The 115343-nt window shown below is 34.6% G+C and carries 128 protein-coding genes, 4 tRNA genes, 2 other RNA genes and 2 pseudogenes (2 of these 136 running past the window's edge); 65 read left to right on the top strand and 71 right to left on the bottom strand.

All coding sequences use genetic code 11. The annotated features are described in order from the left end of the window. From ltrA (ABWU28_RS01635) to ABWU28_RS01555, 17 genes are all read right to left on the bottom strand, one after another. Positions 1-654: the start of a group II intron reverse transcriptase/maturase gene (gene ltrA, locus ABWU28_RS01635; RefSeq protein ID WP_353275141.1), read on the bottom strand. Its footprint begins 1227 nt before the window's first position; the window shows 654 of its 1881 coding nt (coding positions 1-654); its start codon is at positions 652-654; its stop codon lies beyond the left edge, outside the window. Positions 655-1070: 416 nt separating this feature from the next. Next, on the bottom strand, positions 1071-3356 hold the full coding sequence (locus ABWU28_RS01630; protein ID WP_353275452.1) for a phage tail tape measure protein: 2286 nt from the start codon (positions 3354-3356) through the stop codon (positions 1071-1073). A gap of 109 nt (positions 3357-3465) precedes the next feature. Further along, a complete protein-coding gene (locus ABWU28_RS01625) occupies positions 3466-3723 on the bottom strand; it encodes a phage tail assembly protein (RefSeq protein ID WP_226080798.1) in 258 nt (85 codons plus the stop codon). A 133-nt stretch (positions 3724-3856) separates the two neighbouring features. Continuing rightward, positions 3857-4804, bottom strand: a complete 948-nt coding sequence (locus ABWU28_RS01620; protein ID WP_353275450.1) for an Rpn family recombination-promoting nuclease/putative transposase — start codon at positions 4802-4804, stop codon at positions 3857-3859. Between the two features lie 95 nt (positions 4805-4899). After that, a complete protein-coding gene (locus tag ABWU28_RS01615; RefSeq protein WP_046493457.1) occupies positions 4900-5406 on the bottom strand; it encodes a phage major tail tube protein in 507 nt (168 codons plus the stop codon). Positions 5407-5417: 11 nt separating this feature from the next. Further along, the gene (locus tag ABWU28_RS01610; protein ID WP_353275448.1) at positions 5418-6593 is read right to left on the bottom strand and encodes a phage tail sheath subtilisin-like domain-containing protein; all 1176 of its coding nucleotides are present in this window, start codon (positions 6591-6593) and stop codon (positions 5418-5420) included. Positions 6594-6626: 33 nt separating this feature from the next. Next, positions 6627-7190 (bottom strand): hypothetical protein, encoded by a 564-nt coding sequence (locus ABWU28_RS01605; protein ID WP_353274947.1) that lies wholly within the window; start codon positions 7188-7190, stop codon positions 6627-6629. A gap of 10 nt (positions 7191-7200) precedes the next feature. Then, positions 7201-8622, bottom strand: coding sequence for a hypothetical protein (locus ABWU28_RS01600; RefSeq protein ID WP_353275446.1), 1422 nt, complete (start codon positions 8620-8622; stop codon positions 7201-7203). Beyond that, complete coding sequence (locus tag ABWU28_RS01595) at positions 8619-8813, bottom strand: hypothetical protein (protein WP_214303255.1); 195 nt, start codon at positions 8811-8813, stop codon at positions 8619-8621. The genes ABWU28_RS01600 and ABWU28_RS01595 overlap by 4 nt, the downstream gene beginning before the upstream one ends. Before the next feature lie 4 nt (positions 8814-8817). Continuing rightward, a complete protein-coding gene (locus ABWU28_RS01590; protein ID WP_353274943.1) occupies positions 8818-10002 on the bottom strand; it encodes a hypothetical protein in 1185 nt (394 codons plus the stop codon). An 11-nt stretch (positions 10003-10013) separates the two neighbouring features. Continuing rightward, positions 10014-11948, bottom strand: a complete 1935-nt coding sequence (locus ABWU28_RS01585; RefSeq protein ID WP_353275445.1) for a DUF4815 domain-containing protein — start codon at positions 11946-11948, stop codon at positions 10014-10016. Between the two features lie 6 nt (positions 11949-11954). After that, on the bottom strand, positions 11955-12629 hold the full coding sequence (locus ABWU28_RS01580; RefSeq protein WP_353275443.1) for a hypothetical protein: 675 nt from the start codon (positions 12627-12629) through the stop codon (positions 11955-11957). Positions 12630-12922: 293 nt separating this feature from the next. Continuing rightward, positions 12923-13411, bottom strand: coding sequence for a hypothetical protein (locus tag ABWU28_RS01575; RefSeq protein WP_353275441.1), 489 nt, complete (start codon positions 13409-13411; stop codon positions 12923-12925). A 32-nt stretch (positions 13412-13443) separates the two neighbouring features. Then, a complete protein-coding gene (locus ABWU28_RS01570) occupies positions 13444-14247 on the bottom strand; it encodes an AAA family ATPase (protein ID WP_353275439.1) in 804 nt (267 codons plus the stop codon). Positions 14248-14269: 22 nt separating this feature from the next. Next, the gene (locus tag ABWU28_RS01565; RefSeq protein ID WP_353275437.1) at positions 14270-15079 is read right to left on the bottom strand and encodes an ATP-binding protein; all 810 of its coding nucleotides are present in this window, start codon (positions 15077-15079) and stop codon (positions 14270-14272) included. 15 nt (positions 15080-15094) lie between these two features. Next, entirely contained in the window at positions 15095-15604 is a 510-nt protein-coding gene (locus tag ABWU28_RS01560; RefSeq protein WP_353275435.1) for a sigma-70 family RNA polymerase sigma factor, read from the bottom strand. Positions 15605-15647: 43 nt separating this feature from the next. Further along, positions 15648-17708, bottom strand: coding sequence for an AAA family ATPase (locus ABWU28_RS01555; protein WP_353275433.1), 2061 nt, complete (start codon positions 17706-17708; stop codon positions 15648-15650). Between the two features lie 2179 nt (positions 17709-19887). Between ABWU28_RS01555 and ABWU28_RS01550 the strand changes: the two are divergent. The 25 genes and pseudogenes from ABWU28_RS01550 to ABWU28_RS01430 form a co-directional block, all read left to right on the top strand. Beyond that, positions 19888-20296 (top strand): annotated as a pseudogene (locus ABWU28_RS01550) (Holliday junction resolvase); the annotation flags it as partial. A gap of 494 nt (positions 20297-20790) precedes the next feature. Continuing rightward, positions 20791-22092, top strand: a complete 1302-nt coding sequence (ltrA, locus tag ABWU28_RS01545) for a group II intron reverse transcriptase/maturase (RefSeq protein ID WP_353274935.1) — start codon at positions 20791-20793, stop codon at positions 22090-22092. An 11-nt stretch (positions 22093-22103) separates the two neighbouring features. Then, positions 22104-22277 (top strand): hypothetical protein, encoded by a 174-nt coding sequence (locus tag ABWU28_RS01540; protein WP_353275431.1) that lies wholly within the window; start codon positions 22104-22106, stop codon positions 22275-22277. A 113-nt stretch (positions 22278-22390) separates the two neighbouring features. Beyond that, positions 22391-23623: a DNA modification methylase gene (locus tag ABWU28_RS01535; protein WP_353275430.1), complete on the top strand. Its 1233-nt coding sequence runs from the start codon at positions 22391-22393 to the stop codon at positions 23621-23623. Then, a complete protein-coding gene (locus tag ABWU28_RS01530) occupies positions 23620-24093 on the top strand; it encodes a hypothetical protein (protein WP_353275428.1) in 474 nt (157 codons plus the stop codon). The genes ABWU28_RS01535 and ABWU28_RS01530 overlap by 4 nt, the downstream gene beginning before the upstream one ends. Positions 24094-24100: 7 nt before the next feature. Next, positions 24101-25579 carry an ankyrin repeat domain-containing protein gene (locus tag ABWU28_RS01525; protein WP_353275426.1) on the top strand — a complete coding sequence of 493 codons (1479 nt, stop codon included), beginning with the start codon at positions 24101-24103 and terminating at the stop codon, positions 25577-25579. Further along, complete coding sequence (locus ABWU28_RS01520; RefSeq protein ID WP_353275424.1) at positions 25576-27399, top strand: phage terminase large subunit family protein; 1824 nt, start codon at positions 25576-25578, stop codon at positions 27397-27399. The genes ABWU28_RS01525 and ABWU28_RS01520 overlap by 4 nt, the downstream gene beginning before the upstream one ends. Position 27400: 1 nt before the next feature. Continuing rightward, positions 27401-27634: a gpW family head-tail joining protein gene (locus ABWU28_RS01515; protein WP_341815820.1), complete on the top strand. Its 234-nt coding sequence runs from the start codon at positions 27401-27403 to the stop codon at positions 27632-27634. A 39-nt stretch (positions 27635-27673) separates the two neighbouring features. Further along, positions 27674-27961 carry a hypothetical protein gene (locus ABWU28_RS01510; protein WP_143688829.1) on the top strand — a complete coding sequence of 96 codons (288 nt, stop codon included), beginning with the start codon at positions 27674-27676 and terminating at the stop codon, positions 27959-27961. A gap of 93 nt (positions 27962-28054) precedes the next feature. Further along, positions 28055-28252, top strand: a complete 198-nt coding sequence (locus ABWU28_RS01505) for a type II toxin-antitoxin system RelE family toxin (protein ID WP_237350101.1) — start codon at positions 28055-28057, stop codon at positions 28250-28252. 128 nt (positions 28253-28380) lie between these two features. Beyond that, on the top strand, positions 28381-29787 hold the full coding sequence (locus ABWU28_RS01500) for a phage portal protein (RefSeq protein ID WP_353275422.1): 1407 nt from the start codon (positions 28381-28383) through the stop codon (positions 29785-29787). 14 nt (positions 29788-29801) lie between these two features. Continuing rightward, the gene (locus tag ABWU28_RS01495; protein WP_353275420.1) at positions 29802-30857 is read left to right on the top strand and encodes a S49 family peptidase; all 1056 of its coding nucleotides are present in this window, start codon (positions 29802-29804) and stop codon (positions 30855-30857) included. Between the two features lie 76 nt (positions 30858-30933). Then, positions 30934-31305 carry a head decoration protein gene (locus tag ABWU28_RS01490; RefSeq protein WP_353275418.1) on the top strand — a complete coding sequence of 124 codons (372 nt, stop codon included), beginning with the start codon at positions 30934-30936 and terminating at the stop codon, positions 31303-31305. Between the two features lie 37 nt (positions 31306-31342). Continuing rightward, the gene (locus tag ABWU28_RS01485; RefSeq protein WP_353275416.1) at positions 31343-32347 is read left to right on the top strand and encodes a major capsid protein; all 1005 of its coding nucleotides are present in this window, start codon (positions 31343-31345) and stop codon (positions 32345-32347) included. A gap of 95 nt (positions 32348-32442) precedes the next feature. Further along, positions 32443-32757 carry a hypothetical protein gene (locus ABWU28_RS01480; RefSeq protein ID WP_353275414.1) on the top strand — a complete coding sequence of 105 codons (315 nt, stop codon included), beginning with the start codon at positions 32443-32445 and terminating at the stop codon, positions 32755-32757. Beyond that, positions 32742-33242 (top strand): phage tail protein, encoded by a 501-nt coding sequence (locus ABWU28_RS01475; protein WP_353275412.1) that lies wholly within the window; start codon positions 32742-32744, stop codon positions 33240-33242. Before ABWU28_RS01480 ends, ABWU28_RS01475 begins: the two co-directional genes overlap by 16 nt. Then, positions 33239-33712, top strand: a complete 474-nt coding sequence (locus tag ABWU28_RS01470) for a hypothetical protein (protein ID WP_353275410.1) — start codon at positions 33239-33241, stop codon at positions 33710-33712. The genes ABWU28_RS01475 and ABWU28_RS01470 overlap by 4 nt, the downstream gene beginning before the upstream one ends. Further along, complete coding sequence (locus ABWU28_RS01465) at positions 33699-34163, top strand: phage baseplate assembly protein V (protein WP_353275408.1); 465 nt, start codon at positions 33699-33701, stop codon at positions 34161-34163. The genes ABWU28_RS01470 and ABWU28_RS01465 overlap by 14 nt, the downstream gene beginning before the upstream one ends. Then, complete coding sequence (locus tag ABWU28_RS01460; RefSeq protein ID WP_012481797.1) at positions 34160-34414, top strand: PAAR domain-containing protein; 255 nt, start codon at positions 34160-34162, stop codon at positions 34412-34414. Before ABWU28_RS01465 ends, ABWU28_RS01460 begins: the two co-directional genes overlap by 4 nt. Before the next feature lie 2 nt (positions 34415-34416). Further along, positions 34417-34752, top strand: a complete 336-nt coding sequence (locus tag ABWU28_RS01455; RefSeq protein ID WP_353275406.1) for a GPW/gp25 family protein — start codon at positions 34417-34419, stop codon at positions 34750-34752. Between the two features lie 2 nt (positions 34753-34754). Continuing rightward, the gene (locus tag ABWU28_RS01450; protein ID WP_353275405.1) at positions 34755-35555 is read left to right on the top strand and encodes a baseplate J/gp47 family protein; all 801 of its coding nucleotides are present in this window, start codon (positions 34755-34757) and stop codon (positions 35553-35555) included. Next, on the top strand, positions 35555-36709 hold the full coding sequence (locus ABWU28_RS01445; protein ID WP_353275403.1) for a phage tail protein: 1155 nt from the start codon (positions 35555-35557) through the stop codon (positions 36707-36709). The genes ABWU28_RS01450 and ABWU28_RS01445 overlap by 1 nt, the downstream gene beginning before the upstream one ends. A gap of 252 nt (positions 36710-36961) precedes the next feature. After that, the gene (locus ABWU28_RS01440; RefSeq protein ID WP_353274937.1) at positions 36962-37348 is read left to right on the top strand and encodes a hypothetical protein; all 387 of its coding nucleotides are present in this window, start codon (positions 36962-36964) and stop codon (positions 37346-37348) included. A gap of 26 nt (positions 37349-37374) precedes the next feature. Beyond that, on the top strand, positions 37375-38676 hold the full coding sequence (gene ltrA / locus ABWU28_RS01435; RefSeq protein WP_353274935.1) for a group II intron reverse transcriptase/maturase: 1302 nt from the start codon (positions 37375-37377) through the stop codon (positions 38674-38676). Positions 38677-38687: 11 nt separating this feature from the next. Next, positions 38688-38813 (top strand): hypothetical protein, encoded by a 126-nt coding sequence (locus ABWU28_RS01430; RefSeq protein ID WP_353275401.1) that lies wholly within the window; start codon positions 38688-38690, stop codon positions 38811-38813. Here ABWU28_RS01430 and ABWU28_RS01425 read toward each other — a convergent pair. The 3 genes from ABWU28_RS01425 to ABWU28_RS01415 all read right to left on the bottom strand — a co-directional run bounded on the left by ABWU28_RS01425 (position 38808) and on the right by ABWU28_RS01415 (position 43080). Then, positions 38808-39674 carry a ParB/RepB/Spo0J family partition protein gene (locus ABWU28_RS01425; RefSeq protein ID WP_213863753.1) on the bottom strand — a complete coding sequence of 289 codons (867 nt, stop codon included), beginning with the start codon at positions 39672-39674 and terminating at the stop codon, positions 38808-38810. The two genes, ABWU28_RS01430 and ABWU28_RS01425, sit on opposite strands and share 6 nt — an antisense overlap. Then, positions 39671-40513, bottom strand: a complete 843-nt coding sequence (locus tag ABWU28_RS01420) for a ParA family protein (RefSeq protein ID WP_353275399.1) — start codon at positions 40511-40513, stop codon at positions 39671-39673. The genes ABWU28_RS01425 and ABWU28_RS01420 overlap by 4 nt, the downstream gene beginning before the upstream one ends. An 86-nt stretch (positions 40514-40599) precedes the next feature. After that, positions 40600-43080, bottom strand: a complete 2481-nt coding sequence (locus ABWU28_RS01415) for a response regulator (RefSeq protein WP_007302355.1) — start codon at positions 43078-43080, stop codon at positions 40600-40602. 159 nt (positions 43081-43239) lie between these two features. Here ABWU28_RS01415 and hemF point away from each other — a divergent pair, with 159 nt between their 5' ends. The 9 genes from hemF to sucD all read left to right on the top strand — a co-directional run bounded on the left by hemF (position 43240) and on the right by sucD (position 48819). Continuing rightward, positions 43240-44064, top strand: a complete 825-nt coding sequence (gene hemF / locus ABWU28_RS01410) for an oxygen-dependent coproporphyrinogen oxidase (RefSeq protein WP_052264973.1) — start codon at positions 43240-43242, stop codon at positions 44062-44064. Positions 44065-44298: 234 nt separating this feature from the next. Continuing rightward, on the top strand, positions 44299-44454 hold the full coding sequence (locus ABWU28_RS01405) for a hypothetical protein (protein ID WP_007302353.1): 156 nt from the start codon (positions 44299-44301) through the stop codon (positions 44452-44454). A 3-nt stretch (positions 44455-44457) separates the two neighbouring features. Continuing rightward, on the top strand, positions 44458-45288 hold the full coding sequence (locus ABWU28_RS01400; protein WP_007302352.1) for a hypothetical protein: 831 nt from the start codon (positions 44458-44460) through the stop codon (positions 45286-45288). 60 nt (positions 45289-45348) lie between these two features. After that, positions 45349-45420, top strand: a tRNA-Glu gene (locus ABWU28_RS01395). Between the two features lie 32 nt (positions 45421-45452). Next, positions 45453-46148, top strand: a complete 696-nt coding sequence (locus ABWU28_RS01390; protein ID WP_007302351.1) for a 16S rRNA (uracil(1498)-N(3))-methyltransferase — start codon at positions 45453-45455, stop codon at positions 46146-46148. Positions 46149-46270: 122 nt separating this feature from the next. Then, positions 46271-46344 (top strand) — tRNA-Pro (locus ABWU28_RS01385). 198 nt (positions 46345-46542) lie between these two features. Beyond that, the gene (gene rpsU, locus ABWU28_RS01380) at positions 46543-46743 is read left to right on the top strand and encodes a 30S ribosomal protein S21 (protein WP_007302350.1); all 201 of its coding nucleotides are present in this window, start codon (positions 46543-46545) and stop codon (positions 46741-46743) included. A 30-nt stretch (positions 46744-46773) separates the two neighbouring features. Further along, positions 46774-47934, top strand: coding sequence for an ADP-forming succinate--CoA ligase subunit beta (gene sucC / locus ABWU28_RS01375; protein WP_007302349.1), 1161 nt, complete (start codon positions 46774-46776; stop codon positions 47932-47934). Positions 47935-47937: 3 nt separating this feature from the next. Continuing rightward, complete coding sequence (sucD, locus tag ABWU28_RS01370) at positions 47938-48819, top strand: succinate--CoA ligase subunit alpha (protein WP_353275395.1); 882 nt, start codon at positions 47938-47940, stop codon at positions 48817-48819. 6 nt (positions 48820-48825) lie between these two features. Here sucD and dapF read toward each other — a convergent pair whose 3' ends face one another. Beyond that, the gene (gene dapF, locus ABWU28_RS01365) at positions 48826-49620 is read right to left on the bottom strand and encodes a diaminopimelate epimerase (protein WP_012481958.1); all 795 of its coding nucleotides are present in this window, start codon (positions 49618-49620) and stop codon (positions 48826-48828) included. A gap of 72 nt (positions 49621-49692) precedes the next feature. Here dapF and ABWU28_RS01360 point away from each other — a divergent pair, with 72 nt between their 5' ends. Continuing rightward, positions 49693-50838: a glycoside hydrolase family 5 protein gene (locus tag ABWU28_RS01360; protein WP_230609270.1), complete on the top strand. Its 1146-nt coding sequence runs from the start codon at positions 49693-49695 to the stop codon at positions 50836-50838. Here ABWU28_RS01360 and ABWU28_RS01355 read toward each other — a convergent pair. Continuing rightward, entirely contained in the window at positions 50814-51386 is a 573-nt protein-coding gene (locus tag ABWU28_RS01355) for a nitroreductase family protein (protein ID WP_052264977.1), read from the bottom strand. The two genes, ABWU28_RS01360 and ABWU28_RS01355, sit on opposite strands and share 25 nt — an antisense overlap. A gap of 96 nt (positions 51387-51482) precedes the next feature. On the opposite strand from ABWU28_RS01355, the gene ABWU28_RS01350 reads away from it, so the two are divergent. From ABWU28_RS01350 to ABWU28_RS01320, 7 genes are all read left to right on the top strand, one after another. Continuing rightward, positions 51483-52010, top strand: coding sequence for a biotin transporter BioY (locus ABWU28_RS01350; protein ID WP_214303151.1), 528 nt, complete (start codon positions 51483-51485; stop codon positions 52008-52010). After that, on the top strand, positions 52007-52405 hold the full coding sequence (locus tag ABWU28_RS01345; RefSeq protein ID WP_029237639.1) for a DUF1284 domain-containing protein: 399 nt from the start codon (positions 52007-52009) through the stop codon (positions 52403-52405). The genes ABWU28_RS01350 and ABWU28_RS01345 overlap by 4 nt, the downstream gene beginning before the upstream one ends. Before the next feature lie 68 nt (positions 52406-52473). After that, a complete protein-coding gene (locus tag ABWU28_RS01340; protein WP_012481956.1) occupies positions 52474-53340 on the top strand; it encodes a tetratricopeptide repeat protein in 867 nt (288 codons plus the stop codon). 64 nt (positions 53341-53404) lie between these two features. Then, positions 53405-53477, top strand: a tRNA-Val gene (locus ABWU28_RS01335). Positions 53478-53528: 51 nt separating this feature from the next. Continuing rightward, positions 53529-56231 (top strand): DNA topoisomerase (ATP-hydrolyzing) subunit A, encoded by a 2703-nt coding sequence (gyrA, locus tag ABWU28_RS01330; protein WP_264376685.1) that lies wholly within the window; start codon positions 53529-53531, stop codon positions 56229-56231. A 94-nt stretch (positions 56232-56325) separates the two neighbouring features. Then, positions 56326-56925 carry a ubiquinol-cytochrome c reductase iron-sulfur subunit gene (gene petA / locus ABWU28_RS01325; protein WP_006014178.1) on the top strand — a complete coding sequence of 200 codons (600 nt, stop codon included), beginning with the start codon at positions 56326-56328 and terminating at the stop codon, positions 56923-56925. Between the two features lie 366 nt (positions 56926-57291). Further along, positions 57292-57450, top strand: a complete 159-nt coding sequence (locus ABWU28_RS01320; RefSeq protein ID WP_019078626.1) for a hypothetical protein — start codon at positions 57292-57294, stop codon at positions 57448-57450. 450 nt (positions 57451-57900) lie between these two features. On the opposite strand, the gene tldD is transcribed toward ABWU28_RS01320, so the two are convergent. Further along, on the bottom strand, positions 57901-59331 hold the full coding sequence (gene tldD / locus ABWU28_RS01315; RefSeq protein ID WP_264684884.1) for a metalloprotease TldD: 1431 nt from the start codon (positions 59329-59331) through the stop codon (positions 57901-57903). A 62-nt stretch (positions 59332-59393) separates the two neighbouring features. Here tldD and ABWU28_RS01310 point away from each other — a divergent pair. From ABWU28_RS01310 to ABWU28_RS01300, 3 genes are all read left to right on the top strand, one after another. Next, positions 59394-59478 (top strand) — tRNA-Leu (locus ABWU28_RS01310). Between the two features lie 61 nt (positions 59479-59539). Next, complete coding sequence (locus ABWU28_RS01305; RefSeq protein WP_265025201.1) at positions 59540-60013, top strand: hypothetical protein; 474 nt, start codon at positions 59540-59542, stop codon at positions 60011-60013. Positions 60014-60364: 351 nt separating this feature from the next. After that, positions 60365-60751 (top strand): hypothetical protein, encoded by a 387-nt coding sequence (locus tag ABWU28_RS01300; protein ID WP_007302338.1) that lies wholly within the window; start codon positions 60365-60367, stop codon positions 60749-60751. A 5-nt stretch (positions 60752-60756) separates the two neighbouring features. Here the strand turns inward: ABWU28_RS01300 and ABWU28_RS01295 are convergent, their stop codons facing one another. Both ABWU28_RS01295 and ABWU28_RS01290 read right to left on the bottom strand, forming a co-directional pair. Continuing rightward, the gene (locus tag ABWU28_RS01295; RefSeq protein ID WP_353275390.1) at positions 60757-62067 is read right to left on the bottom strand and encodes a bifunctional folylpolyglutamate synthase/dihydrofolate synthase; all 1311 of its coding nucleotides are present in this window, start codon (positions 62065-62067) and stop codon (positions 60757-60759) included. After that, a complete protein-coding gene (locus ABWU28_RS01290; protein WP_007302336.1) occupies positions 62064-62648 on the bottom strand; it encodes a phospholipid-binding protein MlaC in 585 nt (194 codons plus the stop codon). The genes ABWU28_RS01295 and ABWU28_RS01290 overlap by 4 nt, the downstream gene beginning before the upstream one ends. 117 nt (positions 62649-62765) lie before the next feature. On the opposite strand from ABWU28_RS01290, the gene ssrS reads away from it, so the two are divergent. From ssrS to ABWU28_RS01275, 3 genes are all read left to right on the top strand, one after another. Next, positions 62766-62927: non-coding RNA, 6S RNA (gene ssrS / locus ABWU28_RS01285), on the top strand. Positions 62928-62944: 17 nt separating this feature from the next. Beyond that, on the top strand, positions 62945-63406 hold the full coding sequence (locus ABWU28_RS01280) for a type II toxin-antitoxin system RatA family toxin (protein ID WP_006013504.1): 462 nt from the start codon (positions 62945-62947) through the stop codon (positions 63404-63406). A 53-nt stretch (positions 63407-63459) separates the two neighbouring features. After that, a complete protein-coding gene (locus tag ABWU28_RS01275) occupies positions 63460-64152 on the top strand; it encodes a thioredoxin domain-containing protein (protein WP_007302335.1) in 693 nt (230 codons plus the stop codon). 28 nt (positions 64153-64180) lie between these two features. On the opposite strand, the gene ABWU28_RS01270 is transcribed toward ABWU28_RS01275, so the two are convergent. Next, the gene (locus ABWU28_RS01270) at positions 64181-64459 is read right to left on the bottom strand and encodes a DUF2671 domain-containing protein (RefSeq protein ID WP_007302334.1); all 279 of its coding nucleotides are present in this window, start codon (positions 64457-64459) and stop codon (positions 64181-64183) included. A 251-nt stretch (positions 64460-64710) separates the two neighbouring features. Between ABWU28_RS01270 and ABWU28_RS01265 the strand changes: the two genes are divergently transcribed. Beyond that, positions 64711-65388 carry an O-methyltransferase gene (locus ABWU28_RS01265; RefSeq protein WP_006013497.1) on the top strand — a complete coding sequence of 226 codons (678 nt, stop codon included), beginning with the start codon at positions 64711-64713 and terminating at the stop codon, positions 65386-65388. Here the strand turns inward: ABWU28_RS01265 and ABWU28_RS01260 are convergent. Together ABWU28_RS01260 and ABWU28_RS01250 are read right to left on the bottom strand one after the other, a co-directional pair. Further along, the gene (locus ABWU28_RS01260; protein WP_007302332.1) at positions 65360-66013 is read right to left on the bottom strand and encodes a glutathione S-transferase family protein; all 654 of its coding nucleotides are present in this window, start codon (positions 66011-66013) and stop codon (positions 65360-65362) included. The two genes, ABWU28_RS01265 and ABWU28_RS01260, sit on opposite strands and share 29 nt — an antisense overlap. Positions 66014-66355: 342 nt before the next feature. After that, a complete protein-coding gene (locus tag ABWU28_RS01250; RefSeq protein WP_213863789.1) occupies positions 66356-67312 on the bottom strand; it encodes an IS5 family transposase in 957 nt (318 codons plus the stop codon). Between the two features lie 234 nt (positions 67313-67546). Here ABWU28_RS01250 and ffs point away from each other — a divergent pair. The 7 genes from ffs to dnaN all read left to right on the top strand — a co-directional run bounded on the left by ffs (position 67547) and on the right by dnaN (position 73539). Beyond that, positions 67547-67645, top strand: an RNA gene (gene ffs / locus ABWU28_RS01245) — signal recognition particle sRNA small type. 16 nt (positions 67646-67661) lie between these two features. Beyond that, positions 67662-69245: a DNA polymerase III subunit gamma/tau gene (gene dnaX, locus ABWU28_RS01240; RefSeq protein WP_007302330.1), complete on the top strand. Its 1584-nt coding sequence runs from the start codon at positions 67662-67664 to the stop codon at positions 69243-69245. A 21-nt stretch (positions 69246-69266) separates the two neighbouring features. Then, positions 69267-69581 carry a YbaB/EbfC family nucleoid-associated protein gene (locus ABWU28_RS01235; RefSeq protein ID WP_006013488.1) on the top strand — a complete coding sequence of 105 codons (315 nt, stop codon included), beginning with the start codon at positions 69267-69269 and terminating at the stop codon, positions 69579-69581. Positions 69582-69917: 336 nt separating this feature from the next. Then, the gene (locus tag ABWU28_RS01230; RefSeq protein WP_264684882.1) at positions 69918-70601 is read left to right on the top strand and encodes a P44/Msp2 family outer membrane protein; all 684 of its coding nucleotides are present in this window, start codon (positions 69918-69920) and stop codon (positions 70599-70601) included. Between the two features lie 291 nt (positions 70602-70892). Continuing rightward, positions 70893-71786: an RNA polymerase factor sigma-32 gene (locus ABWU28_RS01225; RefSeq protein WP_353275386.1), complete on the top strand. Its 894-nt coding sequence runs from the start codon at positions 70893-70895 to the stop codon at positions 71784-71786. Beyond that, positions 71779-72276 carry an invasion associated locus B family protein gene (locus ABWU28_RS01220; RefSeq protein WP_010407056.1) on the top strand — a complete coding sequence of 166 codons (498 nt, stop codon included), beginning with the start codon at positions 71779-71781 and terminating at the stop codon, positions 72274-72276. Before ABWU28_RS01225 ends, ABWU28_RS01220 begins: the two co-directional genes overlap by 8 nt. Before the next feature lie 111 nt (positions 72277-72387). Further along, on the top strand, positions 72388-73539 hold the full coding sequence (gene dnaN, locus ABWU28_RS01215) for a DNA polymerase III subunit beta (RefSeq protein WP_007302325.1): 1152 nt from the start codon (positions 72388-72390) through the stop codon (positions 73537-73539). Between the two features lies 1 nt (position 73540). On the opposite strand, the gene truA is transcribed toward dnaN, so the two are convergent. After that, on the bottom strand, positions 73541-74278 hold the full coding sequence (gene truA / locus ABWU28_RS01210; protein WP_007302324.1) for a tRNA pseudouridine(38-40) synthase TruA: 738 nt from the start codon (positions 74276-74278) through the stop codon (positions 73541-73543). A 114-nt stretch (positions 74279-74392) separates the two neighbouring features. On the opposite strand from truA, the gene recA reads away from it, so the two are divergent. Continuing rightward, positions 74393-75460 (top strand): recombinase RecA, encoded by a 1068-nt coding sequence (gene recA / locus ABWU28_RS01205; protein ID WP_007302323.1) that lies wholly within the window; start codon positions 74393-74395, stop codon positions 75458-75460. A 34-nt stretch (positions 75461-75494) separates the two neighbouring features. On the opposite strand, the gene pth is transcribed toward recA, so the two are convergent. Next, entirely contained in the window at positions 75495-76058 is a 564-nt protein-coding gene (gene pth, locus ABWU28_RS01200) for an aminoacyl-tRNA hydrolase (RefSeq protein ID WP_007302322.1), read from the bottom strand. Next, positions 76058-76669 (bottom strand): 50S ribosomal protein L25/general stress protein Ctc, encoded by a 612-nt coding sequence (locus ABWU28_RS01195; protein WP_007302321.1) that lies wholly within the window; start codon positions 76667-76669, stop codon positions 76058-76060. Before ABWU28_RS01195 ends, pth begins: the two co-directional genes overlap by 1 nt. 142 nt (positions 76670-76811) lie before the next feature. Here ABWU28_RS01195 and ABWU28_RS01190 point away from each other — a divergent pair, with 142 nt between their 5' ends. Then, positions 76812-77111, top strand: coding sequence for an ETC complex I subunit (locus tag ABWU28_RS01190; protein ID WP_213863861.1), 300 nt, complete (start codon positions 76812-76814; stop codon positions 77109-77111). 326 nt (positions 77112-77437) lie between these two features. Here ABWU28_RS01190 and rsmH read toward each other — a convergent pair whose 3' ends face one another. Then, complete coding sequence (gene rsmH / locus ABWU28_RS01185) at positions 77438-78322, bottom strand: 16S rRNA (cytosine(1402)-N(4))-methyltransferase RsmH (RefSeq protein ID WP_213863862.1); 885 nt, start codon at positions 78320-78322, stop codon at positions 77438-77440. A 205-nt stretch (positions 78323-78527) separates the two neighbouring features. Between rsmH and ABWU28_RS01180 the strand changes: the two genes are divergently transcribed. Then, positions 78528-79739 carry an MFS transporter gene (locus ABWU28_RS01180; protein WP_353275381.1) on the top strand — a complete coding sequence of 404 codons (1212 nt, stop codon included), beginning with the start codon at positions 78528-78530 and terminating at the stop codon, positions 79737-79739. Positions 79740-79769: 30 nt separating this feature from the next. Here ABWU28_RS01180 and map read toward each other — a convergent pair whose 3' ends face one another. Together map and ftsA are read right to left on the bottom strand one after the other, a co-directional pair. Continuing rightward, the gene (gene map / locus ABWU28_RS01175) at positions 79770-80552 is read right to left on the bottom strand and encodes a type I methionyl aminopeptidase (protein ID WP_007302317.1); all 783 of its coding nucleotides are present in this window, start codon (positions 80550-80552) and stop codon (positions 79770-79772) included. 117 nt (positions 80553-80669) lie between these two features. Next, complete coding sequence (gene ftsA / locus ABWU28_RS01170; protein ID WP_264376709.1) at positions 80670-81908, bottom strand: cell division protein FtsA; 1239 nt, start codon at positions 81906-81908, stop codon at positions 80670-80672. Positions 81909-82045: 137 nt separating this feature from the next. Here ftsA and def point away from each other — a divergent pair, with 137 nt between their 5' ends. From def to ABWU28_RS01155, 3 genes are all read left to right on the top strand, one after another. Further along, the gene (gene def, locus ABWU28_RS01165; protein ID WP_264376708.1) at positions 82046-82585 is read left to right on the top strand and encodes a peptide deformylase; all 540 of its coding nucleotides are present in this window, start codon (positions 82046-82048) and stop codon (positions 82583-82585) included. Then, positions 82575-83348 (top strand): uracil-DNA glycosylase family protein, encoded by a 774-nt coding sequence (locus tag ABWU28_RS01160; RefSeq protein ID WP_010403847.1) that lies wholly within the window; start codon positions 82575-82577, stop codon positions 83346-83348. The genes def and ABWU28_RS01160 overlap by 11 nt, the downstream gene beginning before the upstream one ends. Before the next feature lie 445 nt (positions 83349-83793). Further along, positions 83794-84321, top strand: coding sequence for a demethoxyubiquinone hydroxylase family protein (locus tag ABWU28_RS01155; RefSeq protein ID WP_007302313.1), 528 nt, complete (start codon positions 83794-83796; stop codon positions 84319-84321). A gap of 131 nt (positions 84322-84452) precedes the next feature. On the opposite strand, the gene ABWU28_RS01150 is transcribed toward ABWU28_RS01155, so the two are convergent. Beyond that, entirely contained in the window at positions 84453-85697 is a 1245-nt protein-coding gene (locus tag ABWU28_RS01150; RefSeq protein ID WP_353275378.1) for a hypothetical protein, read from the bottom strand. A gap of 237 nt (positions 85698-85934) precedes the next feature. On the opposite strand from ABWU28_RS01150, the gene purF reads away from it, so the two are divergent. After that, positions 85935-87320 (top strand): amidophosphoribosyltransferase, encoded by a 1386-nt coding sequence (purF, locus tag ABWU28_RS01145; protein WP_052265009.1) that lies wholly within the window; start codon positions 85935-85937, stop codon positions 87318-87320. 647 nt (positions 87321-87967) lie between these two features. Here the strand turns inward: purF and ABWU28_RS01140 are convergent. The 5 genes and pseudogenes from ABWU28_RS01140 to ABWU28_RS01115 form a co-directional block, all read right to left on the bottom strand. Continuing rightward, complete coding sequence (locus ABWU28_RS01140) at positions 87968-88924, bottom strand: IS5 family transposase (RefSeq protein WP_213863789.1); 957 nt, start codon at positions 88922-88924, stop codon at positions 87968-87970. A 218-nt stretch (positions 88925-89142) separates the two neighbouring features. Beyond that, positions 89143-90513, bottom strand: a pseudogene (locus tag ABWU28_RS01130) (hypothetical protein). 185 nt (positions 90514-90698) lie between these two features. After that, on the bottom strand, positions 90699-93353 hold the full coding sequence (gene ppdK, locus ABWU28_RS01125; protein ID WP_353275699.1) for a pyruvate, phosphate dikinase: 2655 nt from the start codon (positions 93351-93353) through the stop codon (positions 90699-90701). 200 nt (positions 93354-93553) lie between these two features. Further along, positions 93554-94510 carry an IS5 family transposase gene (locus tag ABWU28_RS01120; protein ID WP_213863789.1) on the bottom strand — a complete coding sequence of 319 codons (957 nt, stop codon included), beginning with the start codon at positions 94508-94510 and terminating at the stop codon, positions 93554-93556. Positions 94511-95161: 651 nt separating this feature from the next. Then, a complete protein-coding gene (locus tag ABWU28_RS01115; protein ID WP_213863789.1) occupies positions 95162-96118 on the bottom strand; it encodes an IS5 family transposase in 957 nt (318 codons plus the stop codon). Positions 96119-96540: 422 nt separating this feature from the next. Here ABWU28_RS01115 and fabG point away from each other — a divergent pair, with 422 nt between their 5' ends. Together fabG and ABWU28_RS01105 are read left to right on the top strand one after the other, a co-directional pair. Next, on the top strand, positions 96541-97275 hold the full coding sequence (gene fabG / locus ABWU28_RS01110; protein WP_353275373.1) for a 3-oxoacyl-[acyl-carrier-protein] reductase: 735 nt from the start codon (positions 96541-96543) through the stop codon (positions 97273-97275). Between the two features lie 95 nt (positions 97276-97370). Beyond that, positions 97371-97706: a TrbC/VirB2 family protein gene (locus tag ABWU28_RS01105; RefSeq protein ID WP_007302562.1), complete on the top strand. Its 336-nt coding sequence runs from the start codon at positions 97371-97373 to the stop codon at positions 97704-97706. 1 nt (position 97707) lies between these two features. Here ABWU28_RS01105 and ABWU28_RS01100 read toward each other — a convergent pair whose 3' ends face one another. From ABWU28_RS01100 to rplC, 31 genes are all read right to left on the bottom strand, one after another. Then, on the bottom strand, positions 97708-98997 hold the full coding sequence (locus ABWU28_RS01100) for a M48 family metalloprotease (RefSeq protein WP_353275371.1): 1290 nt from the start codon (positions 98995-98997) through the stop codon (positions 97708-97710). Between the two features lie 71 nt (positions 98998-99068). After that, positions 99069-99713 (bottom strand): 3,4-dihydroxy-2-butanone-4-phosphate synthase, encoded by a 645-nt coding sequence (ribB, locus tag ABWU28_RS01095; RefSeq protein WP_007302560.1) that lies wholly within the window; start codon positions 99711-99713, stop codon positions 99069-99071. Positions 99714-99716: 3 nt separating this feature from the next. Further along, a complete protein-coding gene (greA, locus tag ABWU28_RS01090) occupies positions 99717-100211 on the bottom strand; it encodes a transcription elongation factor GreA (RefSeq protein WP_007302559.1) in 495 nt (164 codons plus the stop codon). Positions 100212-100220: 9 nt separating this feature from the next. Beyond that, a complete protein-coding gene (gene atpA / locus ABWU28_RS01085) occupies positions 100221-101762 on the bottom strand; it encodes a F0F1 ATP synthase subunit alpha (protein ID WP_007302558.1) in 1542 nt (513 codons plus the stop codon). Continuing rightward, positions 101759-102307: an ATP synthase F1 subunit delta gene (gene atpH / locus ABWU28_RS01080; RefSeq protein ID WP_007302557.1), complete on the bottom strand. Its 549-nt coding sequence runs from the start codon at positions 102305-102307 to the stop codon at positions 101759-101761. The genes atpA and atpH overlap by 4 nt, the downstream gene beginning before the upstream one ends. Before the next feature lie 38 nt (positions 102308-102345). Next, positions 102346-102699, bottom strand: a complete 354-nt coding sequence (locus tag ABWU28_RS01075) for a YraN family protein (protein WP_010404733.1) — start codon at positions 102697-102699, stop codon at positions 102346-102348. An 11-nt stretch (positions 102700-102710) separates the two neighbouring features. Then, positions 102711-103139, bottom strand: coding sequence for a 50S ribosomal protein L17 (gene rplQ, locus ABWU28_RS01070; RefSeq protein ID WP_010404731.1), 429 nt, complete (start codon positions 103137-103139; stop codon positions 102711-102713). 7 nt (positions 103140-103146) lie between these two features. Continuing rightward, positions 103147-104214, bottom strand: coding sequence for a DNA-directed RNA polymerase subunit alpha (locus tag ABWU28_RS01065; protein WP_353275367.1), 1068 nt, complete (start codon positions 104212-104214; stop codon positions 103147-103149). A 20-nt stretch (positions 104215-104234) separates the two neighbouring features. Continuing rightward, entirely contained in the window at positions 104235-104621 is a 387-nt protein-coding gene (gene rpsK, locus ABWU28_RS01060; protein WP_006012273.1) for a 30S ribosomal protein S11, read from the bottom strand. 24 nt (positions 104622-104645) lie between these two features. Then, positions 104646-105014 (bottom strand): 30S ribosomal protein S13, encoded by a 369-nt coding sequence (gene rpsM, locus ABWU28_RS01055; protein WP_007302553.1) that lies wholly within the window; start codon positions 105012-105014, stop codon positions 104646-104648. Between the two features lie 59 nt (positions 105015-105073). Next, entirely contained in the window at positions 105074-105715 is a 642-nt protein-coding gene (locus tag ABWU28_RS01050; RefSeq protein WP_007302552.1) for an adenylate kinase family protein, read from the bottom strand. Beyond that, positions 105712-107040 (bottom strand): preprotein translocase subunit SecY, encoded by a 1329-nt coding sequence (gene secY, locus ABWU28_RS01045; protein WP_264685496.1) that lies wholly within the window; start codon positions 107038-107040, stop codon positions 105712-105714. The genes ABWU28_RS01050 and secY overlap by 4 nt, the downstream gene beginning before the upstream one ends. Before the next feature lie 3 nt (positions 107041-107043). Continuing rightward, positions 107044-107514, bottom strand: a complete 471-nt coding sequence (gene rplO, locus ABWU28_RS01040; RefSeq protein WP_019236927.1) for a 50S ribosomal protein L15 — start codon at positions 107512-107514, stop codon at positions 107044-107046. A 3-nt stretch (positions 107515-107517) separates the two neighbouring features. Beyond that, the gene (gene rpsE, locus ABWU28_RS01035) at positions 107518-108030 is read right to left on the bottom strand and encodes a 30S ribosomal protein S5 (protein ID WP_007302549.1); all 513 of its coding nucleotides are present in this window, start codon (positions 108028-108030) and stop codon (positions 107518-107520) included. 12 nt (positions 108031-108042) lie between these two features. Further along, positions 108043-108414 carry a 50S ribosomal protein L18 gene (rplR, locus tag ABWU28_RS01030; protein WP_213863922.1) on the bottom strand — a complete coding sequence of 124 codons (372 nt, stop codon included), beginning with the start codon at positions 108412-108414 and terminating at the stop codon, positions 108043-108045. Between the two features lie 5 nt (positions 108415-108419). Beyond that, entirely contained in the window at positions 108420-108965 is a 546-nt protein-coding gene (gene rplF / locus ABWU28_RS01025; protein WP_007302547.1) for a 50S ribosomal protein L6, read from the bottom strand. 16 nt (positions 108966-108981) lie between these two features. Beyond that, the gene (rpsH, locus tag ABWU28_RS01020; protein WP_007302546.1) at positions 108982-109377 is read right to left on the bottom strand and encodes a 30S ribosomal protein S8; all 396 of its coding nucleotides are present in this window, start codon (positions 109375-109377) and stop codon (positions 108982-108984) included. Between the two features lie 22 nt (positions 109378-109399). Continuing rightward, positions 109400-109708 carry a 30S ribosomal protein S14 gene (gene rpsN / locus ABWU28_RS01015; RefSeq protein WP_007302545.1) on the bottom strand — a complete coding sequence of 103 codons (309 nt, stop codon included), beginning with the start codon at positions 109706-109708 and terminating at the stop codon, positions 109400-109402. Positions 109709-109720: 12 nt separating this feature from the next. Then, on the bottom strand, positions 109721-110257 hold the full coding sequence (gene rplE, locus ABWU28_RS01010) for a 50S ribosomal protein L5 (protein ID WP_019236924.1): 537 nt from the start codon (positions 110255-110257) through the stop codon (positions 109721-109723). 6 nt (positions 110258-110263) lie between these two features. Further along, positions 110264-110581: a 50S ribosomal protein L24 gene (rplX, locus tag ABWU28_RS01005; protein WP_010404700.1), complete on the bottom strand. Its 318-nt coding sequence runs from the start codon at positions 110579-110581 to the stop codon at positions 110264-110266. Beyond that, entirely contained in the window at positions 110581-110940 is a 360-nt protein-coding gene (gene rplN, locus ABWU28_RS01000; RefSeq protein WP_007302542.1) for a 50S ribosomal protein L14, read from the bottom strand. The genes rplX and rplN overlap by 1 nt, the downstream gene beginning before the upstream one ends. 18 nt (positions 110941-110958) lie before the next feature. Further along, a complete protein-coding gene (gene rpsQ, locus ABWU28_RS00995) occupies positions 110959-111189 on the bottom strand; it encodes a 30S ribosomal protein S17 (RefSeq protein ID WP_010404696.1) in 231 nt (76 codons plus the stop codon). After that, positions 111182-111385, bottom strand: a complete 204-nt coding sequence (gene rpmC / locus ABWU28_RS00990; RefSeq protein WP_038198186.1) for a 50S ribosomal protein L29 — start codon at positions 111383-111385, stop codon at positions 111182-111184. The genes rpsQ and rpmC overlap by 8 nt, the downstream gene beginning before the upstream one ends. Positions 111386-111396: 11 nt before the next feature. Next, positions 111397-111810 carry a 50S ribosomal protein L16 gene (gene rplP / locus ABWU28_RS00985; protein ID WP_019236922.1) on the bottom strand — a complete coding sequence of 138 codons (414 nt, stop codon included), beginning with the start codon at positions 111808-111810 and terminating at the stop codon, positions 111397-111399. Positions 111811-111821: 11 nt separating this feature from the next. Further along, on the bottom strand, positions 111822-112442 hold the full coding sequence (gene rpsC, locus ABWU28_RS00980) for a 30S ribosomal protein S3 (protein ID WP_019236921.1): 621 nt from the start codon (positions 112440-112442) through the stop codon (positions 111822-111824). A 39-nt stretch (positions 112443-112481) separates the two neighbouring features. Further along, entirely contained in the window at positions 112482-112832 is a 351-nt protein-coding gene (rplV, locus tag ABWU28_RS00975) for a 50S ribosomal protein L22 (RefSeq protein ID WP_007302537.1), read from the bottom strand. A gap of 9 nt (positions 112833-112841) precedes the next feature. Further along, complete coding sequence (gene rpsS, locus ABWU28_RS00970; protein WP_010404687.1) at positions 112842-113126, bottom strand: 30S ribosomal protein S19; 285 nt, start codon at positions 113124-113126, stop codon at positions 112842-112844. 3 nt (positions 113127-113129) lie between these two features. Continuing rightward, the gene (gene rplB, locus ABWU28_RS00965) at positions 113130-113954 is read right to left on the bottom strand and encodes a 50S ribosomal protein L2 (RefSeq protein ID WP_214303489.1); all 825 of its coding nucleotides are present in this window, start codon (positions 113952-113954) and stop codon (positions 113130-113132) included. A gap of 1 nt (position 113955) precedes the next feature. Continuing rightward, the gene (locus ABWU28_RS00960) at positions 113956-114243 is read right to left on the bottom strand and encodes a 50S ribosomal protein L23 (RefSeq protein ID WP_010404680.1); all 288 of its coding nucleotides are present in this window, start codon (positions 114241-114243) and stop codon (positions 113956-113958) included. Then, positions 114240-114854, bottom strand: coding sequence for a 50S ribosomal protein L4 (rplD, locus tag ABWU28_RS00955; RefSeq protein WP_006012216.1), 615 nt, complete (start codon positions 114852-114854; stop codon positions 114240-114242). Before rplD ends, ABWU28_RS00960 begins: the two co-directional genes overlap by 4 nt. A 2-nt stretch (positions 114855-114856) precedes the next feature. After that, on the bottom strand, positions 114857-115343 hold the 3' portion of the coding sequence (rplC, locus tag ABWU28_RS00950; RefSeq protein ID WP_029237662.1) for a 50S ribosomal protein L3. 236 nt of this gene lie beyond the right edge of the window; 487 of the gene's 723 nt are visible here — the last part of the coding sequence; the start codon falls outside the window, past its right edge — the gene reads right to left on this strand; it ends in the stop codon at positions 114857-114859.

Genomic DNA, 115343 nt, shown 5'->3' with positions numbered 1-115343 from the left:
ACACCCAGAAATATCAGCATCTAAAACAAATACTGTTTTCTTGATGAGTGCTTGAAATATAGCTTCAATGGCATCATGACATGATCTACCAGGTCTAAAACCATAAATGTTGGGCTCAAACTTTGCTTCCCATTCTGGTTCTAGCATCATCTTAACAAGTGTTTGTTTTGCTCGATCTGTTATTGTTGGTATCCCTAATGGACGTTTTTCACTTTTTCCAAGCTTTGGAATCCAAATGCGCCTTGATGGCTTTGCTCTCTCCTTTATATCTAAGGATTTTGCCAATTGCAATCTTTCTTTTTGATTAAGGTTAGCTTTTCCATCAATACCTGCAGTTCTTTTTCCTCTATTGTCCTGAGTTACCTTTCTCACAGCGATCATCCTAGCACTTGTCGATTTTTGTAATAATCTCTGAAGCTCATGCATCTTTTTGATATCATTACATTTAGAAGCTCGGTAAATTCGTTTTTGTAGCTTAAATGAAGACTTTTCTAGCTTGCGCCAAGGAACTTCATTCCATTCATACCTAACTTTTTGTTGGCTCATAACATATTCACTACTATTCATAACTTTACCTTCCAAGTTACAGTGTCCACGTCTGCGTATCCTAAGCATTACTTTAGGCATTAGCTTTTTAGACAATCCTTCCAACATAGAAGCTTGCAGTTGGCTACTTGCTTATTACAAAGTATAATAAGAGCTTCTATGTGGTTACTCCGTTCCATGAAACCGTTTCGCGTCAGATTTAGGTTCTTATTTTTTTTTTGCCGGGAGATCGGAAACATCTTGATTAAACGAACCAATTCTAATCATCCTTATTCTCCATACCTTTTGGTCTATGTGTACCAACCTTATTTCACATATTCACAGTAACGACAATTCAAACATAAGTTTCTTTCGTAACCTTACCTGACTCTTCTTGGGAGAATTTATTATAAGGTTTAACATTACTCCCTTTTAGCCCATGCTCGCACCTTAGGTGTTTGCCAGTTTCCTAAAATGTGGGCTATAATTTCAGCCAGATGTTATGGCGGATGGAATTTAACCATCACAATTTCATGACTTCCGGGTCACACTGGTTCTATTGAATCAAATAGAACGTCTCGCGATTTTTCTCTTATCCTTTTTATTACTTCATCTGCAAGACTACGAACATCTTGATTTGGCTCTGCTTTAATGCTGATAGTGTAATTATTAGTGATGTTCTGAGTTTTATTTTGTTCTTTATTTTCAAATTTACTCCTTCCAAAATCTGCAAATATCTTATCATTATCGCTCTCTGTAAACTTTTTCTCCTCAATAAGGCTTTTGATTCTGAAATTATTCTGATTTCTCTTGGAAAATTCTTTAATTATACTGTTACTTAGCAAAGGATTTCCACTGTTGAGAATATTACTCTTTAGGGGACTATGTACTGCTTTTACTTCAGTTTTTCTTTTTTCAAACTCTTTCAGTGGGCTATTCCCTAATACTTTTCCAAATACACTTTCCCCTATCCATGAAAAAGCTTCTTCTATGGGTTTTATTATCGATTTCCAAAAGCTAGAGAAAAAGTCTTTCACCTTTTGCCAGTTAGCTATAACAAGAGCTGCACCAGTAACAAGTCCAGCAACTAAAAGTCCTATAGGGTTAGCGAGTGTTATTGCTCTTAGTCCTGTTACTACTGCAGGAAAAACTGTAGCTGATAAAAATGAAAATACTCCAAGTAGGTTTGCTTTCAGACCAAAAATCGTACTTCCTAGCAATGTAAATCCGTATCCTAGTCCTACTGCTGCAATTTTTAAACTTATCAAAGCTGCTACAGTACCCATGATCGTCGTGGTTAAAGTTGGATATTTTTCTGCAAAAGAAGCTATATGCTCTGTTATTGTTTTCAAACTTCCAGCTACATAATTCAAGGTAGGTAACATTACTGACCCTAGATTCATGCCAGCTTCAACTATTGCATTTTTAAGTAATTGTAATTTATTAGCTGTAGTGTCTGCACGATTTTTGAATTCTTCTTGCAGAGAGCTTCCGTACTTTTCTGCATTAGCCAATAACTTTATTGCATCTTCGTATTTGTTAAAACTTCCAGCTAATAATGCAATATCATCTTGATATTCCTGACCGAAAAGTTTCATAAGGATTGTAGAACGTTCCTGGTTATCCATTTTCTTTAGAGTTTGAAAAAAGTAGAGTAATGCTTCTTCGCCGTTTTCGCTTATTCTTTGTACTATTTCTTCTGCAGTTATGCCCATTTGCTCTAATGCTGCTTTAAAATCCCCTCCTTGTTCTTCAGCAGTCTGAAGTTTACTAAGTAGAGCATTTATAGCAGTTGCAGCTTTTTCAGGTGTTTTACCTAAGCTAATGAAAGCATTTGCTAAACTACTTGTTTTCTCGATATCCAAACCAAACTGCTTTGCAGTACCACCAACTATTGCTAGAGTTTCAACCATATCTCTTGCTTTAGCAGCAGTGTTATCTGATAAGTGGTTGATCACATTACCAACATGTTCCATTTTACTAACATCAATTCCATAAACGTTAGAGAGTTTAGCTATGGAATCACCTGCTTGCTCTGCAGACATATCAAATGCTGTAGACATTTTTGCCACTGTTTCTGTAAACATAAAAAGATCTTCTTTCCTGATACCAAGTTGACCACCACTTGCGGCTATTTGTGCTAATTCTGCTGCCGATAATGGTATTGTTCTTGACATTTCCTTTAACCCTTCAGCAAATTTAGTTACTTCATCTTTTTTATTATCAAACTTTACTACCTTCTTAACATCAGCCATAGCCGATTCAAAATCAATCGCAACTTTAACTGGAGCTGCAAGCGTTAGCCCTAGTCCAATAGTCTCTATAATTTGTGACTTAAAATGTGCTTTGCTTGCTAAAAAACTTTGGTGATTACGTATTGCAGACCCAAGCTTACCATACTTACCTTTTAGCGCTTCAACAGATGAGCCAAGTTTATATTGATTACTTACTAATGACTTAATATTTCTTCCACTTTTTCTTACTTCTTCATTAAATGAATGCAAAGCATCTCTCTTTTTCAAATATGCTTCTTTTGCTTTTGTTGCAGAAAACTTAGCTTTATCAAACTCTGCTTTTAAAGTTTTGCTTGGTTTCTCCACCGCTTTCATTTGTTTAGCTAAAGATTTTACTTGATCTTCAAAGCCTTTCCATGACCTCTTGCTAGTCAAAACATCATGACCTAACTGCTTAAACTTTGATACTGATTTTAAAGATGAGTCAAGCTTTCTTATATTCTCACCAAGATGAGTAAGTTGACTGCTACTTCCTTTTATTACAGTACTGAAACTGCCATCTAGGACTGCTCCAATTTTTATAGATAACGTTGACATTGTACCTTCCTCGCTGCTTCATTCCATAGGATAAATTCATTAATTTCCATTTCAAGTATTTGTTCAACCCCGCCTCCTACAACAGAGCTGAACATTAATACTTCTGACCTCAAGTCCTTTGTATAATTGGTGAAAAAAAATCCTTTAATACCTCTTGCACTTTCACATAATCAGCAATATCTAACTCTTCAATCGCTTCTTTTGCAACTGATGTCAGGTTGGCAGTCAAAGTCACTTCCTTATTTAGGTCACTACCATTAATGCGTTCTATTGCCAAATAGTCTCTAACTTTTGGACGTCTAATGGTAAGTTCTGAAACAGAAATTCCATCAACTGTTATTGGGTTATTAAGTGTTATAGCTTGCATGTTCCTCCTTAAAAAGTTAATTAAATAAAAGTCTATATCGGCTTTTACATAACTAATTTTTTTTACTATAGTTTTTGTGTTTGATTAACGATCCTTCATACTAAATTTCTCAATATAAAGATGATAGTAGGGTTTATTTTTCCTCAACTTGAATTAATTCTTGAACTTCATCGACAGAAAGACCTGTACACTTGACAATAGTGCTAATATCAACATTATTAGTCAACATCGCTTTTGCAACTTCAATCTTTCCTTCAATCTTTCCTTCAATCTTTCCTTCAATCTTTCCTTCAATCTTTCCTTCAATCTTTCCTTCAATCTTTCCTTCAATCTTTCCTTCTTTTTTGGCATCATCAAGTTTTTGAGCAAGGACAGCCTGTTCATCACGAATACGCTTGGTCTCCTGTTCATATGCTATAAACTCTTTTTCTGACCAGTTAAACCTGTTTAGCTCTTCGTACGCTTTTTTGATTATTACGTCACTTCCTGTTATTCTTTCCAATTCTTCTTCACTTGTTTCATCAGCGTACTTAAAAAAATACACCCACTTCTCAACTATATTTGAAAGCTGATCTTCTTTAGTTTTGGAAAATTTAGGCAATTCAATAAATACAAAATAAAAATCTTTTAGATCATGTTCATTAGTATCTTCATCGCGAATAGTGTGCTTTGATTTATACTCGGACTTATCAGGAAACAGTATACAATCTGCTATAGCAATAAAGATAATTTCCTTAAGGTCATGGTATTGATCACCTTTATCTGCTTGTCTTGAATAGGCTTTAGCAGCGTAATATTGGGCACGTTTTTCAAAGCCTTTGGTTTTAGCAACCTGCATCTCAATTATCCATTGTACTCCTGTTGAATCTTTACATAGCACATCAACAATACTTTGTTTTTTAGCGGCAATTTCAGGATCTTGAATAGTACTTAAAAACTCTATATCCTGTATTGCATTTTTGCCAGTAAAGCTCAAAATATCATTGAGGAAGTGAATGAGGATGTCTTTATTCTTTTCAGTACCAAAGATACGGCGAAATGCTATATCATTTTTAGGGTCGAGAAATTTAGATAAAGCCATAGCACAAATGCTTAAAAAACATTAATAATTATACAGTATTATCAGTAATTTTTCAATAAAAAAGTGGTTATATGAAAAGGCATCCATCTATTCCATTAAATCCCTAAAATCGTTTGCAGCAAGGCCATTTGATCAACGCCATTTATTTTTCTAATCATATTTTCAGCGTCGATCTCTATCAGTTCATTACCACCTATGGTAAGTTTATAGTAATGAGCAGCTACAGTACACTTCAGCGTTGCTTTTTCAGCAGGTTTCCAGCTACCAAAATCAAATTCTTTAAAAATGCCTCTTAAGTTGATTATTACTCCTTCAATATCATTACTTCCACTGCCTTGTAATCCTCCCCTTAGCGTCAAAGAAACCGAATTATCATCTATGAGGCCAAAAAGCCTAAATAGCTCTGAATCATATTCGGCAAAAGTAAAATCAGCTTCAAGCTTTTCCATTCCCATATCAATGCTAATGGGTATGTCCATACCCCCTGCACGATATTCCTCTGTTTTGATAGTAAGCTTTGGCAAAGTTATCTCATCTATTTTTCCTGCATAACCCCGACCATCAACAAATACATTAAAATTTCTCAATATTTTGGGTAACACTTCGCTTTCTCCTAACTTATTACACTATTATTTACAAGATGGGATCTGAATATTATTTGCTCAGCCGGATATGGTGGCGTGAACTCAAAATCAAAAGACACTTTCCCGCTTGCAATATTTGCCGGTGTATTGAGTTCTGGGGTTGCATAACATTTTCCGCTGATAATTGCTCCTTGCGCTTTTAAATTAGCCAAATAAGAATTCACCCCCTCAATCACATCATCTATATAAGTTTTGGTAATATTGCGATCAACTGCCCATAGATGAGCTCGAAGTAAACTATCATTGATTAAATCTGCAGTACGCCTCACTGACAGAAAAGCCCATTTCGAATTATTTGAACATGTTCTATTTCCCCAAAGCCTATAGCCATTTTGATGAATTATCGTTGTTACTTCATTTTCATTCAAGTGGTTTGCTCTACAACTTGTATCACCGAGCGTAAAATCAATAGGCCTGCTTGTTCCAACAATACCATTTATCTCTTTGTTTGAAGGTGAATGCCAAAATCCTTGCTCACTATCTACTTTCGCTATTAAACCAGCTACAAATGGGCTTGCTGGCAAAATTTCTTCTTTTCCTTCAATAAATACCTTAACCCAAGGATCAACTACGTAAACTCTTGAGCTGCCTACACTTTTTCTCCATTTTATTACTTCTTCATCATTGGTATTTGGACCATCTGCTACTATTATGCTTCTCAGCTTTTCTGCTATAGGAATTAATGCTGCAACCACTGCATCTTCTGGTAGTTGATGAGTAAACTGAGGTGCAATTAATATTCTTGGAGCAACATGAATTATACTTTCACTGCTGAGGAATGCCTCTATCCCTTGATACTCTCCAGTTTCTTTATCAACACCGCCAATTATATTCTTCAGCGTCTCTTCTTCTTTTAATTTTGGATCGCTGTTTTCACTTTCCTCAACTCGAATAACTACTACTGTTGCACCAATTTGGGAAAATACTCCATTTACTGCAGAAGGTAAACTTCCTCTTTTTCCAAGTCTTGCTGCTTCCCTTAAGCTTCCTGCAATTAACACTGGCTTATTCAGTGGAAATTTTTGCCCATCTGCTTCAGGAGCAGTACCAATTACACCTATCACTGATGATTTAGCTGTACGTACTGTCTTTGCTCCTGAGGTTACCTCAATAACATTTACTCCGTGTAAAAATTCTTCTGTCATTTTTTTCCTTGCACGCTGATTTTTGAAAAGAATTTAAGTTTCTAGGTTTTGCATTTTTTGTTTACAATCATCTAGCAAAGTTTGCAGTTCTTCTTCACTTTTAGCTTCTTCAATTTTCCTCTTCGCCATGTCTTCCAACTCCTCGCATTTCACTATCGCTTTTACTGCTTTTTTCACTTTTTCCTCGATTATCCTTGCCATTTCAGTAACTGTAATACCACGTACTTTTGCTAATGGCTCTATAATTTCTGCATCTTTTTCGTCTATAGATTCTGGTGCTGCTAGAATGTTTTCTGCGGCTTTTGCTTGTATTTCGTACGACTTAAGCTTCTGATGAGAATATCCTGCGTATTGGTGAGTATAGTTATTATAATAAGTACGGAGACTAGAAAGTGCAGAAAGTTTTGCATTTTCCAATAATTCCAGCTCAATATCTTCCTTATTCCTTTCAACAATTTTCTCCCCTTCTGTTAGACAATAGCTTTTTTGCCAATCAAAATCTTCTGGTGCTTCATACCAATCATTTCCAGTTGGCTTGTTTTCAAGTGTTGTTGTTTCAATCTGCTTGTGGTTTTCAAAACGTATATAAATAGTCATAAATTCCTCCTCATTGCCATATTTGATTAGTTCGTTCTAATCCTGGACATTGCCAAGCTTTTAGCGTTCTCTCCACATCTACTTCAAGTCCTGTAGTTAGAACATTGCTACGTATGTTATAAATCCCCCACTGAATAAATTGACCATAGTTATGTACATAATTTGATGCAAGCATACCTTGACTAACTTGTGTCCTGGAATACAGGTAAGATGATGTGTAAAGTAATATTGCAACTGTTTTTCCTGCTGGAATCTCCACATTACCAGATCCAGCTAACTTGCTATCAGAACTCGTGTATTGGTAAACATTTTTCCATATTATTCTTGAAATACTTGATTTATTAGAATTGGTATTATCTGGTGTTCCCACAAATAATCCTGCTCCCCCATACTCCGTACTCGAATACGATGATCCAACAAATTCTATTGTCTTATTTATGTTCACATTGGTTGTATTTTTTACAAATACTACTCCAAGTGCAGCATACGGATAATAGTATATCTCATCATAACTACCAGAAAAACTTTTTGTGCATAACTCTCCGTAAATAAATGTTCCTTTACTTCCCTCTATAAAACTGAGTTGTCTTGGCCGATAAAAACTAACGTAATCTGTATTGTACATATGGCTACCTGCTAGTAGTTGTAACATATAGTCAGTTTTTGTTATATCACTACTCCACTTTCCAAGCTCTGTCGTAAAAGTTCCGTGGCCAAAGTAATTATTTTTTCTGCCAAGTACACCAAATAAGAAAGGTAATGACCCTGATTCAACCATATTGCGCTTTCTTATTTCATTTATAAGAGACGCTTTTAACTGTTCATCCCGAGTTTTTACCTCATTAGAGATGTTTTTAATTCGAGTTTCTATTTCTCCTATAATTGATGAGCCAGGTGGTACATTATTAACAGCACGAAAATCTTCTACTAAACCTTTAAGACCATCTTTATGACTATTACTAATGCTATTTATTGCTGCAATATTGGCATTCTTTCTCGTATCAAGTAGCGATAAATTTGTTGTTCCTTTTTCATCAATTCTCTTTAATAACTGCTTCTCTGATTCAGAGATCACTGCTAAAGAACTAGCTTTTTTATTATCCAGATCAGTTAAGTGTTTTTTTGCACTATCAAGAAGTTCTTTTAGCTTACCATCAGTCATCTGTACAATTTCAGAAACTGAACTTTTGCCGATTATTGATTCCAGTGCTTTAGCAAGATATGCTAATTGATCTGGTGTACTATTTGCCGCTAAATCCTTAAGTCTTTTTTGTAGTGCATCAATTATCTCTTTTACCTCAGTCATCTGCACAATGTCAGCAATAGCTTTTTTATCTGCTATCAATTCCAGCGATTTTGCAAGATATGCCAATTGATCAGGTGTGCTACTTGCTGCTAAATCCTTTATCCTTTGGTATATTGCTTCTTTCATTTCCAAAAATTTAAAAAAGTCTCAAAATTAAACCGCTCAAAATTACTCTTAAGTTGATTATGCTCATCTTCTCTTTCGGTAATATCTTCATCTATTTTCTCAATTGTGGTACGGATACGAACAACATCCTGCACAGCAATATTTTCTGGATGAGGCAAAGAATATCCTCTACTTGTTTTATCATCTGACATTCTGCTAAGTGATAATGATTCGTAGATTTTTGACTTTAGGGCGATAAACAACTGTTCCACTTAAAACCAATTTTATCCTTGTATCATTACCATTAAAATTTGATAGCACATGAGTTCTCTCTACCAAATTTTCTCCAATTGGTTTTCCTGATGTTAAATTTACTAATTGCCAATCCACGTTTTTTTGTACATATGCTTTAACATCTGCAGTGCCAGGTATTAGCGCATCATATGTTATGGTAATCTTAGTGTTAGCTCCTGCTGTAATACTTCTTGTAACATAATCTCCAGACTCTAAAAGATTACCTAGAACTAGCTGTAACCCTGGATATAGCACTGGACTTTTCTCTCGCCCTCCTTTTAGGCTTGCTTTTACCGTTAATTCCCCATTTATTCTTTCACGCAGTGCAAGCGGCAAATTATCAGACAAAAAGTTTTCTCTTCCCTCTTCATCTGTTAAGATAAATTCTACATTGGTATCAAATGCTACTTTTTCGACGTTCGTCAAAACAATTAAATCTGATACGTTATTTGCAGTAACTTTACCAAGATCAATAACGTGAGAATTTTCAGTGAACTTCGTTGCTAAAAGCCTAAAAGTTAGATCTAAATTTTGATGTGGTGTCCAAGTACTTGCGTTGCTAGATGAAAGTAATACTCCTACTTGATATGGCTGACTTGTTACCCAGCGGCTATTTACTGCATCATATTTGCCAAGTTCTGCTATTTTGACTGCAGTACCAGAATCATCAGTAAGTAGCACTATTGCATACTCCTCTCCTGCATGGCAAAACACTGGCGACCATTCTATACGTGTTGCTGTGCCATCTATCTTTATATCTTTTGGCTCAATATAACTTTCAGCAATGACAGTCTGCGAGGGCATTCCCACTGCTGTTTCTCTAATCTGCACAACAACACGTTTTTTGCCGCTATTTGTGAACCATAAGTTTAGGCCTCCTATGTGTCTGCTCTCATTTAAAGTAAATGTTTGGGCTAAAGGGTCAATTCTTCTTGCTGCGATAACTCTTCTTCTTTCTTCTATGGTAATTGTTTTTTTACCAGTATAAGTTGCTTCTCCATAACTGCCTTTATCACCGTAAAACTGTACTAATTTAGTACCTGCTGGAATGTTTGCTGGCACTTTCACCTTTCCCTTTAATTTTCCCTGGTTGTTAGCTGTGAGCATATTTTTACCTCTTACGCAGTAGGCTGAATGAAGATACCATCGAACTTCACCTCCTTGAGCTTTTCATTTGGCTCAAAACCTTCAATTTCAAAATTCTGTACTGCTTCTCGCATAAATTCAGTTTCATAAGAATTACTTGACAATAGCTCTGTGGTTTCCGTAATATTAAAACCTCTTGTCACTGGACTTTTCCAATTTGTGGTAGCCTCGGTCCAGTGATCAATGTTTTTATTTAGAGTAACTTTTGCGGTTACTTTATCAAAAGCTTGATATGGATTAATTTTGTCACTTTTAGTCTGTAAAAGCTGTTCCAATACCGGCTCAAGTTCATACGGTAAAAGATAAGGTTTTGTGCTCTTTTCAACATCAATAATTTCTACGTCTATCGGTAAAATTAGTTCCTTATTTACTATTGCTGCAGATTGCAAAATTCCTTGATCACGCATATCATCATCAAAAAACGAATCAACAAATACTCCTTTTTTGGTGGTAGGTTCTCTTGAATTTGCATCACTGCGTAAACGCTCCTGTGCAACAAGAGCATAAAGATCATTTATTCCCTTCTTCATTGCTTCAAGTTCATTCATTGGCACAGCATGAATAGCATTATTCACTATTTTCACCCCTTCTTTTTCTCCGTTTTTCCACGTCTGATGAATGTAGCAGAGCAAAAGTTGTCCAGAGGGCGCTTTAGGCATTGATGGTCGCCAAGGGTGAGCTATACCTTTTATTCTCCTTACTACTCCTTTGCTATCGATAGTAATTAAATCATAGCGGGGCATTTTCCAGGTGTAATCAACCAGAACCAAGCTGTTATCAACGGCACCTCTTACTTTACATCCCTCTTCACTTATATCTTCAGGGCTTACATGAGTACGACAGCGGTAAGTTATTTGATAACTACTTCCAGGAGCTGGCTCTTTACCAGGTAATGACCAATCAACGTTTCCTGCGTTTAATTTGTAATCTATACTATTTTCATAAATAACATTGCCTTGTTTAATTTGAATAATTTCAAGTACTGCAGAGTCAGGTATCGGATCAATGGCTCCTGAATATGAACCGTGAGTAATGGTAATAGTTTTTTGAACAGTTATATCTACTTTTTTGATTTCACTTATTGGAAAATCATTAACCTTCAGTTCCATTACTCTTTGGCTATTTGGCTGAAAAGTATGTGGCTCTGATTCAACTGATTTTATATCCGGATCTTCATCAAAGGAAACACGAATACTGTGAGGTAACTCAATTTCATAGCCATCAACATGAGCTTTGCCCTCATTAATTACAAAAACTTGTTTTCCTCCTTCTCCCTCTTCCTTTTGCAGGAACATTACTTCAAGACCATTTACGACGTAGGAACCATTTGCCTCTTTGTCATAACGAGCAAGCGCAGTAGTTACTATGTTTGCTTGTGGAGGTGGTGAATGTTCTATTAATACTCCATTTTCAATGTTATAGATTAGATAAAACTCTCCTTCAGAAAAACGTGGAGAAAGACCTTCTGCTTGATAACCCCAAATGGTGGAAACTTTAAGTCTTGCAGCTCCTACTTCCTGATAGTTTCTTGTACCAACAGCAGGATCACGAAGGTTTTCATCCTCAAGTTCTGTAATCGTAGATTCTAGATAATAAACACCTATGCGAACTATAGTACTCAGTGGAATAACAAACTCTTCTTTTTCGACTTTTCTAACCGCTCCACGAAGATAGATTTTTCCTGATTCAAGCGTAACTTTACCAGTTTCTCTATCTATAATACAATTGCTTCCTGTTATAACATCACCATCACGAAATATTGCATCACCTATGCCTTTAAGCTTAGAAAGAGCATACTCCTGAGTCTCATTTAATTCTGCTGACTGTAGACCTCTTCCTGCAAGAAACAAGCTTTTTTCGTATTCTTTGTCAGGATTAAAGCGGTTATAATAACTATTTAAGGTCATTTTGTTTCAAAAAGTTACAACAAATGAAAAAGTTTCCCGAGTTGCAGATGTTCTGATAAGTGGTACGGTATGTTCTAAAACTAATAAGATCCCTGGGTCTTCTATATCTTGAGGTTCAAAATATCTCTGTCCAGGAGGCAATTTTTCTACCACCTTTGTACCAACCATAACTCCAAGCTCTCTTATTACTTGATTTGCAGCATCGTTGAAATCGAAAGTGAATTTGAGAAAAAGATTATTAGTTGGTACATTTGAGGGCCTAAACCTTCCAGAAGGAGTTATAAGTTCGCCGTTTTCATCACCTGTGCAGAATAGCACTTCGTCCGCAGTACGTCTGCCAACTTCATTTATCAGCTTTGTAGCATTGATAGGCTCTGGTGGTGTGCTTTCAGTATACTGTACAGTAACTTTATCACTTACTGGAATAGAGCTATTTTCCGTACGTTTTATTAGACCAGTACTACTATCAACTGTATTTGGCTGATAAGTTGTTTGTCCGATAAAAACTTTTACGTCTTTAATGGGATGGTGATCTAGGGCTATTTCATCCTCAACAAAAACTTTTTCGACTTGATGACTACTTTCCCAATTGGCATCACCACTGCCCCAAGCAAGATGTATTGGTTGCTCTTTTATACTTGCTGCTATTGCTGCTCTTCCTGATTGTGTGAGTATTGACATTTATTTCCCCTCTTACTATATATATACCGGATTTCTCACAGGTTTTTCCGGGAAAAATGAAAATTTTTTTTTGAAGTGCATTTCTATGCTTAAATATTCTTTTATCTTAAAAAACCAGAACTACTTTTTTCTTTCGAGAATATCAAAACAATGCTTTTTGACATATTGAAAATCAAAGCTCACAAACAGTTTCAAAAGACTCTGAATTTTATCGCTTCTTCTTTCAGCTTTACGTTTTTTCCTACTGCATCTTTCATAGCCCTCTCAATGACAGCAGTCCAGTTCGTCGTATTTCAAAATGGCAACCAATCAACTTCAGATTGTTCTGGAGTAATAACAGTAGCAATCTTGTTTTTTTCTCCATATCGATCAGCTTCAATACCAACTTTTGCAGTAAATTCTAACCCGTTAAAGTCAGCTATAGAATTGATCTTTCTAGCAATAACTGCTTTTTCTGAAGTGTCATGTGCATGAATATTCCGTGCTGACTCTAAAATACTTCTAAGCATAGAACGACCAGATTCTCCCCAGATGTCTTCTTCACCTTCTGCTTTGCCACTTTTAATACCAATCACTTGAAAAATCTTGCGTTTTGCATATGGGCCTTCAGTAACGGTAAATTCTACATTTAAATAGATACTGCCAGTAGTATAGCTTTTAGTGAACCAATTTTCATAACCACCAGGTTTAATGGCCATTTTGACTTTTACCGTTGTCCCTTTTGGTATTAAATTACTTTGTAATTTTGCAGTATTAAAATCAGTTAAAAAATCTGTTAGCATATTGTTCCCTATAAATTAAGTAAAAAAAAGAATCAACTCCATTGGTCTACAAGTTTCCAACGACCATTTATCTTATCGACAAGCTTGCTTGCCACACGTTCACCATTACGCAGTTCAAATACTATCTGACGTACAGTACTTTCTTCATCATGAGAAAACATCACCATGCCAGTACTATAAAATCCCCTCAAAGAACCAGCACCGCTTAAACCCTGAAATGGATCTTCTTCCAGCATCTTTTTTGATAATTTTTTTGTATGATGAGTAAGTACAATGCAAGCATCTGGATTGACAGCACTGCGTAGCTTTTCAAGAGTCTTTTGCAGAAAGAATAACATAGCACTATTATCATTTTCATTGCCATATTCACTGCTAAAGATGTTACGCAATGGATCTATAGCCAAAACATCAGGTTTAAAGCGTTCATTCACAATTTCCTTGATTTCACTTATTTCATCATGATTAAATGATAAGTGCACCTTTGGCGTAATGATTAAGTTGTTAGCAGCTACATCCAGAAGTTCGTTATCCAGTTGAAGTTGTTGCAACCGTTCTTTCATATATTCATACTCAATTTCAGTTTGCATGTAGAAGATTTTCAAAGGTCTACTTGGCGTCATACCGAGAAATGATCTACCAGCAGCCATGTAAACAAGCCAAGAGATCAAGAAGTCGCTTTTGCCAATCTTAGGAGGGCCACCAAATACCAACAAACCTCTTTTAGTTAGAATTCTAGGAGAAATTATATCTTCTGGTATAGGCGATTGATCATTCAAGTATTCTTTCACACTGAAAAAGGGAATTTTTTGACCGATATTGAAAAAGCTTTGTTCCATATTACTCCTTTTAAAATTAAATTTAGGCAACAGAAGCCAAGGTTTTGGCTTTAATTTTCGCAAGTAATTTACCTAAATGAGGTTCTTCAACCATATTCAGGCAGCCACTGCGATCCTTAGCGGGATATCCCCAAGAGTTAATAGTCTGACAGACAAATGAACGAACCTCTGTACCATCATCTTTCTTGATTCCAACCATACTAATTACTTCATCAACAATACCTGGAATTTCACTGGCAGTTTTTGCTCCTTCACATTGAGGTAGCCAGGTTGGACGATTGCAGTCATCGAGATATTGACCTAATGTGCCAACTATGATGATGTCTTTATCTCTGATGTGTTGAAACTGATTGAGCCATGCCATCATCTCTTGAGCAAGTAATCCATAGGCAGCTCTTTTATCTTCTCTCCCTGATCTATCTGAAAAAGCTTCAGGTTGCATTCTGGCCCATAAAAGACATAAACGTGATGCAACAGTTATGCTATCAATAAAAATAGAGCGGTATTGAGAAACTCCAGAAAGAAGATCTTTGTGCTTGCTACAGACATGCTCATAGTGTTTTTGACTATATGCCTGATCAGACCTTAATGCAGGATTAGGACCACCAATAAGACAAGCTATATCTCTCGCCTCATTCCAAGTACGCATCTCGATTGAATCTCCTTTCCAGTCTTGAACGGCAAGAAGTCCTGCTTCAAAATCAAGGCAAAGCGTTGTTAATTCATCGAGAGTTTTGAGCAGACTGGTCTTGCCGATTCCATAAGGTCCAAAGATTACCATTTTAACACCCGTTACTATTTTTGCCCTTTCTTTGCTGTTTATTATTTTCATCCTTGTGATATAGAGTTAGAAATCTAGCTTTAGATATATTTTTAGGTGGGAAAGCTCTTTGCGTAGTTTGTTGATCATATCGTAAAGAGTTGATTTTGGTATACCAGTCTTTCTGGAAATTTCACAAATGCTGTGACCTTCTGCCAATAGTTTGCATACTTTTCTTAACTCTCGAGGTAACTTTGCAATTGCTTCATTTACGTCAATACGTACTGCGGAGCTATATTCGAGACTTTCATCGCTCTCTTCGTATAAAGTTTCATCAACAAAATTAATGGTACGTTTTTTACATAGTTCTTTTTCTTTTAAATTGAGAGCACGGCATTTAATGTACTGTTTTATAAAATGCCCTTCAAGTTCATTATAACCCTCAAGGCCAGGCAAACAGTCAAGTAAAAGATCTTGCTCAACATCTTCAATGTCTTTATAAGCAAAAGCTTTTCCTTTCTTCAGAAGTTTAGCATAGTGTCGTATGTGTTTAACAACTTTTGGATTAATACCAGTATAGGAATTTTTAGAATGCATATTTTGCCCCTCTAATTAAAAAATGATTTAAAATGTTAATAGTTTAATTGTGATAAACCCAAGTATTTGGATTTTCTACAGGAATTACGCTGCCATAATGCGGTGATTTGTAGTGTGTGGGTAGTAATCTGTGATAGACTGTAACCTTTTTGTTCTTCTCTGGATCAAATATTTTTTGCCCAAATTCCATACCTTCAACGCAAAGTACTCCGTATTTGTTTCTTGCAGCGTTTTTGCCTTCTTTGTTGAATTTAACGTAGCCTTTGGTAGCAAGAACATCGAGACGATCACGTATAGAATGCGTACTGCCAAGACCTTCTTTATTTTCAAATGCCTGACAAAACTGATTAATTGTATAAACATGACCCTTACGTCCTTCTGCAAATATTAAGTCCAAGATGATGTCATATCTACGAGAACGTTCGGCATCTAGTTTTTCACCATAGTCTTTATTTATTAACCTTTGTGACTCAGCATCAACTTCATACCAGTGACCATTAATTTTATCAACAAATTTTGGCATAACAGAATTTCCATTACGTAACTCAAACATCAGTTGACGATAGCTGCTCTTCTCATCAGGCCTAAACATGATCATTCCAGTGGTATAGAATCCTCTTAAGCTGCTAGCGCCACTAAAACTTTGAAATGGATCTTCTTCTAATAGTTTCTTTTGCATTTTCTTTGTATGGTGCACAAGAATAACTCCAGCATTAGGATTGATCAGAGAACGTAGCTTTTCGATTCTCTCTTGCAAAAAGAAGAGCATTGCATTATTATCATTTTCGTTACCGTATTCATCAGCATCAAAAACGTTACGCAATGGATCTACCGCTATGATATCGATGGTGTTTAGGTCAAAGTTTCTTTCTGCTTCAGTTACGATATCTTTAATGCTATTTTCATTTAAAAGCAGCTTAGTCTGTGGTGTAATAACTAAATTGTTTGCAGCAAGTTTAATAAGCTCTTCACTAAATTTCATCTGTTGCAGCCGTTCACGCATATAGTGGTAACCGATTTCAGTCTGAAGGTAGAAGATTCTTAAGGGCCTTTTTGGCACCATATCAAAAAATGGAGTTCCAGATGCCATATGAAAAAGCCAAGAAATAAGAAAGTCACTTTTTCCCACTTTAGGCGCACCAGCAAAAACTAAAAGACCACTGGGAGTTAAAACTCTAGGAGCAATTATGTCTTCTGGCATTGGTGATTTGTCATTTAGGTACTGCAATACAGGAAATGAAGTAACGTTTTTTGTATATGGGAGAGAAACAGTTGAGGTTAAAAATCTTTCGACGTCTACTCCTTCTTGAATACAATCAGCAGCATCCCAAGCTTTTGGTTTATCTTGTGGAATTTTAAGAATAGAAAGCGATGCAACACCTATATCTAAAAGCTTCTTTGCAACATTTTCAGCATATTTCTGACCTGAACTATCGTTGTCTGGCCATATGGTTATGTGTTTACCTTTTAGCGGAGCCCAATCTGTTTTATTTACAGGTGAATTTGCTCCAAACATCATTGTTGTGGCTATGATACCCTTACTGATTAAACTTTCAGCACATTTTTCACCTTCAACGAAAACAATTTTGTCAGATTTAATTATACCTGGAATATTATATAAAGGTCTTGGGTCCGGTGCAGTATTGGTTGATTTTTTTGTATCAAAACAACTGTAACGTTTCTCTCCTAAAGTGTTATCATAACGATATATTTTAGCTATTACTTGATTATTTTCATCATGGTAATCCCAGCATTGCTCTGAAATTTCTCTGTCACGTTGAGGTGTTGAATAGCCAAGCCATTTTTCTATATCTTCTATGGTATCAAGAAACTTCGTCTTGCCAGAAACATCCCGCCAGAGGTCAAATATATCACCACCATCGCTCGTGGCAAAATCAACCCATAATCCGGCTTTTTCTCCTCTTGTTTCTACTACTAAGCTTTTACCTTTATCTCCTCTTATGTTGCCAATAAAGAATTGATCATTACGAAAAAAACCAGCAGGAAATAAGTAAGATAGGCATGAGTCTATGCTCGAAATAAGTCCTTCCTTTGCTTTTGCTGTTCTTTCGAATAGAATGTGTTTATCGTATGAAGTGTACATATTTATTACCTTTTTAAAAACGTTAAATAAATAGCAACTCATGTCTCAATGGTTTTATCCATATCAAAAAATTGACTTACCCTTACTTTAGGTATTGTCTGTCAAAAAAATCTTCGTTTTTATCGTTTATAATTCTTGACAGTGTCACCTTTCTGCTATATAGGTTAAAATGGTTAGTTTTATTTTATCTAGCATTGGATATGGGTTTAACATGAGTTAATAGTAGAGGCACCTTATATTTTCATGGCCCTTTACTATAGATATACCGGGTTTGTTGTAGTTTTTTCCGGAAGTGATGAAAGTTTTTTTTTCAAGCGTAAGTTGACACTGTCCATATTTACTCCAAATATTTGCAATTCAGAAGACCAGGTTTGCGAGGTCCTACTATAGTAAGTTCAACAAAATTCTAAAAACTGTTCACTTTATTTTAAGAATTTTGCACAACTCCGCTTTCTATTAGCTTTCATACCCCGCTAAATGATCTCTTTATCTAAACGATATATACTAGAAATGCAGTCTGAAATATGATTTGCTCTAAAATTTTTTTCATTACGATTTTTCTATTAAACTTTAATAGAGCTTAACGTGTTTACAATATACCCAGGGGAGAGATTTTCCGTCTATAAGAAGTAGCCATAAAAATGCTGTATTAGTAAAACTATTCATAATAATTATTTGTGAATTAAGCACTTTAGATTCGAGATTACATAGATTTTTGGCAGTTTAAGCCATTTTAGATTGGGAAATGAAATCTCCTAAAAGGAAAAAACCCGGCTATATTAAAGGATTAAGAGTAATTTAAGTTTGAAATTCAAAAAAACTTCTTAATTGCTTTAAAAGCTAGGATTATAGCGGGTTTTTGAGTGTAGCCCAGTTTCAGGTAAAACCTTATATATTATATATATAATAAATAATAATATATAATAATAGAACATATAGGATATGTACCTTTCATAATACCTACCTAAATATTATTAACGCGCTTAAATGTTTAACTTATTACTTTTTTAACTTTTAAATAACAAGTTAAGCAAAAAAACATGAACTGTAATAAGTTTATTATAATATAAATCTTAACCCGGCGGCCGTCTGCTCAACTGAAATGATTTTCAAAAAGGCTAATATACCGTCCATTTTAATTTTTAACCGAAATATAAAAGTCGTTTTAACCGCGTTTTTAAAGCTACTCATGACCTAGATGAAGAGAATTACCCCCTTAGTCAAAGAACGCTTGTAACATAGCTTAAAATTGAAATAAATGGCATTACTAAGCATCTCCTACCACAATAAATCTCTTCTTAGCAAAAATACACGTTTAATTTTATCATATCTTTTATTTATTGCAAAGATTTTTTTCATGTGGTAGGAGTGCTGTTGGTGTTCGTAGAAATTAAGAGCTACTTAAAAAGATACAAAAAAAGGGAGGGGACAAAAAAGCACTATCCTTTAAATGAGTTTAAATGCTATTTATAGAGTTATTTGTAGTTAAAGCAATAGGAGGCCTTGTAAGGATATTCTAGCAGGTTTCTTCTCCTTCCTTTCTTTTGCTTATCTCTATTTAAAGTTAAAATATAAAGAACTCTTATTATTATAACAACTATTTTAATGAATTTAATTAACTAGTTCTGACAATTTTGAAATTTATTTAAACTTTTTTGAAAAATCTCCGGAAAAAGTAGTAAGAAATCCGGTATATATATAATAGAAGGGCATTGTTTCAACGAGGTAGATGCGCTTTAAGTACGAGAGCTTCAAGAAAATGTCAATCCTACCACTAACAAACATTTAGTAGAAAGGAAATTTGGTGAGCTTGAGAATTTGTATTTTTTTAGATGAGATAAAAACTTCGTTTTAAAGCTAGATGTGACTTTATGGGGTTATACAACAGCACTTCACTAAAGAACGCATATAACACACTTTAAAACTTAATTAAATGACATTGTCAGTAGCCTTACTACTATAGAACAAACCTGTATATAAGTCTAACACGATTTTTGTACTTTGCAAATAAAAAAATTGAACAGTTTTCGTAATTTTGGTGAATATATATAACAAGAAAACAACTTTCTGCAGTAGCACATATTGTTGGACTACAAAAACCTATGAATTGCTGGTGTACTTTGCAGGAACCAAACGATATTTTGGGAATCGGTGCCACTCATAGTTTTAAATAATGAATATGTCAATTTTAACACTCGACCTCGGCAAGCAAACAGGCTGGGCAATTCTTACAGATGGAGTAATTGAAAGTGGAAGCAAAAGTTTTCATGGTAGTCGTTTCAGTGGAGGTGGCATGCTATTTTTAAAGTTTCGTAGCTGGCTAAATGAAATGAAGGAAAAGTTCTCAAACATTGAAGCAGTGTATTTTGAGGAAGTAAGAAGACATTTAGGCGGCGCATTGCTACGGTGGTTTTCTCGCAGTTCTGTCTGCTTGGTGTGAAGAACATCATGTGCCATACAAAGGTGTTCCTGTAAAAACTATAAAACGCTTTATAGCAGGTAAAGGTAATGCAAGTAAGAGTGAAGTTATTGAAGCTGTAAAGGAAAAAGGGGTTTTGCCTAAAGATGATAATGAGGGGGATGCTTTGGTGCGCCAAGAAGTGCTTGGAGAACAGTTGGTGAAAATCCAACACAAACAAAGTCTAGCCAACAGTTTGGAACAGACCACTATGTTGCATGAGGTAACGAGTGTAATAGAGCTAGTGGGATGGACAATGCAGGGTACAACGAAAGTGAAGGGATTGAGTTCCGAAATACCTGAAGACATAGAGGTCGACATTTTCATGGCCATGGAAGACAGCATGAAGGATAGCGTAAAGGCAAGTTATCACTCACTCTATCGGGATCTGAGACCGTGCCATGTATTGAAATGGACTTCAAGTGAACTTGGGAGATCCTATGCATTCCTACAAAGGTACGCTGGAACAAGTCAACAAAGGCAAGAACTAGCGGAAGATGCAGGGGAAGTCGGACTGATTGATAGTACTCAGAATGTGGGAAAGCCACGTACAAGGGGAAGCGATCAGCAATATAGTAACTGGAATAGGGATTGCTAGGCCAATACAACGGAGGTTGGAATAACATGCAAAATAAACTAAACCAGATAGCAGTAAGAGCAAAGCAAGATAAGCGACTAAAATTCACATCGTTAGTCCATCTGATAAATACAGAGAATCTTGCGAGATGTTATAAAGAACTGAAGCGTAACAAGGCTTGTGGAGTAGACCAGATAACAGTGGAATCATACGGAGAAAATCTGAATGAGAAACTCGAAGTGCTAGTAGAAAGTATGAAGAGGAAGCAATATCAACCACAACCAGTAAAGAGGGTATATATACCGAAAGCTGGAAGTAAAGAGAAACGCGGACTCGGAATACCATCGACCGAGGATAAATTAGTACAGATTATGCTGAAGAAGATACTAGAAAATATTTACGAGGCAAACTTTCTGGACAGCTCATATGGATTTCGACCTGGAAGAAACTGTCATCAAGCGGTAAATGCACTAGATAAAGCAGTTATGTACAAGCCAATAAACTACATTGTAGAAGTGGATATCAAGAAGTTCTACGATAATATACAGCATAAATGGCTAATGAGATGTCTAAGGGAACGAATAACTGACCCAAATTTGCGGTGGTTAGTAAAGCGGTTTCTCAAGGCAGGGATAGTCGAAGCTGGAAATTATGAAGCAACAAAACAAGGTACACCCCAAGGTGGTATAGTAAGTCCTGTATTAGCAAATATATACTTACATTATGTGTTGGATTTATGGATAGAAAAGAAATTTAAACCAAGATCCAGAGGATATATACAACTAATAAGGTTTTGCGACGATTTTGTGGTTTGTTGCGAAAGTAAGGTAGACGCGGAAGAATTTCTGGAATTACTGAAACAAAGGCTAAATAAATTTGGGTTGGAAGTATCTGAAAACAAGACCAGAGTAGTAAAGTTTGGCAAGAGGGAGTGGCAACAAGCGATAAGAGAGAAACGAAGGACGGAAAGTTTCAATTTTCTGGGGTTTACGCACTATGGTGCAAAAAGTCGTCGTGGTAGATTAATAATGGGACATAAAACCTCAAAGTTAAATCTAGCCAGAAAACTAAAAGAAATCAAGGAGTGGTTGAAAATAGTCCGCGGAAGTATTCGACTTAAAGCTTGGTGGCAAGTACTGAAGGCTAAATTAACAGGACACTATAACTACTTTGGTATTAGCGGAAATTATTGGTGTTTGAAACAATTTTACACATCAGTAAGAAAGCTAGCATTTAAATGGATAAATCGGCGTAGTCAGAAAAAGAGTATGACCTGGGAACAGTTTGTACACTACGTAGAAGTAAATCCATTACCAAAGCCAAAAATACATTTTTCTTTATATGCATAAGAGGGACGACTGTGAAAACTAATATTGATGAGCCGTGTGCGGGAAATCTGCAAGCACGGTTCTTTAGGGGGAGTTGTAGTAATAAAACTCAAACGAGAGGAGTAAAGCTACAGCTTCTACCGAACGCATTAATGTTCTATGTTATGAATTTCAGTAAAGATATTAATAAGACGAAAAATCCATAAAAAGTGGGTCCTTTCGGCCATACTGGCGGTTTTGGTGGTGCTGACCTCAGGCCTTCTTTAGCGTCAGACATATTTTAAATATTAACTTTTTAATTATTAAGAATTTAAATTATATGAATTTAGCAATCCACTACTATCCTGTTGAAAACCTCGTCGAATATAAGCGTAATCCTCGTAAAAATGATGACGTAGTAAATAGAATGTGTGCTTCAATTAGGGAATTTGGCTTTCGTATTCCAATAGTTGCAAAAAGCGATGGTACTGTGGTTGATGGTCATTTAAGACTTAAAGCAGCAAGAAAGCTTGGTATGGAGAGTATTCCAGTGGTTTTAAGTGATAATTTAAATGAACCACAAACTAAAGCTTTTCGATTACTGGCAAATCAATCAGCTAATTGGGCAAAGTGGGATGATGAGCTTTTGAAAGTAGAAATTCAAGAGCTAGAAGATTTGCAGTTTGACCTTAAAATGACTGGATTTGAATTGGAAAAAGTTCAACGGTTTCTCGATGATTTTGATGGTGAAAAAGAAGATCTTTCTGACTTAGTTGTTGATGACAAAAAGGTAGAAATAACAAAACCAGGTGATCTATGGATTTTAGGTGATCATCGAATCTATTGTGGTGATAGCTCTGTAGTTGAATCATATAAAGCGCTGTTAGATGATAAAATGGCAGACATTACTGTTTGTGATCCTCCATATAACGTTGATTACGGTAGCAGTCAGGAAAGAGAAGATAAAAAAATACTAAACGATAATCAAGGTGAAAAGTATGAGCTTTTTCTCTATGATATTTGTACTCATATTTTAGCATATACTAAAGGTGCAATTTACATCTGTGCATCATCATCAGAGTTTTCAACGTTGCAAAAAGCATTTGAGGAAGCGGGAGGAAAATGGTCAACTTTTATCATTTGGGCGAAGAATCACTTTACACTAGGCAGATCTGATTATCAAAGACAATACGAAGCAATGCTTTATGGATGGAAAAGTGGCAATAAACGTGAGTGGTATGGAGGTAGAAATCAAAGTGACCTCTGGTTTTATGATAAGCCAACACACAACTCACTACATCCAACGATGAAGCCAGTAGAGCTAATGGAGAGAGCAATAGTAAACAGCAGCAGATCAGGAGACATAGTACTTGATCCATTTAGCGGTTCTGGAAGTACACTGATTGCATGCGAGAGAACAGGAAGAATTTGTAGGACAATAGAGCTAGATTCAAAGTTTGTAGATGTAACGATAAAGCGTTGGCAAGTGTATACAGGCAGGGAGGCAATTCTTTCTGGTGCTGGTAAAACTTTTCAAGAGATTCAAGAAGAAAAAAAGGAGCAAAAAAAGTGAAATTAATAACACAAACAGAATGGGCAAAAGAACAAGGGTTTTCCAAGCAATACGTCTGTTATTTAGTAAAACAAGGAATTGTACAGCTAAAAGATGGTCTTATTGATAGAAAACAAGCAAATGAAGCACTTATGACAATTCGTGATCCAAGTCAGCCACTTAGGAGAAAAGGTGAAGTTGCTGGCAATGAACTTTCCACCATGCTTCTTAAAACTCGTATTAAAAATGAAATAGAGCGAGGAAAATTACTAGAAGCCAAAGCTAAAGCTGAAATTGGAGAATTAGTACCAATTGAAGAAGTAAAGCGCGATGCATTTAATACCGCAAGAGTTGTAAGAAACAATCTTATGAATATTCCCGACAGAGTTTCAGCACTTCTTGCATCACTGAGTGAAGCTGAAAAGATTCATATGACTCTAACTGAAGAAATTACAAACTCGCTTGAAGAATTATCTAACACTAAATTTTAAATATAAAATGTCTGCTCACTTAAGTTTAGAATTAATAAAGTGCCTCATTAATCAACCTGGATTAGATGTTAATGTTAGAGGATTAAATGGAAAGACACCACTACATTGCGCTATAGAGTTTGATGAATTAAGCATGGTGGATCTGCTACTCACAAAAAAGAATATCAATCCTTTTGTTGAGGACAATGAAGGCAAAACATCTCTTGATTACGCTAAAGAAGGGAAAAAAGCAGAAATATTAAAAGCGCTAATTAATAACAAATACGGATCAGAACAAGATAACTTACTTCATTTAGCTGCAATGATAGGTGAAGTTAATGCAGTTAGATATTTGATCAGAAAAGGTATTGACGTTAATGTACGAAATGCTCTGCACCATACTCCATTACATCTAGCAGCAGGAATAGGACATGCAGAAGTTGTAAAGATTTTGATAAGAGAAGGAAATGCTGAAATCGAGGTTTTTGATGCACGAAATCAGACACCGATGCACTATGCAGTTAACAACAAAAAATTAGAGATAGTAAAATTATTACTGGAGCTAGGAGCAGATGTAAATAGCGCACGTGTAGGACAAAATTCAATGAAATTATCACCTATTCATATAGCTGTAAGTAATACTAATTACGATGAAAGAGACTTATGTCTTGATATCCTCAAATGCTTAATAAAGGAACCTAATGCTCAAGTAAATTTGCAAGACTACGAAAATAGAACACCACTACATTACGCTGAAAGACTTAAAACAATAGAGGTCTTACTAACGCGAGAAGATATAGATCCATTGGTAAAAGACGATAACGGTAAGACACCATTTGACTACGCTAAACCTGAGATAAAAAAGGCTTTGATGAGTAATAAATACGGTTCTGAAAAGAATAGTCTACTACATTTAGCTGCACAAAGAGGAGAAATTGAGCTTGTAGAGTCTATTTTAAAAGAAGAAATTGATATTGATATTTCAAACAATAAAGGTCTATCACCGATTTACCTTGCTGCAGAAAAAGGACATTTACATGTAGTAAAATTACTACTGAAAAAAGGAGCAAACTATACACCTGTTCTGCACTCAGCAATCAAGTCAAATAATTTAGAATTGCTAAAAACTTTATTTAAAGAAAAGAGTATCAAATTACCAGATGAGATAGGCAAGTCTGTACCAGTTTATTATAGATGTATAGAATATAGAGATGCAAAAGTAAGAAAATACAATAATGTGATCTGTATTTTTACCTCAGTAAGTGCAGTAGCAATATCGGTATATATAGGGTTAACAGCAACAACAATAAGTAGTGCAATCATTTTTGCAACAATAACAGGGATATTTGCGCTTATTATAGCACTAATCATAAGTGAGATGAGCAAAAGATATATAGAAAACGAATTTCAGAAAAAGATGTTTATGGAACTGGAGGAGTGTGGAGGAATAAACTCTACTGTTAACAATATTGAGATAGAACCAATTATGAGTAGATGCAGACAATGATATACGCCACATCTTTTTCTGAAGGTTTAAAACCAGATCCAGAGCTTAAAGTATCAGAGTGGGCGAATGAGTATCGAGTTTTAGCACCAACTGCAGCATCAGAGCCAGGAAAATGGAGAACGGAAAGAACTCCTTATTTAAAAGAAATCATGGATTCACTTTCTCCGTCCTCACCAACAGAAAAAGTAGTATTCATGAAAGGAGCGCAGATTGGGGGAACAGAAGCAGGAAATAATTGGATTGGCTATATTATCGATCAAACACCAGGGCCAATGCTAGTAGTACAGCCAACAGTTGAAATGGGAAAGCGTTGGTCAAAGGGAAGATTTGCACCGTTGATAGAGAGTACACCATGTTTAAAGAGTAAAGTAAAAGACCCAAGATCAAGAGACTCAGGCAATACTGTACAAAGTAAGGAGTTTCCAGGTGGAATAGTAGTAATAACTGGAGCGAATAGCAGTGTAGGACTTAGATCCATGCCAGTAAAATATCTCTTTCTTGATGAAATAGATGCCTATCCAGGAGATTCAGGAGGAGAAGGTGATCCAGTACTGCTCAGTATTGCTCGAACTAATACATTTGCACGTCGAAAGATTTTTTTAGTATCAACACCAACGATTCATGGAATAAGCAGAATTGAGAAGGAGTTTGAAGCAACAGATAAGAGATATTTTTTTGTACCATGTCCGCATTGTAATTACTATCAAGTTCTAAAATGGTCACAAATAAAATGGGAAAATAACGACTCAAGAACAGCACATTATGTCTGCACTGAATGTAGCGGCAAAATAGAAAATCATCAAAAGACAGAGATGCTAGAACGTGGAGAATGGAGAGCTACAGAGGCAAAAGAAGGTGAGAAAAAAGGATTTCATCTTTCAAGTCTTTATAGTCCAGTTGGCTGGTATAGTTGGCAACAAGCAGTAGAGGACTTTCTCCATGCAAAGGAAAGTGAACAATTACTGAAAGTTTGGATAAATACCACGCTTGGAGAAACCTGGGTAGATAAAGGAGAAGTACCGGACTGGAAGCAATTATTTAACAGGAGAGAATTTTTTCCCGTAGGCACAGTACCTAGGAGAGAAGTGGTTTTGACAGCAGGAGTAGATGTCCAAAAAGATCGGTTAGAAGTAGAAGTTGTAGCATGGGGAAAAAGCCGTGAAAGTTGGTCAATAGACTACCGAGTATTTGAAGGAGATACAGGAAGTGGAGAAGTATGGAAAAAGCTTTCAGAGCTGTTAAATCATCATTTTATCGGTGAAAATGGGCTTGAATACATGATAAGTATGATGGCGGTTGATGCTGGGTATGCGACACAAGAAGTATACAATTGGGTAAGAGGTCATCAAGGCTCTGGAAGAGTAATGGCAGTGAAAGGTGTAAATAAAGCTCTAGTACCACTTAGCAGCCCAAGTAGAGTAGATATAACAGTTGGTGGCCAAAAGCTAAAAAGAGGAATAAAGCTCTGGCCAGTAGGAGTATCGATATTAAAGTCAGAGCTTTTTCAATTACTTAATATTTTAAAAGAAGGTGAAGAAACACCGCCAGGGTATTGTCATTTTCCCGAGTATGCACCTGAGTATTTTAAGCAGCTAACGGCAGAGCAATTAGTCAGCAAAGTAGTAAAAGGATACACCAAACAAGAGTGGCAAAAGGTAAGAGAAAGAAATGAAGTATTAGACTGTAGGATTTATGCAAGAGCAGCATCTATTGCGCTTGGAATCGATCGTTGGCCAGAGAGTAAATGGGAAAATTTAGCAGATAAAAAAGCTAAAAGGGTAAAAAAAGTAAGAAGAAGTAAATGGTTGAATGAGAAGTAAAATGTACAATCAGGAATATTTAAGTCAAGTCGAAGAAGCGATAAAGAAGCTGCAAAACGGAGAGCGAGTAGTATCAATTGCATATGGTGACCATGTAGTGAGATATGCTGAAGTTCAGATAAATGACCTGCTGAATCTACGGCAACGTATTAAGGCTGAACTGAAAGTTGCAGGTGTGAGACCGAAGAGAAGAATTGTGATTGCGACAAGTAAGGGAATTGACAAAATTGTGTAAAAATGTTATAGTTTAAAATTGGTATTTTCTAGTTAAAATATGGATCAAAGTCAAGAAAGGCTTAATGTTAATGTAAATTTTGAGGGGGAATTTGCTCACTACCTTATAGAAATGGCAAAAGTTCAAAATAGAACTATAGAAGAGGTTGTAAAGGACCTAGTGGAAGAAGAAATTGAAGCAAGTAAATTATCTGAAGAAGATGATGAAATAGATGAAGTAGATATAAAGTTGGCTAAGCTTTCTCTTGAGCGTGATGCTAGAGGTGATGAAGAAATTAGAAGTGAGGATGTAGATTGGAATAGAATATTATCTGCAAAAACAGTCTAAAGGTGGAGATACAAGCTGAGATACGATATTATCTATTCAAAAAAAGTTCTTGAGGAAGACTTTCTTGCATTACCACCAACGATAAGATCTAGAGTGAGAAGAGCTGTAGATAGTCGTCTTGCAACCAACCCTAAAGCAATAGGTAAAGCATTATCGCATGAATTCAAAGGGTATTTTAGGATACGAGTAAGTGATTATCGTGTAATTTATAGGATAAATTACTCAAAACACACAGTAACTATTACTGCAATGGGACATCGGAAGGACATTTATGAACGCAGCCCAGAATAAGCGTTGGTATTTGTGCAAGAGCCTCATGCATAATTTATAAAGTGTTAACAGCCAGACTCTCCAGCAGCTTGCTGTAATTTTTTAATGTCAAATTGCGCAACAAACTGCTGCATAATCAAAGAGGCAAAATGCTATTAAAATCGTTCAAACAACTATTTAGTAAGCCAAAAATCAAAAGTTCTGCATGGGATGCAGCAGGCTCAGGAAGAAGATTTTTTCACTTTCAACCAGAGTTAGGAAGTATAAACAATTTGCTGTCTCAAAGCCTTGAAACTTTACGTAGTAGATCACGTGATATGGTGAGAAAAAATCCTTACGCTGCAAATATAATTGATACAATAGTAAGTAACTCTATTGGAACAGGAATAAAACCACAATCAAAAGATGGAGAATTTCGAAAGAAAGTACAAGAATTATGGCTAAAATGGACAGACGAAGCAGATAGCTGTGGAATAAGTGATTTTTATGGATTACAAGCTCTAGTATGCAGAAGTATGATAGAGGGAGGAGAATGTTTTGTACGTTTAAGAACGAGAAAGCTGGAAGATAGATTTTCTGTGCCATTACAACTGCAAGTACTTGAGTCTGAACATTTAGATAATAAAACAAATCAAACTTTAGGAAATGGTAATGTAATAAGAAACGGGATTGAGTTCAATAGACTTGGGCAAAGAGAAGCATATTACTTATTTAGAGAACATCCAGGAGAAGGCTCATTTGGAGAATCAGTGAGAGTACCAGCAAATGATGTTTTACATATTTATAGACCATTAAGACCTGGGCAAATTAGGGGAGAGCCATGGCTTTCTAATATACTGCTAAAGCTTTATGAGCTTGATCAATATGATGATGCAGAGCTGGTGAGAAAGAAAACTGCAGCAATGTTTGCTGGATTTATTACAAGACTCGATCCAGAAGCAAATATCATGGGAGAAGGTGAAGCAAGTGAGCAAGGAGTAGCATTATCTGGCCTAGAACCTGGAACAATGCAGCTTTTAGACCCAGGAGAAGACATAAAATTTTCAGAGCCGTCAGATGTTGGAGGAAGTTATGAAGCATTCATGAGACAGCAACTGAGGGCAATAGCAATAGGTACAGGAATAACATATGAGCAACTAACAGGAGATTTAACAGGCGTTAATTATTCATCAATCAGAGCTGGACTGATAGAGTTTCGTCGTCGATGCGCTATGCTGCAACATAACATTATGGTATTCCAGTTTTGCAGACCAGTATGGAATAGATGGCTAGAGTTAGCAGTGCTTTCTGGAGAACTCTGTATAGATGAAAAAGTAGTAAAAGCAGCGAAAGAAGAAGTAAAATGGATACCACAGGGATTTGATTGGGTGGATCCTTTAAAAGATCAACAAGCACAGCAAATGGCAGTAAGGAATGGATTTAAGAGTCGATCGGAAGTAGTATCAGAAATGGGTTACGATGTAGAAGAAATTGACCAAGAAATAGCAGAAGATCAAAAGCGAGCTGATTCTCTCAACCTTTTCTTTGATTCTGATGTCAGGACACAAACAAAATAAATCTCGTTTACTTTATGGAAATTTTACAAACCAACTGGCTATGTAGGCCGATGATGATAGAGCAAAAAAGCTTTGACCTGTTGTCACTATATAACGGAAAACAACCTATCTTTAAAAATATAAAACATGCAGTAAATCAGAATATAGAAAAAACAGCAGTAATAGCAATACATGGAATTTTGACCAAAAAACCAGGAGCTTTTGACGTCTTTCTGGGAATGACATCATATGAGCAAATAGAAGAACAAATTACACAAGCATTAGCAGATAGTAGCATAGAGACAATTATACTGGAAATAGACAGCCCCGGAGGAGAGGTAAACGGTATATTTGACCTGGCTGATTTTATTTATGAATCAAGAGCAAAAAAGAGAATTATTGCAATAGCAAATGATGATGCATATTCTGCTGCGTACGCTATAGCCTCTAGCGCTGAAAAGGTTTTTGTGTGTAGAACCTCTGGTGTTGGAAGTATAGGTGTTATTGCAAGTCACATTGACCAAAGCGGTTTTGATGAAAAGCAAGGAATAAAATACACAACTATTTTTGCAGGCAAGAGAAAGAATGATTTAAATCCACATGAGCCAATGACGTCTGAAAGTCTGGAAAGCTTACAAAAAGAAGTAGGCCGACTATATGAAATGTTTGTGCAGCTAATAGCAAGGAACAGAGGTCTTTCAATTGAAAAGATTCGATCAACAGAAGCAGGTCTATATTTTGGGGAGAAAGCAGTAGAAATAGGTCTTGCAGATGGAGTTACAACATTTTTTGAATTTATCAATAATCATAGGAGTGTTAGTATGACAACTAATGAGTTAACTGAGGAAGGCTACGAGAACTGTCGTAGAGAAATTTTAGAGATAATAAGATTATGTAATGTATCAAAGATGCCAGAAAAGATAGGAGAATTTATTGAGCAGGGCATAAGTGTTGAGCAAGCCAGGGAAGTTTTAATGGAATTACTTGCAGAGAGAACGAAGAAGACAGAGATACTGAGTGCAATACCACAGAATTCAGGAGAGGAGTTGATGATGCAAGTAGCTAAAGCTAGAGCACAATCAAGTATTTAAGTTTTTTTATAACCGTCGGGTACAACAACTACAAACATGGCGGTAAACTAAAGGGAAAAAAAGGAGAAAAGAAAATATGACATGTATAACTGAACAAAATAATCTAGGTGACTTATTAAAGTATGAGGCATCAAGTCTATATTCAAGAGATCAAATAACAGTAGCTAAAGGTCAAAATCTTAAGCTTGGTGCAGTAGTTGCCAAAAAGACGGAAGATGGTTTTATTAGAGTACTTAATCCCACTGGAACAGACGGCACACAAACAGCAATAGGTGCAATAGTAAGTGATGTAAATGCGACAGAAAATGCCAAAGCAGTAATTATTACTCGTGGTGCAACACTAGCAGATCATGCAGTTGTATGGCCAGCAGGTATCACTGAAGAGCAAAAAGCTGCAGCAATAAAGCAACTTGAAGGACGAGGGATCATTATCCGCAAGGGAGCTTAAAAAAACTATTAAAAATACAAAAGGAGGAAAATAAAAAATGCAAAATCCATTTACAAATACAGCATTTAGTATGACGGCACTAACAAATGCGATGAATATATTGCCGATAAATTATGGACGTGTTGAAAATTTAAATTTGTTTCCAAGTAGGTCAGTGAGATTTAGACATATTACCATAGAAGAACACAACGGAGTTTTAAGTCTATTGCCAACACAAGTTCCAGGAGCACCAGCAACAGTAGGAAAAAGAGGAAAAAGAAGAGTAAGAACGTTTACAATACCACATATTCCTCATGATGATGTTGTTTTACCTGAAGAAGTTCAAGGAATACGTGCTTTTGGCTCAGAAAACGAACTTGTAGCGCTTGCCGATGTAATTACAGATCACTTGCAAACAATGAGAAACAAACATGCAATCACGCTAGAACATCTGCGTATGGGAGCTTTAAAGGGAATAATTTTAGATGCTGATGGGTCAGAATTATTAAATCTGTACAACGAATTTGAGATAACACCAAAAGTAGTAAATTTTGCACTAGGAACTGCAACAACTGATGTAAAGCGTAAGTGTATGGAAGTACTCCGGCATATAGAAGATAATCTAAGTGGTGAATATATGACCGGAATTCATGCCTTGGTAAGCCCTGAGTTTTTTGATGCACTGACTTCGCATAGTAAAGTGAAAGAAGCATACGAGAGATGGCAAGAAGGAGCAGCGCTGAGAAACGATATGAGATCAGGATTTACGTTCTGTGGCATAACATTTGAGGAATATAGAGGACAAGCAACTGACCCTGAAGGAACGGTGAGAAGATTTATTGAGAAAGATACAGGGCACTGTTTTCCAGTAGGAACAGCAAGCACATTTACAACATATTTTGCACCAGCAGATTTTAATGAGACAGTAAATACTCTTGGACAGCCACTCTATGCAAAACAAGAACCAAGGAGGTTTGATAGAGGAACAGATTTACATACGCAGTCAAATCCTCTTCCAATGTGCCACAGACCTGGAGTGTTAGTAAAAGTCGCTATAGCGTAACATACTGGTAGAGTAATTACAAGTTGGTGAGGCACAGAACGACTCTACCGGTATGCGCTTTCTTAGCATATAAAGGTTAGTATATTAAAAGAAATATGCAAGAGAATATTAAGAGACTATTTAAAGATTGTTTTGCCCATTTAGGAGAAGTGGCTTTATATAAATCAAAGGATAAGTCATATATGGTACAGGTATTAAAGCAAGAGCCAGATAAATTATACGAGATTGGTGAAGGACAATTTGTGGAAGAAACTTTAGCGTTAGAAGTAAGTGCGTTTGATGTACTGCAGCCAATAGTAGGAGATGTTTTTGTTATAGGTGATCGAAGATATAAAGTACACTCACCGCCACTTAGAGACAAGTCTGGAATAACGTGGAAAATAAAAGCGTCTGAATGTCTATTCATATAGAAGTTGAGGTAATAGAAAGTGTAAATGCTAAAAGAAGAAAAGTAGAATTAGCAACGGTAAAGGCATTAAACAAAACGGCACTATGGTTAAAAGCGCAAGCAGCTAAGGAAATCAGTGAGGAAAAGAAGATAAAATTAACGGTAATGAGAAAAAGGTTGCTAATCTTTAAAGCGAAAGCAGGTAGGTTAGAGGTTTTAATAAGAGCAAACTTGTATGATGTAAGGGCTTCATCTATTGGCAGTATGAGAGAAACAAAAAGAGGTACGAAAACAGGAAATCATGAGTTTATAGGAGCATTTACTGCAACAATGCCAAGAGGTTATAAAGGAGCTTTTAAACGTGAAGGAAGAGCAGCATTGCCAATAAAGGAAGTTAAATTGCCACTCGAACCTGAGGCTTCAAGGATAATAGGAAATCTTGTTAATTATGAGGTTGAGAAAGTCTTTACAAAGTTTTTTGAACGTGAATTGAGCTATAAAGGATGAATTTGAAAGATTTACATGATAAAATTTGTACTACGTTGAAGAGAGAAATATCAGCGATACAGACATGTGAAATTTATCCAGCAATAAGAAAAGAATTATTAGCGCCAGCGGTATTTGTAGAGCTTGTGAGTTTAGAATCGGGAAAAGATCCTGGAACAGAAGAATTAGCGCTAAAAGCAAGATTTGAAGCAAGGGTTGTAGTTGATGGAACAGTCGAGGATTCCTCGGTAGTTGTTAGAACATTAGCTACAGAAGTAGCAAGAGTAGTAAATAAAAATACTTGGAACGTGAAGAGTGTTTCACCAGGAGAATTTATCTCTGCAGAAATTGACGGATTTAGGCCAGAATTGGATGCGTATTTAGTGTGGTTAGTGGAGTGGACTCATGAAGTGCATGCGGGTAAATCAGTATGGTCAACTGGCATAATGCCACATGTTATTGAGATAGGTGAAGTGCATGTTAGACCATAGTTTTGCAATTTCAGAGCTAAATAGAAAAGTAGCGAATATCATTCGTATAGGCCTAGTTAAAGAAATAGACTATGAAAAAGCAAAAGTAAGAGTGAAAATAGGAGAATTTTTAACAGATTATTTACCATGGATAACAAGCAAAGCAGGAAAAGATAGAGATTGGTCTCCTCCAGATATTGATGAGCAGGTTATGGTATTTTCTCCTCTTGGTGAATTATCATTAGGAGTAGTGTTAGGAGGGATATACCAGGAAAAATACCCTGCACCAGAGAATAAAAAAGAAATAAATAGTGTGAAGTTTCAGGATGGAACAAGACTGTTATATGATAAAGAGAAGCATCATTTAGAGATTGAAGTAGTGGACAAAATAACACTGAAAGCTGGGGGATCAAGTATAGAAATGACAAAAAGTGGAATAAAACTGAAAGCAGAAAGGATCGACTTAAATTGAACAAAGGAATAGTGAGGTTAGGAGACTACTGTGGAGAAGCTATACCACATTTCTGCATTAGTGGGAGTAACAATGTTTTTGTAAACGGTAAGTCAATATGTAGACAAGGAGAAAGTTTTAGTGAAGGAAAAGTAATGATTCAAGGATCAAAAACAGTGTTTGCAAATGGTCTTAGTGTAGGAAGAGTAGGAGATATAGTTTCATGTGGGTTTAAAGTAATAAAAGGCAGTGAAAGCGTTTTTGCAAAATAGAAATGAAGGGTATGGATGCTAAAACAGGAAAAGAATTAGAAGGAATAGAACATCTGAAACAATCAATAATTGATATACTGACCACTCCTATTAACAGTAGAATAATGAGGAGAGATTATGGGTCAAGACTATTTGAGTTGGTAGATAAGCCAATAAATAGAGATTTAACTTTAGAAATCTACGCAGCAGTAGCAGAAGCTCTACAAAAGTGGGAGGAAAGATTTAAGCTAGAAAAAGTAAAAATGACAGAGGTGAAAGAAGGAAAAGTAACGCTTGACCTAGAAGGATTATACTTACCAAGCGGGAAAAACATTCATTTTGATGGAATTGTAGTTTAAAGATGCAGCAGCTAAATATTATCGAACCACTGAGCTTTGAAGAAATCTTTTCGAGAATGAAGGAAGAGTTAGTAAATAGAGATGAAAGTTTTACAGCATTAGTTGAAAGTGACCCAGCAATGAAGATATTAGAAGTAGCAGCGTGGAGAGAACTTTTGCTCAGAGAAAGAATAAATGAAGCAGTAGAGAGTAATTTACTTAAATTTGCAACGGGAGAAGATCTTGATAACTTAGCTGAGTTTTATGGAGTGGAGAGGCAGAAAGAAGAAGAGGACGAACGATTTAGAAAAAGAATCAAAGCAAAAATAAAGGGGTGGTCAACAGGAGGAAGTAAGGAATATTATAGATATCATGCACTGTCATCAGATAAAAAAGTAAAGGATGCGCTGGTTGAGTCAAAAGTGCCAGGAAGTGTAGAGATCTCAATTTTATCCACAGAGTTATCCACAGTGCCAGAAGACCTACTTGAAATTGTAAAAAAGCAGGTTACCAGAGATGATATAAGGGTTTTAACAGATACAGTAACAGTAATTGGTTGCAATATTACGGAAATAGATATTCACAGCAGAATGAGCATAAGTCCTCTGATATCGAAAGAGGAAATCAAGAAGCAGTTTATTGAGAAGTTTGAAGCAAGTAGAAGGTTGGGATGGAATGTTACAAAATCATGGATAATAGCGAATCTATTTGTAGATGGTGTAGAAAATGTGGAATTAATAGAGCCAAAAGAGGATGTTGTAATTAGAGGAAATGAATGTCCTATATTGAAAACTTTGAATATTGAATTTATAGGTAAAAACTAATGCTTCTACCACCAAATGCAACAAAACAAGAACGTAGAATAGTTGAAGCAATAGATTATAAAGTAGATTCGAGCTGTATAAGAGGGTTTAAGTTCAACCTGAAAGAAGAAACATTACCATGGATAATAGAAGAATATGGATTAGAAGAAATTTTATTCTGGGTGAAGGATAAGAAAAAGGCTGTAACAGAAGGAGTAAAATTTCAAAGAGTTAGAGGAACGCTAACATCATTAAAAATAGCTCTAAAATGGGCAAATATAGATGAGATTACAATTATTGAAGAACCGCCTGGAAAACATTTTTTTGAGCTGCAAATTGGAATAAAGGATGTGCCAAATGACTTTTTTGTAGATGCAGTAGTAGAGCTGGCAAAACTATCACTGCCTGTAAGATCCAGATTGATGAGGATTTTTAACGATTATTATAATGCGCAGAGATTTATATTGGATGAGAGTTTATTTGGAGATCTTCTTTCTGATTATTCAGGGGTAAAAATAGAAAAAGATGGACCAGTGTTATCGTTTGGAAGAGTAAATTTTTTCAGGTCTAGTGGTCCAGTTATTAGGATTATAGAAAACTATCTACGCGATCATTATGAACGAGCTTTAAGCAATGATATATATCGCCTAGATGTAGCAGTACTTGGAGAAACAGAGACTCACACAAGGGATTATAAAGGCATTTATGAAAGAAGTCATCAGTGGTACAACTTAAAAGCACTATATCCATTACCACAGAGTTTATTACCATCGATTAAATTTGCAAAAGCGCAGATTGTACTGTCAGATAGCTGGAAATTAGGAGAAATAAATAGCTGTTTTCCGGTTGGTAGAATAGAAGAAGAAGGAAATAAATTTGTATTGGGAAACGATAAACTTTCAGGGCAACGTTGGAATTTAAAACACAAGCCAATTTTAGAAAGGTTTAGCGTCACTCATTTTTATCAAACAAAGAATTTCATTGACCAGAAAATAGTAGGATACGTTATAGCAGAACACAATGTTTACTATAAAAATGATTCAGAGCAAAAAGACTCAATACACGAATTAGAAAAGCACATTTTAGTGTTTTACCCGGGAGTACTGAAATGGCACGAACATCGACATTTGCACAGAAGTTGGAAAAATAGTCAAGTAATATGTGTAATAAGTTAAATACTTATATTTAGATCCTCATATATTATATTAATAATAGTTTAAAGTGTATGAAATAAAAAGAAAAGGACTTGCTTTCTCATGCTAAAAAGGACATGACTTGAATAGCAGCAGGTAAATATAAGAAATTTGTCTGGCGCTAGAAAAGCTAATTTTGTGAGGTATGAAATGGTGCGCCAAGAAGTGCTTGGAGAACAGTTGGTGAAAATCCAACACAAACAAAGTCTAGCCAACAGTTTGGAACAGACCACTATGTTGCATGAGGTAACGAGTGTAATAGAGCTAGTGGGATGGACAATGCAGGGTACAACGAAAGTGAAGGGATTGAGTTCCGAAATACCTGAAGACATAGAGGTCGACATTTTCATGGCCATGGAAGACAGCATGAAGGATAGCGTAAAGGCAAGTTATCACTCACTCTATCGGGATCTGAGACCGTGCCATGTATTGAAATGGACTTCAAGTGAACTTGGGAGATCCTATGCATTCCTACAAAGGTACGCTGGAACAAGTCAACAAAGGCAAGAACTAGCGGAAGATGCAGGGGAAGTCGGACTGATTGATAGTACTCAGAATGTGGGAAAGCCACGTACAAGGGGAAGCGATCAGCAATATAGTAACTGGAATAGGGATTGCTAGGCCAATACAACGGAGGTTGGAATAACATGCAAAATAAACTAAACCAGATAGCAGTAAGAGCAAAGCAAGATAAGCGACTAAAATTCACATCGTTAGTCCATCTGATAAATACAGAGAATCTTGCGAGATGTTATAAAGAACTGAAGCGTAACAAGGCTTGTGGAGTAGACCAGATAACAGTGGAATCATACGGAGAAAATCTGAATGAGAAACTCGAAGTGCTAGTAGAAAGTATGAAGAGGAAGCAATATCAACCACAACCAGTAAAGAGGGTATATATACCGAAAGCTGGAAGTAAAGAGAAACGCGGACTCGGAATACCATCGACCGAGGATAAATTAGTACAGATTATGCTGAAGAAGATACTAGAAAATATTTACGAGGCAAACTTTCTGGACAGCTCATATGGATTTCGACCTGGAAGAAACTGTCATCAAGCGGTAAATGCACTAGATAAAGCAGTTATGTACAAGCCAATAAACTACATTGTAGAAGTGGATATCAAGAAGTTCTACGATAATATACAGCATAAATGGCTAATGAGATGTCTAAGGGAACGAATAACTGACCCAAATTTGCGGTGGTTAGTAAAGCGGTTTCTCAAGGCAGGGATAGTCGAAGCTGGAAATTATGAAGCAACAAAACAAGGTACACCCCAAGGTGGTATAGTAAGTCCTGTATTAGCAAATATATACTTACATTATGTGTTGGATTTATGGATAGAAAAGAAATTTAAACCAAGATCCAGAGGATATATACAACTAATAAGGTTTTGCGACGATTTTGTGGTTTGTTGCGAAAGTAAGGTAGACGCGGAAGAATTTCTGGAATTACTGAAACAAAGGCTAAATAAATTTGGGTTGGAAGTATCTGAAAACAAGACCAGAGTAGTAAAGTTTGGCAAGAGGGAGTGGCAACAAGCGATAAGAGAGAAACGAAGGACGGAAAGTTTCAATTTTCTGGGGTTTACGCACTATGGTGCAAAAAGTCGTCGTGGTAGATTAATAATGGGACATAAAACCTCAAAGTTAAATCTAGCCAGAAAACTAAAAGAAATCAAGGAGTGGTTGAAAATAGTCCGCGGAAGTATTCGACTTAAAGCTTGGTGGCAAGTACTGAAGGCTAAATTAACAGGACACTATAACTACTTTGGTATTAGCGGAAATTATTGGTGTTTGAAACAATTTTACACATCAGTAAGAAAGCTAGCATTTAAATGGATAAATCGGCGTAGTCAGAAAAAGAGTATGACCTGGGAACAGTTTGTACACTACGTAGAAGTAAATCCATTACCAAAGCCAAAAATACATTTTTCTTTATATGCATAAGAGGGACGACTGTGAAAACTAATATTGATGAGCCGTGTGCGGGAAATCTGCAAGCACGGTTCTTTAGGGGGAGTTGTAGTAATAAAACTCAAACGAGAGGAGTAAAGCTACAGCTTCTACCGAACAAATTTCTATGAGCTACTTTCGACATTAATAGCTGATTCAAGTCTTCTATTCAAAATTTTCAATATAAAATCCAATTCATTTGAGTTGTTATAACGTATCATGACTTTACCCTTAGAATTACTGTCATTAATTTTGATCTTTAAACCAAGCTGAGAAGATATAGCTCCTTCTAATACTGCCATATCTTGATTTTTAGTACACTTATGCTCTTTTCGGTCGTTATTTTGTTGTAAGTCTTTTATCAATTTTTCAGTTCGCCTAACGCTCAGGCCCTGAGAAACTATTCTTTCTGCAATACTTTCCGCATTTTCAACATTAATCAATGCTCTTGCATGACCCATAGACAATTTTTTCTCGTTGATCATTGTTTTTACTCCATTAGGGAGTGACAGCATTCGTATCATATTGGTTATGTGACTGCGGCTTTTACCTAAAGTTAAGGCTAATTCTTCGTGTGTATAGGAGAATTCATCTATTAGTTTTCTGTACGCCTCACCTTCTTCTATTGGATTAATATCTTGCCTCTGTATGTTTTCAATTATCGATACTTCTAAGCATTCCTTGTCATTTAAATCTTTTATGATAACCGGCACACTATCAAGATTTATGACCTTACTTGCTCGCCAACGACGTTCCCCTGCTACTATTTCATAACCTTCATTACTTGGATCTTTGCGCACCACAACAGGTTGTATTATACCATTTTTCTCTATCGAACCTGCAAGTTCTTTTAATGACTCCTCATCAAAATATTTTCTCGGCTGAAATTTGCTCGGGTGTAGTAATGAAATAGGTAACCGATCTTCTTTATTACCATAATTATCGCCTATGAGGCCAGCAAGACCTCTACCTAAGCGCCTATTGTCCTTCACGCTGCACCCTCACTTATCAGCTTATTCTCTTTACAGATGCTCATGTGTTTCTTTAAAATTTCTTTTGCCAAACTTATATATGCTTGTGCACCAGGACACTTAAGATCATATACAATAGCAGGTTTTCCATGAGAAGGCGCTTCTGATAACCGTACATTACGTGGAATAATGGTCTCATACAAGGGGATAATAGTTTTATATACTTTATCATTTAAATATTGGCAAATATCATTTTTAATCTGCTCACTAAGTTTGTTGCGTCTGTCATACATTGTGAGCAATATTCCTTCTATTAACAGGAAAGGGTTTAGGTTATTTCTTTTTATCAGCTCTACAGTCTTAACTAAATGGCTCAATCCTTCCAGAGCGAAAAATTCACACTGAAGAGGAACAATAATCGAGTCAGCAGCGGTCAGAGCATTGATAGTAAGCAGACCAAGTGATGGAGGACAATCGATAATTATGTACTCATAATTATTACGTACTTTCTCTAGCGTATCTTTTAGTACGAATTTTCCCTGCTCAAGTTGTGATAGCTCAATTTCTGCAGCTGATAAGTCAACCACTGATGAAATCAGCGATAGATTTGGAATTTCCTTTATATTGAAAATTGCCGATTCCACCAATTCACTTTCGCTGCTCAGCAGTATTTTATATATATTTTTTTCTTCCCTGCTACGATAAGAAATCCCAAGTCCTGTACTAGCATTTCCTTGAGGGTCAAGATCTACCAGTAAAGTACTTTTTCCCACAGCAGCAAAGGCTGTTGATAAATTTATACTAGTTGTAGTTTTACCAACTCCACCCTTTTGATTTACTATTGCAATGATCTTGCTCACGCCTTTTATCTTATGTATAAAATAACTCTATTGTATATATGCAAGAAATTTTTGCATTAGAAAAATTTTTTTGTTGCCAATCATGCTCAAAGTAAACTGCCTTTTTTTGTCTTGTGTAACACACTTTGAACCTTATTTCCTAACTCATTCAGAGTAAATGGTTTGGGTAAAAAATGGAAGTCTTCTATATTGATTTCATCGCTCTTTAAAAAAGCATCCTCTGTATACCCAGAAATAAAAATAACTTTGATGTTTGGCCTATGTATCAATGTTTCTTTAACTATTTCTGGACCACTCACCTCTGGCATGATTACATCAGTGATTATTAGATCTATGTGTTGATTTTTTTTTCTAATGATCTCTAGTGCCTCGCTGCCTATACTCGCTTCTATTACATTAAATCCTTTTCTTGTAAGAGCCTTAGCAGTAAATTCCCTTACTGAATCTTCATCTTCAATTAATAAAATTATACCATTACCTTTAATCTCTACCGGTTTCTCTATTTCTTTACTATCTTCCTCTTTATCATTTTCATCCGATATGTAAACTATGGGCAAAAATATGCTAAATTTAGTTCCATGATTCACTTTGCTAGCAACATAGATGTATCCTTCGGTTTGTTTAATAATGCCATATACAGTAGAGAGGCCAAGACCTGTACCAGAAGTAATATCTTTGGTAGAAAAAAATGGATCAAATGCCTTTTCAATTATATCACTCGTCATTCCACATCCAGTATCAATCACTTCAATCACAACATAATTCCCATGTTCAATCGTTTCCTTATCTGGAGAAAACATATCCTGAGGTGTAGAATTTAATGAATCAACCTTTTGATTAAAGGTTCGTATAGTTAACTCTCCCCCCTTTTCCATAGCAGCACCAGCATTAACTGCTAAGTTAAGCATAACTTGCTCTAATTGTCCTTGGTCAGCCCTAACAGCACCCAAATCGCTACCATAATAAATATTAAATTTTATATTTTCACCTATTAATCTTTTGATCATTTCATAAAGATTAGCTATCGTACCATTTACATTAATAATCTTTGGCTGCAAAGTCTGTCTTCTTGAAAAAGCAAGCAGTTGTCTTACTAAATTTGACCCACGTTTTGCATTTTGCTGTATCTGTATTATATCTCCAAAAGATGGATCGCTAGCTGAGTGCTGGAGTAAAAGCAAATCACAAAATCCTATTATTCCGGTTAATATATTATTGAAATCATGTGCAATACCACCTGCTAATTGCCCTATAGCTTGCACCTTTTGATAATGCTCAAGTTTTATCTCTAGTTTTTTACGTTCAGTATTATCAATAAAATAACAAAGTATGAACATCACTTTATTATGAAGAAACTTATTAAAATATATTTTCATGTTATTACCGCCATTGAGCTGCACATCAAAGGACGCATTATTTATCCTATTACTTGAAAAATATTCACGCACTTTCATATGATAACCATCTGATATCAATGCAAAGATAGAATCATTACTTGACCCCGCAAGTTTTACTAATGCTATATTTTTCTTTATAAAATTGCCATTTATATCGCATTGTGCAATAGCAATTGACGAATTTGTAAAACAAGGGTGTAGTTGATAATCAACAATATTTGATTCAGTTGGTGTTATAAAGCCGTGTATATAGCTATGATTGTATTTATCACAAAATATAGCAGTACTCATATAAGCCTTAAATGGAGCACCGCTTATAGTAAAAAACATAATTTCATTTTTGGTTATTGTATCGTCATACTTAGATTGAGATATAAAATCATTGATTGAGCTACCTTTTTCCAATTTTTTTAGTTCAAACATGTCTAAAAATCTTTTATTTACAGATAAGATACCTCCTTTTGTATTTGCAACGTAAGTTGCTATATTGTGTTTCTCTATCAACTCTTCATATACCTGCTCTTTGTTTACCTGTGTTGCCTTCAGTACAAAATACCCATTCGGTCTTGCTATTGGGGCTAATGATAAATTTAAAGTCTTATTACTATTTATAGCAATTTGTGGATTATCCGGTATTGGTTCAGAGAGCAAAAGAAAGTTAGATATTCTACTCTTCTTGCTTAAGGAAATGCATACTTTTACAGAAGTGTTATTTCTTAACGCATGATAGAGTGATTTTCTGTCTTTTTCTGACACATCTCCTGCTTCAAGAATTTTATCTAGCGTAACATCATCGTTTATGTGATCTTTGAACCTTTCGTAGAACCTCGCATCAGCATAAATAATACCCTCATCTTTATGTAAAATGAGACAAAACTCTGTATTATGATTCAGCGCATTTGCAAATATTGCATTTTGAAACTCTATGATATTAAGTAGATACTTGTAACGTTTTATATTATATACCACAAAGAGAGTCATTAGAATGCTAATTAATAAATTAATCTCTATATTAACATGCTGACTATATACATTAGAAAAATAGAGTACTGATATTGCTATTGGAGGTAAGAACATAATAACTGCCATCACAATAATTGACATCCCATAATTTCTTAGTATGAAGTCAACTCTGTTCTCTTTTTTGTTATCTATGTATCTTTTACTCATTATTATTGCTTGGCATCCTTGCACATATAAAAATATTCTACTATATTGATTTAATTATTATAGATTTATTAACATCCTTGATGAGTAGTTACTATCCCAATCTAATTAAGTCCTGTAAATATAGAGTACAATAATATTAATAAGCCAACAGAAGGCATTATGGAAAAACAAAAGACACAAGCATTTGAATGGTTCTGCGCACTGAGAAACAAGATCACCGAATCTTTCTTATCAATTGAGGTACAGTCATTCACACAACCAAAAATCGAAAAAAGAAAGTGGAACCGACCAGGTGGAGGAAGTGGTGAATCTACAATTATCTTTGGTAATATTTTTGAAAAAGTTGGAGTAAACGTTTCAAGAGTATACGGAAAGCTCGAAGACTCAGCCATTAATGAAATTCCTGGTGCAAGTGAAAGCAATGGAGAGTTTTGGGCAAGCGGTATATCTTTAGTGTCTCACATGCAATCTCCCCTTATCCCTGCAGCACATATGAACACAAGATTGATATATACCTCAAAACAATGGTTTGGTGGAGGAATGGACTTTACTCCAATTTATAAGGATGAGGGAGATTGCAAGTATATTCACGAATCAATTAAAGCAACTTGCGATGAGTTCAACATCGAATATTATCCGAAATTTAAAAAGCAATGTGATGATTACTTTTTTTTACAACATAGAAAAGAGCCACGTGGTATTGGTGGAATTTTTTATGACAATCTAACTTCTGGCAACTGGAAAAACGATTTTGAGTTCACAAAAGCAGTAGGTGAAGCCTTTTTAGAAATTTACTTACACATCATACACAAACATATGCAAAAATCTTGGACAAAAGAACAACGAGAAGAACAATTGATAAAACGTGGCAGATATGTGGAGTTCAATCTTCTTTATGATCGTGGTACAAGGTTTGGTTTAATGACTAATGGTAACCCCGATGCAATTATGATGTCGATGCCTCCTCTTGTTAAGTGGGTGTGAAAAGCGATTATTAATATAAAATAAATCGTTATAGTTTAAGATTGTACCACATATGGTGAGCTTTTGTATAGAGGGGTACAATCATGGGTATAAGTAGATAGTTTTTTAATTAAATCCGCTAGAAATAGCAATATAAGAGGCGTGAGGCTAGCTTTAAGTCTTCATAATATAGTAAACAGCTTTGAAAAACTCTTTTCTAGAATTAATCCTTTTAGGAACAAGGGGTCATTTGACTTGAATAATGATCAAACTTTAAATCGAGCTTTAGAGTATGCAGTAACAAATCTTGATCATAATGTAATGACGTTACTTATTAGTGCTGGAGCAAATATTAATGAGATAAATAATAGTATAGGAAATGTAATCCTTCAATACAAAATAGCATCATAAGCTATGCAGTACGGAGATAAGGACAGTCTCAAAGATCATAAAGAAAAATGTTGTTTAGTGCTTGGTGAGCTAATAAAAAAAGAAAGAAAAGAAATATTGGAGATTTTGAAACAAACGGAAAGTTGTGACAAGCTTAAAGAGGAAGTAGAGATAAAATTTAAGGCCAACTCACCTAAAAAACCTCCTAGGATTTTTGAGCATGATGATATTTTACTTTTAAAAGAGCCCATTTATGATGAGGTATATGACGCTAAGGTTAGTAACTCATTAGAAGAGTTGAGCGTATCGGAAGAATCCATTTATGCTGAAGTATATGATTTGCATAAAAGATCTACTGAAAATTTATCATTGAAAGATAGTGGTTATTCTAGTATATCAGGAGAACCTATTTATGAAGATGTAGATGATTTCTCAGAGCAAAAAAAGCCCACTAGCTTAAATCATAAAGAGCAACCAGAGCCTATTTATGCTAAAGTAGATTTATCGAAAAAGAGATCAGAAAGACAAGCAAAACATATAAAAGATAATTCTGGGACTTATCATGGATTAGTGAAGGATAAAGTGAATAATTTGCAAGTAAAACTAAATGAGCAAAGTGCTAATAAGCCAGCGAGTCAGCAAATCAAGACCAAGGCTGGCTTTAACGTAAAAGAAATAAGGCAAAATTTTGAGCGTAGAGATTCTGGATACGATTCTGGCTATGATTCAGATACAAAAGTTGAACAAAAATTAGAATTAGGATCTAAAGCTCCTAAATCTGAGATAGGTTCAGTAAGCATTGAACATGGGGTAATAGGAGGCTGTCGATATAAAATCACTACTCTAACTGTGTGATTCAAAATAATTGAATTGACTTTATATGTATAATCGATATAACTCAGTTAGATTCAAGTCGACTCTTTCGTCTAGTGGTTAGGACACCACCCTTTCACGGTGGTAACACGGGTTCAAATCCCGTAAGAGTCACTCAAACAGAATGCAAATAACTAAAGTTTTGAATGAAAAAAATTAGGCTTTATGTTGAAGAAGCTTTATCACAAAATGTAAGTTTGGCGCTTCATCCACGACAAAGTCACTATATTTACAATGTAATGCGGCTTAAGAAGCATGATAACATCTATCTTTTTAATGGAAAGGATGGAGAATGGTTAGGAGAAGTAGTGAATATATCAAGTAAATCGACAAAAATTATAATAAAAGAACGCACTAAACAACAACAACATGAAAAAAATCTATATTTGTATTGTGCTCTGGTAAAAAGCGGCGCCTTAAGCAACATAGTAAGACAAGCAACTGAAATGGGAGTAACCTGCATTCAATTTATTTCAACAGAACGTACAGTAGTAAAAAACATTAACCTAAGTAGAGCGAAATTACAGGCAATTGAAGCTGCGGAACAATCCGGTAGGACAAGTATACCACAGATTTTTCTTCCTATTAATTTTTGTGAATTATCCGATTCCCAGAATAAAAATTTTGTTTTGTGTGATGAAACAGGTGAAGGACAACCTCCTAATAAAGTTCTAAAAGGCAAGAAAAACGTTGCTATTATTGTTGGCCCCGAAGGTGGTTTTTCATCTTGCGAACTTGATTCTGCCAATAAATTTTGTCAGAAACTGAGTCTAGGAAAAAGAATTTTGAGAGTTGATACTGCTGTAGTTGCTGCATTAACCTTCACCAATTGGTATAGCTAGATTTTTTAATATGGCTAGTGCAACTTGACACTCTATATAAAGAAATCTGCATTATATTTTTCCTAAAAGAAATAAATGAAACTTGCATTTTTCCGAACTATCGATACTCTTAGTAAAGAAGTCGGGGCGTAGCGCAGCCTGGTAGCGCATTTGGTTTGGGACCAAAGGGTCGGGAGTTCAAATCTCTCCGCCCCGAGATTAGAAAAATTACAAGAGCACTGTAACCTAAGAGCAATTTTTATCAGCAAGTAAATGATTGACAGCAGAATGAAGCTTTTTTCATATAAATCACTGCATATCATATTCTATCGCTCAAGTTTATAAAATAATTGACAATGTTAATTTTCTAATTTATAAATGGATTTTGAAGTGATTACCGAAGGAGGTATAGAGTTTGATTGAAGTATCAGTCCATTATGGTGATGTAGATAGAGCTCTTCCAGTGTTGAGAAAAATAATTCAAAAGGAAGGAAGAGGGCTCAAAATGAAAAAAAAATATCACGAAAAGAAATCAGAGAAAACAGCTAAAAAAAAAGCTGAAGCAAGGAAAAAGAGGTATCAGCAAGAATGCAGAAGACAGCGTTATGGTTGGTAGTTTTTACTAAGGTTAATAATTAGTTATCTTATGAATATTCATGAATATCAAGCAAAGGAAATTTTACACAAGTTTAATGTCCCGGTACCAAAGGGTTTTGTTGCTACATCTGCAGAAGGAGTAGAAACTCAAATAAATCAACTAAAATCTGACGTGTTTGTGGTTAAAGCTCAGATTCATGCAGGTGGTAGGGGTAAGGCTGGTGGTGTAAAGCTAGCAAAGTCAGTTGAAGAAGCTCAACAGTTTGTAAAGAACATGCTCGGCATAACTTTAGTTACTCATCAAACAGGGCCTAGTGGACAGCAGGTAAGAAGAATATACATTGAGGAAGGTTCAAGCATTAAAAAAGAGTACTATTTGAGTCTAGTAGTTGATCCAAAGCTCAGTAGGTTAGTATTTATATTTTCCTCAGAAGGTGGTATGGATATTGAAGAGGTAGCAAAAAATTCTCCTACAAAAATTGTGAAATTTGATATTGACCCTGCTACTGGTTTTACAAATCTTGATAACAGTAAACTTGCCAATAATTTTAATTTGAATTCAGAACAAATAGAAAGAATAACAAATATTGCAAAAAATATATATGATGCGTTTATTACAACTGATGCAAGCCAAATAGAAATTAACCCACTAGTTGAAACAAATTCTGGGGATTTTGTTGCACTTGATGCTAAAATTAATTTTGATGACAACGCTTTATATCGTCATCCAGAAATCGTGCAGCTTCGTGATTATGATGAAGAAGTTAAAGAAGAGATAGAAGCTTCAAAACATGGACTTAGTTACATCAAAATGGATGGCAATATTGGTTGCATGGTGAACGGTGCAGGTCTTGCTATGGCAACAATGGATATAATAAAGTACTATGGAGCAGAGCCTGCTAACTTTTTGGATGTTGGTGGTGGAGCGAGTAAAGAAACTGTAACTGAAGCATTTAAAATCATATTGTCTGATAGCAACGTAAAAGGAATTCTGGTTAACATATTTGGTGGTATAATGCGTTGCGATATTATCGCAAGTGGAATTGTTGCGGCTGCAAAAGAAATGAGCATTAAAGTTCCTCTAGTGGTTAGATTATCAGGTACTAATTTTGAAGAAGGAAAAAAAATCTTAGAAGAGTCAGGATTAAATATTATTGCTGCAGATGAACTGGGTGATGCTGCGCAAAAGATAGTAAAAGAGGTAAAATAAAGCATGTCCGTTTTAGTAAACAAAGATACAAGATTAATATGCCAGGGTTTTACTGGTGCACAAGGCACATTTCATTCAGAGCAAGCAATTGATTACGGAACGAAAATGGTGGGAGGTGTAACTCCTGGAAAGGGTGGTAGCACTCACCTTAATTTACCGGTTTTTAATACTGTAGCAGAAGCCAAAGAAAAAACCTGTGCAAATGCTACAGTTATATATGTACCTGCTAAATTTGCTGCTGCTGCAATACTTGAAGCAATAGATGCAAAAATAGAATTGATAATTTGTATTACAGAGGGCATTCCTATACTTGACATGGTAAAGGTAAAGCATGCTCTCGCTGGTTCAAACAGTCGATTGATTGGCCCAAACTGTCCAGGGGTTATTACACCTGAAGAATGCAAAATAGGAATTATGCCAGGACATATTCACAAACTTGGACATATAGGAATTATGTCTCGCTCTGGAACTTTAACTTATGAAGCGGTAGCACAAACAACTGCTGTTGGTCTTGGTCAATCCACGTGTATCGGAATTGGGGGTGATCCAGTTCATGGTATGACATTTGTTGACTGTATGGAGCTCTTTTTAAAAGATGACGATACTCATGGTATTGTAGTTATTGGTGAAATAGGTGGAAACGAAGAAGAAGATGTATCACATTTTGTGAAAACAGAAAAAACTAAAAAGCCAATCGTTGGTTTTGTAGCAGGCCAAACGGCACCTCCAGGAAGACGTATGGGACACGCTGGAGCAATCATCTCTTCCAGCGGTGGAAGTGCTGGTGCAAAGTTAGAGGTTATGCGCAGTGCTGGGATTGCGATTGCAGAAACCCCTGCTGTGATTGGTAAAAAGGTGTTAGAAGTAATGAGTGTCAGTGCCTAGCCTAGGTCATAAAAACCCTATATCCCCAGTCATCAGTATATTTTTTGACCACTCAATCAGTAAATGACCTCCTGGTAAATGTACTGAAGTTTGTTTAGTAGCCAAACACTTACGAAGTATAGATGCAACAAATGCTGCACAAGCCGCACTACCACATGAAGCAGTAATACCTGTTCCTCTTTCCCAAACTCTTAAGTTTATTTCTCCAGATTTTTCTATTTGTGCAATACTAACATTTGTTTTCTGAGGAAATAATTCGTGATTTTCTAGCTTTGGTCCTAAATTCTGCAATGGTATTTCGCTTATGTTATCAACAAAAAAAACTATATGAGGGTTACCAATATTTACTGCAACTGGCTCTTTCAGCATTTCAAGCTCTATAGGTAGATAAAGGGGATCGCATTCACAAGAAAGAGGAATTTCATTCCATTTAAGCAGTGGTTTACCCATATTGACCTTTATTGATTTATCACCTACTTTAAAACATTCTAAGATACGATTATTTATCAGCTCAATAGTGATATATTCAGTACCTTTTTCTAACATTATCAAATATCCAACACAGCGTGCTGCGTTTCCACACATTTCAGCTCGACTACCGTCAGCATTGTAGATATGCATAAAGCAGTTTGCAGCATTAGACATTGTTATAATTATCACTTGATCACAACTGCCTTGATCAGCAATTTGTCTATAATTCCAGTCTAAATTATTTGCTGAACGTGAGTCTATGATAACAAAACTATTGCCAGTACCATGCATCTTTACAAACGGGATCTTGTCTGTTAGGTTACTTACCATTATAGCAAAATTATATAAGTGAAAATTTTTCTTCTAATTACAGCTGTTTTGTATTCTATAGTTTTCTGTAATGTGAGTGCTAAGTCAATACCGGAGAACAGCAAAATGCTCTTTTGGCAAACTGGAGTCAGAAAGGGAGCAAATGTTTTCAATAGAAAAGTTGATAGTGACTTAATCAAAGCAGCAAAGGAATACAAAATTGGTTTTATTCGTCTTGCTCCTGACAAATTTGAAACTACGCAACGTGACTTCCTCTTAGGCAATGCAGACAATTATCCGGGCCTGATTTCCAAAGACCTGAAAGTTCTGAAAGATGTTTTAGATGCTTTTCATCAACAAAAAATACCAGTAGTGTTAACGATGCTTAGCTTACCTGGATCTAGATGGAAGCAAAATAATAACGATAAAGATGATTTACGTTTATGGTCAGATCAAGCTTTTCAAAAACAAGCAGCAAAATTTTGGCAAGATCTTGCGAAAGAGCTTAAAGATCATCCTGCTATTGTTGGATATAATATCTTAAATGAACCACATCCAGAAAGGCTTTATAATACTGCAGACTCGGCTATTTATAAAGTAGAACAAAGCAAAGTTCAGAAGAATCTATTTGGCTTTTATAGCAGCGTGGTAAACAGTATCCGCCAAGTTGACTCAGAGACCCCAATAATACTTGATAGTAGCAGTTATGCTGACTCTAATACTTTTAACAAATTTGAACCAGTTAGTGATAAAAATGTTCTTTATTCATTTCATATATATGAGCCCTTTGCTTATACAAACTTAAAATTAAACCAAGGTAACTTCGCCTACCCTGGACATGTTCAATCTTTTGATGCAAAAAAAGTAGAGTATTGGAATAAAGATAAGTTAAAATCATATATAGAACCTGTAAAAATTTTCCAAAAGAGGTATAATATACCAGATTATAAGATCCTTGCTGGAGAGTTTGGCGGGCACCGCTGCTCAAAAGGATTAGAGCACTATTTTCGAGATCTTACTTCTATTTTTAATGAATATAATTGGCATTTTGCTGTTTATGGCTTTCGAGAAGATATATGGGATGGTATGGACTATGAACTTGGAAACGAGAAGCTTTCATGGAAAGACTGGCAAGCAATTGAAGAGGGTAGGATGAAAAAAAATTATTTGCCAAATAATTCAATTTTTAAGATATTAAGAGAAGAATGGTCAAGTCAGCTCGCTGGCCATTCGTCATAAAAGAATATTTCTTTTATTGATCTTCTTTGTTTTTCTTTGACTTCAGCACCCTCTTTTTCGTAACCAACTGCTATCACTGACATTACATTAAAATCATCAGGTATATTGAATCTCTTAACTATTTTATCTCTATCAAATCCACCCATTTGATGAGCCATTAAGTTCATAGCTGCAGCCTGCAGCATAAGTGCATAATTTGCTGCACCAGTATCATGTTTAGCCCAAAGATTTTCTCCTTTACCTTGTTTACGGAAGTTCTTAGCGCTTAGAGATATAATTAGTATTTGTGCATCTTTTGCCCACTTTTGATTAGATTCATCAAGGCAACCGAGCAATTTTTTCCATGCGCTTTGATTGTTCTGTTTGTTGCATATCACATATCGCCAAGGTTCATCACCAAAACACGAGGGTGTTAGCCTTACAGCTTCTATTAAAATATCCATTTCTTTCTGAAATATTGCTCTTGTAGGATCGTATGAACGTCCGCTGTGTCTTTCTTTCATCAACGATAATAGATCTTGTTTACTCATCATTTTTAAATAGTGCATAAATAATTCATTGTAGCGCAATATAAGCAAAATTTAAATTGCAAAACCTCTTATACACATATATTACATTTAGTAAGTTATTTTTATTGGGAAGATATGTTTATAACACAATCAAGCAGTAGGTCAACACTGGCTGAAATATTGTCTTGTGTTTTACTTTTATTCTTGATGGCTCAAATAAGCATACCATTGCAGCCTGTGCCTATCACATTGCAAACTTTAGGATTAATGCTTGTTGGGCTTAAATTTAACCGCAGAACAGCATTCTATTCTGTGCTTACATATCTATCACTTGGTGCAGCAGGATTTCCTGTTTTTGCGAATTTTTCTAGTGGTTATCACATTTTTCTTGGACCAACAGGTGGATATTTAATTGGCTGTTTAGCTGCTGTTATGGTAATGAACAAAGTAAATGAATTACTGAACTCTAAATATAAATCATTTATGTGTAATTCTTTAAGTTGTCTGGCGGGTACAGTCGTAATCTTTATTTGTGGTATTAGTTGGCTTACTATTTACGTGGGTCTGAAACAAGCAATAATGGTAGGTGTTTTACCATTCATCCTTCCTGGTTTGGTAAAAATTTTTCTACTTGTAGCAGCTTTGCAGTATTTGAAAAAGTGATAAGGTTTCGTCCTCATCATTTTATGTGCACTCTTGCATTTCAAGGGTATGGATATTCTCAGAGCTTTGTAGAAAATTACAAAAAGATAGCAAGTAAAGTAATTAGTGATCCTAATACTAAAATCGAAGTAGTTGATAATCTTGACACTATTTGTAGTGTTTGCCCAAACCAGACTAAACAAGGTAAATGTACCACACAAGCTAAAGTTTTAGAGCTAGATAGAAGGCATATGGAAATTTTAGGAATAAAAATTGGCGAGATTTTGACCTGGAGTAAAGCAGTAAAAAGAATTAGAAAGAAAATGTCTTTAGAGAAATTTGACTACGCATGTGAGGAGTGTAATTGGCAACCATATGGAATGTGTAGAAGTGCTCTTTTAACTCATTCTAAATAGTATCTGCCAATTAATAATATCTTTATTATTATATTAGATAAGTAATTTAGCATTTATGAATTTGTAATGTGTTGCGTATAGTTCAAAGAAATAAGATTTACTGGTTACGCGCTGCAGCCAATGCCACAACACTAGGATCTATGTTTGTCTGCATGTTAATTTGCGTTGTGATTTTATGGAGGTCTTCTGTTACTTATGCTAGTGAAAATTTGGAGATACAGAAGGTCTTTGATAGTGTTGTCAAGCATATAAAAGCTGATAAAAAATATAAAGATCTTGATGTTATCGAGAGAAAAAGTGACAAATTTAATATCAAAATTTCGCAGAATTCTGGCAAGAATTTTGACATATACTCTATTTTAAAAAAAGCAAAAGATTCCTTTGAGTTAGGAGATAGTGAAACAGCTACTTCTCTCCTCAATCAGATTATCGCAAAATTTCCTTATCATGAAAGTGCTTTAATTGGACTAGGGAATATCTATTACGCTAACAAAGAATTTAAAAAAGCTGTAGAGATTTACACAAGACTGTTAAAAGAATATCCTAGCAACCCTTATGTATTAAAGAATTTTCTGACGATAATTTCACAATATGATCCTAATTTAGCATTGAGTGAAATGTTGAAATTGTATGATACACTCAGAAATAGCGCCCCTTTATCAGCAAATTTAGGTTTGATCTATATGAAAAAAGGGGATTACATAAAAGCTAAAGAATATATGAAAGCAGCAATTTCTTTAGATCAAAACAATATTTTTTATACCTATAATTTAGCTGTTATTCTAGATAAGCTCTCAGATTTTAAAAATGCCACAGCATGTTATTCAAAGTTGTTGAACATGTCAAAAAATGCAAGTGAAAGAATACCTTTATACAAGGTAGCAGCAAGGCTAAAATTTATACAACTCCATAGTGCGCACTCAGCGATTCCATAAGAGTTGCTTGTATCGCTATTTTTGTTTACAACAACAACATTGAACTATAGAATTATATCTAGAGGGGCAATTAGCTCAGCTGGTAGAGCATCTCGTTTACACCGAGGAGGTCGGCAGTTCAAGTCTGTCATTGCCCATTAGCCTAGTTGAATATTAATATTACAATTATTTCAATCAAAGTATAGAAAATGCAAGACAACATAGTACCAGTTTCAATAGTGAAAGAGCTAGAGGATTCTTATCTCTCCTACGCAATGAGTGTGATCATAAGTCGAGCTATACCTGATGTGCGAGATGGATTTAAACCTGTTCATAGGCGCATATTATACGCAATGTCGAGGGCTGGGTTCGATGCCGGTAAACCGTATAAAAAAGCAGCTCGTATAGTCGGGGATGTAATGGGAAAATATCACCCACATGGTGACATGGCTATCTATGACTCCTTGGTCAGGATGGCTCAAGATTTTTCTCTTCTTTTACCACTGATTGATGGGCAAGGTAACTTTGGTTCGATAGATGGAGATCCGCCAGCTTCAATGCGATATACAGAAGCAAGGCTCCACAGAGTGTCGCATTTTTTACTAAATGATATTGACGAAGATACAGTTGATTTTAGGCCAAACTATGATGGAAATGAAACAGAGCCTGTTGTACTGCCTGCAGAATTTCCGAATCTATTGGTAAATGGTGCAAGCGGTGTTGCAGTTGGTATGGCAACCAATATTCCTTCTCACAACCTTGGAGAAATAATAGATGCTTGTATGTTATATATAGATAATCCTGAAGTTACTTTGGATGAGTTACTTGAAGTGATGCCAGGGCCGGATTTCCCAACTGGGGGAATGATTCTTGGAAGGTCTGGAATAAGATCAGCATTTGCAACTGGTCGTGGCTCAATTGTTGTGCAAGGCAAGACTCACATAGAAGACCTGCCACAAGATAGGCAAGCAATAGTGATTAATGAAATACCTTACCAGGTAAATAAAGTAAAATTAATTGAGAAGATAGGTGAGCTTGTAAAAGAAAAAAGAATTGATGGCATAACAGAAATTAGGGATGAGTCTGATAAGTCTGGTATTAGGGTAGTAATTGACCTCAGAAGAAATGCTGAAGCAAGTTTTATACTTAATCAAATATTAGGACTAACTCCACTAAGAAGTAGTTTTAGTGTTAACACTCTAGTCCTCAACAATAACAGGCCTGCTTTGATGTCATTAAAAGAAATCATAGCTGCTTTTGTTGATTTTAGAAAAGAAGTATTAATCAGGAGAACAGAATTTCGTCTAAGAAAAACGAGGGAAAAAGCTCATATATATATAGGGCTCTACATTGCGGTCTTGAGCATAGGTGAAGTGATAAAAATCATCCGTGGTGCAAAAGATCCTGCGGAAGCAAGTAGAGAACTTTTAAATAAAGAATGGAAAACTTCAGCTGAGATAAACACAATTATTGGATTAATCTCAGACAGCATGAGCTTTTTGAAAGACGGAGTGTATAGATTAACTGAGCTGCAAACGAAAGCTATTCTTGACATGAAATTGCAACGTTTAACAGGCCTTGAAAAAGACAAATTAGAAGCTGAGCTAAGTTCAATGATCAACCTGATAAAAGAATATATCGCTTTTCTTGGCTCAGGAGAGAAGTTGATGAAAGAAATAAAAAACAATCTACAAGAAATAAAGAACAGATTTGCTGTGCCGCGAAAAACTTCAATAGAGGAATCAGATACGGACATTGAAGCTGAAGATCTAATTCCACAAGAAGATATGGTAGTGACCGTAACTATGAATGGTTACATCAAACGTGTGAAGCTCTCTCACTATAGAACCCAGCATCGTGGTGGAAAAGGAAAGCTAGGACAGGGGTTAAAAGAGGAGGACGTAATCACAAAATTATTTGTTGGAAATACTCATACTAGCCTTTTATTCTTTTCTAATACTGGTCGAGTTTACAGATTAAAGGTTTATAAACTGCCTCTTGCAGAGCCAACTGCACGTGGAAGAGCGCTTGTTAATATATTCCCGCTTAGCGATGGTGAAACTATAACTAACATCATGCCGCTTCCAAGTGAGAATGACGAAAATCAAAATATAGTTTTTGTTACTGCTCATGGGAACATAAGGCGTAACTCCTTAGCAGATTTTCACTATATTCCAAGCAATGGAAAAATAGCAATAAAGCTCGACGAAGGGGATAGGTTAATATCAGTTAAAGTATGTAGCGAAATTGATCATGTTCTACTTTCAACAACACTTGGAAAAAGCATCAGATTTGTTGTAAGTGATGTGCGTCAATTTAAAAGTCGCAATTCAGATGGCGTAAGAGGTATCAAACTTGCAAAGAATGACAGCGTGATATCTATGACCATATTAAATGGGATAGGTGTAGCAACAGAAACAAAAGAACTTTACTTAAAAGTTCCACTTGCAAAAAGACTGGGGACTGCAATTAATAACTTCATTGATTCTAAATTGGAAAAGACTTTGAATGATTTAGGAATAGATAACAAACTGTTCTTAAAACTTGCAATGAATGAGGAGTTCATATTAACTATTACTGAAAATGGCTTTGGTAAAAGAACTTCTGCGTACGAGTATAGGGTAACAAATAGAGGTGGTGTTGGTATTACAAATATCCTTACTACCGACAGAAACGGTAATGTTGTTGCTAGCTTTCCAGTTGAACAGGGTGATAATATCATGCTTATTACAGATAAAGGAAAGTTAATTCGTATTTCAGTAAATGATATCAGAATTGCAGGACGTAGCACTCAAGGAGTCACTCTGTTTAAAACAGAGAGTAGAGAAAAGGTGGTGTCAGTAGCGAAAATTGAGGATCCCGATTCCACTGAAGATAGTATTTCCGAAATTGACAACTCTGCTTCTTCTTAACTGTATAGCAAAGGTTAAACAAATAGTGCAAATTTCTATTGATTAATCTATAATATTTAAATTAAAATATATGTCTATGTTCAAGTAGAGATTGATGGATAAGAAGTTAACTAAAAATAAAAAATCATTGACGAATGAGAAGAATAAAAAAACATCTCTTGTTAAAGATTTTGCCAAAAATAAGAGTAGAAGAGATTTTATCACATTAACTACGTGTGCCATGGCAGGTATAGGAGCTGCAAGCGGTCTTTGGCCATTGGTTAAGTCTATGAATCCTTCTGCTGAGGTTTTAGCGATGTCTACGGTTGAGGTTAATCTATCTGATATTCAAGAAGGACAAGGAAAAAAGGTAAAATGGCAAGGTAAGCCAGTATTTATCCGCAAGCGCACAAAACAAGAGATTGAGGCTGCAAGAGCCATAAATGCAGAAAATTTGAGAGATCCTGAATCAGATGAAAAAAGAGTATATAAAGGAAAAGATGAATGGTTAATTATGATTGGAATATGCACCCATCTTGGATGTGTACCAGTTGATCACGCTACAAAAGACGGCAACGGTTGGTTCTGCCCTTGTCACGGTTCATATTATGACACATCAGGCCGAGTAATTGGCGGTCCTGCACCAAAGAACATGGCTATACCTGACTACTTTTTTCCAAGTGAAAATATTGTAGTAATTGGCAAGAAGGCTTAACGGATTTTCATAATTAAAGTAATAAAAGTATATTGCATTTCAAGAAGCACACTGACTTCATAGGCAAAGCTCTTGAAGTCTATCAAGCTAATTTTATACTATGCACATATTCGGGTGATAATTAAGAAACTTGCCTGCCAAATTTTCAGAGTTGACAGCTAAATTTAAAACTTGTTCCTTTGCGTCAGAAAAATTCTGACTAACTTGCTTAAAGTTATTTTCTAACTCTTCGAGGATGGAGCTGAAATTAAAAAAACTTTTCTGCATTTTATCAAGATTTTGAGTTATATAGCTTAATACATAAAGATAGAGACAAGAGGGGAAGAGATATGGTAAAGCAAGAAAAAGCTGAAAGTGAGGGAATAAATGGAGTCACCATATCAATATGAATTAAGGGAAAGAGTGATTTCAGTGGAATTGGGAGTCGCAATAGTAAAAGTGAAAGAAATCTTCAAAGTAGAACTATCCCCCAAAGCTGCACATGGACATAGAATATCCTTTGTCAGGGATGGACGTAAACATTGAAGATCTTCCCCTAGAGCTGGATATAGATATAAAGTCATTTATGCCATTACCTATATTCGAGAAAAATATCACATGCCAAGAACCTTGTCAAAATTATATAATCTATCTCTAGAGCAGGTTATTGAGAATGTCAATCCACATAAAAGAGCCAGGTATTCCTAACACCACTAAACTCACAAATTCATTTGCTAGAGTTTATAAGTTCTTGTTTATAATAATTTTATTATATCGTAAAACCATCTATATCGGCCTATTTAAACAGATTTTACTTTCCTTAAGGATTTTTTAAAGACCACCTATTGAATTCTATGATATTATTTTTTGTGAGATTGTTATACACGTTATGGCAAGGAAGGCAGAGAGATTTGTTAAGTAGTTTTTGCATCTATATGAGCTACTTGAATAATGGTTACAATATTTGTACAATTGTACAGCATGAGCTGAGTTCGCTTAGCCCTTATCTACATATTCAGTTCCACCAACAGTTATTGCATCGACCTTGAGTGTTGGCTGACCAACTCCAACAGGCACATTTTGCCCGTCTTTTGAGCACGTACCAACACCAGGATCTAACTTTAGATCATTACCAATCATTGATACTTTTTTTAGCACTGTTGGCCCATCACCAATTATCGTTGCTCCTTTGACTGGTTGTGTAATTTTACCATTTTTTATTAGGTAAGCTTCCGAAGACGAGAAAACAAATTTTCCTGATGTTATATCAACCTGCCCACCACCAAAATTTACTGCATATAGACCTTTCTTTACACTAGATATTATTTCTTCTGGTGGATGTTTTCCTGGCAACATATAGGTGTTTGTCATGCGTGGCATAGTAACTTCTTTGTAACTTTCTCTTCTACCATTACCAGTTGGATTTACACCCATAAGTTTAGCGTTCATATGATCTTGCATATATCCTTTTAGAATTCCATCTTCTATAAGCACATTATAGCCAGGTAAAGTACCTTCATCGTCTATGCTAATAGAACCACGCAAATTAGGTAGAGTTCCATCATCAATTACAGTAATGTTACTGGCTGCCACTTGTTTACCCATAGAATTTGAAAATGCCGAGATTCCTTTACGGTTAAAATCACCTTCAAGTCCATGACCTACAGCTTCATGCAATAATATTCCTGGCCAACCTGAACCTAAAACAACTGTCATCTCTCCAGCCGGAGCTGGAATTGCCTCAAGATTTACTAGCGCTTGTTCTAACGCTTGGTTTGCAACTTTTTTCCACTTCTTCTCAGAAACAAATTTACTATAAGAGTCTCTTCCACCGTGCCCTGCAGAACCTCTCTCTGCTCGGCCATTTTTCTCTACGATGACTAGTACATTAAAACGTACCAAAGGCCTGATATCGCTTAACCTGTGATCATCTTTTATTATTTGTACAACTTGCCATTCTCCATTTAGAGTTATTTTTACCTGCTTCACGCAGTTATTCTTCGACCTTACATACTCATTAATCTCATTGAGTAGTTTAATTTTTGAGCTCAGATCCATTTCATTTATGGGATTAATCTTTGAATACAGGCTTTTTGCCTCCTCATTTAAGTTTACTGAATTTGTTTTGCTTAAAGATGCTGAACTTTTTACCATAGAAGCAGCTTTACTAATTTCTTTTTCGCTAATCTCAGAAGAGCAAACAAAAGACGTACTATCTTCACAAAAAGACCTGAGACCAAATCCTCTTCTGATATTTAAATCCATATGTTTTAATATATTATCATCAAAAATCAGGGATTCTGATTGGCAAAACTCTAAAAATAGCTCACCACCATCACTATTGCTCAAAGCGTTGTTGACTATTTTATATACATTATTAATATTAACATTGTTCTGAGCAAAAAATATTTGATCTAGATTTGGCATTACCTTTGAGCTAAAAACTACTTGAGTATATTATTTTATTTTAACATAGTAAATCACAAAAAGCCCGGGTGGCGGAATTGGTAGACGCGCTAGCTTCAGGTGCTAGTAACTTTTCAAGTTGTGGAAGTTCAAGTCTTCTCCCGGGCACTCTGTATTGATTTTCAAATCAATTAATGTTATGATATAATATGCATTTACTGCTAAGTTTATGAGTTATGAGAAAGAGAGGCTTATTTACAGGAAAAAAATACGAACTTATTCAAAACGCTTGGTTACTGCACTATCTATTGCTTCTTTGAGTGGGTACATAGCAGCATTAGCCCTAAATATTTCTTCCTTAAGCTTGTATTTTACTATTGTCAGCACTATACTAAGTGCACTTTCGCTTGCTTTAAATATATGGTCATTAACTGATCATTTTAGGCAGTGTGGCCTTAATAAGCAACTCGATACCTCTCGGCAAGAGAAATTAATGAAGATCTGCCTCGACATTGCATCTAACGTTTCATTTTTAATAGGAGGAATTACATCTATATTACCTCTTGAATTTCCTATTATCCCCTTTATTTCCGTTGCTTTTTTTATTCTAGGTTGTACCTTTATGGCAACCAATTTCATTCGAACTATGATTAGTCAGCCGCAAATAGATGAAACCAAAACCTCAAAGTTAGTGATCATTTGAACATTCAATCTGCAATAGCTGCCTAATTATTACATGTTAATAACTTAGCTTATTTAACTTGACAAATTACGCCATCTCCCTTACTATGATAGCAAGAGTATTTACCCTTGTTTTTAATCTCCGCGGATTTAACAGCAAAATTCAGTAAAAAACTCAAATATTTATTGGCAAATTACATAAAAATTATAGCGGCTGCATGTCTTTTTTATTTTTTCTACATTCAGCCAAATCGCGCTTGTTAGTACATTATCAATTTAAATTATTAAAACTCGCTATACGGGGGTTCTTTTGTCTTTTTTTACTTAGTAAATTTCTTAATATTTGTAGCTAAAGTAATTTTAGAGAGCCAGCGTGGGACACACAACCGCACTAACGTTTATTTTTGAAGGTACTATTTATATAGATGAAATGTTCAAAAGTAAAGCATTTAAATATCTAATTCTTACTTCCCAAATTTCAAATTATCTTCCTCCTATTTTATTAATAGCAGGTTTGGTGTTGCAGTACCAATCTAGTTGCGTAGACAGTAAAGTACTCATTGGATTTGCTATAGTACTAGGTTGTACTTTATTATTACAATTAGCAAGTGAGATCTACGAGAGAAAAGTTGTAAATCTTGTAAAAACTGAAGGAAGAGGTGATGAACAAAATGTACCTATAGGAGCATTAACCGAAAAGCCAAGCAGCATTGTAAATCCCGATAGTGTTCACGCTCATGGAAGAGAGCAAGTTGTGTAGTGCATTTATTGTTCTTGGATTAATTGATAGCTATTCTCCATACTCAAATCTCTGGCTAAAAATAGCGAGCCACAGATTAGTATGGTTTTGACGTTTTGTATAGAAGCTTTTAGTATGTGATTTGATATAGCATCTCTGATTGATTCACATTCGATAGCATTGATTCCTATATTATGAGCTCCTTCTCTAATTAAATCTGTACTTGTTGCTTTAGGTTCAGATTTAACACAAACGGCGCATAGTAGTTTGATGTATGGCTTTAAGTGCTCTAAGAACTCTGCGACGTTTCTGTTACGAGTAACACCAAAGATCATATAGATACCTTCAGCAAAATTGTCTTTTATCCACTTAGCTAACACTCTGGCACCATCATTGTTGTGTGCGCCATCTAGAAATAATTGCCAATCTTTTGGTAATAAAGAAATTAAATTACCTTTTTTTATAGACTCTAGCCGCGCAGGCCAATAAGTGCCCTGTAAACCTGAAGCAATGTCCTCTTCTCCAATATCAAAGCCATATTTTCCACTTAAAATGCTACATGCTGCAATTGCGTTTCCTGCATTGATTATTTGATGATCTCCTTTTAAAGATGGCAAAGAAAATTCTATTGATTGAATAGTCGATTGAAAGACCATCCTGTTATTCTGTTTTTCGCAATTCCACTCAAATCCTCCTCTATATAAGGGAGATTTTTTGTTTATTGCGTGTTGTTCTAGCGTGTTCATTATAGATTTTTCTTGTGGTGCTATTACGCAAGGAACATTAGGTTTCATTATTCCAGCCTTTTCACCTGCTATGGTTTCTACGGTAGGACCAAGATGTTCTGTATGGTCAAGTGCAATGGAAGTGATGATCGTTAGAATCGGATTATCTATAACATTTGTTGCATCAAGCCTTCCACCCAGACCCACTTCAACTAAAGTAATATCAGCTTTATGACGAGAAAAAGCTAAGAAGGCTGCAGTCGTTGCGGCTTCAAATAGAGTGATGGGTTGTTCTGCGACTGCTATACGGCATTCTTCCAGTGAGTTATGTAATTCACTATCATCGATATCATTGCCTGCAACAACTATTCTCTCATTAAAATTCACTAAATGTGGAGAAGTGTACGTATGAACTTTATACCCTGCTGCTTGCATTATATATCTTATAAAGGATAGTGTTGATCCTTTGCCATTAGTGCCAGCTATGTGAATTATTGGCGGTATTTTTTTCTCGGGATTACCCAGTTTATTTAGAAAACTTTTTATGCGATCAAGAGAAAAATCCTTTGGCCTACTGCCAATCGGCTTAGGCCAATGAGGCATGTATATCATAAATTATTGTTACGTTTTAATTCATCTATTACACTTGCCATGCCGTGCGTGTCGATTTTTTCACTAAATTGAGAACGTTGATTAATAGCAATACTTATCCCACTCATTACAACATCGTTTATTAAGAAAGAATTGTCATTTTTAGTCACTTTAAAGTCAATGTTTGTAAATTCCTCATCACCATAAGAAAATCTTGTTCCTATCAGACAAGTTTCATCGTCAACTGCTTTTGTACTCATTATGATCATTTCACTATTATTTATGTATTTATACAAAATTTTAGCGCACAAGCGCGCGAGATATACTTCATATTCTTTTAGAAACTCTTCTTTTTCTTTCTGAGTAGATAAATTCCAATATTTCCCTATGACAAATCGAGATATTCCTTTGAGGTCAACATTATTCTGAATAATTTTCAGAAGTTCTTCTTGTACATGTTCTAGATTTTTTCTATTCCCTTTCATAGACGTGTTGTCTACTTGCTGCTTCATGGCAAGCACAAAAGTTTTGTGCCCTATACAATTCGCGTAAGCACTTGAGGAGATTACAATAAAAATGGTTAAGAACTTAATAAGATTCATAAGATATATTTATTAGCTATGATACTTAAAATGCAAAATTTAACAAAGGCAAAATAATGATCGCTAGTTTTAATATATCTATAGACATACTCTATATAAATAATCTATAATTAATTTAGGGGTCTGTGCTATGCGTTATGAGTTAAGTTAAATTTCCCGAGCGATAATTTCTGATCAAGGGAATTGCCTCTGTGAATTTCATTGAAATTAGTACGTGATGCCCACCTTAACTTTAGGTCTCAGGAATCTACTAAGACTGACGGTAGATATGGATCCCTTTTCCATTATTTAGGTTTATGTTACACCAATATAAAGAACAAGGTGTTTTTTTCTGTTCATCTCATGAGATATTTCAAGTTGTAATTGACGTTGAGAAGTATCCTGATTTTGTTCCTTGGTGCAAAGCTGTTTATATAAAAGAAAAAACTGATAGCCAAATGATTGTGGACCTCCTTGCAGCTTTTCATGGCATTAAAGGAAGTTACACATCAGAAGTGACCTTTCTTTCTCCAAATGGAGCAAATAAAAGTTGGATAAAAGCTGTGTCGTCAAATGGAATATTTAAACATTTATACAACGAATGGAAATTCACTCCTATAGATGAAAGTAAAACTATGGTAGAGTTCTATATAAAGTTTGAATTTAAATCCAATTTGTTTTCCGCCTTATTAAACTCAGTTTATAAATACACACAAAGTAAAATAATTGCTGCATTTAAAGACAGAGTAGAAAGTGTTGCCGAGAAAAAGTTATCTTGACATCATTTATATAAATGCATAAATTCTTTAATAAGTTAAGTATTTCCATTGTAATGATTTTTAGATTATTGTTCTTACTTATTTTTATAAGTGTTAGTTCTTATGCAGCTATTGAACAAAACTTACCCAACACTCAAAAAACTGATGAAATAACATCAAAAGAACTACTGTCACTACTGCCTGATGATAAATTATTAGGTGATCCAAAAGCACCAATTTTAATGATAGAATATGCTTCGCTCACTTGTTATCACTGTTCTCTTTTTCATAAGAAAGTTTTTCCTAAAATCAAAGAAAAGTACATAGATACAGGTAAGATGTTATACATATTCCGTCATTTTCCTCTAGATTACAGAGGATTAAAAGCTGCAATGCTAAGTTATTGCTATGAAAAAGAAGAAGACTATTTTAATTTTAACAAAGCTGTGTTTAATGCAATAGACTCGTGGAACTACTCTAATTTTAGTGATTTAACTATACTACAAAAAATTGCTGCACTAAGCAATTTGAAGCAAGATGTATTTAACCAATGCATTAATGATAAAAAGATGATGGACAAAATTATAAATGATAAATCACTTGCAATTAATAAACTTGATATCACAGCTACTCCTGTATTCATCATCAAGATTAACGATGACAAATCATATGTAGAGAATGGTAAAATCAAACATGAAGGGTATAGAGAGCTGGAATACTTCACTAATGTAATAGATGAGTTATATGGAAAAGCTATAGTGAAGTAATAACACTGTAGCTTACCATATAAAAACCCTATGCTGAATCATTATTTTTTGATACTGTTTGTTGCTTTTTACGCTCAAACTCTCTTTTTTTACTGTGCCAAGCATAATAATACATAGCAATTTTATTCTCTATTAATACTATCGTTCCATCATAAAATTGGACCATATCCATAACTTTTTTCTGAGCTTCGTTAAAGCGTTCTTTGTACTTCTCGCGATAAGCTGGATTGTGCAGTAATTTCACTCCTTCATTATTATTAGATTTCTTGCTTAACGTTTCAACTTCGTTAGCAATGTTATAAGACATATAACCCCCTCTAATTGATTATAAAAATTACATTTTAAGAGAGATGTAAAATAAACGATCCCTTAATTCTAGTATAACAATTGGTTATTATACTAGTTAACCATAGTAAAATATATAATAATCTTTGTCACTTAAAATTTTACTTTATAAAATAACAACTTAAAATAAAAATTTTTATTATTCTTAACTCTATTGTTATATCTATAAATCTTATATAGATTAAACCTCCTTAGTTTATATTATAAAACTTAATGCGTCATAACTTTAGCAGAAAATCGTTGTACATAAGAAGCTTATTTGCAAAAGAGTATAAAAAAATAGAAGAACATTGTACTCTTGATAAGAAACAACGTATTCAAATCACTCCTGAAGAAGGAAAATTATTAAATTTATTTATCAAAATCCATAAAGTTAAAAGCATAGTTGAAATTGGCACTTTATATGGTTATTCGTCAATTTGTATGGTAAAAGCTTTACCGAAAGATGGTCATATATATACAATAGAAAATAATCCTCAACACTCAAGAATAGCAAAAAAAAATTTTAGTGCTTTTAATCTAAGTGATAAAATTACTCTAATAGAAGGTGATGCACTGGAAAAAATTAATGAATTATCAGCAAAGGCACCATTTGACATGATATTCATCGATGCTGACAAAAGTAGTTATCCTAAGTATTTAGATTGGGCAGAGTCATACATTAAACAAGATGGGCTAATCGTTGCAGATAACACTCTATTATTTGATACAGTATTTTTAGAATCTCCTCCAAAAGAAGTATCAGAAAAGTCATGGCATGCTATGAGAGAGTTTAACGATAGATTGTCAGATGAAAAAAAATATTTCTCCATATTGATTCCTACTGACGAAGGAATGACTGTAGCTTTAAAACTAACGCAAGTTAAAAATCAAGGTCAGCGTAATGTCTAGGGGGAGTTAAGCCAAAAACTCTCTCTAATAATATTTCGCGAAAACAAGGCCTTGATTTAACAATGGAGTACCATTCTTTTAAAATCTTACTTTTTTCCCAGGGAAAACTATTTACGTAGTCTATTATAGAAATATGTGATGCTAAAGTAATATCGGCTAAAGTGAACTTATCGGTTGCAAGCCAAACGTTCTTGTTAATTAAGTGTTCGATGTATTCCATATGGTAAGGCAGGTTATGCTGAGCTGCATGAAGAAATCTAGAGTCAGGGCTGCGGTTAGTAATTACTTTTTCATTCATAATATACTTAGTAACTTCATTGTAAAATTTGCTATCGAACCAATTGATTAAAGCGCGTATTTTAGACTTAATAATAGTTGATGAACCAAGTAATTTGACGTTACTATTGTAAATCTCTTCTATATATTCACAAATGGCATTACTATCCGCTATTACAAAGTTATTATCTATTAATACTGGTACTTGTCCGATTGGATTGATCTCCATGAATTCATTCCGCTTTTCCCATGGATTTTCATATACCAAATCACAACTCAGCTTTTTTTCCTTGAGAAGAGCTCTAACTTTTCGTGAAAATGGACAAAGAGGAAAATGATATAAAATCATAATATTCCTCTTTTGTTATTCCAATACCTATATGTTGTCATTCCAGTACGTGACATTGGAATCCAGCTTATTTCATTATGGACATTACTTTTAACATATATTCCTAGAATCCATTGTCCATTGTATAATTTCCAAATATTTTTATACTTGAATCCCAGTACAACTGTACGAACATTGTAGTTTGAGAGCAATCCCCACCGGAAGGGTGTCATTTCAGTGATTGACACTGGAATCCAGTTCTTATTATACAACAGCCTAATGTATTCATTTAAAATTAAGTTTTCTGGATCCCAGTGGGCTTTGTTGCACAGCTCTTCGGATAGTGGGTAATGTATAATAAATTCATGAAGCTATATCAAACTTAGCCATGCCTATTTCAGTAAATTTGTTAAGCAAATAACACTTGAGTAGCAGTTCCTTCTCACGATTAATCTCAGATTTATTCCTAAAACTAAATCCAAATATTTGCTTCAGTCGCGAGAAAAAACTTTCTATATAAGATCTCTTCCAATAATTTATCTCTTTTTTCCACCTCTTCATACCATCTTCATCATATGACTTTATGAGCTTGATTGTAGAATTTCTCTCATTCATATAATCCAACTTTGGATGCTCTACTGCATTATTTTGCGGAGGAATCCTTGTCTTTATGTCAAGCTCATCGCACAGTTTGTATAACTTCTTTCGATTATATGCCCTATCTGCATATATCGTGCTTATGTTATACTTGGTATCCACTCTTTCAATAAGATCACAGGCTCCATAGTGGTCGGAATAAACTCCACTACTGTATTTTGCAGCTATAACTTTTTTACTACCTATCTCTAGCATTACATGTAGCTTTCTTGTTTGCTCATAGCGGCGATACTTTCTATCTGTACCATTTGCCTTACTATGGCCTGGAATATTATTGTAGATGCTGATACCTGTACTATCTATAGCAATTTCAATATCTTCCATATCGTTCTTATCAACTCTGCAGTCGTTGATTTTGATATTAAGCTTTTTAAACCTTCTTGAAGCCTGCGAATAGCTGATAATTTGCAAAATTTTCCCTATTTGCTCAAGATATTTCTCTATAAATCCCACTGTTTGCCTAAGACCAATCCTGAATAGATAGGTTATTATGTGAATTAGAATCACTACTTTGTCGCTGTAGACATTGTTGCCACCTGCTACTTTTGGACTATTTTCGTACCAATTTTCAATGGCATCGTTGATATAATGAAAAACATTTCCCCTTTCTTGAAGAAATTTGTTATATTCATTGCAGTTACTGACTTTCATTCTTATTGGCATATTTTTCCTTTGTCGGCTAAATATCTATTTTATAACAAATTCCATCAGTAACTGCCTGTTCTTTCCTTGAGTGGTGCAACAAAGCCATCCCAGTGTCTGGACACTGGGATGACAGAAGAAGAGTATTTTAGGTAACGGCTGTTTACTCCAAAGTAATGTTGCAAAAGGTCTAACATATAAATTATAAGACTAATATAGAATATACCTTGCTAAAAAAAAAAAAAAGTATAACCTTTGATAAGGTATGCAGGCAAAAATTCTGTAACTTGGTCAGGTCAGAAATGAAGCAACCATATCAGAATCTTTTTGGGTTGCATACCTATTTGTACTATTTGTTTTATTCTAGGCTATGAACATAGCATTAAAATATCGTCCTAGTAGCTTTAAAGATTTAGTAGGTCAAGATATATTGGTGCGTATACTAGAAAATGCTTTTACTCTCAACAAAATTCCACAATCTATACTGCTTTCTGGTAGCAGTGGAATTGGTAAAACCACCACTGCAAGAATAATAGCTTTATGTTTGAATTGCTCATTGGGGCCAACTTTTGAACCTTGTGGATCATGTACAAGTTGTCTGGCAATAAAAAATTCAAGCCATCCAGATGTAGTTGAAATCGATGCGGCAAGTCACACTAGTGTTGAGGATGTTAGAGCGATCTTGGGAGATATTTGCTATTTACCAATAAGTTCTAAATTTAAAGTTTACATTATAGATGAAGTACACATGTTATCCAGTAATGCATTTAATGCATTACTTAAAACTCTAGAAGAACCACCATCTAGCGTAAAGTTTATTCTAGCAACTACAGAAATAAAAAAGATACCAATAACTGTTATTGCACGTTGTCAAAGGTTTGACTTACATAACATTCCTTCAGCTAAGATAATGGAGCGTTTAAATGATATTGCACAAAAAGAAAATTATTTTATTGAAAAAGAAGCATCGGAATTAATTGCTCACCACTGTAGCAATTCAATGCGTAACGCTTTATTTTTGATGAATCAAGCATTGCTATATAGCAAAGATGGTACAATATCCACTCAAAGTGTTACAGACATACTTGGTCTAGTAGATAGAAACGTTATATTTGATCTACTGGAAGCAGTATTAGATAGTGATTTACAGAAGGCTTTGTTAGTATTCGACAATGTGGTAAAAACAGCAAATCCGCTCAATATTTTTGAAGATCTGCTGCAAACAATCCAGTTAATATGCCGTTTTTTAATTACAAAAGAGATTGATACAGAATATGAGAAGAGCAGAGTAAAAGATTTGAGTGCAAAAAAGTCTTTAATATTTTTTTCGAGATTGTGGAAGGTGCTGCTTAAGGGTATTCAAGATATAAAAATTTCAACATGCAATGAGGTTGCTGCTGAAATGATGTTAATTAGCCTTTGTTATCTTTCTGATTTGCCTTCTCCGGAACAGGTGATCAAAAAAATTCTTTCACAGAATGTAGAGCAAGGAAATAGACAGGGCAGACCTGTTGCACCTTCCCCCTCTGTCATCCAAGTAACTGACTACTCGGATCCAAAAAAATATGTGGAAAAACCCCACTCTGTCATCCCAGTGCGTGACACTGGGATCCATGTGAAAAATAAACAACAAAATTACGATTTTGATAAGATTTTGCAACTATTAAGGCGGAGTAACCAAATTTATCTTTACAAACAACTGTGTAGTAATCTAAAATTAATAGATTGTAAATTTGGGTATTTAAAATTAAAAGCTGTATCTAACTTGAACAGTAATTTTTGTAATGACTTGAAAAGTTACTTAAATCAAGCTACTAATCAGGAGTGGGTTATTATAGTTGATACGAGTTATATGAATAGGGAAGTGAGTAATTTAAATTATGCACCTGTAGTTAAGGATATATTAAATACGTTTAAAGGTGCAAAGGTAGTTAATATAGAAAATAAGGAGTAGGTTGTGGATTTCAGTCAAATAATGAAGCAAGCGCAAGAAATGCAAAAAAAGCTTGCGGAAGCCCAAGAAAAATATATTGGAAAAGAGTTTCAAGGTATTTCTGGTGGTGGCAAAGTTTCTGTATTAGTGGAAGTTATAAAAATAGGTGGCTATAAAGCTAAAAAGGTAAACATAGACTTAGAGCTTATGAGAAATGAAGAAAAAGACATAGTAGAAGATTTAGTGACAGCAGCGTTTAATGATGCCATTAAAAAAGCAGAAGAAGATATGGCAAATGCAACCTCTGATCTCGCAGGTATGATGGGGTTACCACCTGGATTTAAACTTCCTTTTTAAATTTACTACTGAAGTTTGCCTTAATGCAGTAACTAAGTGTTTTCCTTTTATACTAGTACTTCCATGAAGTACATTCATATTACTGCATGAATATGCAGCAATTCACAATGATGAATGCAGATCAGAAGATAAAAAGACATTAGTGAAATAGGTGTCAGAAGATCAAGAGTAAAAAAAGTAGAGTAACTCTATTTATTAATTAATAAAATCTTTGTATTTTCCTAAAAGTTAGTTAAGATACAGAAGGTTTTGTGTTATTAAGTTAGCACTTGACTTAACTTTAGTTATTATTTAGACTGCTAAAGTGGAATTTTAATTTTTTTAACGAGGGCAATTATGCATTATAAAAAGTTTTTTTCGGCAGCTGCTTTAGTGACGTTGCTAAGCCTATCAAACTCTGCTTTTTCATCAGACCCTATTGGTCCAATAAGTGATGAAGAAACTAGCTACTACGTTCGTTTACAATACAACGGTGAAATTTTACCTTTTTATACAAAAGTTGATGGTATTACAAATGCAAAAGATAAAGAAAAGGATAGTCCCTTAACAAGATCTTTTATAGCTGGTGGTGGTGCATTTGGTTATAAAATGGATGATATTAGAGTTGATGTTGAAGGGCTTTACTCACAATTGGCTAAAGATACAGCTGTAGTAAATACTTCTGAAACAAATGTTGCAGACAGTTTAACAGCATTTTCAGGATTGGTTAACGTTTATTACGATATAGCGATTGAAGATATGCCTATCACTCCATACGTTGGTGTTGGTGTTGGTGCAGCATATATCAGCAATCCTTCAAAAGCTGATGCAGTTAAAGATCAAAAAGGATTTGGTTTTGCTTATCAAGCAAAAGCTGGTGTTAGTTATGATGTAACCCCAGAAATCAAACTCTTTGCTGGAGCTCGTTACTTCGGTTCTTATGGTGCTAGTTTTGATAAGGCAGCTAAGGATGATACTGGTATCAAAAATGTTGTTTACAGCACTGTTGGTGCAGAAGCTGGAGTAGCGTTTAATTTCTAGTCTATCTTTGTCTTATTATCCCAGTGGGTTTTTCTTGTCATTCAAGTAGCATGACACTGGGATCTAGAAAAAAGAAATGTGAATTCCAGTGTTTTAGCACTGGAATAACACATTATTTATTTAATGTAGTTTTTATCGTTACACGCTAGCAATGTTAATCAGGTAGCTGATACTGAAGTGTATTGCTACTAAGATCTCAATTAGATGTAAAATTGTGCTTTTTTAATTAAAGCTTGAATTTTTCACTGAAAATCAATATATTATATGTATAGAGTTTTAATTTAAGTTATTATGTTGACCCCAGTAGCAAATTTATGTGTTAATAGTAGCACTAATCTCATGCAATATATTGCTGAAGTGCGAAAATTTCCTATGCTTTCCCAAGAAGAGGAAGTGCGATTAGCAAAAAATTGGCAAGAATACCAGGATATTTCTTCTGCTCACAGGTTGATTACTAGCCATTTGAATTTGGTAGTAAAAATTGCAATGAAATTTAAGAATTACGGTCTATTGTTGATGGACCTGGTCATGGAAGGAAATATGGGTTTAATGCATGCAGTGAAAAAGTTCAATCCTGACTTGGGATTTCGTTTTTCAACTTATGCAGTATGGTGGATTGAAGCTTCAATGAAAGACTTTATATTAAAATCTTGGTCACTTGTAAAAATAGGTACAACGCAAGCACAAAGGAGATTGTTTTTTAGTTTACGTAAAATAAAAAAAAGAATTTTACAATACACAAACAGAGAAACTTTGAGTAAAGAAGAAATAAAAGCAATATCAAATGAGCTTTCTGTATCTGAAGAAGATGTTGTACAGATGAGCTATCGTCTGGCTTGTAAGGATCAGTCGTTAAATAATTGTATAAAAATAGGTGATGACTCTAAAAAGGAGTTACAAGATATGATTCTGTGTAATTTAGTTAGTCAAGAAGTAGCTTACCAGAATCATGAAGAAAAGGCATTAAAAGAAACAATTTTAAGCAATGCGCTGGCAAGTCTTAATGAAAGATCAAGAGACATTTTCATTAGCAGATATTTATCTGAGAATACTCAGACTTTGGATGAGCTTAGCAAAAAATATTGTGTTTCAAGAGAAAGAATAAGACAGCTGGCTGAGCAAGCGATGAGTAAGGTAAAACAACATATAAAATCAGAGAGTTTGAAATTCGGTTTACATGCGTAGTCTTTTTGTATTTCTAATACTTTTTTCAATAGGTACTCTTGCATCGGTTAGTAACGTACAACTGAAGGAAAAATATAAAGATTGGCTTGTGTACACTGCATTGGAAGATGGTGAAAAAGTGTGTTACATTGTATCTCATCCTAAGAAAAAAAGTGAACATTATACAGCTGACCGCAAGCCGTATGTAATGGTCAGTTACGTTGATAAAAAAGCAGATGAGGTGAGCGTCACTTCTGGCTTTCAGTATAATAATGAGCCTGTAGTTCTCAATATCGATAAAAAAATTAAATATCAATTGCCAATAATACAGGGAAGTCTTGCGTGGACAGATGATACAAAAATGGACCAAGATTTGATTCTAAAAATGAAGCAGGGATTATCAATGGTAGTTAATGGAAAAGTAAAAACAGCAAATGTTGATGATACTTATTCCTTGCTTGGCTTTCAAAAAGCGTACCAAAAAATGCATGACTTATGCCATACAAAGTAAATTATTGATCACTAAAGTATAAGATAGGCTGTTTTGTCTCTCAGACAAAAATATGGATATCACTTTACATAGAATATGAATATCATTTAAAATATATTTTTGAGAATTAATATGTCAAAAATTGTAGATATAGGAATCAAAGAACAAAGTTCTGTGTGTGAACAAATGCGTTTTAGTGTAAGTCGTGCAAGCCTTTTAAATACGCTATCCAGGGTAAGTGGAGTGGTTGAAAGGCGCAACGCGATAGATGTTTTAGCGTGTATAAATATCAAAGCACAATATGGTAGCATAAAATTGAAGGCTACTGATCTTGACATTTCAATATTTGCCTCACTTACTGCAAATGTATCAGCAGAAGGAGAAGTGAAAATCTCAGCACATACTTTACATGATATAGTGAAAAAATTGCCAACTAATTTGGATGTCAATTTCGAAATGAATAATCAAGGAAAATTATTGATATCCTGTGGAAATGCAAATTTTTCTTTACCGAACGTAGTTTCAAATAACTTCCCTGTTCTTGAAGAAGGTGATCATCAATACGATTTCACTCTACTAAGTGCAGATTTGGTAGACTTGTTGACTAAAACGAAGTTTGCTGTGTCGCTAGATGATACAAGGTATAATTTGAATGGGATATATCTGCATACAGATGAGCAATTTCTGTACTGCGTTGCAACTGATGGCCACCGTTTATCATGTATAAAAAGGCCTAAACCTGAAGATATCAACGGAGAATTTGGGGTGATCATTCCACGTAAAACTATCATGGAACTGTTGAAAGTATTGGATGATTGTAATGAGATAAATATAAAACTTTCAGATAGAAAAATCAAATTTACATGTGGTGAGTATATTCTAATATCAAAATTGATAGATGGAACTTTTCCAGATTACAAAGCTGTTATTCCAACGTCTCAAGATAAACAAATGATTGTTGAGAGTAGCAAACTTGCTAGTGTTATAGACCGAGTTTCCGTTGTTGTGTCCGATAAAATAAAATCAATTAAATTTTCATTGCAAGAGAATTTATTAACTCTACATTCAAATTCCCAAGAGTGTAGTGATGCAACTGAGTCTATAGAAGTGGATTACGATGGAGCTCTTATGGAAGTAGGATTTAATTCTCGTTATTTGCTTGATGTTTTATCCTGTATAGAAAACAAGTGTAAATTTAGCTTATCAGATGGTAATAGCGCTACAATTATCACTGATGAAGATGATCCAAGTGCACTATATATAGTAATGCCAATGAGGACTTAAGCTAGTAATCTATCTTTACTAAGTATAAGCCGTGAGGCGGTGCAGTGATTCCAGCAGCGTTTCTTTTACATTGACTTAATATGTTTAGCATTTCTTGTGGATTAGTTCTATTTTTTCCAAATTCAACTAAAGTACCAACAATAATCCTCACCTGGTTATGTAAAAAGGAAATCGCAGATATTTTGATGTATATGTGACTTCCGTTTTGTACTATATCAATATCATCGATTGTTCTGACCGGATTTGTAGCTTGACAATCTTTTGAGCGAAAGCTTGAAAGATTATGTTTTCCAAGCAGGTGTCTAGCAGCTTCACGCATGATGTTTACGTCAAGTGGGTTAAATACTTGCCACACATAACCGATTTCCAGAGCTGCAGGAGCGTAGCGATTAATTATTCTATATTCATAATATCTTTTTTTTGCTGAAAATCGCGCATGAAATGCATCATCTACGGCTTCTGCACTAAGCACAACTATAGGAATCGCTTTTAAGTGATAGTTTATTCCATTTCTTATTCTGTAAAGCTCAAATTGCCTTTCCATATTGAAATGAGCAACTTGCCCTAAAGCATGAACCCCTGTGTCAGTTCTGCCACCACAATGCAAAGAGACTCTCTCGCCACTGAAATTAAATATAGCGTTTTCTATGGTTTCCTGAATTGAGTTAGCAGAGTGTTGTTGCTTTTGCCAGCCAGAGAAACTACTACCATTGTATTCTATCGTTATTTTGTATCGCACTACAAAGTCTATCTATCTAATTTTAGGTAACTAACGTTCTTCGTTATTAAAAAACCCTTGGCAGATTGGTTGCGTTCAATTACCATGGAGACTATACAAGTTAATAAATGATCCATGGCACATAATCCAGAAGAAAGAAATAATGATAAGCAAAAAGCACTAGATAATGCAATAAGTCAAATTGAAAAAGCATTCGGTAAAGGTGCAATAATGAAACTAAAGCAAAATCCTGTAGAAAAAATAGACACGATATCTACAGGGTCGATTGCACTTGATTCAGCTCTGGGTGTTGGGGGATTGCCAAAAGGACGTATAATTGAGATATTTGGCCCTGAGAGTTCTGGTAAAACTACCCTTGCTTTGCATGTAATTGCTGAAGCACAGAAAAAAGGAGGTTTATGTGCATTTATCGATGCGGAACACGCACTGGATGTTATATATGCTCGTAAACTTGGAGTGAAAACTGATGATTTGGTAATTTCACAACCAGACACTGGAGAGCAGGCGTTGCATATTGTTGAGTATTTAGTGTGTTCTAGTGCAGTTGATGTAATAGTTATTGATTCTGTTGCAGCACTAACTCCAAGAGCTGAAATTGAAGGGGATATGGGCGATCAGCACATGGGACTACAAGCAAGACTTCTAAGCCATGGACTCAGGAAACTAACTTCTGTAGTTTCAAAAGCAAACTGTATATTGATATTTATCAACCAAATTCGTATGAAAATAGGAGTAGTATATGGAAATCCTGAAACTACCACTGGTGGAAATGCGTTAAAATTCTATACTTCTATAAGACTTGATATAAGAAAAGTTGGTGCGATAAAGGATAAGGAGAATATTACGGGTAATGAAACGAGAGTTAAAGTTGTAAAAAATAAAGTTGCTCCTCCGTTTAGAGAGGCAAAATTTGATATAATGTACAATGAAGGCATATCAAAACTTGGAGAAATAATAGATATAGGAGCAAAACTTGGTGTACTTGAAAAGGCAGGTGCTTATTATTCATATAACAATACGCGTCTTGGCCAAGGAAGAGAAAATGTAAAAAGTTACCTCAAGGCAAACAAAGAAATTGCAAGTGAAATAGAAACAAAAATCAGAGATTTATTTAAAAATCATGATAATTCCATTGCAATAGAAGAGGAACGCGAACAACTTCTAGAAGAATCAGTATTCTAATCTAAATTAGTTTGTATTGGGCAGTATTCGTTTGCTATACTAAAGTTTCACTCTCAACCGAGTTGATAAAAGCTGTGGTATCTCCTTGCAGCATTAGGTGTATATTTTTTGCTATTTTTTCCACTAAGAGGATAACGTTATCAAAATTTTCAAATTTTGATAACACATAGTCTGCTAAGCTTTTCTGACCTTCAGGCCTGCCTACTCCAAATCTTAAACGCCAATAATCATTACCAATAAAGCTATCTATAGACTTAAGTCCATTATGTCCAGCAGAACTACCACCTTTTTTTACTTTTATTCTTCCAAATTTCAAGTCAGCATCATCATGTATGACAACAATATTGTCTAGCGATAATTTGTAAAAATTTTTTATTTTTGCAACAGGAATACCTGAATTATTCATAAACGAATAAGGCTTTATTAGCATAACTTTATTATTGTTAATTATGCCAGAGGTTATCAAGTAATCGGCTTTCTTAGAAAATGACTGAAAATTCCAATATTTGTAGATTGCGTCAATAACGATAAAACCAATATTATGATGAGTTAACTCATATTGACTACCAGGATTACCAAGCCCAGCTATTAAATGCACTACTCCTCTGTTTTTGTTTGAGTCTCTTCAACATCACTATCGGCAGCAGAGATTGTTACAATGGTGAAATTTTCTTCCTCATGAGCTACAAATTTAACACCTTCTGGCAATTTTACATCATTGATATGTATAGACTGACCAATCATTTTGCCAGACAAATCAATTTCTATGACTTGAGGTATTTTCTCAGGAGAGCATTTGACAGTAATAGAACGACACAGAACATTAAGCACTCCACCTAATTTGATTCCTGGTGATTTACTTTCATTGATGAATGATAAAGGTATATCTATTTTAATTTCACTACCTTTATCAACAAACTGAAAATCAACATGTTGCACAGTATCCTTTACTACATGCCATTGAATATCACGAACAAGAGCATATTCTTTTTTCCCTGAAATATCTAGTTCTATTAAATGTGCAGAAAGAGCACCTGATTTATATTGTTTAGTAAATTCCTTTGCAGACAATGTCAAATTTACGTTATCATGCCCTTTACCATATATAACTGCAGGTATACTTCCCTTCTCCCTCAGAGCCTGCATCGCTTTCTTTTTTTTTACATCACGTAACTCTGCATTAATTGTTACCATTTCTTGCTGTGCCATCGATTACTCCTATTCAGCTAATCCTTTTTATATAATTTAATAATATAACATAAAAATATTTATTTCAAACTTCATTCTTTCACACTAATTCTTTGTGGAAAAATTTATTTAGATATATACTTAAGATTACGTAGTAAGAGCTATGAGTATTAACGATCAAGTAGTTTTTAAGATTTATAAGCCAACAAAAACTGCAACACAATCTGGCTTAGGTAATACAAAATTCTGGTACCTAAAAATTGAGCCTTGTTCTTACTATATTGAACCTTTGATGGGATGGGTTGGCTCAAAAGATCCCCAAAAACAGATTGTATTAAAGTTTGATTCTCTTGAAAAAGCAATATCTTACGCAAAGAAACACAACACAAATTACACAATTGAAATGCCAAAAGATGTTAAAAGACTGCCAAAATCTTATGCAAATAACTTTATACTAAAGTAAATTTTATTGTAGTGTGTTTATCTAAAAACCTAAACCTAATCGTTACTATGATTTTGCTAACGCACTGCGGCTATTTAGAAAGTTGAACCTGGCTAGCTAGTATCAAAGAGTTATTTTTTAGGTATTTCTCCGTAAGACTGCAAGTTTTTTTGGATTACTCAAATAACTTCATTCTGCTTGAAGAACTTTTATGTTGCTTTGCACTAAATTAATTTCACGCTTTATTTGTGTTAGCTATTTATTTAGTGATTGGACATATAATTTTACCTTAAATAATCCTACAATGCTGAAGAAAAACATAATTATTGAAATGGCACGAAAGGTCCTCATGATAACCTCTGTATAGCTCTTAATTTTGCTGAACGCGCACGCGGATTTGCATTTATTTCTTCCGCACTTGCTTTAATCACTTTTTTGTTTAAAAGGGAGAATGTCTTGGTAGGTCCTGGTTCACACAAATCTTTAAAAAGGGTTTTAACTATACGATCTTCTAGAGAATGAAAGGTAACTACAATTAATTTGCCGTTTTCACTTAAAATCTCAGATGCAGCTTTAATACCCTTTTCAAGCTCTCCTAGCTCATCATTTACCCATATTCTGATTGCCTGAAATGTCCTAGTTGCAGGGTCAATCTTGCTTTTTCCACGAAACACTACAGAACGTACAATATCCGCAAGTTCAAATGTAGTTTTGATAATTTTCTTCTTCCGCGCATTTACTATCGCTCTTGCGATTCTGCGGGAATGACGCTCACCCCCATAATTATATATAGTGTTCGCAATCTCTTCTTCACGTAAAGCGTTAACAAATGTCGAAGCATTCATATGAGAATAGTTATCCATGCTCATGTTAAGTGGGCCATCACGTAGAAATGAGAATCCTCTATCTCCATTATCAAGCTGCATAGATGAAACTCCAACGTCGAAAACTATTCCATTGATACCTTTAATATTATTACTATCTAATAAATCTTTGATATTACTAAACTTTTCAATAAATAACTTTATTCTATTAGGGTATTTAACATTTAGATCATCATAAAATTTGGTAACTGTTTCATCCCTATCAATTGCATACACTTTGCAATCAGCGGATTCCAATATTGCTTTGCTATATCCTCCAGCCCCAAATGTAGCATCTACATATATGCCACCACTTTGTGGTGCTAATTGAAATAGCATCTCTTTTAACAAAACTGGAGTATGTGTCATATCAAGAGACTTTGTGCACTTAAATTAAAATAACTTTCTCGCCAAAAAATATATGGAAATATATAGGTATAGTATAAGAATATTTAAATATAATCAACGATATAAAAATTTAATAAGATAATATTATTAATATAACATTTACATAATTCACGTTTGAAAAAGTAAGTAATATTACTATAATATAAAACAAATTACGGAAGATTTCGTGCAACAAATAACAAAAGTAATACTATCAAGTTTAATTTGTAACACTTTGTTGTGGTATGATCACATGCTTTTCAGCCATCTAATAAGCATAATCGGAGATGTGTTTTTTCCATCAGACGACAAATTAGTCAGCATACTTAAAGCTTTTGGAGTGTTTGCAGTGGGTTTCTTAATAAGACCAATTGGTGCTGCTATATTTGGCCACATTGGAGATAAATATGGAAGAAGGATTGCTCTATTTCTCTCTATCATATTGATGACTCTATCAACCGTACTTATTGCATTTGTTCCAGGGTATCAGAACATTGGGGTACTCGCATCAGTACTGGTGGTATGTTTAAGATTATTGCAGGGTATATCTCTTGGAGGAGAGGCAGGAAATGTCCCATTTTTAATAGAGCATGCTCCTAAAAATAAAAGAGGATTCTTTGGCAGTATTGAAGTATTGAGCGCAATTCTTGGCTCAATATTAAGTCTTATAGTGGTGCTTATATGCAAAAAAGTATCCGATTTTGAATCTTGGGGATGGAGATTGCCTTTTATTTTCAGTTTTGTAATAGGATTAATCAGTATATATATGAGATATATACTCGATGAAAGCCCAGAATATAAAAAGCAGGAAAAGCCACATGAATTACCGTTAAAAGAACTGTTAAATGGCTATAAAAAACCTTTTCTAATATCAATTGGAGTTGACATAGTTGAGAATGCATCTCTTTACATATATTTAGTGTTTTTTAATCTACTTGCATCAACAATAAACACTCACTTTAATCACGCAGTAGAAATATTGAATCAGGTTGCACTTGGAGGATTGACTATACTATTTGCAATACTTTCTGATAAGGTAGGGAGAGAAAGAGTCATGAAATTTGCATTTGTGACTTTTATAGTAGTAAGTTATCCAGTTTTTTCAATGATACTAAGTGGTAATAATTTGCTCACCATAATGGCGCACGTTCTTTTTATAATCCCAATAGCTGCTTCTTTTGGTCCTGTTAGCGCGTTTATGTGTGAATTATTCCCAATAAAGGTACGATACAGTGGATTTGGTTTATCAAGAAATATAGCTTCGGGATTTTTTGGTGGTCTTGCACCATTTATATGCACAACTATTATCAAAGTTACAGGACAAGGAACTTTAGCAAGTTTTTACATGATTTTCTGTGCATTAATTGGGTTAGTTGCTATATCACAAGTTAAGAGTTAGATTTTTTCAAAAACCAAGTGTTTAAAAAATCTAATCATAAGGTGGAAAATGCCAATTTTTAGGTGATAGTGTAAATATTTCAACTCCATCTTTTGTGACTCCAAGCGTATGCTCAAACTGTGCAGAAAGTGAAAGATCACGTGTTGTCACTGTCCAGCCATCTAGCTTGCTGAGCAGAGTTTCATGTTTTCCAGCATTGATCATTGGTTCTACCGTAAAAAACATGCCTTCTTTTAAGATAAGATCCTCACCTTCATCATAAAAATGTACAACATTTGGTGGAGCATGAAAAACCTTTCCTATGCCATGTCCACAATAATTGCGTACGATAGAATATCCAAAATCTTCAATATATTTTTCTATAGTAAGTCCTATTTTATTTAACTTATTGCCTGGCCTGACTTGTTTTATTGCTTCCATTAGCGCATTATAAGTAGCATTACACAAACGCTTTGCTTTTATTGAGGGTTTACCAGCCCAAAACATGCGACTTGTGTCACCATACCAGCCATTTAAAATCACTGTAACGTCAATATTTAAAATATCTCCATCTTTAAGAGGTTTATCATCAGGAATACCATGACATACAACAGCATTTTTCGAAGTACAAATTGATTTCGGATATCCCTTATAATTCAGTGGTGCTGGAATTGCACCTGCATTGATTATAAAATCATGACATAGATCATTTAATTCATTAGTTGTTACGCCTACTTTGACGTGTGGTGCAATAAAATCAAGGGTTTCAGCTGCAAGCCTGCCAGCTTTACGCATAAAGTCAAAATCTTCTTGTGAATGTATAGTTATGTTCATGTTTCTTACGTTTTATTGTAATTTTCTGCTTCTCTTACGGATACATCAGTGTAATAATACTATAAAAATAAGCTCCTAGATCAAGCCATTTGTATATTAAGAGATAAAGACAAAAATCTAGACTGTGACTTTTGATTTAACCCAATGGTATAACTTACTTATTTTGCCATCGTGACCAAGCATTCCAGAATTATTTCTATAAAAGGTGTCAACTATTAGCTTTATAGAGCCTAAAGCAGCAGAAAATACAGGATTTTTGTCGTATTCGCCATCAAGACCGCTACAAGATTCAGGGCATCCGATACGGACTTGTTTATTGAATATATAGCTTGCAATTTCTTTCATGCTTGTGAGTTGACTGGTTCCACCTGTGATCACTACTTTATTAATTGGATCTTTCTGTTCTTGAAATTGTTCTCTTATCAGCTCAAGTATTTCCTCAACCCTTGGTCTTATGATGTTAACAAGTTCAGACTTAAACACTTGAGTTGGTTCATCGCTTTCATTACTTTGCACTGCAATACATTCATTCTCATCTATTGAAGTTACAATAGTGCTACCGTATAGTATTTTTATGCGTTCAGCATGCTCTATACTTGTGCATAGTCCATAAGCTATATCTCGGGTAATGTGAATGCCACCAATTGGAATGCTGCTTGTGTACACAAGTTTTCCTCTCTTAAAAATTCCAATTGCAGTGCATCCACCTCCTATGTCAACAACGGCAGTTCCTAGCTCTTTTTCATCTTTACTTAGACAGGCAAGGCCTGCAGAATATGCAGAAGCAACACAACCAGCCATACTTATCCCACTATTATTAGTTATACAATTTTCGATATTGGTAAGCGCTGGACGCGAAGCAGTGACAACATTAACATCAGCAGATAATCTTTTTCCATATAATCCACTGACTTCCTTTATGTCAGTCATATCATCTAAGTGATATTTCAGTGGTATATTGTGAATGATGACATTTTCTTCGATATATTTCTCAAATGTCTGAAAGACTACACGTTTTATGTCTCGGTCTGAAATTTCGTGATTAGCTGCAATAATTTCGTTATATACGTTAAAAGATGAGACTCCACATCCGGCTACATTCACATATATCTGGTCTATAGTCTCTTCTGATACTTGCTCAGCTAAACCTATAGTTGATGAAATAGAGTAACTTGCATGCTTTGCATCAGTTATTGATCCACCGCTTATACCTTCTGCACTTTTATAACCCGTTCCTATTATTTTATAGCTGAAGTTGCTATTGATCTTAACAATGAGACAGATAATTTTTGTTGTACCTACGTCTAAAACGGCAAAAACATTTCGCTTTGGTTTTATTATTACTGCAGAGTACATTAGTTGACCTTATGACACAATTCCATTCAAATTGTAGCTTCCTTTAATAATTTATATTTCTATTAAAAATACAGCAACATTTTAATATACCCAAAATACTGTACAAAGGAAAAAATAAAACATAAAATTTTAATTTTATGTCTAAATTGCCAATTGTAATTGCCCCTGATGAAAGGTTAACTACACGTGCCAGTGAAGTAATAGATATAACCGATAAAATTAAAGAATTAGTAAATGACATGTTCGAAACTATGTACCATGAAGATGGTCTTGGCCTTGCTGCAGTGCAAATTGGAGTGATGAAGAGAGTTTTTGTCATGGACGTTCAGCCAGAGAAGGCTGAAGATGGGCCAGCAGGATATGAATCAACTGGCAAATTTTGCATGATTAATCCTGAAATTACAGAATTATCGGGTGAACAAGTAATTCTCAAAGAAGGGTGCCTTTCAATTCCAGAGCAAAGCCATGAAATTAAGCGTCCAAAATATTTAACTGTGAAATATAAAAATTTAAATAACGAAGAACAGACGCTAAAAGCTAGTGGTTGGCTTGCAAGGTGTATTCAGCATGAGTTAGATCATTTAAATGGTATATTATACGTTAGACATTTGTCTAAATTGAAGTACGATATGGCTATGAAAAAAGCTCAAAAGGTTAAGAGGCACTATGAACAATGAAGATCTAGAATTGTTGAAGTTCTATCATGAAGTGGGTGTTGACTGCACGCTAACTGAAGGTGAAGAGGAAAAAAAAGTGGAAAATGAGAGAGCTGCACAGTCTTCTGTCATCGAGCAGAAAAAAGCCATGTTCCCAAGTGACTGGATCATTGAAGCAAGGAAGCTTGCAAGTGAATGTGGTAGTGTAGATGAACTAAGAAGTGCAGTTAAGTCATTTGAGGGTTGTGAAATAAAAAAAACTGCAACTAATACTGTTTTTTCCGATGGTAATCCAAATGCAAAAATCATGCTTGTTGGTGAAGCACCAGGAGCAAATGAAGACCTGAAAGGCATACCATTTTGTGGTGCAAGCGGAATGCTGCTCGATAAGATGCTCGGTGCAATTAATCTGGACCGCACTAAGGTGTATATAAGCAACACCGTGTTTTGGCGTCCACCAGGTAATAGAAAACCAACTGATCTAGAGCTTGATATGTGCAGACCATTTGTTGAGAAGCATATTGCTCTTGTTTTACCGCAGATTCTGATTTTTGTTGGAGGAATCGCATGTTATAGCCTTCTTGATAACACAAAGACTATATCGAACTTGCGTGGCAAATTTCATACTTATACTAACCAATATTTATCTCATGCAATTACCACAGCCGCTATATTTCATCCAGCCTATCTACTTCGTCAACCAGCACAAAAACGCTTAGCTTGGGAAGATTTAAAGAAGATTAGAGAATATCTTGATAATACCAATAACCACACGGACGTTTAGCTCACTACTCGTTGTCATCCCAGTGCCGGCTAATTGCATTAAATATTGAAAAATTTACTAAACAGAGAAAAAGGCAAAAGAAAATCTATCAGCTACTACCTTTTTTTTAATTGGCGTTTTTCATTGCATTAAATGCTTTGATAAGCGTATTTTAGCTTATGTGGGTAAAAGTTTTATAAAGACATAGAGTGCACATAGTGCAAAAAATTAAACATCAAGTATATCGAGCTTTTTGTCCTTTTATCTGCACAGACTGAAGATAAATAATATATCTTCACCCTTATTTTAAGGAGAATGGCGGAGTCCGTCAAGTGACTCTTGCCGTTGCTATAGCTGCTTGAGTTCCTGTAATCACAATGTTGGTGCAATGCACGCATGGAATTTTATTTACTCTATAATATATTGGTTTATAGTAGTACTAATGCAGAAATAAAGGGAGGAGACATTGGAAAGCAATATAAAAAAATTGAAAGGAAATTTTTTAGAACAAGCAATTAGAGTAAATCATGCTGGCGAATATGGAGCCATTTGCATTTATTCCGGTCAAAAATTTATTCTTAAAAAATCTTCCATAATTGACAAAATAATTGAAATGGAGGAGCAGGAAAAAAAACATTTCCACTATTTTAATGAGAAAATCAAGGAGCAAAGAGTTCGTCCTACTGTTTTGTTGCCAGTTTGGGGTGCTTTAGGGGTATCACTTGGTGTTGTAACTGCCATGATGGGTAAAAAAGCCGCTATGGCTTGCACTGCTGCAGTTGAAGAAGTGATCGGAGAGCACTACAAGGAGCAAGTCTTACATTTAGAAGATGGGGAATTAAGAGAAACTATAAGTAAATTTCGCGATGAGGAATTAGAGCACAGAGATATTGCAATTCAGCACAATGCCGAAAGCGCACTTGGCTACAACGTTTTATCTTTGTTCATAAAAACAAGCTGCAAAGCTGCTATTTACCTCTCTAAATTGATTTAATCAATCACTATTTGACAACCAACCACATTTGCCTTTAGTTCTTGTGCTAATTGCTGCCCCATATCCTCTACTACAATCGAATGCGTATGAATGTTTATAATTAATTTCTTAATTATTATCCTAAAAATACATTAATTTAATTCCCTATTAGAGTTTTCTTGTTGTTGTAAACATGTTTGCATAAGACTAGTAGATGGAACGTTTTTAATAGTCTGAGTTAACTCCTCAGGAATATTTTCAAAACTCTTGCCCATAACTTCTAAAACACTTTTTCCCTGTATAAGACAATTCCCTCCAAAGCTTGATTTGTTTTCTAACTTGCTAAACCTTATTTTGCTTTTCTCATCAATTTCTACTACCATTTTGTTACCATCTTTCCGTAGATAAATACTAATCTCTCCTATTTTAGTAGTAAAAAATATTTCAATACCACCTTTTAAGATATCTGTGTAATTTCTTTTTCCATCTTCTGTAATTTCAACTTTTACTATACTTTCCTCAATCTGAAATATGCCAACTTCTAAATCCTTAGCTTTTTCATTATTTAAAGTTCTCGCAATTTCAACAATACTACCTTGTGGATACTTAATATAAAAATATTTATTATCTACTTCTACTTCAAGATCATATTTATCAATTTGCTTGTTATTTTCTTTCACAATACCTTCATATGCTAGACCCTCTAGCATTTTTTTCTTACTCTTACATTGTTCGTTAAGATCATTTAAATAATTAGAGCCGTAATATCCGCCTTCAATATCGCTATAAAAAGATAATCCTTTTTCTACCCCACCTTTTAACACTAAATTACGAGTGATCTTTTGTATGATATTTTTTGTAGTTGAATTGTGTGGATTTGCATGAAAGCGATTAATTAATTCTTCCATTTTTTCAAATATAAAATTTGTTACAGTCTTATTATCCTTACCGTAATATGAGTTTAATCTTATTCCTTGATTTAAATAACCCTCTATTATGCGTTCCATGTACTTTAAAACGCTTTCTTGCTCATCGTGTTCTGTTATACCTTTTATCATCTCATCACAAAATTTTTTAACTAGAATTTGTTCATCTGTAGTCAATGGTATTTGCAATTTCGTAGAAGATGAGTCTCGCTCAAAAAGATAAATTATTGACAATTCTTCTGCTCTTTTAATAAAGTCATAACTTCTTAGATATTCTGCAACATCTTTGTTTTTTGCGTACCTTTTCTTGATTAAATCCATATGCCTATCTTTACGACTTATAGTCGGTAATTTTGGATTTGATGAACTACTCTGTTGACTATTGAAGAAGCTGTTAGAGAACTGTTCAGGCTCTAAAATAAGATTACTTTCACCTTGTTTACCTACTTGCTTAGACATATTATATACCATAACCAATAAAACTTTTTAGTGATTACTTCAATACATAGATAAGTCAATAAAAATATCTTTTTCTCTTCAGTGCTAAAAAATTGTCAAAAATCTCAAAATTGGTTAATTGCATATAATCTACTTTCTGGTATACATCAAAACTACCGTAGAAAGCTTCAACTTTGAAAGGGATTAACAAATAAAATTCTTGTACTTTACCTCTACTAAAGTACAATCAGGCTTTATTTAATATTTTTCATGCTTGATGAAGTACATGAGGAGTGTGGGGTATTTGGCATAAGTTGCAACCAAAGTGCTGCTTTTAACTCTATACTTGCTCTCCACGCTTTGCAGCATAGAGGTCAAGAGTCTTTTGGTGTAGTAACCAGTAACAACGATAAGCTGCTCTCTTATCACTTTCAAGGTCAAGTGAGCAGCGTATTTGATGATATAGATGAAATAAAGAAATCCTTACCTGGAGATTGTGCAATAGGTCATGTTCGATACTCAACCAGTGGTAGTAAATTTGGAGTGCAGCCCATGTTTGGCAAAAGTGGCAAATTTGGAGATTTCGCCATAGCACATAATGGTAATTTAATTAATATTTCTCCGATACGCGAACAATTAATTAAACAAGAGTGTGTTTTTCAGTCAGATATTGATACAGAAGTAGTAGTGCATCTGACAGCAAGCGGTGAAAAAGATAGCTTTTTAGAGAGTTTTATATATGCATTAAAGCAAATACAAGGTGCTTATTCTTTTGTGGCAATCAATCAAGAAGTAGTTATTGGAGTACGTGATCCATCTGGAATCAGGCCTCTTGTTTTAGGAAAGTTAAACGGTTCTTACGTTCTTGCATCTGAAACTTGTGCTCTTGATATAATAAATGCAGAGTTTATTAGAGAAATAGAACCAGGCGAATTAGTTACCATCAGTTCGGATAGTAAGCTAGCCTCAATGTTTCCTTTCCCAAAGCAAAAATCAAGTTTTTGTATTTTTGAATACGTTTATTTTTCAAGACCAGACAGCATAATGGAGAATAGGTCTATATACGATACAAGAAAAGAAATAGGAAGAATACTTGCAAAGGAAAGTCCACCAAAGAACAATGTAGATATGATTGTACCAATACCTGATTCTGGAATACCTGCAGCTATTGGATATGCAAAGCATTCAGGATTACCTATGGAACTGGGGATAATTCGTAATCATTATATAGGAAGAACATTTATACAGCCAATCCCTGAAATACGTAAGGTTAGAATAAAATTAAAGTTCAATGCTAATAAGCATATTTTAAAGGGTAAAAACATAATTTTAATAGACGATAGTATAGTGCGTGGTAGCACGCTCAGAAGTATAATAGTTATGTTAAAAGATGCAGGAGTAAAAGAAATTCACCTAAAGATTTCATGTCCACCAATTAAGCACTCTTGTTTTTATGGAATAGATACGCCAGAGTGCAAAGATTTAATTGCTGCAAATAAATCTGTAGAGGAAATTAAGGAAGTTATAGGAATAGATAGCCTAGCCTTCTTGAGTATTGATGGCCTATACAGGGCTGTTAAAGAAGAAAAACGTAACAACGCTACACCGCAATATTGTGATGCTTGTTTCACTGGTGACTACCCAATTGGTAAGTAATCTATTATTAATAAAGGTGAGGTTTTTTCTATGTTATATTAACAGTTTTAAAAATAGATTTTTTGCATAACCATATAGTTTTTGCCTGGGCGTCATTTGAGTGAAAACTACTTTACAAATTTCGTCATTCCCTTTACTATGATACCAAGAATATTTATCCTTATTTTTGACCTGCAGGCTCAATTACAAAATCAGTAAAAAACTCAAATATTTATTGGCAAATTACACAAAAATTATAGCGGCTTTTTTTATTTTTTCTACATTCAGCCAAAACGCGCTTGTTAGCACATTATTATAGCGCCAATTTACATTATAAAACTTGTCACACGGGGATTCTTTTGCCTTTTTTCTTCATTTGGTAAATTTCTTAATATTTGCAACTAAAGTAATTTTCGAGAGGTGTTATGTAAGTAGCTGACACACAGCTGTACGAGCATTCATTTTTGAAAGTAAATTGCGTAGCAAATGGTGTCATCCGAGTAGCTGACACTGGGATCCATCTCTTAATACAGCCTCATCAAAAATGTTGTGTTTTAACATAAAATTAACTGCTTTTATGCTCATAAACTTAATATCCAATCAAATTTCCTGGATTCCAGTGGGCTTTGTTGCACAGCTCTTCGGATAGTGGGTAATGTATAATAAATTCATGAAGCTATATCAAACTTAGCCATGCCTATTTCAGTAAATTTGTTAAGCAAATAACACTTGAGTAGCAGTTCCTTCTCACGATTAATCTCAGATTTATTCCTAAAACTAAATCCAAATATTTGCTTCAGTCGCGAGAAAAAACTTTCTATATAAGATCTCTTCCAATAATTTATCTCTTTTTTCCACCTCTTCATACCATCTTCATCATATGACTTTATGAGCTTGATTGTAGAATTTCTCTCATTCATATAATCCAACTTTGGATGCTCTACTGCATTATTTTGCGGAGGAATCCTTGTCTTTATGTCAAGCTCATCGCACAGTTTGTATAACTTCTTTCGATTATATGCCCTATCTGCATATATCGTGCTTATGTTATACTTGGTATCCACTCTTTCAATAAGATCACAGGCTCCATAGTGGTCGGAATAAACTCCACTACTGTATTTTGCAGCTATAACTTTTTTACTACCTATCTCTAGCATTACATGTAGCTTTCTTGTTTGCTCATAGCGGCGATACTTTCTATCTGTACCATTTGCCTTACTATGGCCTGGAATATTATTGTAGATGCTGATACCTGTACTATCTATAGCAATTTCAATATCTTCCATATCGTTCTTATCAACTCTGCAGTCGTTGATTTTGATATTAAGCTTTTTAAACCTTCTTGAAGCCTGCGAATAGCTGATAATTTGCAAAATTTTCCCTATTTGCTCAAGATATTTCTCTATAAATCCCACTGTTTGCCTAAGACCAATCCTGAATAGATAGGTTATTATGTGAATTAGAATCACTACTTTGTCGCTGTAGACATTGTTGCCACCTGCTACTTTTGGACTATTTTCGTACCAATTTTCAATGGCATCGTTGATATAATGAAAAACATTTCCCCTTTCTTGAAGAAATTTGTTATATTCATTGCAGTTACTGACTTTCATTCTTATTGGCATATTTTTCCTTTGTCGGCTAAATATCTATTTTATAACAAATTCCATCAGTAACTGCCTGTTCTTTCCTTGAGTGGTGCAACAAAGCCCACTGGAATCGAGAAAAGAAGCCAGTATCAGTTACTTTCATGACAACCATTTTGTTTCTATGGTTGTATTTCTCTCATCTACATATTTTGCCACCCTGATTAGTAGATATATTAGCATATATTTAATAGAGTTTAGCTCTTCACTAAACGGGTACCCAATTGTTCAACACTATCAATTTTAATTTGTAAAGTATCCTTTACAAACTTGTTAGCCTGGTCTGTACTCATAAAAACTGTATGTTTATTGGGCATTAATTTTTCCATATCTGCTCTATTTTTTTTATCTTGCAAATGAGGTTCGCAAATATAGCTATACTTTTTAAAATCTAGAAGTTTAGCTAAGCCATCACGATCATTCTCATGGTGAAAAGCAACATTTATACCTACTATTTCGTCCGTTTCTTGCAGCTTTCCATCTTTATCTATTACCTGTGCCTTAGCAAGCGCAACTGTAGGCTTATGGCCATAATTTGCTCCAATAACCCTTCTTATTGAATGTTCTATTGCTATTTTTTGCACTTAAGGACTTTCATCAAACTCTTTCAAAAAATTAAGGTGTAAGTTAATATATTCAGAGTATTTCAATCTGTGTTTTTTATGTATAGTTGGTTTGTAGGACAGTTCATTTGTAGGTGACTTATAGTTTGCAAGAAGCAATTTTTGTTCATATTGCTCATTAAATTTCTTTATCTTTTCAAAATGTCTTTCATATTGAGTCAATCCATCTTTCCCTTTTTTCTCCATCCTTTTCAAGAATTCCTCTACTGGCTCTCGTTTGGCTAGATTAATTTTGCGTGTAAGCGGAATTTGTTTTTTCAAGCTAATCCAATATGGTAAGCAAACAACTTTCGCATCTTTCGAAAATAGACCTTCTAACTTTTTCACTGCATTGTATAAGTTTGCTGATTCTGGTTTATAATGCCCGCTATTATTGTCTATATAAGTTATTTTACCATTTACCACTTTCATTAAACCAGAACATAAAATCGGCTTACCGCCTGCAAGAGTTGAATGACGATAAGCCCATTCGCTTTTGTTAACATTAATATGTTCATGAGTTACTAATTTTCCATCAAGCGTGATAACATAAGCTACACAACCTTTTTTACCCTTACTAATTTTATCAGTTGTATCATATAATTTGCCCTCTAAGTTGTATAACTTAAGTTCCCCATCTTGCTCGCCAATAAATTTTCTTTGATCAAATTGTTCATCAGAGTTAAAATACTTAACCCTTGTATTAGTTCCAGGAATTTTTCTTCCTTCAACTCCAACTTCTGGAAACAAATTATATCGTGGAAAAAAATAAGTAAAATTATTCTCTATCCAATACATAATCTTATTTATGATACCAAAAACTTTTCTATTACCTAAATCAATAGAGAGTTGCTGTTCCTTTGGTACTGCTAGATGATTGGACTTTGTACCAGACTTGCCAAATTCTTTGGCAGCATATTTAAACTTTTCTAGTAAATATTCCTTACATTCTTTTGATATTGACATTTTTACCTCACTCACTATTATTTTATCCTATATTATTTTAGACAAAAAGTCAATCTTTCCTTAAGATATTAAGAAAAGAAAAAGCAGCAGCAAAATAGCTAAACTGACTTAGATTTATCGACAATTTGAAAAATCATCATTCCGCTACTTGTTAGCGGAATCTATGTTCGCACAGTTAGTTATCGCTATTTACCCAACAAACTTATGCTAAGCTGTGCTGCCACTAATTTTGCAACCAGTACTCTATAAGGCGAGCATGACACATAATCAACCCCTGATTTGATGAAAAACTCTATGGACTGTGGATTCGCTCCATGCTCTCCACATATACCAAGTTTAATTTCTTTTCTGGTTTTTTTGCCCCTTTCGATAGCTATTCTGATTAATTCCCCTACCCCTTCGACATCTAGCACCTCAAAGGGATCGTTTTTGAATATGTTGCTTTCCTTATAAGAATCGAGGAAATTAACTGAATCATCTCGTGAAAGTCCCATAGTTGTTTGTGTTAAATCATTAGTGCCAAAACTAAAAAATTCTGCGTGTTTTGCGAGTTTGTCAGCAATAAGTGCTGCTCTTGGCAGTTCTATCATCGTTCCAATTGAATAGTTCACATCGAAATTTTCGGCTTCTTTCTTTATTAACTCGCATATCAGAATAAACTCTTTCTCACTCATGATAAAAGGAATCATGATTTCAGGTTTCACTTCTATCTTCTTTTCTTTCCTTAATTCACTTGCAGCACTGAGTATTGCCCTAATTTGCATGCCATATATTTCAGGATGAGAAATAGCAAGTCTACAACCTCGATGGCCAAGCATTGGATTTTTTTCTGATAACTGTGCTATTTTATTTTTTACTGATTCAACTGACTTATTCAGTGATTTGGCAATTTTCTCTATAATAGATTGATTGTGGGGCAAAAACTCATGTAGAGGTGGATCAAGTAAACGTATAGTAACCTCCCTGCCCTCCATAATAGAAAATATTTCTTTGAAATCAGACTTTTGCATTTCTTCGAGTTTATTTAATGCATTTGTCCTTTCATTTTCATCATCAGCTATTATCAACTTTTGAATGAATTCGATTCTATCACTAGCAAAAAACATATGTTCTGTGCGACATAATCCTATACCTTCTGAACCGAATTCTTTTGCAATTTTTGCATCTTTTGGAGTATCAGCATTCGCTCTCACCTTCACTGTTTTGATTTCATCTACCCAGTTAATTATCGTTTTGAATTCTTGAGATAATTCAGGCAAAATTGTAGGAAGAATACCAAGCATAACCTCTCCTGTTCCTCCATTGATGGTGATTGATTCACCTTTATTTACTTTTATATCCCCCATAGAAAGAAATTTTTCATCTTTATCAATATAAAGTCCATTTAGACTACAAATGCATGGTTTACCCATTCCACGAGTTACAACAGCGGCATGCGAGGTCATACCTCCTCGCGCTGTTACTATTCCACTTGCAGCATTCATTCCATTAATATCTTCAGGGCTCGTCTCTGATCTTACCAAAATTACTTTTTTACCCTGCTCTGCAGCTTTTTCAGCATCACTTGCACTGAATACTACATATCCAGAAGCAACACCTGGAGAAGCTGGCAGTCCTTTGCCTATTACTTCTTGATCGATTTTAACATCAAGAACTGGATGCAATAAATTGTCAAAAGTTTTTGGATCAATTCTCAATATTCCTTCCTCTTTTGTAATCGCTCCTTCGTTTACCATATCAACTATTATGCGAATAGCAGCTTCGGCTGTGCGCTTGCCAGACCTAGTCTGCAAAATCCATAACTTACCGTCCTGTACAGTAAATTCGATATCCTGCATGTCCTTATTATGCCTTTCAAGTTTTTCACATACCGCGCATAATTCTCGGTAGACACTTGGTAGCAACTTCTCCATGGTACTTTCTTGCTCCCCGTCAATTGGCATAGGAGTATAAACACCAGAAACCACATCCTCACCCTGAGCATTAACTAAAAACTCACCGAAAAGCTTTTTTTCTCCAGTTGAAGGATTACGTGTAAATATCACGCCGGTTGCAGAATTATCATTTAAATTACCAAAAACCATTGCTTGCACGTTGACCGCTGTTCCAAGGTTTTCAGGAATATTATGTATTCTTCTATAGGAAACAGCCCTATCATTTTTCCAAGAGGCAAATACTGCATTAACTGAGTTTAACAATTGCTCTTCAACGTTCTGCGGGAAATTTTTTCCTACTTTCTCACATACTATCTCTTTAAAATCATTAACAATTTTCTTTAAAACATTAATATCAAGATCAGCTAAGCTTTTTGCTCCACTCTTTTGCTGCTCATTATCAATAACATCTTGAAATAGGTGATGATCAAGCTGTAGTACAACATTGGAGTACATCATGATGAAACGGCAGTAGCTATCGTAAGCAAAACGTTCGCCACTTTTTTTTGCAAGACCAACAACGGTTTCATCATTGAGACCAACATTTAAAATAGTATCAAGCATGCCCGGCATTGAACTAACACTACCAGAGCGTATGGAAACTAATAAGGGATTATTTAAATCCCCAAATTTACAACCGATGTCATTTTCGAGCATCGTCATGTAGTTTTTTATCTCGTTACGTAGATCACAAGACAATTCATTATCCTGACAATAGGCCTGACAAACAGCAGTGGAAATTGTAAAACCAGGTGGAACAGGAATGCCAATGTTACACATCTCTGCCAGATTTGCTCCCTTCCCTCCTAGTAGATTTCTCATTGCTGCATTACCTTCACAGTTGCTTTGGCTAAAGTAATATATTAACTTTTCTTGCATTTTTTTCGGATTTTCACTAATAAACATACTATACATACTATTCTAATAAATTTGTCAGGCAGGAGTAATAAATTTTGTAAAATTCAGCACAATTAAATAGCCTCTTTTCCTTTCATTCCAGTACTCTTTTCTGTCATCTCAATGACCTCTATGATGTCATTCCAGCGCATGACGCTGGAATGGCTTTGTTGCACAGCTCTTCGGATAGTGGGTAATGTATAATAAATTCATGAAGCTATATCAAACTTAGCCATGCCTATTTCAGTAAATTTGTTAAGCAAATAACACTTGAGTAGCAGTTCCTTCTCACGATTAATCTCAGATTTATTCCTAAAACTAAATCCAAATATTTGCTTCAGTCGCGAGAAAAAACTTTCTATATAAGATCTCTTCCAATAATTTATCTCTTTTTTCCACCTCTTCATACCATCTTCATCATATGACTTTATGAGCTTGATTGTAGAATTTCTCTCATTCATATAATCCAACTTTGGATGCTCTACTGCATTATTTTGCGGAGGAATCCTTGTCTTTATGTCAAGCTCATCGCACAGTTTATATAACTTCTTTCGATTATATGCCCTATCTGCATATATCGTGCTTATGTTATACTTGGTATCCACTCTTTCAATAAGATCACAGGCTCCATAGTGGTCGGAATAAACTCCACTACTGTATTTTGCAGCTATAACTTTTTTACTACCTATCTCTAGCATTACATGTAGCTTTCTTGTTTGCTCATAGCGGCGATACTTTCTATCTGTACCATTTGCCTTACTATGGCCTGGAATATTATTGTAGATGCTGATACCTGTACTATCTATAGCAATTTCAATATCTTCCATATCGTTCTTATCAACTCTGCAGTCGTTGATTTTGATATTAAGCTTTTTAAACCTTCTTGAAGCCTGCGAATAGCTGATAATTTGCAAAATTTTCCCTATTTGCTCAAGATATTTCTCTATAAATCCCACTGTTTGCCTAAGACCAATCCTGAATAGATAGGTTATTATGTGAATTAGAATCACTACTTTGTCGCTGTAGACATTGTTGCCACCTGCTACTTTTGGACTATTTTCGTACCAATTTTCAATGGCATCGTTGATATAATGAAAAACATTTCCCCTTTCTTGAAGAAATTTGTTATATTCATTGCAGTTACTGACTTTCATTCTTATTGGCATATTTTTCCTTTGTCGGCTAAATATCTATTTTATAACAAATTCCATCAGTAACTGCCTGTTCTTTCCTTGAGTGGTGCAACAAAGCCCGCTGGAATGGCTTTGTTGCATCGCTATCTACGGCGGATTAAAGATAAAAAAGATGAAGAATATCAGTAGCTTATTATTCTAGCATTTATAGTAAGGACGGTCAGTGAATATCTAAATTTGAGTAAAAGAAATTTTACTACCATTCACTAATCTAGCTAAAATTCAAGAATTTCAATGCTTTAGCTATTTTAAGTAGAATTAAATTTACTAATACAAACAATAAATTACTATTCTTAAATTTGATCAGATTGACTGCAAAAAAATAAGATTTTCAATAAGTTGCTTGTATAGTTAGCCTTTCATAGGTAGCGATGCAACAAAGCCCGCTGGAATCCAGTTCGTCCATAATCTCAACAAAAACGTTGTGTTTTAGCATAATTTTGTGCTCAATATGCTTATTTATAGTAAAGACTTCTGGATTCCAGCATCAAGTGCTGGAATGACACCGTCATACCTGTTAGAGTATGAATGTAGCCTTATCTCACACTCCTGTCATCCCAGTGCCCAGACACTGGGATGGCTTTGTTGCACAGCTCTTCGGATAGTGGGTAATGTATAATAAATTCATGAAGCTATATCAAACTTAGCCATGCCTATTTCAGTAAATTTGTTAAGCAAATAACACTTGAGTAGCAGTTCCTTCTCACGATTAATCTCAGATTTATTCCTAAAACTAAATCCAAATATTTGCTTCAGTCGCGAGAAAAAACTTTCTATATAAGATCTCTTCCAATAATTTATCTCTTTTTTCCACCTCTTCATACCATCTTCATCATATGACTTTATGAGCTTGATTGTAGAATTTCTCTCATTCATATAATCCAACTTTGGATGCTCTACTGCATTATTTTGCGGAGGAATCCTTGTCTTTATGTCAAGCTCATCGCACAGTTTGTATAACTTCTTTCGATTATATGCCCTATCTGCATATATCGTGCTTATGTTATACTTGGTATCCACTCTTTCAATAAGATCACAGGCTCCATAGTGGTCGGAATAAACTCCACTACTGTATTTTGCAGCTATAACTTTTTTACTACCTATCTCTAGCATTACATGTAGCTTTCTTGTTTGCTCATAGCGGCGATACTTTCTATCTGTACCATTTGCCTTACTATGGCCTGGAATATTATTGTAGATGCTGATACCTGTACTATCTATAGCAATTTCAATATCTTCCATATCGTTCTTATCAACTCTGCAGTCGTTGATTTTGATATTAAGCTTTTTAAACCTTCTTGAAGCCTGCGAATAGCTGATAATTTGCAAAATTTTCCCTATTTGCTCAAGATATTTCTCTATAAATCCCACTGTTTGCCTAAGACCAATCCTGAATAGATAGGTTATTATGTGAATTAGAATCACTACTTTGTCGCTGTAGACATTGTTGCCACCTGCTACTTTTGGACTATTTTCGTACCAATTTTCAATGGCATCGTTGATATAATGAAAAACATTTCCCCTTTCTTGAAGAAATTTGTTATATTCATTGCAGTTACTGACTTTCATTCTTATTGGCATATTTTTCCTTTGTCGGCTAAATATCTATTTTATAACAAATTCCATCAGTAACTGCCTGTTCTTTCCTTGAGTGGTGCAACAAAGCCTGCTGGGATCCAGAAGACTGATCAAGTAATAAGAACTAGTCACGCGCTGGCTCTCTTAAATTACTTTAGCTATAAGTGTTAAGAAATTTACCAATCAAAAAAAGGCAAAAGAATCCACATGGTGCTGATTTTATTACTGTAATTGATAATGTGCTAACGCTTAAACGAAGCGTGTTTAGGCTGAATAGAAAAAAATAAAAAAAGGCATGCAGCCGCCATAATTTCGCCAATAAACACAAGATTTATCAAGAAGCTTCTATTAAATGAAAGTTATGCAAAAAATCTATTGCAAGTCTTTTAATATTCTGTTAAGAGCTGGAACAAATAAAAATTATTATGTTTGGATTAGAGAATAAGAAATTTCTGATTACTGGTGCATCAGGCGGAATAGGCCAGGCAATTGTAGAAATTATGCATAAGGCCAGAGCAACTTTATGTATTTCTAGTACAAAAAAAGAAGTACTCGAAGAAGTTGCTAAAAAATATGAAAAAAACATTCACGTACTTCCTTGCGACTTATCAAATTCTGAAGAGGTAAATCAACTAATAAATAAAGCAAGTGAGTTGATGAAAGGCTTTGATGGACTCATATGCAATGCAGGCATTACACAAGACAGTTTGGCGTTGAGAATGACAGATGAAGAATGGCAAAAGGTGATTGATATTAATTTGACCTCCACATTTAAGCTAAATAGAGAAGCATGCAAGAAATTAATTAAAAATAATTGGGGAAGAATCATAAATATTTCTTCAATAGTAGGATTGACAGGAAATGCCGGGCAAGTAAATTATGCAGCATCAAAAGCTGGAATAATAGCTATGAGCAAATCTATAGCAAAAGAAGTTGCAAGTCGCGGTGTAACAGTAAATTGCATTGCTCCTGGATTTATAGATACTAAAATGACTGAAGTTTTAAATGAAGGACAAAAGGAAAAAATATTAGATAACATCCCAATGAAAAGAATGGGAACAGGAAAAGAAATAGCAGCAGGAGTATTGTTTTTAGCAAGCGATGAGGCAAAATATATAACGGGACATGTGCTTAACATCAATGGTGGGCTATTTATGTAGCAACACTTATTTATGGACAAATTATAAGTTTTACTTTACAATAAGTATATATATAAATTTATTTTCGCGTTAGTTTATTACTTGGAGGCAAAAGAATGAGCTATATAATAAAAAAATTTTTTAATGCTTTGTGTATAGTGCTGTTTCTCTCTTTTTCAGATTACGCAAATGCTGCTACTGATATAGATGATACAACTGCCCAAGTAATATGCAATATTATTGGTTATATTTGGGGAATAGGTGGGCCACTTATGACTGTAGTCATAATAGGTGCAGCTTTGCTTGCAATATTTGGTAGAATGCCATGGCCAGCTCTCTTTGCCCTAGGTATGTTTTGTGGTGTATTTTTTGGTGCCAAAGCGATTATAATGAAAATTATACCCGATAGCATTAAACAAGATAGTATGTTGAGCAAGTGTGGGGAAAAATAACTTAAAAATCAGGATGTTTTTGTGTGTATTGTTCCTTCATGTCTTCAATCTGTAACAAATAATGACTGTCTTTCGGTAAAGTTTTAATAGCTAACTCAGCGTACTTCATAAATTTGTCTAAATTACCTTCAATACAAGCCTTTTTCGTCAAAGCAAAATAATACATTGCCATATCAGCGCTACGTTTATATGCAATACTTAAATACTTCCAGACAAAGGCGTTATTTGTTTCTACGTTTGCAACCTGCTCTAGGTAAAAAATTGCCTTCTCTATTTCACCGTGTAATAATAAAGTATGAGATAACGCAAGTTTCACTAAATAGTTATTCTTCTCAGATAAATATCTAAGTGATTCTTCATACATTTTTATTGCTTCACTTAAATTTCCAGCTTTGTATAACATCTCCGCTTTTAATTCATATAAATAAGGATCATTGCGTGACTCTTGAATCAATGAATTAACTTTAGTAATAGCCTCTTCTATCTTTCCTTGCCTATAGTGAATTACAGCATTTACATACTTAGAACTACCTTCATATTTATTAGATAACACATGAATAGGAGCAAAAAAAGAGTCTAGCTTTGCAACCATACGCTCAAACTTCAGCAATTTATCTGCAAGGATTGGTTTTATATTGTTTTTAACCTTATAATTCTGTACAGCAAATATACGCTTATCACTAAGTGGGTGAGTGCGGAAATACTCTTCAGTGTTTTCATGCTCAATACTCTTAAAATAGTCAAAAATCTCTTTCATACCCAAATTATCATAGCCAGATTCATCTAGGTATCTTAAAGCATAGCTATCTGCTACACTCTCTTGCTCTTGAGAATAGTTAAAAAACAACCTTGAACTAAGCGTTACACCACTAAGCAAGATTGCACTCGCAACCTGAGGGTTAATGACAATACTAGAAACTAATCCTACCATATAACTAATCATTGCTATTGATTGAAAATAACCTACAGCACTACTCATTTGTAATACATGACCAGCAGATATATGAGCAATTTCATGTGCTAATATACTAAGTAAGACATAAGGTTCAGTCGAATATTGTAAAAGCCCTAAATGAATGAAAATGCTATTATTGTTAATTACAAAAGCATTAATCGATCTATCATCAACTATAAAAACTTTTATTTTATCATTATCAATATCCGCAGCAGAAAATAAAGGTTGCGCTAGATCCTTAACTACCGCTTCCACTTCACTATCTCTAATAATACTAACAGAGTAAGCGCTATTACAGTATACGAAAAAAAATAGTAAAACAAAAAGCTTAGACATGGAAATTCCTTGTTTGTATAACTTTGAGGAATTTTGTATTTTAACACTTAAACTATACGAATCTATAAACGCTAGTTTAAATTTTGAACGTAACTGATAAGTTTATCAATGGTAGTTAACTTAATATTATGTTGTTCAGCAAATTCAAGCAACTGGGGTAAGCGCATCATAGAGCCATCATCATTCACTAATTCACAAATAACTGCAGAATGATTACATCCCACTAACTTAGCTATCTCAACACTTGCTTCAGTATGACCAGCACGTTGCTCTACTCCACCCTCATGTGCAATCACAGGAAAAATATGACCGGGAGTTATAATGTCATCCTGAGTTCTATTTTTATCAATAGCAACATGTATAGTTTTTGTTCTATCCTCAGCTGAAACACCCGTAGTAATACCATAACGTGCATCAATTGATGTAGTAAAAGCAGTATGATTTTCACCAACATTTTTTTTTTCCATGAAACTAAGGCCTAACCTTTTCATGTGAACTTTAGTCATTGCTAAACAAACAATCCCTGTACCGTATCTAACCATAAAAGCCACATGTTCTGGCTCTAATTTCTCAGCTAATACAATCAGATCACCTTCATTCTCTCTGTTTTCATCGTCAACTAAAATGAATAATTTACCAGAACTAGCATCCCTCAATACATCTTCCACAGAAGAAATACCGGGTAGACTAATTGAAGGATAAGTTACTTGTACCATGATTTACTTAAACTCAATCTTAACTATTTTATACAATTTCTCTCCATTTGGCACTATCACTTCCACATACTCACCAACTTTTTTGCCAATTAAAGCACTACCGAGTGGTGAATCCGTAGAGATCAATTGCTTTGAAGCATCAGCTTCATATCCACCTACAATCTTATAAACATATTCAATTTCACTGTTATCATCACCGAGCATGCTTACCGTAACAGTTGCACCAAACATTACTGTATCACCAGACAAATTTTTTACTTCTATCACTTCTGCATGTGAAAGTTTACTTTCTACCTCAATTATACGGCCTTCAATAAAACTTAATCTCTCCCGTGCTGCATGATATTCTGCATTTTCTGATAAATCGCCTTGATCACGAGCATCAGAAATAGCCTGTATGATAGAAGGTTTTTCTTCCTTTAATTTCTCAAGTTCGACTTGCATACTCTCAAAACCTTCCCTTGTAATAGGAAACTTGTTAACAATGGATGAAGTCATAATCACCGCCTAAACGCAATTAAATTGAGTGACAAAATCACTCACAATACCAAGAATATCATCTTTTATATCATCATTCATGTCACCTGACAACTTTTTTAAAACTCCAGGGTGAACAGTTTGAAAATAATTGATAAGATCACACTCGAACCTATTGATGTTGCTCACCTGTACCTTATTTAATTGACCATACAGATTAGAAAAGATATACATAAGCAATACTTGCTCTTCTATTTGCATAGGTGAATACTGTTTTTGCTTTAATAATTCAATAAGGTATTTACCTTTGTTTAAGGACAATTGAACAGTAGCATCAAGATCAGAACCAAATTTAGCAAAGTCTTCCAGTTCTCTATATTGGGCCAAACTCAGCTTTATAGAACCAGCAACTTTTTTCACAGATTTCAATTGTGCAGCAGAGCCAACCCGAGAAACCGATAAACCTATATTCACTGCAGGGCGAAATCCTTTGTGAAACAATTCAGACTCAAGAAAAATTTGTCCATCGGTAATTGAAATCACATTAGTTGGAACATATGCAGATACATCGCCAGCCTGAGTCTCAATAATCGGCAAAGCAGTCAAAGATCCCTGTCCTTTTTCATCAGACATTTTGGCAGCTCTTTCAAGCAAGCGAGAGTGTACATAGAATATATCTCCAGGATAAGCTTCACGACCAGGAGGACGTCTAAGCAATAAGGACATCTGCCTATATGCCACAGCATGCTTAGATAAATCATCATATACCACCAAGCAATGCATTCCATTATCACGGAAAAATTCTCCAATAGTGCAACCGGTATAAGGTGCTAAAAATTGCATAGGCGCGCAGTCAGATGCGCTAGCCACAACTACGGTTGTATACTCTAATGCTCCACTTTCTTTTAGCTTATTCACCACTTTTGCTACTGTCGAAATTTTTTGTCCAATAGCAACATAAACACAGTAAATTTTTTGATTTTCGTTTACCTCATCATTAATCTTCTTCTGATTGATAATAGTATCAATCGCAATAGTGGTTTTACCAATTTGTCTATCGCCAATAATTAATTCACGTTGCCCTCTACCTATAGGAATCAACAAATCTATAATTTTAATTCCTGTCTGCAGAGGTTCATGCACAGATTTACGGTCAATAATACCTGGCGCTTTAGATTCTATATACATTTTGTTCTTGGCTCTAATTTCTCCGCCATCGTCTATAGGATCGCCTAATGCATTTACAACTCTCCCTAATAATTCATGACCTACAGGCACCTGTACAACATCACCACTACATTTTACAACGTCCCCTTCTTTTACATCACGGTCATTGCCAAGCACAACTATTCCAGCTGTATCATGATCTAAATCAAGAACTATTCCTTCTACACCGCTTGCAAAAGATACCTTTTCACCAAACTTTGCTTTTTCCAGCCCATAGACCAATGTGATACCATCCGTTACTGAAATTACTTCACCTATATTTTCTCGTTTTATAGGATTATCAAATGTCTCAACCTTCTCTTTTATTATGTTTACTACTTCAGAGGCATTTATGCTATTCTTCATATACAATTCCTTATTTTCAACATTTCCATTTTACTCAAATCAACCAATCTATCCAAATAACTCTTAAGCGAAGCATCAATCACGTTAAAACCATACCTAACTACAAAGCCACCTAGTATAGAAGGATCAACCACATGACTGACTTTTATTATTTTACCAAGAAAGTTCAAAGATTCAGTAATTATTTTTATATCAGGTTTCTTTAAAATCTCTGCTGATTTTATAGTAATTTCCAATTCATTTTCACTTTCCCTTACAAGATTTAAGAATTTTTCTAATATAAGGATTAATAAACGGGAGCGCTTGTTTGCAAGTGTAACCATAATAAATTTGACTAAGTTTTCACTCAAGTTCTCCTTTATAGAAAGTATCGCTTCTTTTTTGTGCAAAAGAGAAACCATAGGATGAGATAGATACACAAAAACATCTTGATCTTTAAAAAAAGCTAACAAAAATTCTACTTCTTTTCTTATAATACCTAATCTGCTTCCTGAGACATGAAACAGTGCTCTAGCATAAGATGAAACTAAATTATTGTTTTTCATATTCAATTACCTGTTCTAGTAAATCTAAATTATTTTAGCTACCATTGTTCAATCCAAGCATTTTTTATATAAATAGGTCTTCTCCTTAAGGAAAGAAAACATAAATCATATCTGACTGAATAATCTAAAAAATCAAGATTTTTACTTAAGAAATATTTAGAAGAATTTATAATAGACTGACACTGAAAATGAGATATCGGTACTTCTTTTCCAAATAAACTTGTTTTAACCTCTATAAAAATCAGCTCCCTTTTTTTAGATACAATTAAGTCAATTTCACCCAACTTACAACGGAAGCGACGTTTTATAACATTATAGAATTTCAGCTTTAAATATATCGAAACTAACAATTCTCCAAAGTAACCTACAAAATAGCGTAACCTACTTACCATAAAAAGAATAATTAGCTTTGTGTAACTACTTTGCTTCCTTTTTTATTTTTACTATAAATCTCACCTTTTGCTGAAATATCTCTATCAACTAGCTCTATCACTGCCATTGGAGCGCAATCACCCTTTCGAGTACCAAATTTTATTATTCTAGAATATCCACCTTTACGGTCTTGATAACGATTAGCTAGAACGCTTAATAATTTATCAACTACTAACTTACTATTATGAAGACGTGAAAGCAAAAGCCTTCTACCATGTAAAGAATCGTTATTCTTAGCAATTGTAATAAACTTTTCCACATATGGACGAAGTGCTTTAGCCTTTGGTAAAGTAGTTACAATCTGCTCATGATTAATTAACGAGATAGATAGATTCTTTAACATTGATAACCTATGCTCGGTACAACGAGACAGTTTATTTTTCTTTATTCCATGTTTCATATACTACCTAATCCTCATCAGCATGTTGTTTAGCCAGTTCATCTATATCCTTAGGCGGCCAATTTGGTATATTCATACCCAAAGACAAACCTGAATTATTTAAAATTGCCTTGATTTCATTCAAAGACTTTCGGCCAAAATTAGCAGTTCTTAACATTTCAACTTCCGTCTTTTGCACAAGATCACCTATATAAGTGATATTTTCATTTTTCAGACAGTTATGAGATCTAACAGATAATTCCATTTCATCTACTTTACGCAATAGAACAGGATCATAGCCCAAATCTTTAGCACCACTAGACAAAGAAACTTGCGATTTTTTATAACTCATATCAGAACTAATAAAAGGCTGAAATTGCTCCTGTAATATTCTTGCAGCATAGTCAACAGCTTGACTTGGAGAGATTGTACCATCAGTTTCAATTGACAATATCAGCTTATCTTTATCAGTAACTTGACCAACACGACTATTCTCTACTCTATACGAAACCCTCTCAACAGGACTATATAAAGCATTAACTGGAATAAAACCAATTAAATCTTGTTCATTCATAGACTTTAAAAATTCATTTTCTTTATATTTATTTACAGAAAGATAACCTTTTCCACTAGCAATATATATAGTAATGTTAAGCTCCACATCTTGACCTAGTGTACATATCACCAAATCTTTATTAACAATAGAGCATTGGTCATCAGTTTCTATCATTCCAGCTAATACTTGACAAGGCCCTTTAGCGCTCAAATTTAAGCACTTATTAGACGTGTTATTTAACTTACATCTCAACATGCCCATATTTAATGCTATATCAGTTATGTCTTCCCTAACTCCTTGGATCGAAGTAAATTCATGATTCACGCCTTCAATTTTTATTCCATAAACAGCACTACCGCGAAGAGAAGACAACATTACACGCCTTAATGCATGACCCAACGTTAAAGCAAAACCACTTTCCAAAGGTTCTAGAACTATATCACTTTTTTTACTTGAATCACCTGATATTACCTTAATCGCATTAGGCTTAGTTAATCTATCTAAATTTCCACAGAAAGAGACATTATCACTATAATACATACAAAAACCTTCCAAATATCCTATACTCTTCTTTTTTTCCTTAGTCTACACCCATTATGAGGTATCGCCGTTTTATCTGCAATTGAAGTGACAGTCAATCCACAATTCCGAAGTGCTTTAACTGCAGCTTCTGCACCAAAACCAGGACCACGAATTATTACAGAAACAACCTTCATACCAAATCTCTCTATTACTTTCTTCGCAGCAGAATCGGCAACCTTACCTGCAGCATAAGGTGTGGATTTTCTCGAACCAGAAAAACCACATGCACCAACAGAAGTCTGGTAAAGCGTATTACCACAAACATCAGTCACATTTACAAAAGTATTATTAAAAGTTGCACGAATATGGACAATACCAGTAATAAACCTTTTTGTATTCTTACCAACCGTTTTAACTTTTTTCATAAAAACTCACGATAATAACAAATTTTATTTTTTTCCAGCAATAGGCAATTTAGATCTGCCTTTACGAGTTTTAGCATTAGTATGGGTTCTTTGTCCCCTCACAGGCAAACCTTTTCTATGCCTTAATCCTCTATAGCAACCGATTTCCATTAAAGATTTTATATCCATAGCTACTTTTTTTCTGAGCTCACCCTCTATGACATATTTTTGCCTAATAAAACTACTAATTTTCTCTATATCTTCATCTTGTAATTCTAAAACACGCTTACGCTCATCAATTTTACAGCTACGACAAATTATATTCGCAGTAGTAATACCTATACCATGTATATAAGTTAATGCAAAAGGAACACACTTCTTCACTGGAACATTTATGCCTGCAATACGTGCCACTGATACCTCGATACTTTATTAATAATAACTCTTAATTTATACCATAAAACAACTTATAGTCAAATCAAATTACAAGAAATTTTACTTTCAATCTCTTGCATTACTCTATCAACACTCAAATTAGCGTTAATTGTTAACAACTTGTCCTTATAATACTCGCGCAAACCCTCTATCTGAGAATGATATTCTCTTATCCTCTTATTAATTGCAAGCATATTAGCATCATCAATTCTCTTCTCCAATCTCGTACTTTTACATTTAGCACAAGTAGTATTCTTAAAAGAAGATATACTATATATACTTTTACAATCCAAACAAGTAAGACGATCTTTTAATCTATCAATTGCAATATTATCGTCAAGCTGCAACTCAATTACAAGATCAACATCCCTATTGCATCTTTTTTGCAAAACTTGAGTTAAAAAATGAGCTTGATTTAAATTTCTTGGAAAACCATCTAACAAAAAATCACCATCTATTAATGCAAGCTGGTCACACAATAATTTACATATAACTTCATCTTGAATTAAATTACCAGATTCAACAGTATCCTTTATTCCTTTACCTAATTTACTCTCACTAGATATAATATTCCTTAATAAATCTCCTACTGAAACTAATTTAAAATTATACTTTGCTATTAACAAACTGGACTGAGTACCCTTACCAGAGCCAGGAGGACCAAAAATTGTAATAATCACTTTAGTCTCCTTGTTTTAGACTCATATTTCTTTATCCAACTATCGTACCTATTTGAAAAAACATAAGATTGTACTTGCATAATAGTATCAGTAATAACGTTAACTATAATCAGCAAGCTCGTCCCACCAAAAATAAATGGTATATCATAATGATACCTCATAATTTCAGGTACAGTACATATTACCACCAAATACGCAGACCCAATAAATGTTAATTTAAAAACTATATCTTGAAGATAATCAGAAGTATGTTTTCCAGGCCCTCTACCAGGAATAAAACCACCATTTTTCCTAAGAAAATCAGCATTTTCCTCTGGATTAAATATAAAATTGGTATAGAAAAAATTAAAAAGCACTATGAGTATTAAGTAAGTTATAATGTACATCACTTTATTTGCCATAAAGTAGTTTAAAATAAAATCAGCAATGGCATGACCTTTATAGAAATTTGCAATTGAAATAGGCGTTAATAGAATTGCGTTAGCAAAAATAGTTGGTATTACACCAGATAAATTGATCTTCAATGGAATGTAAGTAAAATCATCATTATGTAATTTTTTAAACTGTTTTTTGGGATATTGAACAATTACCTTTCTATAAGAAGATTCTGTAAAAATGACTAAAAGGAGCAGTAAAAAAAACAATGCTATAACAAAAAGGGTAATGAAAAATGACATACTACCATTTTTATTTAATGTTAGCAGAGATGATAAAGCATTATGTAATTCAGATGTTATGCCAGTAAAAATGATTAATGAGATACCATTGCCTATACCGCTCACACTGATCCGCTCACCAAGCCATATTAAAAATATAGTTCCACCTAAAAGGCTAAAGACACCTATAGTACGAAACATAATACCAGGTTCAACTACAACTAATACCCCTTCTATATTCATTCTTTCTAACCCTATTAAGATCGTAATTGATTGAAAGATACAAAACACTATAGTCATATAGCGTATATAAGAGTTCATCTTTCGACGTCCCAACTCTCCGTCATTTTTAATTTCATTGATTCCTTTAACGGCAGAAGATAATAATTGCATAACTATGGATGCAACTATGTATGGCATAACGTTTAACGCCAAGATCGTCATTCTAGCTAAAGCGCCACCAGAAAATAAATTAAATACTCCAAAAACACCAGAACTCTCTTTTGGAAATATATCATTGATTATATCAAGATTAATTCCAGGAATAGGAACATAAGTGCCTAAACGATAACAAACTAAAGCCATTAGAGTAAAAAATATACGCTTTAGTAAATCACTTTTATATAACAGCGTAGAATCCAAACTATTAAATGCAAATTTACTGTTCATGATTTACGATAGTATTTCTACACTACCACCAACTGAAGCTACAGATCTTTTTGCAGCTTCTGATGCAAAATCAACATGAAACACAAATTTTTCGCTTAATTTACCCTTATTAAGAAGTTTGATTTTACTTTTAACAGATCTGATAAAACCTAACTTATGCAGTAGCTCCTTATCTATGATAGAATCCTTGACTATTTTTTTAGCTTCCATTAAGCACTGTACATCCCCAACATTAAATATAGAGTATAAGTTTTTGCGTATAGGCTTAAAACCTCTTTTAGGTAAACGAGTATATATAGACTGCTGTCCACCTTCAAAACCATTTATAGAAACGCCACTTCTCGCTTTCTGCCCTTTATGCCCCCTACCGGATGTTTTACCTTTACCACAACCAATACCTCTACCTAATAATTTAGGCTTCTTTTTCTTAGATAATTTGGTAAATATAGAATTTAATTTTACAGCATCATTCATAGTTTACCTATTTCCAACTATCTCACTAATCTTTTTACCCCTCTTACCTGCCACTTGGCGAGGAGATAACATAACATCAAAAGCCTTAAATACTGCACATATAATATTATGAGGATCATTTGATCTAGTAGACTTAGCTACCACATCCTTTATACCTAATACCTCAAAAACCGACCTCATTGCTCCACCAGCAATAATACCTGTTCCAGCTCTTGCAGCTCTTAAAACTATCTCACCAGAACAGAATTTAGCTTTAATATCATGATGTAAAGTTCTACCTTCACGTAAGTACACCCTAATCATCGACTTCTTTGCAGCATTTAAAGCTTTCACTCTTGCTTCAGCAACCTCTGCGTGTTTACCTATTCCACATCCTACCCTACCCTTACCATCACCAACAACAACCAAAGTTGAAAATGAAAATCTTCTACCACCTTTAGTAACCGTTGTTACCCTTCGGACTGAAACCAAAAGTTCTGATAAATCATTATTATTTTGTAAATTCTTTACAGCCATACTTCAAACCTTCTAAAATTCAAATCCAGAGCTTCTTAAAGCTTCAGCAAATTGAGAAATCAATCCTGTATACTTATATGCCCCCCGATCAAAGACGAACCGCTGCTGCAATTTTGTACTAGGGAGACGCTCAATCAATAAAGAAGAAACCTGTTTTATAGTTTCAGCATTAACCCTACCTTTACATACATTCCTAATTTTATCATCCAAAGTAGAAGCAGAAGCTAGGGTTGTTCCTTTTGCATCGTTAATCAACTGAACATAGAAATGTTTATTAGACTTAAATATGGATATACGTAAACGCCCAGCGCTCTTATCGAGCTTCGCTCTATTACGAAGTTTCCTTTTTTCATAGCTACTTAAAAAATTATACAATCTTTTCATTTTAATTACTTCTTTTTATTTACAACCTTACGCAGCATAAATTTGCCTTTTATTACAATACCCTTACCTTTATAAGGATCATATTTTCTAATTTTGCATATATCAGAAGCCACCATATAGACTTTTTGCTTATCCATACCGCGAATCACTAAATGAGTTGGCTTTATACACTTAATCTCAACGTCTTTAGGCACTTTATACTTAATATTATGACTATAACCAAGATATAAAGTCAAATACTTATCATCACATTCTGCTTTATACCCCACACCATTGATCTCAAGATCAACAGAAAAATCATTAACCATACCGTTAATCATGTTATTAATATTACTTCTATAAGTGCCCCATATAGATTTTATTTTATCATAATCATCCCTGCCTTGATCAACAGAAAGTAACAATTGATTATCAACTATCTGACACAGAATGCCACTACACAAGTTCAGCTCTTTTTCTGCCCTAACACTTCTTATTAATACCCTACCATTATTATATTCAACTGAAAGATCAGCAGGAATATTGATAGGTGCGGCACCTATACGAGACATACATTTCTCCTATCATTTAAAATACACGACACAAAACTTCTCCACCAACTTTTAATCTACGTGCATTATAATCGGTCATCACTCCTTTCGGTGTAGATATAATAAAAATTCCAAGACCATTATACGCTTTAGAAATGTCCTTACACTTAGAATAATAACGACAACCGGGCTTTGATACCCTAGCTATATCATTAATCACAGGTGATTTATCATAATACTTCAACTGCACAACAAGGGAAGGGATACTATCACTCTCTTGCTTTTCATAATTAAGAATATACCCTTCCTCTTTTAAGATCTTCAATATAGAAGAATTCACTTTAGAGAATAGGACTCTTGTTTCCCTATGCATTGCCAATTGAGCATTACGTATTCTTGTTAAAAAATCACCAATACCATCAGATAACGACACTATTACACTCCTTATATCACATTTACCAACTAGATTTTGTAACCCCTGGAACTTGTCCAAAAGAACACAAATCACGTAAAACAATCCTACATAAACCAAATTTTCTATATACTCCTCTCGGCCTACCAGTTAAAGCGCATCTATTCCTAATTCTGATTTTAGAAGAATCTCTAGGCAATTTTTTAATCAGCTTACTTTGAGCTGCAAACCTTTTTGCAATAGATAAATCCTTATTATTCATTATAGATTTTAATTCTTCCCTTCTCTCCCTATATTGATCGCATAACTTTATTCTACGAAGATTCTTCTGTATCATGGATTTTTTTGCCATATATATTTTCTCTCAATTATCAAAAAAAGGGAATTTAAGAGCCAGTAATAATTCCTTTGCTTCCTTATCACTAACTGCACTTGTTATAATATTAATATCCATACCTCTAATTTTACTTATTTTATCATAGTCTATTTCTAAAAATGATATATGCTCCTTGATACCAAAGGAAAAATTACCATGACCATCAAATTGCTTCACACTAAACCCTCTAAAATCTTTTTCCCTTGGCAAAGCAATATATATTAATCTTTCTAAGAATTCATACATTTTATTTCTACGCAAAGTCACTTTACAACCTACAGTTGCACCTTTTCTAATTTTGAAACCAGAAATAGATTTTTTTGCAAAGGTTAACACAGGCTTTTGCCCAGCAATCAAATGTAGATTATCAAATGGCTCATTTATCGCTTTATTGTCCGTAGCAGCATCTCCAACGCCCATATTGATACACACCTTGACAAGTTTAGGCACTTGCATTACATTGCTGTAATTAAACTTATCCTTTAAGGATTTTACTATATTATCTTTATACAACTGTTTAAACATATCAACCTAATCTATCACTTCTCCAGAAACTTTTGCAAAACGCACTTTTCTACCATCTATAATCTTAAATCCTACTTTAGTTGGAGTTTTACACTTAGGATCCAATATTGCAACATTGGATACATCAATAGCTAACTCTTTATTCAATATACCACCACCACTACCAGCTCTTGGTTTAGTATGTCTCTTACACACATTTACGCCAGAAACAACTACTTTCTTTTTAGCATCACGTATTATAACTTTGATTACCTTACCAATTTTTCTCTTATCTTTACCAGTTAAAACTATAATATCATCACCACTTTTTATTTTAGCACTCATTATAAAACCTCATCAGCTAATGACATTATTTTCATAAAAGAACCAGATAACAACTTTTTTACTGGACCAAACACCCGAGTGCCAAGTGGTTCACCTTGATCATTAATTAAAACCACAGCATTGCTAGAAAAACGAATTACAGAACCATCAGATTTCTTAACACTATTTTTTACTCTAACAACAACTGCTTTATATACTTTTCCTTTTTCAACTTTACCTTTTGGATTAATAGACTTAGTAGATATAATAATCGTATCACCTACAGATGCAGATTTCCTACCACCTAACAAGCCAATACAAAGCACTGCACGCGCACCAGAATTATCAGCTACTTCTAACAATGTATTTTTTTGAATCATATAAATACCTATTCCTTTTTAGCTATTGATAACAACCCATTTTTTAGTAACAGAAATAGGCTTATGTTCCTGTATTAAAACCCTATCTCCCTTTTTGCAACTATTATTCTCATCATGTGCTGTATACTTCTTGTATTTTTTAATAACTTTTTTATACAGCCTATCCTTATACACTTGTAACACCGAAACCTTTACAGTCTTATCAGACTCAGCATTAGTTACGACACCACAAAAAACCTTCTTAGGCATTTTTTCCCTCTCTCTTTCTTCTATTTAATACAGTTAGACTACGAGCTATGCTCTTTCTTATTAAGCTAAAACGCGAAAAATTGTTGCACTGGCCCAGCTTTTTTTGAAAAGCCAAATTAACAAATTCTTTCCTCAAACTCACAAGAAGTTCATGTAATCCTTGTGAAGATTCTGATTCAAATTTAACTATATCCATTGCAACTCCATTCAATTATGATTAGATATAAATTTACACTTCATAGGAAGCTTAGCAGTCGCTTTTTCAAGCGCCAATCTTGCTAAATGCATGGGAACATCACTACTAATTTCAAACAAAATCCTACCGGGCTTAGCTTTAAATACCCAAAATTCAACACTACCTTTCCCTTTACCCATACGTACATCTGCTGGCTTTTTACTAACCGGAGTATCAGGAAAAATTCTTATCCATACTTTACCAGAGCGTTTTAACGTTCTAGATATTACGCGCCTTGCAGTTTCAATATGCTTGGACTGAACCTTACCTACTTCCATAGCTTTTAATCCATAATCTCCAAAAGACAGCGTGCTACCACCCTTAGCATTACCCTTTATTCTCCCCTTAAATACCTTTTTATATTTACTCTTTTTGGGAACAAACATCTCAATATACCTTAACTACCAACATAAACCCAAACTTTAACTCCTATAATACCACATATAGTCTTCGCTTCACAAAAAGCATAATCTATATTAGCACGCAAAGTGTGTAAAGGCAAACGACCTTCTTTGTACCATTCAGTACGAGCTATTTCAGCTCCGCCAAGACGCCCAGAGCAACTTACTTTAATACCCTCAGCACCCATCTTCAAACAATTTTGAATAGCTTTTTTCATCGCTCTTCTACATGAAATCCTTTTTTCTAGCTGATGTGTAATATTCCTTGATATTAAAACTGCATCTATTTCAGACTTTTTAACTCCTACTACATTCACTTCGACACTACTTTCTACTTTTTTAGCTATTTTTTGCTTTATCTTCTCAACATCCAAACCTTTCTTACCTATTATAACTCCAGGCTTAGAAGAATGTATTATTACAGACACTAAAGTAACTGTACGCTCTACAGTTACTTTAGAAATACCAGCATGCTTAAAGGATTCATTTATATAACTGCGAATAAATAGATCTTGATGCAATTTCTGTTTATAATCGTCCGTAGCACACCAAACAGAATCCCAGGTATTACTATTTATTTGCAATCTAAATACTTTAGGATTAACCTTCTGTCCCATATTTTTACACTTTCCTTATTAATTTTCCATTTCTATAAATCATACAATTTCTTTCAATTTTATAGTTATATTACTATAAAATTTGCTCATTCTATTAGCCCTACCCATAGCTTTTGGATATACTCTACGCAAAGTAAGTGACTTACCTATTAAAATTTCCTTTATATATAAATTATCAACGTTCAATCCATAATTATTTTGAGCATTAGCAATTGCAGAATTCAACACCTTCATTATAAAACCGGCAGCCTTTTTTTCACAAAATCTTAATTGTACATTAGCAAAAGAAACTTTTTTATTACGCACTAAATCAGCAACCAAATTTAATTTGCGAGGAGTTGATCTTAAAACCTTAGAACCAGCCTCAACTATTATATCCCTATTTTTCATATCAATTGCCTACCTTCTTGTTGCCTTTTTATCACCACCATGCCCAGTAAATTTACGAGTAGGTGAAAATTCACCGAATTTATGACCTATCATATTCTGATTATCAACACTAACAGGAATGTAATCTTTACCATTATAAACAGCAAACTTTAAACCCAAACAATTAGGAAGAATTACAGAAGCCCTGGAATGAATTTTTATCACCTTATTAATAGAACCCTCTTTTAAAGCCCTCTGAACTAATCTTAGTACAGATGGATGTAAAAAAGGTGGTTTCCATACAGATCTACTCATAAATTAACCTTTCAATTTTTTTATATACTTATCACTAGATTTATTTTTTTTCCTAGTTTTCTTTCCTTTTGTTGCAACACCCCAAGGAGTAACAGGATGACGACCGCCAGAAGTTTTTCCCTCTCCACCTCCATGAGGGTGATCAATCGGATTCATTGCAACTCCACGCACAGCAGGTCTAATTCCAAGCCACCTACTTCTCCCAGCCTTACCCAGCTTTCTATTTTTATGATCAAGATTAGACACTACACCAATAGTAGCTTTACAAGAAGATAAAATCAACCTAACTTGACCAGATCTAAGCCGCAATAAAACATATTGACCATCACGACCAACAATTTGCGCACAACAACCCGCAGCTCTAGCAATTACAGCACCACCACCTGGCTTCAATTCAACATTATGAACAAAAGAACCAACAGGTATATATTTCAACAACAAACAATTACCTGGCAGAATATCAGCATCATCTCCAGCTGTCACAACATCACCAGGCTTCATACCCTGAGGAGCTAATATATAAGATTTAGTATCATCTTCCTTATATGATATTAATGCTAAGAACCCACTTCTATTTGGATCATACTCTATTTTCTCAACCATACCCTGATCACTTCTATTACGTTTAAAATCTATAACTCTATACTTCTTCTTGTGACCACCACCCCTGTGACGAGTTGTAATTCTACCATGATTATTTCTTCCACCACTGGATTTCTTACCAAATACAAGAGACTTCTCCGGCTTATCTTTTGATAAACCAATTTTACTTATTAATATAGTCCCACGAGAAGACGGAGTAACAGGATTAAAAAATTTCATACCCATATTAAACGCTCATTATATCTAATTTTTGACCATCTATCAAAGAAAAATAGACCTTTTTTCTCTGTTTTTTACAACCAACCACACCCCTGAAACGTCTATATTTAGGTTTAACTCTAATAACATTTATAGAAGAAATTCTGACATTAAATAAAGACTCTATTGCCGATTTTATTTGACGCTTATTTACATTTACAAAAACATACAAAGAGTATTTATTAAACTTCTCTCTTAAAAGAGAAGCCTTTTCTGTGATTACAGGAGATTTTATTATATTATTATATTTAATCATAACAATCTACCTTCAAGATGCTTTAAAGTGTCTTTTGTTAACATCACGCATTCATGATTCAATATATCAAAAACATTTAACCCAATAGGTTTGATTAAATCTACATAATGCAAATTTTTAGCAGCACGTAACAAATCATCTCCATAATCACCAACTATTAAAAAAGAAGAAAATTTAAAATTTTTAATATATTCACACATTTTAGATGTTTTCTTCACATCAACATTTAAACTATCAAGAACAATAACTTGATTATTTAAATATTTTAGAGATAAAGCAATTTTCAAACCAAATTTACGTACTTTTTTATTAAGAGAATAAGCATGACTCCTCACAACAGGACCAAAAATAATTCCACCACCTCTAAACTGAGGAGATCGCAAGCTCCCCTGTCTCGCCCTACCGGTACGTTTTTGACCATACGGCTTAGCTGTTGTACCAGAAACATCACTGATACCCTTTGTTTTATGAGCACCAACTCTTCTCTTTGCTAATTGCCATCTCACTATATCATGCAAAATACTCAATTTTTGCTTGGCAGAAAATATCAAGGGATTAAGCTCAACACTACCTACATTATTATTAGATAGATCAACTAATTCACATTCCATAACTAACTCACCAAATTATTAGCATCATCACTCATATTCAACAGCAGACCTGCTGGAAAAGGAACATCTTTATGTAAAGGCTTTTTAACTGCATCTCTCACAAAAACATAAGAGTTTTTAAACCCAGGAACATTATTACCCTTTACAGCAATTATGCTATTTTCATAATCAATGGATAATATTTTCATATTCTGTACAGTCACTCTGCTATTACCTAAATGACCAGCCATTTTCTTCCCCTTGAATACTCTACCAGGATCTTGACATTGACCAGTAGAACCTTGTGATCTATGAGCAATAGAAACGCCATGAGATGCCCTAAGCCCACTGAAGTTATGCCGCTTCATCACACCAGCAAACCCTTTGCCTAAAGAATAACCCGTAATGTCAAGATATTGACCAACTACAAAATGATTAACCCCCACCTTTTTACCACATTCTATTCCGAATAGATCAGTTAATCTACTTTCGTATAATTTACATTTACTA

The sequence above is a fragment of the Wolbachia endosymbiont (group B) of Pilophorus perplexus genome, assembly GCF_964028155.1.
Lineage (GTDB): Bacteria > Pseudomonadota > Alphaproteobacteria > Rickettsiales > Anaplasmataceae > Wolbachia.
The sequence above is the reverse complement of the archived record's forward strand: the minus strand, read 5'-3'. Positions and strand labels throughout refer to the sequence as shown.

Coding starts and splice junctions, on each gene's coding strand:
- ABWU28_RS01630 (WP_353275452.1), bottom strand. CDS start 3,356: ATGTCAACGTTATCTATAAAAATTGGAGCAGTCCTAGATGGCAGTTTC.
- ABWU28_RS01625 (WP_226080798.1), bottom strand. CDS start 3,723: ATGCAAGCTATAACACTTAATAACCCAATAACAGTTGATGGAATTTCT.
- ABWU28_RS01620 (WP_353275450.1), bottom strand. CDS start 4,804: ATGGCTTTATCTAAATTTCTCGACCCTAAAAATGATATAGCATTTCGC.
- ABWU28_RS01610 (WP_353275448.1), bottom strand. CDS start 6,593: ATGACAGAAGAATTTTTACACGGAGTAAATGTTATTGAGGTAACCTCA.
- ABWU28_RS01605 (WP_353274947.1), bottom strand. CDS start 7,190: ATGACTATTTATATACGTTTTGAAAACCACAAGCAGATTGAAACAACA.
- ABWU28_RS01600 (WP_353275446.1), bottom strand. CDS start 8,622: ATGAAAGAAGCAATATACCAAAGGATAAAGGATTTAGCAGCAAGTAGC.
- ABWU28_RS01595 (WP_214303255.1), bottom strand. CDS start 8,813: ATGTCAGATGATAAAACAAGTAGAGGATATTCTTTGCCTCATCCAGAA.
- ABWU28_RS01590 (WP_353274943.1), bottom strand. CDS start 10,002: ATGCTCACAGCTAACAACCAGGGAAAATTAAAGGGAAAGGTGAAAGTG.
- ABWU28_RS01585 (WP_353275445.1), bottom strand. CDS start 11,948: ATGACCTTAAATAGTTATTATAACCGCTTTAATCCTGACAAAGAATAC.
- ABWU28_RS01580 (WP_353275443.1), bottom strand. CDS start 12,629: ATGTCAATACTCACACAATCAGGAAGAGCAGCAATAGCAGCAAGTATA.
- ABWU28_RS01575 (WP_353275441.1), bottom strand. CDS start 13,411: ATGCTAACAGATTTTTTAACTGATTTTAATACTGCAAAATTACAAAGT.
- ABWU28_RS01570 (WP_353275439.1), bottom strand. CDS start 14,247: ATGGAACAAAGCTTTTTCAATATCGGTCAAAAAATTCCCTTTTTCAGT.
- ABWU28_RS01565 (WP_353275437.1), bottom strand. CDS start 15,079: ATGAAAATAATAAACAGCAAAGAAAGGGCAAAAATAGTAACGGGTGTT.
- ABWU28_RS01560 (WP_353275435.1), bottom strand. CDS start 15,604: ATGCATTCTAAAAATTCCTATACTGGTATTAATCCAAAAGTTGTTAAA.
- ABWU28_RS01555 (WP_353275433.1), bottom strand. CDS start 17,708: ATGTACACTTCATACGATAAACACATTCTATTCGAAAGAACAGCAAAA.
- ltrA (WP_353274935.1), top strand. CDS start 20,791: ATGCAAAATAAACTAAACCAGATAGCAGTAAGAGCAAAGCAAGATAAG.
- ABWU28_RS01535 (WP_353275430.1), top strand. CDS start 22,391: ATGAATTTAGCAATCCACTACTATCCTGTTGAAAACCTCGTCGAATAT.
- ABWU28_RS01525 (WP_353275426.1), top strand. CDS start 24,101: ATGTCTGCTCACTTAAGTTTAGAATTAATAAAGTGCCTCATTAATCAA.
- ABWU28_RS01520 (WP_353275424.1), top strand. CDS start 25,576: ATGATATACGCCACATCTTTTTCTGAAGGTTTAAAACCAGATCCAGAG.
- ABWU28_RS01515 (WP_341815820.1), top strand. CDS start 27,401: ATGTACAATCAGGAATATTTAAGTCAAGTCGAAGAAGCGATAAAGAAG.
- ABWU28_RS01510 (WP_143688829.1), top strand. CDS start 27,674: ATGGATCAAAGTCAAGAAAGGCTTAATGTTAATGTAAATTTTGAGGGG.
- ABWU28_RS01500 (WP_353275422.1), top strand. CDS start 28,381: ATGCTATTAAAATCGTTCAAACAACTATTTAGTAAGCCAAAAATCAAA.
- ABWU28_RS01495 (WP_353275420.1), top strand. CDS start 29,802: ATGGAAATTTTACAAACCAACTGGCTATGTAGGCCGATGATGATAGAG.
- ABWU28_RS01490 (WP_353275418.1), top strand. CDS start 30,934: ATGACATGTATAACTGAACAAAATAATCTAGGTGACTTATTAAAGTAT.
- ABWU28_RS01485 (WP_353275416.1), top strand. CDS start 31,343: ATGCAAAATCCATTTACAAATACAGCATTTAGTATGACGGCACTAACA.
- ABWU28_RS01480 (WP_353275414.1), top strand. CDS start 32,443: ATGCAAGAGAATATTAAGAGACTATTTAAAGATTGTTTTGCCCATTTA.
- ABWU28_RS01475 (WP_353275412.1), top strand. CDS start 32,742: ATGTCTATTCATATAGAAGTTGAGGTAATAGAAAGTGTAAATGCTAAA.
- ABWU28_RS01470 (WP_353275410.1), top strand. CDS start 33,239: ATGAATTTGAAAGATTTACATGATAAAATTTGTACTACGTTGAAGAGA.
- ABWU28_RS01465 (WP_353275408.1), top strand. CDS start 33,699: ATGTTAGACCATAGTTTTGCAATTTCAGAGCTAAATAGAAAAGTAGCG.
- ABWU28_RS01455 (WP_353275406.1), top strand. CDS start 34,417: ATGAAGGGTATGGATGCTAAAACAGGAAAAGAATTAGAAGGAATAGAA.
- ABWU28_RS01450 (WP_353275405.1), top strand. CDS start 34,755: ATGCAGCAGCTAAATATTATCGAACCACTGAGCTTTGAAGAAATCTTT.
- ABWU28_RS01445 (WP_353275403.1), top strand. CDS start 35,555: ATGCTTCTACCACCAAATGCAACAAAACAAGAACGTAGAATAGTTGAA.
- ABWU28_RS01440 (WP_353274937.1), top strand. CDS start 36,962: ATGTTGCATGAGGTAACGAGTGTAATAGAGCTAGTGGGATGGACAATG.
- ltrA (WP_353274935.1), top strand. CDS start 37,375: ATGCAAAATAAACTAAACCAGATAGCAGTAAGAGCAAAGCAAGATAAG.
- ABWU28_RS01415 (WP_007302355.1), bottom strand. CDS start 43,080: ATGAGTAAAAGATACATAGATAACAAAAAAGAGAACAGAGTTGACTTC.
- hemF (WP_052264973.1), top strand. CDS start 43,240: ATGGAAAAACAAAAGACACAAGCATTTGAATGGTTCTGCGCACTGAGA.
- ABWU28_RS01400 (WP_007302352.1), top strand. CDS start 44,458: ATGCAGTACGGAGATAAGGACAGTCTCAAAGATCATAAAGAAAAATGT.
- ABWU28_RS01390 (WP_007302351.1), top strand. CDS start 45,453: ATGAAAAAAATTAGGCTTTATGTTGAAGAAGCTTTATCACAAAATGTA.
- sucC (WP_007302349.1), top strand. CDS start 46,774: ATGAATATTCATGAATATCAAGCAAAGGAAATTTTACACAAGTTTAAT.
- sucD (WP_353275395.1), top strand. CDS start 47,938: ATGTCCGTTTTAGTAAACAAAGATACAAGATTAATATGCCAGGGTTTT.
- dapF (WP_012481958.1), bottom strand. CDS start 49,620: ATGGTAAGTAACCTAACAGACAAGATCCCGTTTGTAAAGATGCATGGT.
- ABWU28_RS01355 (WP_052264977.1), bottom strand. CDS start 51,386: ATGCACTATTTAAAAATGATGAGTAAACAAGATCTATTATCGTTGATG.
- ABWU28_RS01350 (WP_214303151.1), top strand. CDS start 51,483: ATGTTTATAACACAATCAAGCAGTAGGTCAACACTGGCTGAAATATTG.
- gyrA (WP_264376685.1), top strand. CDS start 53,529: ATGCAAGACAACATAGTACCAGTTTCAATAGTGAAAGAGCTAGAGGAT.
- petA (WP_006014178.1), top strand. CDS start 56,326: ATGGATAAGAAGTTAACTAAAAATAAAAAATCATTGACGAATGAGAAG.
- ABWU28_RS01320 (WP_019078626.1), top strand. CDS start 57,292: ATGGAGTCACCATATCAATATGAATTAAGGGAAAGAGTGATTTCAGTG.
- tldD (WP_264684884.1), bottom strand. CDS start 59,331: ATGCCAAATCTAGATCAAATATTTTTTGCTCAGAACAATGTTAATATT.
- ABWU28_RS01305 (WP_265025201.1), top strand. CDS start 59,540: ATGAGTTATGAGAAAGAGAGGCTTATTTACAGGAAAAAAATACGAACT.
- ABWU28_RS01295 (WP_353275390.1), bottom strand. CDS start 62,067: ATGATATACATGCCTCATTGGCCTAAGCCGATTGGCAGTAGGCCAAAG.
- ABWU28_RS01290 (WP_007302336.1), bottom strand. CDS start 62,648: ATGAATCTTATTAAGTTCTTAACCATTTTTATTGTAATCTCCTCAAGT.
- ABWU28_RS01280 (WP_006013504.1), top strand. CDS start 62,945: ATGTTACACCAATATAAAGAACAAGGTGTTTTTTTCTGTTCATCTCAT.
- ABWU28_RS01275 (WP_007302335.1), top strand. CDS start 63,460: ATGATTTTTAGATTATTGTTCTTACTTATTTTTATAAGTGTTAGTTCT.
- ABWU28_RS01270 (WP_007302334.1), bottom strand. CDS start 64,459: ATGTCTTATAACATTGCTAACGAAGTTGAAACGTTAAGCAAGAAATCT.
- ABWU28_RS01265 (WP_006013497.1), top strand. CDS start 64,711: ATGCGTCATAACTTTAGCAGAAAATCGTTGTACATAAGAAGCTTATTT.
- ABWU28_RS01260 (WP_007302332.1), bottom strand. CDS start 66,013: ATGATTTTATATCATTTTCCTCTTTGTCCATTTTCACGAAAAGTTAGA.
- ABWU28_RS01250 (WP_213863789.1), bottom strand. CDS start 67,312: ATGCCAATAAGAATGAAAGTCAGTAACTGCAATGAATATAACAAATTT.
- dnaX (WP_007302330.1), top strand. CDS start 67,662: ATGAACATAGCATTAAAATATCGTCCTAGTAGCTTTAAAGATTTAGTA.
- ABWU28_RS01235 (WP_006013488.1), top strand. CDS start 69,267: ATGAAGCAAGCGCAAGAAATGCAAAAAAAGCTTGCGGAAGCCCAAGAA.
- ABWU28_RS01230 (WP_264684882.1), top strand. CDS start 69,918: ATGCATTATAAAAAGTTTTTTTCGGCAGCTGCTTTAGTGACGTTGCTA.
- ABWU28_RS01225 (WP_353275386.1), top strand. CDS start 70,893: ATGTTGACCCCAGTAGCAAATTTATGTGTTAATAGTAGCACTAATCTC.
- ABWU28_RS01220 (WP_010407056.1), top strand. CDS start 71,779: ATGCGTAGTCTTTTTGTATTTCTAATACTTTTTTCAATAGGTACTCTT.
- dnaN (WP_007302325.1), top strand. CDS start 72,388: ATGTCAAAAATTGTAGATATAGGAATCAAAGAACAAAGTTCTGTGTGT.
- recA (WP_007302323.1), top strand. CDS start 74,393: ATGGCACATAATCCAGAAGAAAGAAATAATGATAAGCAAAAAGCACTA.
- ABWU28_RS01195 (WP_007302321.1), bottom strand. CDS start 76,669: ATGGCACAGCAAGAAATGGTAACAATTAATGCAGAGTTACGTGATGTA.
- ABWU28_RS01190 (WP_213863861.1), top strand. CDS start 76,812: ATGAGTATTAACGATCAAGTAGTTTTTAAGATTTATAAGCCAACAAAA.
- rsmH (WP_213863862.1), bottom strand. CDS start 78,322: ATGACACATACTCCAGTTTTGTTAAAAGAGATGCTATTTCAATTAGCA.
- map (WP_007302317.1), bottom strand. CDS start 80,552: ATGAACATAACTATACATTCACAAGAAGATTTTGACTTTATGCGTAAA.
- ftsA (WP_264376709.1), bottom strand. CDS start 81,908: ATGTACTCTGCAGTAATAATAAAACCAAAGCGAAATGTTTTTGCCGTT.
- def (WP_264376708.1), top strand. CDS start 82,046: ATGTCTAAATTGCCAATTGTAATTGCCCCTGATGAAAGGTTAACTACA.
- ABWU28_RS01160 (WP_010403847.1), top strand. CDS start 82,575: ATGAACAATGAAGATCTAGAATTGTTGAAGTTCTATCATGAAGTGGGT.
- ABWU28_RS01150 (WP_353275378.1), bottom strand. CDS start 85,697: ATGGTATATAATATGTCTAAGCAAGTAGGTAAACAAGGTGAAAGTAAT.
- purF (WP_052265009.1), top strand. CDS start 85,935: ATGCTTGATGAAGTACATGAGGAGTGTGGGGTATTTGGCATAAGTTGC.
- ABWU28_RS01140 (WP_213863789.1), bottom strand. CDS start 88,924: ATGCCAATAAGAATGAAAGTCAGTAACTGCAATGAATATAACAAATTT.
- ppdK (WP_353275699.1), bottom strand. CDS start 93,353: ATGTTTATTAGTGAAAATCCGAAAAAAATGCAAGAAAAGTTAATATAT.
- ABWU28_RS01120 (WP_213863789.1), bottom strand. CDS start 94,510: ATGCCAATAAGAATGAAAGTCAGTAACTGCAATGAATATAACAAATTT.
- ABWU28_RS01115 (WP_213863789.1), bottom strand. CDS start 96,118: ATGCCAATAAGAATGAAAGTCAGTAACTGCAATGAATATAACAAATTT.
- fabG (WP_353275373.1), top strand. CDS start 96,541: ATGTTTGGATTAGAGAATAAGAAATTTCTGATTACTGGTGCATCAGGC.
- ABWU28_RS01105 (WP_007302562.1), top strand. CDS start 97,371: ATGAGCTATATAATAAAAAAATTTTTTAATGCTTTGTGTATAGTGCTG.
- ABWU28_RS01100 (WP_353275371.1), bottom strand. CDS start 98,997: ATGTCTAAGCTTTTTGTTTTACTATTTTTTTTCGTATACTGTAATAGC.
- ribB (WP_007302560.1), bottom strand. CDS start 99,713: ATGGTACAAGTAACTTATCCTTCAATTAGTCTACCCGGTATTTCTTCT.
- greA (WP_007302559.1), bottom strand. CDS start 100,211: ATGACTTCATCCATTGTTAACAAGTTTCCTATTACAAGGGAAGGTTTT.
- atpA (WP_007302558.1), bottom strand. CDS start 101,762: ATGAAGAATAGCATAAATGCCTCTGAAGTAGTAAACATAATAAAAGAG.
- atpH (WP_007302557.1), bottom strand. CDS start 102,307: ATGAAAAACAATAATTTAGTTTCATCTTATGCTAGAGCACTGTTTCAT.
- ABWU28_RS01075 (WP_010404733.1), bottom strand. CDS start 102,699: ATGGTAAGTAGGTTACGCTATTTTGTAGGTTACTTTGGAGAATTGTTA.
- rplQ (WP_010404731.1), bottom strand. CDS start 103,139: ATGAAACATGGAATAAAGAAAAATAAACTGTCTCGTTGTACCGAGCAT.
- ABWU28_RS01065 (WP_353275367.1), bottom strand. CDS start 104,214: ATGTATTATAGTGATAATGTCTCTTTCTGTGGAAATTTAGATAGATTA.
- rpsK (WP_006012273.1), bottom strand. CDS start 104,621: ATGAAAAAAGTTAAAACGGTTGGTAAGAATACAAAAAGGTTTATTACT.
- secY (WP_264685496.1), bottom strand. CDS start 107,040: ATGAACAGTAAATTTGCATTTAATAGTTTGGATTCTACGCTGTTATAT.
- rplO (WP_019236927.1), bottom strand. CDS start 107,514: ATGAATGATGCTGTAAAATTAAATTCTATATTTACCAAATTATCTAAG.
- rpsE (WP_007302549.1), bottom strand. CDS start 108,030: ATGGCTGTAAAGAATTTACAAAATAATAATGATTTATCAGAACTTTTG.
- rplR (WP_213863922.1), bottom strand. CDS start 108,414: ATGAAAAGATTGTATAATTTTTTAAGTAGCTATGAAAAAAGGAAACTT.
- rplF (WP_007302547.1), bottom strand. CDS start 108,965: ATGTCTCGTATAGGTGCCGCACCTATCAATATTCCTGCTGATCTTTCA.
- rpsN (WP_007302545.1), bottom strand. CDS start 109,708: ATGGCAAAAAAATCCATGATACAGAAGAATCTTCGTAGAATAAAGTTA.
- rplE (WP_019236924.1), bottom strand. CDS start 110,257: ATGTTTAAACAGTTGTATAAAGATAATATAGTAAAATCCTTAAAGGAT.
- rplX (WP_010404700.1), bottom strand. CDS start 110,581: ATGAGTGCTAAAATAAAAAGTGGTGATGATATTATAGTTTTAACTGGT.
- rplN (WP_007302542.1), bottom strand. CDS start 110,940: ATGATTCAAAAAAATACATTGTTAGAAGTAGCTGATAATTCTGGTGCG.
- rpsQ (WP_010404696.1), bottom strand. CDS start 111,189: ATGCCTAAGAAGGTTTTTTGTGGTGTCGTAACTAATGCTGAGTCTGAT.
- rpmC (WP_038198186.1), bottom strand. CDS start 111,385: ATGGATATAGTTAAATTTGAATCAGAATCTTCACAAGGATTACATGAA.
- rplP (WP_019236922.1), bottom strand. CDS start 111,810: ATGTTTGTTCCCAAAAAGAGTAAATATAAAAAGGTATTTAAGGGGAGA.
- rpsC (WP_019236921.1), bottom strand. CDS start 112,442: ATGGGACAGAAGGTTAATCCTAAAGTATTTAGATTGCAAATAAATAGT.
- rplV (WP_007302537.1), bottom strand. CDS start 112,832: ATGAAAAATAGGGATATAATAGTTGAGGCTGGTTCTAAGGTTTTAAGA.
- rpsS (WP_010404687.1), bottom strand. CDS start 113,126: ATGAGTAGATCTGTATGGAAACCACCTTTTTTACATCCATCTGTACTA.
- rplB (WP_214303489.1), bottom strand. CDS start 113,954: ATGGGTATGAAATTTTTTAATCCTGTTACTCCGTCTTCTCGTGGGACT.
- ABWU28_RS00960 (WP_010404680.1), bottom strand. CDS start 114,243: ATGATTAAATATAATAATATAATAAAATCTCCTGTAATCACAGAAAAG.
- rplD (WP_006012216.1), bottom strand. CDS start 114,854: ATGGAATGTGAATTAGTTGATCTATCTAATAATAATGTAGGTAGTGTT.